Annotated in this window: 75 protein-coding genes and 4 pseudogenes (1 of these 79 cut by a window edge); 36 read left to right on the top strand and 43 right to left on the bottom strand. The window is 61.4% G+C overall.

Annotation, left to right across the window (positions count from 1 at the left end; translation table 11 throughout):
• Positions 1-336: 336 nt before the first annotated feature.
• The 5 genes from ACIQY3_RS14615 to pvdM form a co-directional block, all read right to left on the bottom strand.
• Complete coding sequence (locus tag ACIQY3_RS14615; RefSeq protein WP_403020497.1) at positions 337-4,467, bottom strand: amino acid adenylation domain-containing protein; 4,131 nt, start codon at positions 4,465-4,467, stop codon at positions 337-339.
• A 136-nt stretch (positions 4,468-4,603) separates the two neighbouring features.
• On the bottom strand, positions 4,604-6,262 hold the full coding sequence (locus ACIQY3_RS14610; RefSeq protein ID WP_163913436.1) for a cyclic peptide export ABC transporter: 1,659 nt from the start codon (positions 6,260-6,262) through the stop codon (positions 4,604-4,606).
• Between the two features lie 130 nt (positions 6,263-6,392).
• Positions 6,393-7,280, bottom strand: a complete 888-nt coding sequence (locus tag ACIQY3_RS14605) for a formylglycine-generating enzyme family protein (RefSeq protein ID WP_403020479.1) — start codon at positions 7,278-7,280, stop codon at positions 6,393-6,395.
• Between the two features lie 159 nt (positions 7,281-7,439).
• Entirely contained in the window at positions 7,440-8,723 is a 1,284-nt protein-coding gene (locus ACIQY3_RS14600; RefSeq protein ID WP_403020475.1) for an aminotransferase class V-fold PLP-dependent enzyme, read from the bottom strand.
• Entirely contained in the window at positions 8,720-10,090 is a 1,371-nt protein-coding gene (pvdM, locus tag ACIQY3_RS14595; protein ID WP_403020473.1) for a pyoverdine-tailoring dipeptidase-like protein PvdM, read from the bottom strand. Before pvdM ends, ACIQY3_RS14600 begins: the two co-directional genes overlap by 4 nt.
• Positions 10,091-10,343: 253 nt before the next feature.
• Between pvdM and ACIQY3_RS14590 the strand changes: the two genes are divergently transcribed.
• A complete protein-coding gene (locus ACIQY3_RS14590; protein WP_403020471.1) occupies positions 10,344-11,972 on the top strand; it encodes a PvdJ/PvdD/PvdP-like protein in 1,629 nt (542 codons plus the stop codon).
• Positions 11,973-12,240: 268 nt separating this feature from the next.
• On the opposite strand, the gene ACIQY3_RS14585 is transcribed toward ACIQY3_RS14590, so the two are convergent.
• Genes ACIQY3_RS14585 through ACIQY3_RS14575 form a run of 3 tightly spaced genes read right to left on the bottom strand, consistent with a single transcriptional unit; the run spans position 12,241 to position 16,789 of the window.
• Positions 12,241-13,635: an efflux transporter outer membrane subunit gene (locus tag ACIQY3_RS14585; protein ID WP_403020469.1), complete on the bottom strand. Its 1,395-nt coding sequence runs from the start codon at positions 13,633-13,635 to the stop codon at positions 12,241-12,243.
• Positions 13,636-13,642: 7 nt separating this feature from the next.
• Positions 13,643-15,616 (bottom strand): MacB family efflux pump subunit, encoded by a 1,974-nt coding sequence (locus tag ACIQY3_RS14580; protein ID WP_403020467.1) that lies wholly within the window; start codon positions 15,614-15,616, stop codon positions 13,643-13,645.
• Positions 15,617-16,789, bottom strand: a complete 1,173-nt coding sequence (locus ACIQY3_RS14575) for an efflux RND transporter periplasmic adaptor subunit (RefSeq protein WP_403020465.1) — start codon at positions 16,787-16,789, stop codon at positions 15,617-15,619.
• Positions 16,790-17,107: 318 nt separating this feature from the next.
• Here ACIQY3_RS14575 and ACIQY3_RS14570 point away from each other — a divergent pair, with 318 nt between their 5' ends.
• From ACIQY3_RS14570 to ACIQY3_RS14550, 5 genes are all read left to right on the top strand, one after another.
• The gene (locus tag ACIQY3_RS14570) at positions 17,108-17,590 is read left to right on the top strand and encodes a sigma-70 family RNA polymerase sigma factor (RefSeq protein WP_054051507.1); all 483 of its coding nucleotides are present in this window, start codon (positions 17,108-17,110) and stop codon (positions 17,588-17,590) included.
• A 132-nt stretch (positions 17,591-17,722) separates the two neighbouring features.
• Positions 17,723-19,060, top strand: a complete 1,338-nt coding sequence (locus tag ACIQY3_RS14565) for a lysine N(6)-hydroxylase/L-ornithine N(5)-oxygenase family protein (RefSeq protein WP_403020462.1) — start codon at positions 17,723-17,725, stop codon at positions 19,058-19,060.
• A 504-nt stretch (positions 19,061-19,564) separates the two neighbouring features.
• Complete coding sequence (mgtA, locus tag ACIQY3_RS14560) at positions 19,565-22,270, top strand: magnesium-translocating P-type ATPase (protein WP_403020460.1); 2,706 nt, start codon at positions 19,565-19,567, stop codon at positions 22,268-22,270.
• A gap of 160 nt (positions 22,271-22,430) precedes the next feature.
• A complete protein-coding gene (locus ACIQY3_RS14555; protein ID WP_403020457.1) occupies positions 22,431-23,051 on the top strand; it encodes a response regulator in 621 nt (206 codons plus the stop codon).
• Positions 23,052-26,276 carry a transporter substrate-binding domain-containing protein gene (locus ACIQY3_RS14550; RefSeq protein WP_403020455.1) on the top strand — a complete coding sequence of 1,075 codons (3,225 nt, stop codon included), beginning with the start codon at positions 23,052-23,054 and terminating at the stop codon, positions 26,274-26,276.
• A gap of 3 nt (positions 26,277-26,279) precedes the next feature.
• Here the strand turns inward: ACIQY3_RS14550 and dkgB are convergent, their stop codons facing one another.
• Positions 26,280-27,083, bottom strand: a complete 804-nt coding sequence (gene dkgB / locus ACIQY3_RS14545; RefSeq protein WP_403020453.1) for a 2,5-didehydrogluconate reductase DkgB — start codon at positions 27,081-27,083, stop codon at positions 26,280-26,282.
• A 232-nt stretch (positions 27,084-27,315) separates the two neighbouring features.
• Positions 27,316-27,855, bottom strand: coding sequence for a PaaI family thioesterase (locus ACIQY3_RS14540; protein ID WP_403020451.1), 540 nt, complete (start codon positions 27,853-27,855; stop codon positions 27,316-27,318).
• Between the two features lie 193 nt (positions 27,856-28,048).
• Here ACIQY3_RS14540 and ACIQY3_RS14535 point away from each other — a divergent pair, with 193 nt between their 5' ends.
• Together ACIQY3_RS14535 and ACIQY3_RS14530 are read left to right on the top strand one after the other, a co-directional pair.
• On the top strand, positions 28,049-28,915 hold the full coding sequence (locus tag ACIQY3_RS14535; RefSeq protein ID WP_403020449.1) for a pirin family protein: 867 nt from the start codon (positions 28,049-28,051) through the stop codon (positions 28,913-28,915).
• 206 nt (positions 28,916-29,121) lie between these two features.
• Positions 29,122-30,564 (top strand): mechanosensitive ion channel domain-containing protein, encoded by a 1,443-nt coding sequence (locus ACIQY3_RS14530; protein WP_403020447.1) that lies wholly within the window; start codon positions 29,122-29,124, stop codon positions 30,562-30,564.
• Between the two features lie 21 nt (positions 30,565-30,585).
• Here ACIQY3_RS14530 and ACIQY3_RS14525 read toward each other — a convergent pair whose 3' ends face one another.
• From ACIQY3_RS14525 to ACIQY3_RS14510, 4 genes are all read right to left on the bottom strand, one after another.
• Positions 30,586-31,581 carry an L-tyrosine/L-tryptophan isonitrile synthase family protein gene (locus ACIQY3_RS14525; protein WP_403020445.1) on the bottom strand — a complete coding sequence of 332 codons (996 nt, stop codon included), beginning with the start codon at positions 31,579-31,581 and terminating at the stop codon, positions 30,586-30,588.
• A gap of 282 nt (positions 31,582-31,863) precedes the next feature.
• A complete protein-coding gene (locus ACIQY3_RS14520) occupies positions 31,864-34,284 on the bottom strand; it encodes a TonB-dependent siderophore receptor (protein WP_403020442.1) in 2,421 nt (806 codons plus the stop codon).
• A gap of 99 nt (positions 34,285-34,383) precedes the next feature.
• Complete coding sequence (locus ACIQY3_RS14515; protein ID WP_403020439.1) at positions 34,384-35,343, bottom strand: FecR domain-containing protein; 960 nt, start codon at positions 35,341-35,343, stop codon at positions 34,384-34,386.
• Entirely contained in the window at positions 35,343-35,849 is a 507-nt protein-coding gene (locus tag ACIQY3_RS14510; protein WP_403020437.1) for a sigma-70 family RNA polymerase sigma factor, read from the bottom strand. Before ACIQY3_RS14510 ends, ACIQY3_RS14515 begins: the two co-directional genes overlap by 1 nt.
• 202 nt (positions 35,850-36,051) lie before the next feature.
• Between ACIQY3_RS14510 and ACIQY3_RS14505 the strand changes: the two genes are divergently transcribed.
• Entirely contained in the window at positions 36,052-36,492 is a 441-nt protein-coding gene (locus ACIQY3_RS14505) for a carboxymuconolactone decarboxylase family protein (RefSeq protein WP_123516210.1), read from the top strand.
• Here the strand turns inward: ACIQY3_RS14505 and ACIQY3_RS14500 are convergent, their stop codons facing one another.
• The 4 genes from ACIQY3_RS14500 to ACIQY3_RS14485 form a co-directional block, all read right to left on the bottom strand.
• Positions 36,493-38,082, bottom strand: a complete 1,590-nt coding sequence (locus tag ACIQY3_RS14500; RefSeq protein ID WP_403020435.1) for a DHA2 family efflux MFS transporter permease subunit — start codon at positions 38,080-38,082, stop codon at positions 36,493-36,495.
• Positions 38,079-39,200, bottom strand: coding sequence for an HlyD family secretion protein (locus ACIQY3_RS14495; RefSeq protein WP_403020432.1), 1,122 nt, complete (start codon positions 39,198-39,200; stop codon positions 38,079-38,081). The genes ACIQY3_RS14500 and ACIQY3_RS14495 overlap by 4 nt, the downstream gene beginning before the upstream one ends.
• A gap of 266 nt (positions 39,201-39,466) precedes the next feature.
• Positions 39,467-40,402, bottom strand: coding sequence for a choline ABC transporter substrate-binding protein (locus ACIQY3_RS14490; RefSeq protein WP_403020430.1), 936 nt, complete (start codon positions 40,400-40,402; stop codon positions 39,467-39,469).
• A gap of 244 nt (positions 40,403-40,646) precedes the next feature.
• Positions 40,647-42,125: an aldehyde dehydrogenase family protein gene (locus ACIQY3_RS14485; RefSeq protein WP_403020428.1), complete on the bottom strand. Its 1,479-nt coding sequence runs from the start codon at positions 42,123-42,125 to the stop codon at positions 40,647-40,649.
• Between the two features lie 203 nt (positions 42,126-42,328).
• Between ACIQY3_RS14485 and ACIQY3_RS14480 the strand changes: the two genes are divergently transcribed.
• Positions 42,329-43,066: a class II aldolase and adducin N-terminal domain-containing protein gene (locus tag ACIQY3_RS14480; RefSeq protein ID WP_403020426.1), complete on the top strand. Its 738-nt coding sequence runs from the start codon at positions 42,329-42,331 to the stop codon at positions 43,064-43,066.
• A gap of 278 nt (positions 43,067-43,344) precedes the next feature.
• Here the strand turns inward: ACIQY3_RS14480 and ACIQY3_RS14475 are convergent, their stop codons facing one another.
• The 5 genes from ACIQY3_RS14475 to ACIQY3_RS14455 form a co-directional block, all read right to left on the bottom strand.
• Positions 43,345-44,409 carry a GlxA family transcriptional regulator gene (locus ACIQY3_RS14475; RefSeq protein WP_403020424.1) on the bottom strand — a complete coding sequence of 355 codons (1,065 nt, stop codon included), beginning with the start codon at positions 44,407-44,409 and terminating at the stop codon, positions 43,345-43,347.
• A 9-nt stretch (positions 44,410-44,418) separates the two neighbouring features.
• Entirely contained in the window at positions 44,419-46,080 is a 1,662-nt protein-coding gene (locus ACIQY3_RS14470) for a choline dehydrogenase (RefSeq protein WP_403020422.1), read from the bottom strand.
• 166 nt (positions 46,081-46,246) lie between these two features.
• A complete protein-coding gene (locus tag ACIQY3_RS14465) occupies positions 46,247-47,416 on the bottom strand; it encodes an aromatic ring-hydroxylating dioxygenase subunit alpha (protein WP_403020419.1) in 1,170 nt (389 codons plus the stop codon).
• Positions 47,417-47,617: 201 nt separating this feature from the next.
• The gene (locus ACIQY3_RS14460) at positions 47,618-49,348 is read right to left on the bottom strand and encodes a hypothetical protein (protein WP_403020417.1); all 1,731 of its coding nucleotides are present in this window, start codon (positions 49,346-49,348) and stop codon (positions 47,618-47,620) included.
• Between the two features lie 118 nt (positions 49,349-49,466).
• Entirely contained in the window at positions 49,467-50,735 is a 1,269-nt protein-coding gene (locus ACIQY3_RS14455; protein ID WP_403020415.1) for a hypothetical protein, read from the bottom strand.
• A gap of 173 nt (positions 50,736-50,908) precedes the next feature.
• Between ACIQY3_RS14455 and ACIQY3_RS14450 the strand changes: the two genes are divergently transcribed.
• From ACIQY3_RS14450 to ACIQY3_RS14440, 3 genes are all read left to right on the top strand, one after another.
• Positions 50,909-51,409, top strand: coding sequence for a sigma-70 family RNA polymerase sigma factor (locus ACIQY3_RS14450; protein ID WP_123516236.1), 501 nt, complete (start codon positions 50,909-50,911; stop codon positions 51,407-51,409).
• 97 nt (positions 51,410-51,506) lie between these two features.
• Positions 51,507-52,481, top strand: coding sequence for a FecR family protein (locus ACIQY3_RS14445; RefSeq protein WP_403020413.1), 975 nt, complete (start codon positions 51,507-51,509; stop codon positions 52,479-52,481).
• Between the two features lie 97 nt (positions 52,482-52,578).
• Positions 52,579-55,002: a TonB-dependent siderophore receptor gene (locus ACIQY3_RS14440; RefSeq protein ID WP_403020411.1), complete on the top strand. Its 2,424-nt coding sequence runs from the start codon at positions 52,579-52,581 to the stop codon at positions 55,000-55,002.
• 255 nt (positions 55,003-55,257) lie between these two features.
• On the opposite strand, the gene ACIQY3_RS14435 is transcribed toward ACIQY3_RS14440, so the two are convergent.
• Both ACIQY3_RS14435 and ACIQY3_RS14430 read right to left on the bottom strand, forming a co-directional pair.
• Positions 55,258-56,409: an MFS transporter gene (locus tag ACIQY3_RS14435; protein WP_403020409.1), complete on the bottom strand. Its 1,152-nt coding sequence runs from the start codon at positions 56,407-56,409 to the stop codon at positions 55,258-55,260.
• A gap of 137 nt (positions 56,410-56,546) precedes the next feature.
• Positions 56,547-56,798 carry a hypothetical protein gene (locus ACIQY3_RS14430; RefSeq protein ID WP_403020406.1) on the bottom strand — a complete coding sequence of 84 codons (252 nt, stop codon included), beginning with the start codon at positions 56,796-56,798 and terminating at the stop codon, positions 56,547-56,549.
• 92 nt (positions 56,799-56,890) lie between these two features.
• Between ACIQY3_RS14430 and ACIQY3_RS14425 the strand changes: the two genes are divergently transcribed.
• Together ACIQY3_RS14425 and ACIQY3_RS14420 are read left to right on the top strand one after the other, a co-directional pair.
• The gene (locus ACIQY3_RS14425) at positions 56,891-57,670 is read left to right on the top strand and encodes an AraC family transcriptional regulator (RefSeq protein WP_403020403.1); all 780 of its coding nucleotides are present in this window, start codon (positions 56,891-56,893) and stop codon (positions 57,668-57,670) included.
• 44 nt (positions 57,671-57,714) lie between these two features.
• Positions 57,715-58,707: a diaminopimelate epimerase gene (locus ACIQY3_RS14420; protein WP_403020399.1), complete on the top strand. Its 993-nt coding sequence runs from the start codon at positions 57,715-57,717 to the stop codon at positions 58,705-58,707.
• Between the two features lie 130 nt (positions 58,708-58,837).
• Here the strand turns inward: ACIQY3_RS14420 and codA are convergent, their stop codons facing one another.
• From codA to ACIQY3_RS14390, 6 genes are all read right to left on the bottom strand, one after another.
• Positions 58,838-60,082: a cytosine deaminase gene (codA, locus tag ACIQY3_RS14415; RefSeq protein WP_403020396.1), complete on the bottom strand. Its 1,245-nt coding sequence runs from the start codon at positions 60,080-60,082 to the stop codon at positions 58,838-58,840.
• A 13-nt stretch (positions 60,083-60,095) separates the two neighbouring features.
• On the bottom strand, positions 60,096-61,367 hold the full coding sequence (gene codB / locus ACIQY3_RS14410) for a cytosine permease (protein ID WP_403020393.1): 1,272 nt from the start codon (positions 61,365-61,367) through the stop codon (positions 60,096-60,098).
• Positions 61,368-61,656: 289 nt separating this feature from the next.
• A complete protein-coding gene (locus ACIQY3_RS14405) occupies positions 61,657-62,481 on the bottom strand; it encodes an alpha/beta fold hydrolase (protein WP_403020392.1) in 825 nt (274 codons plus the stop codon).
• A gap of 327 nt (positions 62,482-62,808) precedes the next feature.
• A complete protein-coding gene (locus ACIQY3_RS14400; RefSeq protein ID WP_403020389.1) occupies positions 62,809-63,261 on the bottom strand; it encodes a GNAT family N-acetyltransferase in 453 nt (150 codons plus the stop codon).
• A 111-nt stretch (positions 63,262-63,372) separates the two neighbouring features.
• Positions 63,373-63,729 carry a 6-carboxytetrahydropterin synthase QueD gene (queD, locus tag ACIQY3_RS14395; protein ID WP_017736453.1) on the bottom strand — a complete coding sequence of 119 codons (357 nt, stop codon included), beginning with the start codon at positions 63,727-63,729 and terminating at the stop codon, positions 63,373-63,375.
• A gap of 85 nt (positions 63,730-63,814) precedes the next feature.
• The gene (locus ACIQY3_RS14390; protein ID WP_403020495.1) at positions 63,815-64,894 is read right to left on the bottom strand and encodes a patatin-like phospholipase family protein; all 1,080 of its coding nucleotides are present in this window, start codon (positions 64,892-64,894) and stop codon (positions 63,815-63,817) included.
• Between the two features lie 261 nt (positions 64,895-65,155).
• Between ACIQY3_RS14390 and ACIQY3_RS14385 the strand changes: the two genes are divergently transcribed.
• From ACIQY3_RS14385 to ACIQY3_RS14370, 4 genes are read left to right on the top strand one after another with little or no spacing between them, the layout of a single operon-like run.
• Positions 65,156-65,464 carry a PepSY domain-containing protein gene (locus ACIQY3_RS14385; RefSeq protein ID WP_054051579.1) on the top strand — a complete coding sequence of 103 codons (309 nt, stop codon included), beginning with the start codon at positions 65,156-65,158 and terminating at the stop codon, positions 65,462-65,464.
• Entirely contained in the window at positions 65,464-65,769 is a 306-nt protein-coding gene (locus tag ACIQY3_RS14380) for a PepSY domain-containing protein (protein ID WP_403020385.1), read from the top strand. Before ACIQY3_RS14385 ends, ACIQY3_RS14380 begins: the two co-directional genes overlap by 1 nt.
• 3 nt (positions 65,770-65,772) lie before the next feature.
• Positions 65,773-66,441, top strand: coding sequence for a response regulator transcription factor (locus tag ACIQY3_RS14375; RefSeq protein ID WP_054051582.1), 669 nt, complete (start codon positions 65,773-65,775; stop codon positions 66,439-66,441).
• On the top strand, positions 66,438-67,751 hold the full coding sequence (locus ACIQY3_RS14370) for a sensor histidine kinase (RefSeq protein WP_403020381.1): 1,314 nt from the start codon (positions 66,438-66,440) through the stop codon (positions 67,749-67,751). Before ACIQY3_RS14375 ends, ACIQY3_RS14370 begins: the two co-directional genes overlap by 4 nt.
• Positions 67,752-67,938: 187 nt before the next feature.
• Here the strand turns inward: ACIQY3_RS14370 and ACIQY3_RS14365 are convergent, their stop codons facing one another.
• From ACIQY3_RS14365 to ACIQY3_RS14355, 3 genes and pseudogenes are all read right to left on the bottom strand, one after another.
• Complete coding sequence (locus ACIQY3_RS14365) at positions 67,939-69,621, bottom strand: MFS transporter (RefSeq protein ID WP_403020378.1); 1,683 nt, start codon at positions 69,619-69,621, stop codon at positions 67,939-67,941.
• A 453-nt stretch (positions 69,622-70,074) separates the two neighbouring features.
• A pseudogene (locus tag ACIQY3_RS14360) lies at positions 70,075-70,668 on the bottom strand (methyl-accepting chemotaxis protein); the annotation flags it as partial.
• A 264-nt stretch (positions 70,669-70,932) separates the two neighbouring features.
• A pseudogene (locus ACIQY3_RS14355) lies at positions 70,933-72,003 on the bottom strand (HAMP domain-containing protein); the annotation flags it as partial.
• 623 nt (positions 72,004-72,626) lie between these two features.
• Between ACIQY3_RS14355 and ACIQY3_RS14350 the strand changes: the two are divergent.
• The 3 genes and pseudogenes from ACIQY3_RS14350 to ACIQY3_RS14340 form a co-directional block, all read left to right on the top strand.
• Positions 72,627-73,946, top strand: a complete 1,320-nt coding sequence (locus ACIQY3_RS14350) for a Na+/H+ antiporter family protein (RefSeq protein WP_401325222.1) — start codon at positions 72,627-72,629, stop codon at positions 73,944-73,946.
• A gap of 196 nt (positions 73,947-74,142) precedes the next feature.
• Positions 74,143-74,919 (top strand): annotated as a pseudogene (locus ACIQY3_RS14345) (cache domain-containing protein); the annotation flags it as partial.
• A gap of 393 nt (positions 74,920-75,312) precedes the next feature.
• Positions 75,313-75,825: pseudogene (locus ACIQY3_RS14340) on the top strand (methyl-accepting chemotaxis protein); the annotation flags it as partial.
• Positions 75,826-75,966: 141 nt separating this feature from the next.
• On the opposite strand, the gene ACIQY3_RS14335 reads toward ACIQY3_RS14340, so the two are convergent.
• Positions 75,967-76,902, bottom strand: coding sequence for a LysR family transcriptional regulator (locus ACIQY3_RS14335; protein WP_403020376.1), 936 nt, complete (start codon positions 76,900-76,902; stop codon positions 75,967-75,969).
• Positions 76,903-77,142: 240 nt separating this feature from the next.
• Between ACIQY3_RS14335 and ACIQY3_RS14330 the strand changes: the two genes are divergently transcribed.
• The 3 genes from ACIQY3_RS14330 to ACIQY3_RS14320 all read left to right on the top strand — a co-directional run bounded on the left by ACIQY3_RS14330 (position 77,143) and on the right by ACIQY3_RS14320 (position 78,328).
• Positions 77,143-77,637 carry a DMT family transporter gene (locus ACIQY3_RS14330; protein WP_403020373.1) on the top strand — a complete coding sequence of 165 codons (495 nt, stop codon included), beginning with the start codon at positions 77,143-77,145 and terminating at the stop codon, positions 77,635-77,637.
• Positions 77,638-77,639: 2 nt separating this feature from the next.
• Complete coding sequence (locus ACIQY3_RS14325; protein ID WP_403020370.1) at positions 77,640-78,092, top strand: DMT family transporter; 453 nt, start codon at positions 77,640-77,642, stop codon at positions 78,090-78,092.
• Positions 78,093-78,163: 71 nt separating this feature from the next.
• Complete coding sequence (locus ACIQY3_RS14320) at positions 78,164-78,328, top strand: metallothionein (protein WP_403020368.1); 165 nt, start codon at positions 78,164-78,166, stop codon at positions 78,326-78,328.
• Positions 78,329-78,403: 75 nt separating this feature from the next.
• On the opposite strand, the gene ACIQY3_RS14315 is transcribed toward ACIQY3_RS14320, so the two are convergent.
• Positions 78,404-78,631, bottom strand: a complete 228-nt coding sequence (locus ACIQY3_RS14315) for a DUF6555 family protein (RefSeq protein WP_054051602.1) — start codon at positions 78,629-78,631, stop codon at positions 78,404-78,406.
• A gap of 145 nt (positions 78,632-78,776) precedes the next feature.
• On the opposite strand from ACIQY3_RS14315, the gene ACIQY3_RS14310 reads away from it, so the two are divergent.
• From ACIQY3_RS14310 to ACIQY3_RS14300, 3 genes are all read left to right on the top strand, one after another.
• Entirely contained in the window at positions 78,777-79,547 is a 771-nt protein-coding gene (locus tag ACIQY3_RS14310) for an AraC family transcriptional regulator (RefSeq protein ID WP_403020366.1), read from the top strand.
• 217 nt (positions 79,548-79,764) lie between these two features.
• A complete protein-coding gene (locus ACIQY3_RS14305; RefSeq protein ID WP_082356724.1) occupies positions 79,765-79,938 on the top strand; it encodes a DUF1427 family protein in 174 nt (57 codons plus the stop codon).
• Positions 79,939-79,969: 31 nt separating this feature from the next.
• Positions 79,970-80,926 carry a zinc-binding alcohol dehydrogenase family protein gene (locus ACIQY3_RS14300; protein ID WP_403020363.1) on the top strand — a complete coding sequence of 319 codons (957 nt, stop codon included), beginning with the start codon at positions 79,970-79,972 and terminating at the stop codon, positions 80,924-80,926.
• A gap of 124 nt (positions 80,927-81,050) precedes the next feature.
• Here ACIQY3_RS14300 and ACIQY3_RS14295 read toward each other — a convergent pair whose 3' ends face one another.
• Both ACIQY3_RS14295 and ACIQY3_RS14290 read right to left on the bottom strand, forming a co-directional pair.
• Entirely contained in the window at positions 81,051-82,085 is a 1,035-nt protein-coding gene (locus ACIQY3_RS14295; RefSeq protein WP_403020361.1) for a purine-nucleoside phosphorylase, read from the bottom strand.
• A 9-nt stretch (positions 82,086-82,094) separates the two neighbouring features.
• Positions 82,095-83,051: a nucleoside-specific channel-forming protein Tsx gene (locus ACIQY3_RS14290; RefSeq protein WP_403020359.1), complete on the bottom strand. Its 957-nt coding sequence runs from the start codon at positions 83,049-83,051 to the stop codon at positions 82,095-82,097.
• A 600-nt stretch (positions 83,052-83,651) separates the two neighbouring features.
• Between ACIQY3_RS14290 and ACIQY3_RS14285 the strand changes: the two genes are divergently transcribed.
• The 3 genes from ACIQY3_RS14285 (at position 83,652) to mnmH (ending at position 96,446) form a co-directional block, all read left to right on the top strand.
• Positions 83,652-94,064: an autotransporter-associated beta strand repeat-containing protein gene (locus ACIQY3_RS14285; protein ID WP_403020493.1), complete on the top strand. Its 10,413-nt coding sequence runs from the start codon at positions 83,652-83,654 to the stop codon at positions 94,062-94,064.
• A 244-nt stretch (positions 94,065-94,308) separates the two neighbouring features.
• A complete protein-coding gene (gene selD, locus ACIQY3_RS14280; protein ID WP_403020356.1) occupies positions 94,309-95,343 on the top strand; it encodes a selenide, water dikinase SelD in 1,035 nt (344 codons plus the stop codon).
• Positions 95,343-96,446 (top strand): tRNA 2-selenouridine(34) synthase MnmH, encoded by a 1,104-nt coding sequence (gene mnmH, locus ACIQY3_RS14275; RefSeq protein WP_403020354.1) that lies wholly within the window; start codon positions 95,343-95,345, stop codon positions 96,444-96,446. The genes selD and mnmH overlap by 1 nt, the downstream gene beginning before the upstream one ends.
• 137 nt (positions 96,447-96,583) lie before the next feature.
• Here mnmH and ACIQY3_RS14270 read toward each other — a convergent pair whose 3' ends face one another.
• Together ACIQY3_RS14270 and ACIQY3_RS14265 are read right to left on the bottom strand one after the other, a co-directional pair.
• Positions 96,584-97,639 (bottom strand): permease, encoded by a 1,056-nt coding sequence (locus ACIQY3_RS14270; protein WP_403020351.1) that lies wholly within the window; start codon positions 97,637-97,639, stop codon positions 96,584-96,586.
• Positions 97,640-97,731: 92 nt separating this feature from the next.
• Positions 97,732-98,406 carry a histidine phosphatase family protein gene (locus ACIQY3_RS14265; RefSeq protein WP_403020348.1) on the bottom strand — a complete coding sequence of 225 codons (675 nt, stop codon included), beginning with the start codon at positions 98,404-98,406 and terminating at the stop codon, positions 97,732-97,734.
• 303 nt (positions 98,407-98,709) lie between these two features.
• Between ACIQY3_RS14265 and ACIQY3_RS14260 the strand changes: the two genes are divergently transcribed.
• From ACIQY3_RS14260 to hemB, 3 genes are all read left to right on the top strand, one after another.
• Positions 98,710-99,408 (top strand): glutathione S-transferase family protein, encoded by a 699-nt coding sequence (locus ACIQY3_RS14260; RefSeq protein WP_054617386.1) that lies wholly within the window; start codon positions 98,710-98,712, stop codon positions 99,406-99,408.
• A gap of 25 nt (positions 99,409-99,433) precedes the next feature.
• A complete protein-coding gene (locus ACIQY3_RS14255) occupies positions 99,434-100,276 on the top strand; it encodes a PhzF family phenazine biosynthesis protein (RefSeq protein ID WP_403020344.1) in 843 nt (280 codons plus the stop codon).
• A 267-nt stretch (positions 100,277-100,543) separates the two neighbouring features.
• Positions 100,544-101,518, top strand: coding sequence for a porphobilinogen synthase (hemB, locus tag ACIQY3_RS14250; protein ID WP_403020341.1), 975 nt, complete (start codon positions 100,544-100,546; stop codon positions 101,516-101,518).
• Positions 101,519-101,642: 124 nt separating this feature from the next.
• Here the strand turns inward: hemB and ACIQY3_RS14245 are convergent, their stop codons facing one another.
• Positions 101,643-103,178, bottom strand: a complete 1,536-nt coding sequence (locus tag ACIQY3_RS14245; RefSeq protein ID WP_403020339.1) for an FAD-dependent oxidoreductase — start codon at positions 103,176-103,178, stop codon at positions 101,643-101,645.
• Positions 103,179-103,434: 256 nt separating this feature from the next.
• On the bottom strand, positions 103,435-105,648 hold the full coding sequence (locus tag ACIQY3_RS14240; RefSeq protein ID WP_403020337.1) for a TonB-dependent receptor: 2,214 nt from the start codon (positions 105,646-105,648) through the stop codon (positions 103,435-103,437).
• A gap of 348 nt (positions 105,649-105,996) precedes the next feature.
• On the opposite strand from ACIQY3_RS14240, the gene ACIQY3_RS14235 reads away from it, so the two are divergent.
• The gene (locus tag ACIQY3_RS14235; protein ID WP_403020334.1) at positions 105,997-107,088 is read left to right on the top strand and encodes a DUF1615 domain-containing protein; all 1,092 of its coding nucleotides are present in this window, start codon (positions 105,997-105,999) and stop codon (positions 107,086-107,088) included.
• A gap of 184 nt (positions 107,089-107,272) precedes the next feature.
• Here ACIQY3_RS14235 and ACIQY3_RS14230 read toward each other — a convergent pair whose 3' ends face one another.
• Positions 107,273-107,671, bottom strand: a complete 399-nt coding sequence (locus ACIQY3_RS14230) for a hypothetical protein (protein ID WP_403020331.1) — start codon at positions 107,669-107,671, stop codon at positions 107,273-107,275.
• A 225-nt stretch (positions 107,672-107,896) separates the two neighbouring features.
• Between ACIQY3_RS14230 and ACIQY3_RS14225 the strand changes: the two genes are divergently transcribed.
• Positions 107,897-108,445, top strand: the 5' portion of a protein-coding gene (locus ACIQY3_RS14225) for an isochorismatase family cysteine hydrolase (protein ID WP_403020328.1). 72 nt of this gene lie beyond the right edge of the window; only the first 549 of its 621 coding nucleotides appear in the window; the start codon lies at positions 107,897-107,899; the stop codon falls past the right edge of the window.

Genomic DNA, 108,445 nt, shown 5'->3' with positions numbered 1-108,445 from the left:
GAATGTCGGCTGACACGCCCTCTTCGCGAGCAAGCCCGCTCCCACAATTGTTTGGTGGTGTTCACAATATTTGCGGCCAACGCTGTTCCCTGTGGAAGCGAGCCTGCTCGCGAAAGCGGTGTGTCAGCTGCATGAATGTCGGCTGACACGGCCTCTTCGCGAGCAAGCCCGCTCCCACAATTGTTTGGTGGTGTTCACAATATTTGCGGCCAACGCTGTTCCCTGTGGGAGCGGGCTTGCTCGCGAAAGCGGTGTGTCAGCTGCATGAATGTCGGCTGACACGCCCTCTTCGCGAGCAAGCCCGCTCCCACATAGGGATTGCGTGCCGTTACCCGGTCAGCTACAGGACTTGCCCTGGCCGCCGAGGAACACGTCGGTAAACGACGCCAGCAACGATTCGGCGTAGATCATGCTGCGGTGCGGCAGCGGGGTGTGGATTGAGGTGTGCAATTGGCCTGTCACGTTGTGGGCCCTGAGCAGTTGTTCCGAAAACTGCACTTGCTCCAGGGTTTTGTGCGACAGCGACCACCAGCAACTGACCTGGACCTTGAGCCGCGGCAGCGAGAACTCTTCGAATGCCGCCACTAGTCGTTCGTGGATCGCAAAGGCTTGCGCGTTCATGATCTCCTGCTTGATCCCGTCCAGGGTCGCGATCATTTCCTGTTCCCCGGTCGCCGTCTGTTCGCTGGCCCAGCGATAGAAGGCCTTGAGGTCGGCGGTCGGGTTTTCGGCGATGAAACTCGTCGCCGCCGTTTCCAGGTGCCCGAACATCAGGGTGAACACTTCAAGCGCCGCCTTCAGTTCGTTTTCCGCGCTGAGGTGGTTCGGGTTGTCCTGTTCCAGCGGCTTGCGCGGCAGGTCGGCGGGCAAGTCACGTTCCGGCACGTTGGTGTCGACCAGGCCCAGGAAACTCACCTCGTGGCCTTGCTGTTCAAGGCGCGCGGCGATGTCCATGGCGATGGCGCCGCCCAACGACCAACCCATCAGCCGATAAGGCCCGTGTGGCTGCTGCTCGACAATCTGCGCGCTGTAATCGGTGATCATCTCGGCCCAGGTTTGCGCGCCTGATGCCTTGTCGGCGAAGCCCTTGTGCATCACGCCGAAGGTTTTGGCGTGGGGCGCGAGTTTCTTCGCCAGTGGCTGGTAGCAAAATACGATGCCGCCGCTGGGGTGCAGGCAGAAAAGTCCGGGGGCCGAAACCGTCGAGGCATTCAGCGCGACAACAGATTGTGCGTTTTGCTGATGCTCCTGGGCGATGAACCTGGCCAGCAATTCGACCGTCGGGTAAGCGAGCATTTGTTGCAACGCCAGTTTTATCCCGAGACGGGCATGCAACTGCGAGATGAATTGAATTGCCAGGATCGAGTGGCCGCCGAGTTCGAAAAAATTGTCGTCTAAGCTGACCCGTTTGACCTGCAAGGCTTCCTGCCAGAGTTCGGCCAGGGCTTTTTCCAGTGAGGTCACCGGGGCAATGAAAGGGCGCTGTGACTGGCTCAGGTCTGGCAGTGGCAGGGCTTTGCGGTCAACCTTGCCGTTGGGCGTGAGCGGCAATTGCGCGAGGAACAACAGGTGCGCAGGCACCATGTAGTCCGGCAATTCTGCCTTTAGGCTGGCCTTGAGTTCGGCGCGCAACGCGGCTTCATCCTCGACAGCCATCGCCGTAACTACATAACCCACCAGTTGTGGACCAGTCGGGCCGTCCTGCGCCACCACCACAGTTTCGCGCACGCTTTCGAGCGCAAGCAAGCGCGCTTCGATCTCGCCGAGTTCGATGCGGAAGCCACGGATTTTCACTTGATGGTCGATGCGGCCGATGTACTCGATCACGCCCTCGGCGCGGTAACGGGTCAAGTCGCCGGTGCGGTACAGGCGCTCGCCGCTGGAGGAAAACGGGTTCGGCACGAAGCGTTCAGCGGTTAACGATGGACGCTCGAAGTAACCGCGCGCGAGGCCGTCGCCGCCGATCAGCAATTCACCCGGTGCACCGATCGGGTTGAGTTCCAGGTCACTGCCTAGGATGTACAGCGCGGTGTTGTCGATTGGCTTGCCGAGGTAGGGACGCGGGTTCTCGCGCGTCAATGGATGCAGCGCCGACCAGATCGTGGTTTCGGTCGGGCCGTAGAGGTTCCAGACCTTCGGCGACAGCGCGAGCATGCGCTGGGCGAGTTCCTGCGGTAGTGCTTCACCGCCGCACAGGAACACGCGGTCAGCCAAAATCGACGCTTGTTCATGGTCGAGCAGCATGCGCCAGGTGGATGGCGTGGCTTGTAGCACTGTCACACCGTGGCGCTCGACCAGGTCGAGCACGGCTTGCGGATCTTGGTGCACGTCCTTGCCGGTCAGCACCACACGGGCGCCGGCCAGCAACGGACCGTAGATTTCCAGGCCGAAAATATCGAACGAGAAGGTGGTCAGCGACAGCATGCGGTCCTGGGCCGTGAGGCCCGGCTGATGGACCATGCTTTCGAGGAAGTTGCACAGGGCCGCGTGGCGCACCATCACACCTTTGGGTTTGCCGGTGGAGCCGGAGGTGTAGATCACGTAAGCCAGGTGTTCACCGCTCAGCGCCACCGTTGGGCAGGTTTGTGGATACGCCGCCAGCCATTCGGTCGGCTGATCGAGCAGCAAGGTGTTGAGCCCGATCGGAATCGGCAATTGTGCTTGCAGATGGGATTGGGTCAGCAGCAGTTCAAGACCGCTGTCCTCGATCATGTAGGCCAGACGATCCTCGGGATACGCCGGGTCCAGTGGCACATAAGCACCGCCCGCCTTGAGGATCGCCAGCAACCCGACAATCATTTCCACGCTGCGCTCTACGGCAATGCCCACCAGCCGATCCGGGCCGACGCCGGCTTCGATCAGCTTATGCGCGAGCTGGTTGGCGCGGCTGTCCAGTTGCGCATAGGTCAAACAATCGCCGCCGACAATCAACGCCACCGCATCCGGCGTCTGTTCCGCCTGAGCCGCGATGCGCTGCTGCACACACGGCGCCTGCGCAGCTTGCTCAACCACCCGATGCCAATCCTTCAGCATCACGTTTTGCTCATCGCTATCGAGCAGCGGCAGTTCGCCGATCCGCTGACAGCAACCATCGACGATGCCTTGCAGCAGGTTTTGCCAATGCCGAGCCAGACGCTCGATGGTCGCCGAAGTGTAGAGATCGCGGCTGTATTCCAGGCCCGCGACAACGCCGTGTTGCGAGTACGCAACGTCCAGCGACAAATCGAACTTGGCTTGACCCAACCCCGCATCAAGAAACTCCAGCGCCAGTCCATGCAGATCCATGTGCGCAGGCTCGCCGCTGTCGGTGCGCCAGTTGAACAGCACCTGAAACAGCGGATTGGCCTGCGCGCTGGCCTGCAAGTTCAGGGCATCGAAACTCAACTCCAGCGGGTAATCCGCATGGTCCAGGGCCGCCAGGGACTCACGGCGCAGGCGCTGCAGGAAATCGCTGCAGGACAGCATCGGGTCGAGGCGTACGCGGTACACCTGACTGCTGACAAAGAAGCCGACCAGCCCTTGGGTTTCGCTGCGATTGCGCGTGGCGTTCGGCACACCAACGGTAAAGTCCCGCTGACCGCTGTAGCGGCTCAACAACAATTGCCAGGCGCCGAGCGCGACCACGAACGGCGACAGGCCCTGTTGTTGGCAAAAGCGGTTCAGGGCCGTCGACAGAGAGCCCGGCAGTTCAAATTCATGCTTGCCCGCGGGATGGCGCTGTTGCGCACTGCGGGGCAAATCCACCGGCAAATCCAGGGTCGGCAACGGCGTGCCCAGGTAGTTTTGCCAGTAGTCGGCGCTGTTGGCGCAGGTCGCGCTGTGCAGGTAGTCACTGCGTTGCCAGGTGGCGTAGTCGGCGTATTGAATCGGCGGACGGGGCAGCGGCGGGGCGTCTGCGTCGCTGGCCTGGGCGAAGGCGCGGTGCAGGTCCTGCATCAGGATCGCGTTGGACCAGGCATCGGAAACGATGTGGTGCATGTTCATCAGCAACAGGTGTTCTGCGGCGCCGACCTTGAGCAAGGTCGCGCGCATCAGCGGCGCCTGGCGCAGGTCGAACGGCGCGCCTGCCTGGGCCTCGATGCGCTGCGCAATCTGCCGGGCGCGGTCTTCGTCGACGAGTTCGGACAGGTCTTCCACGCCGAGTACCAGACTTGCCTGATCATCGACCACTTGCATGGCCACGCCGTCGATCTCGTGGAATGCCGTGCGCAGGATGTCGTGGCGATCCAGCACCCGGTTCAGCGCGATTTCCAGACGTTGGGCTTGCAACGCGCCGCTGATGCGCATCACCCGAGGCAGGTTGTAAGCGGCGCTGTCCGGTGTCAGTTGCTGCACAAACCACAAGCGTTGTTGGGCGAAGGAGAGGGGCGCCGGGGTGTTCTGCGCGCGGGCGGCGATGCCTTGGGGTTGATCACCGGCATCGGCCAGCAGCAGCGCCAGTAAATCATCATCGATCATGTCGTTCATCGGTCTCTCGTCGTCGGCGACCGCCTGGGCGCTGACGGCTTGGCCGGACATCGCGCCCACACGGGTAAACATTCAGTGGGTAACGGCCGGAACGCGGGGGCTCCGGCGGATTGACAGGCATCGGCAGGGAACGTGATCAGACCGCCGTCAACGATTGCTTCTGCGCGACGACCCGTCCGCCCTCCATCCGCACCAATTGGTCGGCGACATCGAAGTAACGGTCGTCGTGGGAAATGACGATGATGGTCTTGCCCAGGTATTTGAGTTCCGGCAACAGCTCGGTGTAGAAAATCCGGCGGAAGGCCGGGTCCTGGTCGGCGGCCCATTCATCGAAGACCAGCACCGGGCGTTCTTCCAGCCAGGCGTTCAACAGGGCCAGGCGTTTGCGCTGACCTGTGGACAGGTCGGTGGTGCTGAACGCGCCATCGCGGATGCTCACCTTGTGTGAGATTTCCAGGCGTTCCAGGTAACGGTTAGCGTCCTCGGGAACGTTCTGCTCGCCTTGCACCAGTTCATCGAACAGGTAGTAGTCGGCGAAAATAGTGGTGAACAACTGGCGATAATCGTCGCGGTTATGCGCCAAAACCGGTTTGCCGTTGAGGATGATTTCCCCGCCTTGTGGCGCGTACAGCCCCAGCAGAAGCTTGATCAGTGTGGTCTTGCCGCCGCCGTTCTCGCCGACGATAAACACGATCTCGCCCTGGGCGATGGACAGGTTGACCGGGCCGAGGGCGAAGGGCTTGCTGCCGTCCACCGCTGGGAAAGCGAAGTGCACGTCGCGCAATTCCAGGTGTTCGACCACCGGTTTCGGCGCGTCTTTGTCGCTGAGCAACAGGTGCGGTTCCGGCGAGGAAAACTGCTCCGCCAGGTCGGCGATGCGCTTGAACGCAATGTTGGCGCGGCTGACCACCGGCAGGGTGGTGATCAGGTATTCCATCGGGCCTTTCATGTACAGCAGCACCAGCACGAACCCGCTGAGCACCGCTTTATCCGAGCCCAGCCACATCGATTGCAGGACCAGCGCCAGGCCGATCACCACGAAAAACAGCATCGAACCGAGGGTCTTGGCCACCACGAAGGTGTTGACCGCGCGGATGTGGGTGTTGCAGATGAAATCGGCGGTGCCTTCGATGCGTTGGCTGAACATGCGTTGGCGGCGCGGGCGATGGATACGCAGTTCCTTGGCGCCGGCGGCAATTGCGCTGTAGTGCTTTTGCAGTTCGTCCTCGGCTTCGCGCGCAGCCTGGAAACCCTTGATGCCTTTGGAGCGGGCCACGTATTGCAGCGCGGTGCCGATCACCAGGGCGACCATCAGCAGGGCAAACATCGGCAACGACAGGTAGGCCAGGTAGCTCAGGCAACCGAGGGTGACGGTGAACGCAATGGCCAGCGGCGCGAAGGAAAACGCGAAATCACTGACGGTGTCGACGTCGTGGGTCAGCACCGGGATCAGTCGATAACTGCGGAAGCGCTCGATCTGTTCGATCGGTGCCAGCAGGACTTTTTCCCCGAGGGATTTTCGCAGCCCGGCAATGATGTGCTGGCCGACATGGTTGGTGCCGATGTCCGACAGGATCGACGTCACCAGTGCCACCGCGCACAGGCCGATAAAGGTGAGCACCACACGGGTGGACGGGGTGGCGGCGGCGTTTAGCGCGTCGTTGATGGTCGCCAGCAGCGCGGTGATGCTGAGGCCGCCGAGCATGCCGAGCATGATCGACACCACAACGATGACCCGGAAAGGCCTGAGCAGGCCGAGGACTTCACTGAAGGCTCCGCGGGATTTTGAGGTCATGGAAGTTTCCGCTTCAAGTGCCGCTAAGGGCAAAGGTTCAAGAGTTTGGCTGCTTGAAAGACGAAACCCGTGGGCGACGATTTAGCCGCTCACGGGTTTGTTGCACGTCATGCGACGGGAGGTGGGCGCCTCACAGATCCCGGGCGACGCGAAAGCCCAGCCAGTCGCCACGGGTATCGGGGTAGGTGGCGTTGCGATTGCCCGAACGGGAGAACACCGGTGCTTCGCCCCAGTCGTTGCCGCGAATGCGCCGCACCTTGCAGTCGCCGCTCAGCCAGGCACTGCCGTCGCTTGGCGCGCCGACATAGTTCTCGTTAAAGCAATCGGCGGTCCACTCGTAGACGTTGCCGTGCATGTCGTACACGCCGAAGGCGTTGGCCGGGAAACTGCCCGCCGGCGCGGTGAAGTTGTAGCCATCGGCCGCGCCGTAGGTGTTGGCGTGCTTGGCGATGCTGTATTCCTTGCCTTCGTCGAACGGGAAGGGGAACGGTCCGGTGCTGCCGGCGCGGGAGGCGTATTCGCGCAGGGATTCGCTGACCAGTCGATAGGCCTTGCCGGATTTTTTCGACAGCCACGCCACGTAGGCGTTGGCCTCCTCGAAGTCCATGCACACCGCCGGATGCTTGGCCGTGCGCTCGTAGCGCGGCACGCCAGCCTTGCACTCGCGGCCCGGACGGGTATCGCCGTCGGGCATCACGTAACCGGTGTCGCGCAGGTAGGCGTCCCATTCACCGGCCAGCACCTGGAAGCGGCTGATGGCCAGGGGTTTGGCGAACGTCACCGGGTGCAACGGGCCTTCATCTGGTTCGCGACCGACTTCATTTTCCGGGGTGCCCATGGTGAACGTGCCGGTGGGCAGCACGACCATCTCCGGACAATCCTTGCAGTCCTTGAACACCTTGCCCGGCTGGGTAGGCGCGGCGGCTTGCGCGACGCCCGGCAGCAGGCAGGCGGCCACGGCGGCGAAAGCCAGTGCGGGGAGCGTCTTCAAGGAAAAACTACGCGGCTCACTGTTCATCATCTCTCTCGATACAAAGGTAAAAGGAGTCGTATCTGTTCAATGCGCATCCTTGTAGGAGCGGGCTTGCTCGCGAAAGCGGTGGGTCATTCAGCCTAAGTGTTGACTGACCCGGCGCCTTCGCGAGCAAGCCCGCTCCCACAGGGGGGATGGCGTTGTTTAGCCGAGCTGCGTGCTGAGCAGCGCCATGAAGCGGTCGATTTCAGCTTCGGTGTTGAGCAGCCCCGGCGCGGTGCGCACCACCGGGCCGACGTCGCGTTCCACCGCATCGGCGACCACTTTGTTTTGCATCAGGTACGCGGCGATCTTGTCGCTGTTCTTGCCCTTGACCCGGAAGAAGCTGAATCCCGATGACAGCTCGGGGCTCAGCGGCGTGACGAGCTCGATCTGCGGGTGGGCTTGCAGGCGTTTCTTCATGTAGCTGTTGAGCGCATGGATGCGCGCCTGGACGTCGGCCTTGCCCAGTTGCAAATGCAATTTGAAGGCTTCGTTCAGCGCCCAGCGGTGTTCGAAGGAGTGGTAACCGCCGGGGGTCATGGTGGTGGAAAACGCCGTGGCTTCGGAGAAGGTCGGGATGATCGGCGTGACGTATTTGACCTCTGCGCTGCGGCTGCAAACGATGCCGGTGCCCCGCGGGCCGAACATCCATTTGTGGGTGCCGGCGATAAAGAAGTCGCAGTTCATGGCCGGGAAACGCAAGTCCTCGACGCCAAAACCGTGCACGCCGTCGACCAGGTAAATGATTCGGTCCTGATCGCTGCGGTTACGGTTGTGTTTGTCCACCAGGGCGCCGATTTCCGCGATCGGGGTTTTCACGCCACTGCCGGACTGCACCCAGGTCATGCCGAGCACGCGGGTTTCGGGTTTGATGCCTTGGTCGATGGCGGTCAGGATTTCTTCCTTGGTGACCGTCTGCGGATCCTTGAACAACCGGAGCTTGCGCACCTTGGTACCGTCGCGCTGGGTGCGCAAATCGAGGATGGTGTGGGTGGCGTAGTGTTCGTGGACGGTGGTGAGGATTTCCTGATCGGGGCGCACGTGGACACCGCCGTAAATCATCGCAAGGCCTTCGGTGGTGCTGCCGGTCAGCGCGATCTGCTTGGCATCGGCTTGCAGGTAACGACCGGCCCATACGCGAACTTCTTCTTCGCGCTGCTCGATAACGCCCAGGTCCCAATCCATCGCCAGCCCAGGGTTTTTATCGAGGGCGGCGCGGTGCATCTCGATGGCGTCGCGCACGGGTTTGGGGTGCGAGGTGATCAGGAAATTGGAGAAGTGCAGGTAAGCCGGGTCCTGGTCGAACAGTCGGCGCAGTTGCGTCCATTTGTCCCCGGACAGCGCTGCCGACGCTGCGGCGTTGGCGGCAGAGGGCAGGCCGGCAGTCAGCGGCAGGCCGGCGGCGAGGATGCCGGCCTGTTTCAGAAAGGTTCGACGATCACTCATGGTTTGCTCTTGTCCTGCTGCGAAATCAATGCGGGCTTGGCGGCTTTCTGCACCTGGTCCCAGACCCGCAGGAAGTTGCCACCCCAGAGCTTGGCGATGTCCGCTTCGGAGTAGCCGCGCGACAGCAGTTCGGCGGTCACGTTGCGGATTTCGCTGACGTTCTCCCAGCCTTTGACGCCGCCGCCCTCGTTGAAGTCGGAGCTGATGCCGACGTGGTCGATGCCGATTTTGCGCACGGTGTATTCGATGGCGTCGCCGAGGTCCTTGAGGCTGGCCTTGGGTTCCTCTTCAAGGATCGCGTAGAGGCCGCTGGCGTACTGGCCGAACTTCTGCTCGGACCAGGCGGAGATGATCGGGTCGCCCGGCATCAGCGCCATCGCGAGGTTCGGCAGGGGCGGCAGGTCGAAGCGCTGGCGCAGTGCGTTGAGCTTGTCCTGGGTCGGCTGCGACAGCGGCTTGAGGTATTGCGAGAAGCCGACGATCTGCACCACGCCGCCGCTGTTTTTGATCAGTTGCAGTTCTTTGTCACTGAGGTTGCGCGGGATATCCACCATGGCCCGTGGCGCGGAGTGCGAGGCCACCAGCGGGGTGCGGCTCAGCTGCGCGACTTGCTCCAGGGCCTTGGTCGACATTTGCGAGACGTCGATGATCACCCCCAGGTCGTTCAGGCGCTGCACTGCTTGTTTGCCGAGGTCGGAGAGGCCGTCGAGGGCGTCCGGCGAATCGTTGAAAAACGGCAGGGGCCGCGAGGAATCGGCCCAGTCGTTGTTGCCGATGTAGCTGAACGCGAACATGCGCATGCCGCGCGCCGTCCACAGGTCCAGCAGGTTCAGGTCATGACCCAGCGGGTAGGCGTTGAGCATGCTGATGAAAATGGCGAACTTGCCTTCGCCGTGCAGGCGACGGAAATCGTCGGGGGTGTAGGCGATGGCGACCTGATTGGGGAAGTCGCGGACCATCCCGGTGATGATCTTGTAGCGGATCTCCTGCTGGTTGCGCGCTTCTTCGAGGAACCCGGCGGTGGGTTTGTGCGGCGCGTTGGCGCCGTTCCAGATTTCCGGCCAGCCGAAAATCGTCAGGGCCGCGCCGGAGAGATGGCCGCGATTGGCCTTGACCAGGTCGAACTGGCCCTTGCCATCCTTGTCCGCCTCGTTGCCCTGGGTGCCGAAGTTCTGCATCAGGCTGACGTGGCTGTCGAAAGACAGCATGCGTTCGTGGAGTTCGTCGGCCTGTTTCATCACCTTGACCGGGTAGCCGGGGTTGTCCTTGAACCAGTAATCCCAGGCTGCATAGCCTGCACCGGCGCTGATCGCCAGAGCCAGCGGCAGGCCGATGTAAAGAGCCTTTTTCGAACGTGGTTTTGTCATTGCCATCTCAGTCAGGTTCGCCGTCGAGGTGCAGGCGCAGGGGCCTTTGCTATCTGGGAAGAACGAGTGGCTGGCGGGAAAATTTAGGTGGTTTTGATGGCCTCTTTGCGAGCAAGCCCGCTCCTACATTTGATTTGTGTGCGCCTCGGTCCAATGTGGGAGCGTGGCTTGCCCGCGAAGCTCTTAAATTTGTCTTGGGGGTGAACGTTCTAGCTTGGATAAAGCCTGCTTCATGGCTGACACAGGTAGGGCAATGACGATTTCTCGACGATGGTTCATGGCGGGCCTGGCGCTGACCGGCGCCGCCGTGCCTGCGGCTTTTTATGGGCATCGCGAATGGACGAAGCCGGACCCGACGATTACCCCTGGTGAAGCGACGGTTGATTTGGCGGACACCGCGGGCCAGCATCTGGCGAACTCGCTGCGGGGCGTCTGGGATGTTCGCTTCGAAGGCGCGCAGGCAGGCCTCGACGGTTTGCCGTTGCAGGGTCTGGAACTGTTGCTCGACGTCGCCCAGCGCGGTCGCGGCTTGCGCGGCTATCTGGACACCGCGCAGCAGTTGCGTGAAGACGATGAGCCGCGTTATCGGGTCATGGGCGATCTGGTGTCGCCCAAGCCCGGCGAGATGTACTGGCGCCTGGTCGATACGCAATCAGCCAACGGCGCAGCGACTTATGAGTTGTCGGTGATTCTCGATGAAGTCTGGGCCGATTTCGGCAACGCCGGCAGTGGCACCCTCAGCGGACGCATTCTGCGGCTGGACCGTCCCCTCGGTTTGCCGGCGCTGGACAATCGCTTTGTTGCGCACAAACGCCTGTTTCCCGAAGCACGGGAGCGTACCGGCCTGAATCCGACGCTGCTGGCGTGGCTGATTTCTCCGGAGCATCGTTTGTTCCATCAGCTCTGGCACGCATCGCGGGACAAATGGCACACGCTCTCCGAGGAAAAACGCGGGGCCTTGCGCGGGATTGGCTGGCAGCCCGGCCCGCGCGACAAGGAGCGCGATGCCCGGGGTCCGAAGAAGGATCGCAATGGCTCGGGCGTGGACTTTTTCTTTATGCACCGGCACATGCTCGCCACCGCGCGTTCGATGCAGGACCTGCCATCCTGGCCGAGCTTCCCGATGCCGCAACCGGAGCTGGAGCGGGATCGCCAGGGCTTTGCCCGCTACTTCGACAACCACGACGGGGCTTCACTGCCGCCGACCTGGCTGGCGGGCGAGGACCCGGAATACACCCAGTGGGTCAGCGACATCAAGACTGCCGAGACGTATCACAGCAATTTCCAGGTCTGGGAATCGCAGTACCGTGATCCGCGTTACCTGTCGAAGCTGACCCTCGGGCAGTTCGGTTCGGAAGTCGAACTGGGTTTGCATGACTGGCTGCACATGCGCTGGGCGTCGGTGCCGCGGGATCCGTCCAATGGTCAGCCGGTACCGTTCGCCAGGGATCCCTCGGACTTTTCCGCGCGTTGGTTCGGGCCGGAAAACGATTTCCTCGGCGACCCGTTTTCCTCCCATGTGAACCCGGTGTTCTGGCATTTCCACGGCTGGATCGATGATCGGCTGGAAGACTGGTTCCGTGCGCATGAGCGCTTTCATCCGGGGGAGGTCACGCGGCTGGAGGTCAATGGCGTGCCATGGTTCGCCCCGGGTCGCTTCGTCGAAGTGGACGACCCCTGGCTCGGCCCGAGCACCCACGGTTGCAGCACCACGCCGGGATTGCAGGCGGGCAAGTCGGTGGAGATGGACCCGGAAACCATGAAACTCGCGCTGCGCATCACCTTCGGCACCGACGAAAAGAAACTCGCCGACCTCTTCCGCCGCGTGCCGCAACGGCCTTGGTATGCGCGGCATTTGAAGGTCAAGCAGCGGCAGGCTTGAGTACCGCGTTATCGTTCATTCGCGAGCAGGCTCGCTCCCACAGGGAATCTTTGGTGAACACAGTATTTGTGAACACCTGAGATCCCCTGTGGGAGCGGGCTTGCTCGCGATAGCGTCGGCACATCCAACATTAATCTCGACTGACACGCCGCCTTCGCGAGCAAGCCCGCTCCCACAATTGATCTTTGGTGAATGCAGTATCTGCGTGCGCCATAGATCCCCTGTGGGAGCGAGCCTGCTCGCGAAAGCGATCTGACATTCACCGCCATTACAACGCCTGCCACCCCCCACCCAATGCCTTGTACAACGCAATACTCGCCTGCAACCGCGACAGTTTCAGTTGCACATTCAAATCCTGCGCCGCATACAGCGTGCGTTGTGTCTCCAGCACCGTGAGCAAATCTTCGGCGCCAGCCTGGTAACGGTTTTGGGCGATGTTGAAGGCGGTTTGGGCCTGGCTCAGTTCTTCGCTTTGCCATTGGCGTTGTTCGTCCAGCCCGCGAATGCTGTTGAGGGCTTTTTCGACGTCGGCGAAACCGTTGATGATCGCCCCGCGATAGACCTCCAGCAATTCTTGCTGGCGTGCGGTGGCCTTGTCGCGCTCGGCGCCGAGGCGGCCGTTGTTAAAGATCGGGGCGACGAGGCCGGCGGTGAGGTTGTAGAACGGGCTGCGCATGATGTCGCTCGCGCTGTTGGCTCCGGAACCGATGTTGGCGCTGAGGGTAACGGAGGGCAGCATGGCGGCGCGGGCGACGGTGACGTCGGCCTGGGCGGCGGCCAGTTGTGCTTCGGCGCGGGCGATGTCCGGGCGGCGGCTCAACAGCTGACTCGGCACGCCTGCGCCGATCGCGGGCCATTGCAGGTGATCGAAGGATTCGTTGATCGGCGCGAGTTCCTGCACCGGCCGGCCGAGGAGGGCGGCGAGGCTGATCAGCGCTTCGTCAGCCTGTTGCTGCACCGTCGGCAATTGCCGCTGTTGCGCCGCGACCAAACCTTTCTGCTGGGCCAGTTCCAGGGCGGTGGCCGAGCCGGAATCAAAGCGGGTCTGCACCAGTTTCAACACACTTTGGGCATTGGCCAGATTGAGTTCGGCAATCCGCCGCTGTTCGCGCAACGACAGGGTTTTCGTGTAGCTGTTGGCCACACCGCTGAGCACCGTCAGCTCCACGGTGGCTTGATCGAATTCGCTGGCTTTCAATCCGAACTGCGCACTGTCCCGGGACGCACGTTTGCCGCCCCAAAAGTCGATCTCGTAACTGGCGCTGAGGTTGGCATCAAAGTAATCCACCGCCTCGTTGCTGCTGTCGGCATCGAGCTGACTGTAACCATTGCCGCGCAGCAGTTTTTGCCGGTTGGCATTCGCCCCGGCCTTGATCTCCGGCAACTGCGAGCCGCCGGCAATCACCGTCCCGGCCTGAGCCTGACGCACCCGGGCGACCGCTGCCGCAAGGTCGAAACTGCCGACCCGCGCCTGTTCGATCAGGCGATCCAGTGGTGGGCTGCCGAATTGCGTCCACCACTGCGCATTGCTGCGCGCGGCGTTTTCGTTGTGGGGCGATTGCCACGCGGCGGGCGGTGCGAGGCCGCTGTCCGGGCGCGGGGCAGGGCTGCCGCACGCGCTAAGCAACAGGCAGATAGTCAACAGGCTCAATGGCGGCTTCATAGATCGATCATTCACTGGTAAGGGCCGTGACCGGGTCGAGCCGGGCAGCTTTGCGGGCCGGCATGAAGCCGAAGACAACACCGGTAACAAGGGCGCAGCCGAAGGCGCCGAGCACCGCCATCAAGGAAAACGCGACGGCGACTTCGCTCAGCACCAACACGCCGCCGACGATCAGCGCCAGGGCAATCCCGGCGAGGCCGCCGACCACCGAGAGCATCACCGCTTCGGTGAGAAACTGGCGCAGGATGTCGCGCTGACGGGCGCCGGTGGCCATGCGGATGCCGATCTCGCGGGTGCGTTCGCGCACGGTCATCAGCATGATGTTCATCACGCCGATACCGCCCACCAGCAGCGAGATCGCGGCAATCGAGCCGAGCATCAGCGACAGGGTGTTCTGGGTGCGGGCTTCGGCCTGGATCATCGCCGCGTTATTGGTCAATTCGAAATCCTGCTTGCCGCCGTGCAAGCGCAGCATCAATTGCTTGATCGCGGTTTCCGCTTCCTTGACCTTGCGCGCGTCGGCCGTGGCGATGGCCACGTATTCGGGGTTGTGGGTGCCAAACAGCCGCACGCTGGCCGCCGAATACGGAATGGCAATGCGATTGTCGCTGTCGGAATCGCCGGAACTGGCGCCTTTTTCCGCGAGCACGCCGACCACCTGGAACGGCACGTTCTCGATCAAGATGTACTGGCCGATGGGGTTGGCCACATCCTTGAGCAATTTGGTGCGTACCTTGTGGCCAATCACCGCCACCGCCGCGCCGGACTTTTCATCGGCGTCGGTGAAGTAGCTGCCCTGGACCACCGGCCAATTGAAGATCGCCGGGAAATTGGTGTCGTTGCCGCCGACATAACTCAGGTGATCGACGTTGCCAAAACGCACCCCCGCCTCTGAGCCATTGACCGGCATGATCCGCCGTACTTGCGGCAGGCTGGCCAGGGCGGCGACGTCGTCGAGGGTGATGACGCCCGGCGGGGTGCGCGGGTTCGGCGCCGAGCCGCTGAGGTAAATAATGTTCGAGCCGAACGCGCCCATCTGCGCCATGACCTGACGCTTGCTGCCTTCACCGACCGCCAGCATCACCACCACCGACGCCACGCCGATGATGATCCCGAGCAAGGTCAGGGCGGTGCGGAATTTGTTGATCCACATCACCCGCCAGGCCGCGTGCACCGCATCCACCAGTTCGCCTTTCCAGGCGCCCGTGGCCTCGGCGCCTTCGCTGAGGCGCTTGCGCAGGTCCACCGCTTGCAGCGCGCCGGGATTGGCCGAGGATTGCGCGGCGAGGTTGTCATGGGCGCTGTCGCTGATGATCAGGCCGTCGCGGATTTCGATGATGCGCTTGGCCCGGGCCGCCACTTCGCGGTCGTGGGTGATCAGGATCACCACGTGGCCCTGGCTCGCCAGCTCGTCGAGCAAGGTCATGACCTCGGCGCCACTGTGGCTGTCGAGGGCGCCAGTGGGTTCGTCGGCGAGGATGATGTGCCCGCCGTTCATCAAGGCGCGGGCAATCGACACCCGTTGCTGCTGGCCGCCGGAGAGTTGGTGGGGGCGGTTGCCGGTGCGTGTGGCGAGGCCGAGGCGGTCGAGCAGGGCGGCGGCGCGGGCGTGGCGTTCGGCGGCCGGGGTGCCGGCGTAGATCGCCGGCATCTCGACGTTTTCCTGGGCCGAGCCGGACGGGATCAGGTGATAGCCCTGGAACACAAAGCCGAACGCTTCGCGGCGCAGCCAGGCCAGTTCATCGCTGTCGAGCTGGGCGACGTTTTCCCCGGCGAAGCGGTATTCGCCCGAGGTCGGCCGGTCGAGGCAGCCGAGGATGTTCATCAGCGTCGATTTGCCTGAGCCGGAAGCCCCGACAATCGCCACGAACTCGCCGGCATGGATCGCCAGGTCGATGCCGCGCAACACGTGGACTTCCGGGGCATCGCCGCCACCGTAGGCTTTGCGGATGTCCTGCAGGTCGATCAGGGGCGTCTGCATTCAGCCGCCACTCCCGTCAGCCGGGCCGATCAACAGGTGATCGCCTTCTTCGAGGCCATCAAGGATCTGCACTTTCAGCCGGTCACTGATGCCGGTGCGCACCTCCCGTTGCTGGAGGCTGCCGTTTTTCGCCACGACTTGCGCGGTTTGACTGTCGGCTTGCGTGCCGCCCTGCAGAGCGGCAATCGGTGCGGTGAGGACGTTTTTCGCCTGGTCGGAGACGAAGAACACCTGGGTGGTCATTTCTGCCATCAAGGCGTTGTCGGCGTTATCCACATCGAGCAACACGGTGTACAGCACCACGCGCCCGGTGCCGCTTTTGCTCGAGCTGGCAGGGCTACCGCCGCCCTGGCTGGTCTGGTCCAGGGGTTTGGGTGGGATCGGCAAGATCTGCCGCACCGTGCTGTTCCAGCGCCGATTGCCGCCGCTGAGTGTGGTGAACCATGCGGTCATGCCGGGTTTGACGTGGCCGATGTCGGCTTCCGAAACCTCGGCCCACACCGTCATCGGCGACAGCTTGGCAATGCGCAGAATCAGCGGCGTCTGCTGCTGGGCGTTGAGGGTCTGGCCTTCCCGGGCGTCGAGGGCCACGACCGTTCCGTTCATTGGCGCATAAATGCGCGTGTAGCCGAGTTCGGCCTGATCGCTGCGCAGGCTGGCCTGGGCCTGGCGGATTTGCGCCTGGAACATGTCCACGCGGGCCTGGGTGGCGCGCAGTTCGGCCTGTGCGGTTTGCACGTCTTCGGCGCGGGTGGCGCCACCGGCGGCGAGGTTTTGCTGGCGCTGGAATTTCTGCCGGGCCAGTTCGTGCTGGGCCTTTTGCTCCTCAAGCTGCGCCTTGAGGTTGTCGATGGAAAAACGCCCGGCGTCGAGTTTGGCCTGTTGCGTCGATGGATCGATTTCCACCAGCAGGTCGCCTTCCTTGACCACGTCGCCGACTTCCACATGGATCTTGTGGATCTGCCCCGACGCCTGGGCGCCGACGTCGACATAACGTCGCGGTTGCAGGGTGCCCAGGGCCGTGACGCTGCTTTCGATGTCGCCGCGGGTGACCTGGACCGTGGCGAATTGATCGCGGCCGGGCGGGAGAATCTTCCAGGCCGCGACAGCCATGACGGGGATCAGACAAAGGGCTACAAGCAGGGCGCGTCGGGTGTGTCGGGGACGTTTCATGCAGGGTTCCGGCCAGAGAAAATCGGCCCGTCGCTCAGCGGGCGCGCAAGACAAGGCGACCGCTGAGCGCTGTCGGAGGGCCGACAGACACGGGGAGCTGTCCTGTAAACGAGGAATGCAGGGAGGAATTTAAGCGCGGACACACAGAGTTACAGGTGTAGATCAGGACTATTTATCGGGCAAATCGAAACAGCACTTTAAATCTATATGAGAATTACTATAAATTACGCGACTTAAATTGCCACCATCCTGCCACTGCTTATTCAGCGGTCGCGGATGGCTCAAGGACAGAACCCGCACCATGTGCGGCCGGGAGTCATGTTGGAAAACTACTATCGCGAGCTGGTGTGTTTCCTGAACGCCAAGCTGGGCAACCGTCAGGTGGCCGAAGATGTGGTGCATGACGCTTATCTGCGGGTACTGGAGCGTTCCAGCGACACGCCGATCGAGCAGCCCCGGGCATTCCTGTATCGCACCGCACTGAATCTGGTGATCGACGACCATCGGCGCAATGCCCTGCGTCAGGTCGAATCCCTGGAAGTGCTCGACAACGAAGAGCGCTACTTCACCCCCTCGCCACACACCAGCCTCGACCACGGCCAACGCCTGGCCATGCTCCAGCGCGCCTTGGCGGAATTGCCGAGGCTGTGCCGCGAGAGTTTCCTGCTGCGCAAGATCGATGGCCTGTCGCACCCGGAGATCGCCGAACACCTGGGGATTTCCCGGGCGCTGGTGGAGAAGCACATCGTCAATGCGATGAAACATTGCCGGGTGCGCATCAAGCAGTGGGACGCCCACTGATCCCTTCCGCTTAAATTTTTTTTCATTGTCCTCGTCCCTACTCAACAGACGATCTGCTGTCCTGCCTCAGGCCGGTCAGGTCACCCAGGCTTTATCCCCGCTGCTGAGGGGTTCATCCAGAGGACACTGGAAATGACACAGGCAATTGCATCGCCCATCGTTCACGACCTGATCGGCATCGGTTTCGGCCCTTCGAACCTGGCGCTGGCCATCGCTCTGCAAGAGCGCGCACCGAGTCAGGGTGAGCTGGATGTACTGTTTCTCGACAAGCAGGCCGACTACCGCTGGCACGGCAACACCCTGGTGACCCAGAGCGAGTTGCAGATATCGTTCCTCAAGGACCTGGTGACCCTGCGTAACCCGACCAGCCCGTATTCGTTCGTCAATTACCTCAAGCATCACGGGCGCCTGGTGGACTTCATCAACCTCGGCACCTTCTACCCGTGCCGCATGGAGTACAACGACTACCTGCGCTGGGTCGCCGGGCAGTTCACCGAACAGAGCCGCTACGGCGAAGAAGTGCTGACCATCGAGCCGGTGCTGCACAACCAGCAGGTCGAAGCGCTGCGCGTGATCTCCCGGGATACCCAGGGCCAGCAACACGTGCGCACCACCCGTTCGGTGGTGGTCAGTGCCGGCGGTACACCGCGCATTCCCGAAGCGTTCAAGGCGCTCAAGGATGACAGCCGCGTGTTCCACCACTCCCAGTACCTGGCGCAAATGGCCAAGCAGCCGTGCGTGAACAACCAGCCGATGAGCATTGCGATCATCGGCGGCGGGCAGAGCGCGGCGGAAGCTTTCATCGATTTGAACGACAGCTTCCCGTCGGTGCAAGTGGACATGATCCTGCGCGGCTCGGCCCTGAAGCCGGCGGATGACAGTCCGTTCGTCAACGAAGTGTTCTCGCCGGAATTCACCGACCTGGTGTTCCAGCAGGCCAGCAGCGAACGCGAGCGTCTGGTCAACGAGTACCACAACACCAACTATTCGGTGGTGGACATCGACCTGATCGAACGCATCTACGGCATCTTCTATCGCCAGAAGGTCTCCGGGATTGCCCGCCATGCGTTCCGCACCCTGACCACCATCGAAAAAGCCACCGCCACCGAGCGCGGCATCGAATTGGCGGTGCGCAACAACGCCACCGGCGAAGTCACGGTTCGGCATTACGACGCCGTGGTCCTGGCCACCGGTTATGAGCGCCAGATGCACCGCAAACTGCTGGCGCCGCTGGAGCAGTACCTGGGTGAGTTCGAGGTCGATCGCAATTACAAACTGATCACCGACGAGCGCTGCAAGGCCGGCATCTACATGCAGGGCTTCTGCCAGGCCAGCCATGGCTTGAGCGACACCTTGCTGTCGATCCTGCCGATCCGCGCCGATGAAATTGCCGGGTCGCTGTATGAGCATGGCAAGTCCCGTGGGCATGGGCGGTCGGTGATGGATTTGTTGTTGGCCACCGCCAGTTAAGATTTTCTGCGCCTGATAGTCAGCCTTCGCGAGCAAGCCCGCTCCCACATTTAGTCCTGTGAACACAGGTCCATTGTGGGAGCGGGCTTGCTCGCGAAGGGGCCAAAAAGAACACCGAAAAACCTCGATCCTGAACCCTTCCTGAAGAACCCGCCGATTCCCCCGGCACACCTCCCGGCATCGTTTACTCTCCAGAAATCGGGGCGTAAGCTTCGCGCGTTTTCATCAATAGCGGAGACCCACAGTGGGTACTTGTTCGAGTGACAGTAGTCGGCCGGTTTCGGTAACCGGCACCTTCTCGGCAAGCTGACGCACAGTTTTTTGTGCCGTTGACTTGCTGCAAAGCGAGTAGCGGCATCCCGATCGCGGCCAGTGGCGGCGCGATTCCCGACGTCCCTCTCATCGACGCTGAACCGTGCGTGATGCTCGACTTGCCAGTCGACATCGCGACGACTCGACGCGCCTGCTCGACGGTTTCCCGGCTGACCCTGGGGGGCAACTGCCATGAACCTGACCTTGCTCAAAGAATTCTTCGCCGGATTCCTGCGCACCCGCCACATCGCCCGGCACTTCCGTCGCCTGGCGCTGCTGGAAAGCATCAACGACACCACGGTCAGCCGTGAAGTACCGCCAACCCTGGCGCAGACCCTGGTGTCGGCGGCCAATAGCGACACTGGCCTGTTGCTGGATAACCTCGGCAGTCACAGCGACGGTTTGAGCGAGTCCGAAGCCGACGCTCTGCGCGAACAATTCGGCCTCAACGAAGTCGAGCACGAGCAGCCACTGCCGTGGTGGGTGCACCTGTGGCACTGCTACAAAAACCCGTTCAATTTGCTGCTGACCTTGTTGGCGGTGGTCTCCTGGTTCACCGAAGACATCAAGGCTGCCGTGGTGATTTTCTCCATGGTGGTGCTCTCGACCTTGCTGCGGTTCTGGCAGGAAGCCAAGTCCAACCAGGCGGCTGACGCGCTGAAGGCGATGGTGAGCAACACCGCGACCGTCATGCGCCAGGGCGCGCAACGCATCGAACTGCCGATCAAGCAACTGGTGCCCGGCGACCTGATCGTGCTCTCGGCCGGCGACATGATTCCCGCCGATTGCCGGGTGCTCAGCGCCAAGGACCTGTTCGTCAGCCAGGCTGCGATGACCGGCGAATCGATGCCGGTGGAAAAATTCCCGCGCCAGCAGGACAGCGACACCAGCAACCCGCTGGACCTCGACAACATTCTGTTCATGGGCACCAACGTGGTATCCGGCTCGGCCATCGCGGTGATCCTGACCACCGGCAACAGCACCTATTTCGGTGCGTTGGCCCAGCGAGTCAGCGCCACCGACCGGGCGCCGACCTCGTTCCAGAACGGCGTCAACAAAGTCAGCTGGCTGCTGATCCGCTTCATGTTTGTGATGGCGCCGCTGGTGTTGTTCATCAACGGGTTCACCAAGGGTGACTGGATGCAGGCGCTGCTGTTCGCGCTGTCCATCGCCGTGGGCCTGACCCCGGAAATGCTGCCGATGATCGTCACCTCGACCCTGGCCAAGGGCGCGGTGTTTCTGTCGCGCAAAAAGGTCATCGTCAAACGCCTGGACGCGATCCAGAACTTCGGCGCGATGGACGTGCTGTGCACCGACAAGACCGGCACCCTGACCCAGGACAAGATCTTCCTCGCCCGGCATGTGGACGTGTGGGGCGAAGAGTCCGATGACGTGTTGGAAATGGCGTACCTCAACAGCTACTACCAGACCGGCCTGAAAAACCTGCTGGACGTGGCGGTACTGCAACACGTCGAGGTGCACCGTGAACTGGAAGTGGCCACGGCGTTTGCCAAGGTCGATGAAGTGCCGTTCGACTTCACCCGGCGCCGCATGTCGGTGGTGGTGGCCGAGCATGAACGGCCTCACAACGTGTTGGTGTGCAAAGGCGCGGTGGAAGAAATCCTCGCCGGTTGCACCCGGGTGCGGCATGGCGATAACGATGAGCCGTTGACCGATGAACTGCTGGCGCGGATTCGCGAAGTGACCGCGTCCTTCAACGAAGAAGGCTTGCGCGTGGTGGCGGTGGCGGCGCGGCACACGCCGAAGGATCAGGCGGTCTACAGCATCTCCGATGAGCAGCAAATGACCCTGATCGGCTACGTCGCGTTCCTCGATCCACCTAAGGAAAGCACCGCGCCGGCCCTGCGCGCGCTGGCGGCCCACGGCATTGCGGTGAAAGTGCTGACCGGTGACAACGAACTGGTGACCGCGAAGATTTGCCGCGAAGTCGGCCTGGAGCAACAAGGTTTGTTGATGGGCAATGACGTCGAGCGCATGAGCGACGCCGAACTGGCGCTGGCCGTAGAGACCACCAACGTCTTCGCCAAACTGACGCCGTCCCACAAGGAACGCATCGTGCGTTTGCTCAAGGGCAACGGCCATGTGGTCGGGTTCATGGGCGACGGCATCAACGACGCCCCGGCGCTGCGCGCAGCGGATATCGGAATTTCCGTGGACAGCGCGGTGGATATCGCCAAGGAAGCCGCCGATATCATCCTGCTGGAAAAGAGCCTGATGGTGCTGGAGGAGGGCGTGCTGGAAGGGCGCCGGACCTTCGCCAACATGCTCAAGTACATCAAGATGACCGCCAGTTCGAACTTCGGCAACGTGTTCTCGGTGCTGGTGGCCAGTGCGTTTATCCCGTTCCTGCCGATGCTGCCGATGCATTTGCTGGTGCAAAACCTGCTGTATGACATTTCGCAGATTGCCATCCCGTTCGATAACGTCGATGCCGAGATGCTCAAGAAACCCCAGCGCTGGCAACCGGCGGATGTCGGGCGCTTCATGCTGTTCTTCGGCCCGATCAGCTCGATCTTCGACATCACCACGTTTGCCTTGATGTGGTACGTGTTCGACGCCAACACCCCGGACCACCAGACCCTGTTCCAGTCCGGCTGGTTCGTGGTGGGGCTGCTGACCCAGACGCTGATCGTGCACATGATCCGCACACCGAAGATCCCATTCCTGCAAAGCCGTGCGGCCATGCCGCTGATGGTCATGACCGGGATCATCATGGCGGTCGGGATCTTCTTGCCGATGGGACCGCTGGCGCACTACTTCAAATTGCAGGCGCTGCCGTCGCTGTACTTCGTGTTCCTGCCGCTGATTCTGCTGGCGTACATGGGGCTGACGCAGGCGGTGAAGGGGTTCTATATCCGGCGGTTTGGCTGGCAATAAACCAGTCGGGAGCGTTTGACCATTCGTCGGCACTGTCAGATCTGACAGGTAGTTTTGCCTGTCGGCCCATGCAAAAGTCATTGCGCAGCCGTTGCGTCTACCCCGGGCCGTTCCCTGGGGTGGTCGCTGCACAATCATGTCTTTTGCACAGGGAGTTGCCATGAAGTCAGCGCTGATTGTGGACGATCATCCGGTGGTACGGGCCGCAGTCAAAATTGTTCTTGAAAAGGAGGGCTTTAAACGGATTCACGAGGTGTCCAGCGGCAACGAGGTCATGGCAATGCTCCGGGAACATGCCCCCGATCTGATGGTGCTCGACCTGGTGATGCCCGGCCTTGATGGGCTGGAAGTGCTGGAGCGTATCCGGCTCAGTGAGTTCTCGTGCCGGGTACTGATCTTTACGTCCCTGGATCCGCTGTTTTTTCAAGAGCGTTGCATGCGTGCCGGGGCCCTGGCCTATGTCTCGAAAACCAACGACCTGAGCCAATTGCTCAAAGCGATCCATGCGCTCATGGCCGGCTATACCTATTTCACTCGATTGCCCTCGTCGTCCCTGGATTCGCTGCAAAGCAGTGAAAAGCAGTTGATCGACTCACTCTCCAATCGCGAACTTGCCATCTGCCGACACCTTGCAGGTGGAATGAGTAACAAGGCAATTGCCGAGCTCATGCACCTGAGCCACAAGACCGTCAGCACTTACAAGACGCGTCTGATCGAAAAACTCAGGGTGCATTCGGCGGTGCACTTGCGTGATTTCTGCAAACGCAATCATCTGATTTGAATGGACCGGACCGTGCGCGCCTGTCTGATCGTGCTGGTGCTGTTCACGGCATTGCAAGCCGCGAGCGTGAGGGCGGACGAGCCGCAAACCTTGCATCTGCTGGGACGCTCGACCGTGGACGGTTACGACGTCCAACTGGACGAAACGGATTGGCAATGGCTGCGCCACAAACGGGTGTTGCACCTCGGTGTCTCGGGGCCGGACTACCCGCCCTTCGAGGTGACGCGTAATCATGATGAGCTGGAAGGCATCACCGCCGACTACGCCGACCTGCTGGCGCAACTGCTGCACGTCAAGGTCGAGGTATTGCGTTACGCCACTCGCGAAGAAGCGATGCAGGCGCTCAAGCACGGAGAGCTGGACGCGCTCGGGACCTCGAACAACTTTGAGGTGGCCGACCCCGACCTGATCAGGTCCCGGGCCTACGCCGAAGACCAACCGATGCTGGTCACTCGCCTGGACGAGCGCATGCCTGACGATCTGGCCGGCAAACGGATCGCCATGGTTGACGATTATCTGCGGGCCATCAGTGTCGAAGCGTTCTACCCCGAGGCGCGCCTGCACCTGTATGCCTCGACGCTCGAAGCCCTCGGCGCCGTGGCGTTCGGCCAGGACGATGTGTACCTGGGCGACTTCATCAGCGCCAATTACCTGATCAACAATAACTACCTCAACAATGTGCATCTGGCGGGACCCTCCGGCCTGGACGCCAACCCGTTCGGCTTCGCCCTGGTCCGCAGCAATACGCAGTTGTCGGGCATTGTCGACCGGGCACTGGCGGCGATTCCCATGGATCAGCGCGCGGCCATCGAGCAGCGCTGGAGTGCCGGCCGGGCCAATCATTCCGGTCAGCAGAGCGTGCGCTTGAGCCCCGGTGAACAGCGCTGGCTGGCGCGGCACCCGACGCTCACCGTGGGCGTCGTCGAGGACTTCGCGCCGTTGACGTTTTTCGATGCCCAAGGACGCTTCAGCGGGTTGACGGCGCAGTTGCTGAACCTGATCAGCCTGCGCAGCGGCTTGAACTTCAGGGCGCAACGCAGCCGATCACTGGATCAACAGATCCAGCAACTCAAGGCCGGCGAGATTGACCTCGTGCCGGCGATCATTCCCAGCGCCGAGCGCGAGGCCGAGTTGCGTTTCACCCGTGCCTACTTGAGCAATCCGTTCGTATTGGTCAGTGCCACAACCCCGGGCAGCCCGAAGACCCTGGAAGATCTGGCGGGCAAGCGGTTGGCGATCAATCACAGCCTTCCACTGCGCGGCTTTATTCTGGCGCGGGTCCCGGGCATCCGCCTGGTGGACGTGCAAAGTCCGGCGCAAGGGCTGGAACTGGTGATGAAAGGGCAGGCTGATGCGGCACTCAGTTCGTTGATCCTGACCCGTTACCTGATTGTCCGGCACTACCACGACCGTCTGCGGATCAACAGCACCGTGGGCAATGAACCGGCCCTCATCACCCTGGCCACCGATCGCGGCGCCGTGGAATTGCAGTCGATCCTGAACAAGGCGTTGCTGAGCATTTCTCCCCAGGAGATGGACGATTTGGTGGCGCGCTGGAGCAATGACGTGATGGTGGATGACAGCTATTGGCTGCGTCATCGCCAGGTCATTCTGCAAGGCTTTGCCGCCGCCGGTGCCTTGCTGTTGCTGGCGCTGGGCTGGATCGCCTGGCAGCGCCGGCAGATTCGCCAGCGCCAGCGCTGGATGCAGCAATTGCAGGACGCCAAGGACGCCGCCGACGACGCCAACCGGGCGAAAACCACGTTTCTGGCGACCATGAGCCACGAAATTCGCACGCCGATGAATGCGTTGATCGGCATGCTTGAACTGGCCCTGAAACGCTCGGAAGAGGGCATCACCGATCGGTTTGCGATTGAAGTGGCGTCCAGTTCCGCGCAGCAATTATTGGTGTTGATCGGCGACATCCTCGATATCGCCCGCATCGAGTCCGGGCATTTGTCGTTGGCGCCGGAGCGGGCCAATTTGCGTGAGCTGACGGAGTCGGTGTGTCGGGTTTTCGAAGGACTGGCGCGGGAGAAGGCGCTGGATTGGCGGGTTTCACTGGATAACCGCAGCGACCGCGATGTGTTGATCGATCCTCTGCGTTTCAAGCAGGTACTGTCGAACCTGTTGAGCAATGCGGTCAAGTTCACCGAAGCAGGTGAGGTGAGTCTTACTTTGCGCGTGGAACTTGGGCTGTCCGGTCATCTGACGGTGAGGGTGGTGATTGAGGACAGCGGCATTGGCATCAGCGTTGCCGATCAGCAGCGGTTGTTCAGCCCGTTTGTGCAGGCCGGCAACAACCCGCAATCCGGGCGCAGTGGTTCAGGATTGGGGTTGGTGATCAGCCGCTCGTTGTGCGAAATGATGGGCGGGCGGTTGCAGCTTCACAGTGACCTCGGTCGGGGTACGCAGGTTGAGGTCAGCCTGGATGTGCCAGCCCTGCCAGCGTTGCAATCCGACGATGGGGCGCCAAACGGATGGCCAGCGCCGACCCGCTCGCTGACGATTCTGGTGGTCGATGATTACCCGGCCAATCGCCTGTTGCTCTCTCGTCAGTTGGGTTATCTGGGGCACCGGGTATTGGAGGCCGAGGATGGCGGGCAGGGGTTGGAGATGTGGCGAAAACAGGCGCTAGACGTGCTGATCACGGACTGCAACATGCCGGTGCTCAGTGGCTATGAACTGGCGATGGCGATTCGTGATGAAGAGCGAGCCCAAGGGTTGCCGGCGACGTTGATCCTGGGGTTCACCGCCAATGCCCAACCCGAGGAAAAGCTGCGCTGCCTTGAAGCCGGGATGGACGATTGCCTGTTCAAACCGATACGTCTGGGGGATTTGAATACCTGGCTGGCGGCGAGGTTTGCCGGCGAATCGCCCCGTGAGGAACAACCGGAGGCCGACATCGACCTGAGTGGCCTGGAACACTACGTCGGCAGCGACCGCACGTTGATCGATCGTTTAGTTCATGATCTGGCGGTGACCAACCGCGAGGATCGCGAGCAGTTGCTGCACGCGCACGCGGCGGGTAATCGGCAGGACCTCGGGGACCTGGCGCACCGCATCAAGGGCGGTGCGCGCATGGTCCGGGCGGTGCGGTTGATCGAGTGTTGCGAGCAACTGGAACAGGCTTGCGCCGAGGGTCGCGAGGACCTGATCGACATCGCCGTGGAGCGCTTGCAGCACACCATGGCGCGACTGGATCAGAGCCTCACGCTGCGTTGACAATCAATCCCAGTGCGGGGCGATGCCTTTCGGGCTGGTCAGACGCTGGCCGCGATCCAGACCGGCGATCAACGCCATGTCGGCATCGCTCAAGGTCAGGTTGACGGCGTGCAGGTTGCTTTCCAGGTTGGCGCGTTTGGTCGAGGAAGGAATCACCGCGTAACCCAGTTGCATGGCCCAGGCCAGGGTGATCTGGGCCGGTGTCGCTTGCAGGCGCTCGGCGATCTGCTGGATTACCGGGTCCTTCAACACTTCGCCATAGGCCAGGGTCATGTAGGAGGTGATCTGGATGCCCTGGCTCTGGGCGAATTCGACGACCTTGCGGTTTTGCAGGTACGGGTGCAATTCAATCTGGTTGGTGGCGATGTTCTCGGCACCGACGGCGGCGATGGCCTGTTTCATCAGGTCCACGGTGAAGTTGGACACGCCGATCTGCCGGGTCAGGCCCAACTGCTTGGCTTCGAGCAGGGCGCCCATGAATTCTTCCACTGGCACCTGGTTTTCCGGGGATGGCCAGTGGATCAGCGTCAGGTCCAGGTAGTCGGTCCGCAAGTTGCGCAGGCTCTGCTTGAGGCTGTCGATCAGGCGATCCTTGGCGAAATTGGCGACCCAGATTTTGCTGGTGATGAACAAATCCTGGCGAGCAATGCCGCTGGCGGCGATGGCTTCGCCGACGTCGGCTTCGTTCTCGTAGATCTGCGCGGTGTCGACGACCCGGTAGCCGAGCTCAAGGCCGGTGCTTACCGAATCGATGACCACTTGGCCTTGCAGGCGAAACGTACCAAGACCGAATGCGGGAATAGACATTGATGACTCCAGGGTTGCAGTGGGAATGGGCACGAGTATCCGCGCCGGCATCCTTGAGAAAAACCGCTGGTGGGGCAAAGCAATGTTTACTGAAAGTCATGAATGGGAGCAGGTGGGTGAGATTGTGGGTGTCTGATCTGGCGCCTTCGCGAGCAAGCCCGCTCCCACATTGAAATGCGGTCGAGTGTGGGAGCGGGCTTGCTTGCGAAGGCCGCACCGCGGATCCGGAACCTTACCCCCGCGCCTCAAGAATCATGCAGGTGGTCGATCCGGTCGCATACAACCGCCCATCCACATCATAAATCCGCCCCTCGGCCAGCGCCGTCGAACGCCCCAGATGCACAATCTTGCCCTCGGCGCGCACCGGTCCGCTGGCGCCGGTCAACGCCCGGACATAACTGATGCGCAGATCCAGGGTCGTGTAGCCCTGGCCTTTCTTCAATTGCGTGTGAATCGCACACCCCATGCACGAATCCAGCAAGGTCGCCGCATAGCCGCCATGCACGCTGCCCAACGGGTTGTAGTGCCTCGAATCCGGTGTGCCCTGGAAGATGAACAGCCCGGCCGACCATTCGATCGGGATGAAATCCAGCAACGTGCCAATCGGCGGCGAGGGCAGTTCGCCGTTGCCGATGCCCTCGAAAAACTCCGTGGGCGACAGCGCGCTGACCTCGGCCATTGACAGGCTGCCGGGGCCGGCGAGGCGGGCGCGCATGGCGTGTTCCTGGGCGATCCATTGGGCGAGGGTGGCTTCACGGGTGGGGCTTTGCATGTTCATGTCCTCAGGCGAATATTACGGATGTAATTTGCATCGATATTATGTCCGAAATAAAAACCTTGCCAGCCCTTGTTTGCTTATGTCGTTCTACTGGTGGAACGCTGAGGCTGATTGTTGCCGTCTAGTGTGGAATTAATATCAGATTTAAGCTGGGTCCATGGCTTCACTCACCTTTTTCGGAGGCGCGATGAAAAACATCATCGGTATCTACACCAGTCCCCGCGGCCATTGGGTCGGCGACGGCTTTCCGGTTCGCACGCTGTTTTCCTACGACACGATGGGCAAACACATCAGCCCGTTTCTGCTGCTGGATCATGCCGGTCCCGCCGAATTCACCCCGACCACCGACCGCCGAGGCGTCGGCCAGCATCCGCATCGCGGCTTCGAAACCGTGACCATCGTTTACGACGGCGAAGTGCAGCACCGCGACTCCACCGGCGCCGGCGGCACCATCGGCCCCGGTGATGTGCAATGGATGACCGCCGCCTCGGGGATCATCCATGAGGAATTCCATTCCGACGCGTTCGCCAAAACCGGCGGCACCCTGGAAATGGTGCAACTGTGGGTCAACCTGCCGGCCAAGGACAAAATGGCCGACGCCGGTTACCAGACGATCCTCGACCGCGACATCCCGAACATTCCGCTCAAGGACGCCGCTGGCAGCCTGCGTCTGATCGCCGGGGAGTTCGATGGCCACACCGGCCCGTCGCGCACCTTCACGCCGATTGATGTCTGGGACATCCGCTTGAACGCCGGCAAGTTGCTGACCCTGGACTTGCACGAAGGTCGCAACACCGCGCTGGTGGTGCTGCGCGGCACAGTGCAGGTCAATGGTTTGGAATTGGTGCGGGAAGGGCAGTTGGCGTTGTTCGAACGCGATGGCCGGCAGCTCAGCCTGGAGGCCAATAACGACGCGGTGGTGTTGCTGCTCAGCGGCGAGCCGATTGACGAGCCCATCGTCGGCCACGGCCCGTTTGTGATGAACAGCGAACAGGAAATCCACCAGGCATTTGCCGATTACCAGTCGGGGCGGTTTGGGCGGATGGGCGGCTGAATCCCGCAACACCGCAATAACCCTGTGGGAGCGGGCTTGCTCGCGAAGAGGGCGTGTCAGTCACTATCAATGTCGACTGGCACACCGCCTTCGCGAGCAAGCCCGCTCCCACAGTTGTTTTGCGGTGTTCTCAGGACAGCAAATCCTCCTACACTGTGCCCAATCCGTGCGATCTTCGCGCCATTGGCCCTTGCTGGAGTTGCTTGATGCTGTCACTGCTCACCGATCACCCGCTGCTCGTCGCATTGGCCCTGATCCTGATCGATCTGGGGCTGTGGCGATTGATCAGCACCAACGGCAGCAATTGGAAACTGGTGGTGCGGCTGGTGATTTTCGCGTTGTTCAGCGTCCTGCTGTTCAACGAAGGCCTGAACCCGCTGGAGCCGGCGCCATGGGCCGACAACGTGCCGTTGCACCTGGCCGCCACCGGTTTGCAGATCGGCTGGTGGCTGTTCGGTGCGCGGACCCTGACGGTGCTGATCGGCGCGGTGATGATGCAACGGGTCGGGCACACCGGGCGTTTGCTTCAGGATCTGCTCGGCGCGGTGATTTTCCTGATCGCGATCATCGCGGCCATGGCCTACGTGCTCGACCTGCCGGTCAAAGGCGTTCTCGCCACTTCCGGCGCGGTGGCGATCATCGTCGGTCTGGCGTTGCAAAGTACGCTGAGTGATGTGTTTTCCGGCATCGTCCTGAACACCACCAAGCCTTATCAAATCGATGACTGGATCTCCATCGACGGCACCGAAGGCCGGGTCACTGACATCGACTGGCGCGCCACGCGCATGCAAACCGCCCAAGGCAGCCTGGCGGTGATTCCCAACTCCCTGGCGGCCAAGGCCAAGATCATCAACTTCAGCCGCCCGAGCGACATGTTCGGCGTGTCTATCTGCCTGCAACTGAGCCCCCACGCACGGCCGAACACGGTGGTCGAAGCCCTGGAACGGGCGATGCAGGGCTGTCGCCTGCTGCTCGATCACCCGGCACCGAATGTCGCCCTGAAAAGCTCCAGCAGCGCCGGGGTGGAATACGAGATCAGCGGGTTCGTCGCCTCGATGGATCAGAAACGCACGGTGCGCAATCTGCTGTTCGACCTGGCGTACCGGCACTTGCAGGCGTCCGGCATCAATCTGCTGTCGAGCGTGGAGCCCAATCCGCCGAGCAACGTGTCCCGGCCACGGGCGCTGCTGGAAAGTTCGGCGATTTTCTCGACCCTGCGCCAGGAAGAGAAAGAAACCTTCAGCCAGAACATGACCCTGCAAACCTTCCGCGCCGGTGAAACGATCCTGGCGGCGGGGGAGGTCAGCGATCACTTGTTCATCATTGAATCCGGGGTGATTTCGGTGACCCTGATGCGTCACGGCACGCCGTTCGAATCCGGGCGCATGGGGCCGGGCGAGGTGATTGGCGAGGCCGGCATCCTGTCCGACACTTCGGTACCCGCCGCGTTTACCGCCAAGACCTTCTGCGCCCTGTACCGCATCGAAAAGGCCTACCTCAAGCCGTGCCTGGATGCGCGTCACGACATCAACGATGCGATGAAAGCCTTGCTGGATTTCCGTTTGCACAAGGCGCGGACGTTGACCCAGGACGAGCCGGTGGTGGCGCAGAAGAAGGGGTTTTTGCAGTGGTTGCGCAGCCGAGCGTAATACGATGCCTGGCCAGGGAGGCTACGAGGCCTGGCCGCTTTCATATCGGCGCAATACGTAATAGGACGGACGCCCGTTTTCATAGACCAGGTTAACCGGCATTTTCTCAATGTCACTGCGCGCCATCAGCCGGTAGTTTTCTCCGTCGTCCAGTACAGCTCCGTGCCAGGGAGTGCGCCAGACGTCGTCGCAGTCCATCAGCTTGATACCGATTTTTTCGCTGTGCGGATGTTGCGGGTGAATGGACAGCCTGAGCGCTTCGGGAAACACTTCCTGAACCAACGCACTCCAGGCGTTACTTCGAATAATGACTTGGTAAGCGACGTCTTTGGCCTCTTCCTTTAGTTTGTTACTGGAGCATTCCGGTTTGCGGTGTTTGAGGTCGGTGTACATAAAGCGATGAATGCCGTTGAACATGTTCAGGGTGTGTTCTTCAGTTTTTATCGCCAATTTAAGTGTGTCGATGCTGCGGCCGTATTGCTCGACAAGTTGTTGTCTTATATTGTCGAAATTACCCTGCTTGAAATAATCCTCGAGGTTGAATATTTCAATGTTGTTGAGTTTGAGCGAAACCAGAAGGTTCTTGATTTCTCGTCCATAGTTCGAAACTTCATCATCGGATACTCCGACACAATCGGAAAATGCACGGCCGTCGGAACAGATAATGATGCGGGCGCCAGGCGGATGAAGTTCGCCAATTTTCACGCACAAGTCATTGAGTTGACGCAGGCTGAGCTGTTCACCCAGGTCAGGAGAGGTCCCCAGTACTTTGGACAGGTTCGGCGACTTGGCGGGAAATGCCGGCAGGATAAAGGTGATCGGGGCCCCGCGCGCGATCATCGCGTTGATTTTATCCATGTGCATATTCAGGCACAGTGTGCAGGGTGTGTGCAGGCAGTTATCGTTGCCGTGTACCAGGCGGCGTTGTCGATAAATGATCTGAAGCAGTTGCGTGGCAATGTCAGTGGCGTGGTGATTAAGTGTGACGTCAATGTGGTCGGTTATATACTTACTCATTGTGCATGTCTCTTTTAAGAGTGTTTTATGCGAATAATAAAATGGCGGTGGTGCGTAAGTGGTGGGTATTTAAAAAGTAAATGGGGCTAAAGACAACGGCTGGTTTGTTAGTGAATGAAAGTTTGGATCCGAAGGCGGGGTTGGTAATAATGAGTCTCTATTCGGCCGGGTCATTGCGACGTCCGGTCAAGGGCTCGAACAGTCTTGATATCGTGGGAGCCCGGCCTATAGATTGATCTTCAAAATCGAAGAAACCCAGGTCATGGCTCCCACATTGACTGATCAGAAATCCACAGTCGCCGAAACCTTCAACGTCCGCGGCGTCCCTTGGGTCAGGTACCCGCCATTCGCCGAAGCCCAGTAAGCCTTGTTCGCCACGTTCTCCAGATTGGCCCGCAAAGTGATTTCCTTCTCATCCAGTTTGAAGGCATACCGTGACCCCACATCAAAACGATTCCACGCCGGAATGCTCTGGGTGTTGGCCGCATTCAAATACTGCCCACCGGTGCGCAACATCCGCGCACTCAGCGCCGCCCCTTCAATCCCTGGCACATCCCAATCAGCCCCCAGATTCAGCTGGAAGCGCGGCACACCCACCGCACGGTTGCCGTCATTGACGCCATTGGTGCTGCCTTCGATCTCGGTCTTCATCAGGGTCGCGCCGCTGAGCAGGCGCAGGCCATCCAGCGGTTCGCCGTAGACGTTGAGCTCCAGGCCCTTGTTTTGCTGCTGGCCGTCGACCCGGAAAATCCCGTCCTGGGTGTAGCTCGACGGTTGTTCGATGCGATACACACCGAGGCTTGCGCCGTAACTGTCCATGTCCAGGCGCACACCGGCCTCGATTTGCTTACTGCGCACCGGGGCGAAGGTTTCGTCACGGTTGATCGCGCTGGTCGGCGGCGTCGGGCCTTTCGCCAGGCCTTCGATGCGGTTGGCGTAGAACGACACATGCTCCCAGGGCTTGATCACCAAACCGTAGACCGGGGTGGTAATCGACTCTTCATAACTTGAAGTGCGCGCGCCGGTGGTGGTGCTCCAGCCGTCAACTTTCAGATCCTGACGCCGTACGCCGAGGGTCAGCAGCACGCGATCGTCAATAAAGCCCAGGGTGTCGGACACCGCCGCGCTGCGCAGGGTGTTTTTGCCGACGATGCGCGGGTCGTGGATATCGCTGCCGAACGAGGTCGCCCGTGGCCGCGGTTTGTCGGTGACGTTATAAATGTTGGTGCTGTAGCGCCCGGCGGTACCGATGGTTTCGAAGGCCGAACGCTGTTCGCCCCAGATGCCCGCCAGGCCCAGATTCAATTGATGGCTGATCGGGCCGGTGTTCATGTGGCCGTTGAGGCCGGCCATCAGGCTTTGGTTGTCCTCGTCGTGGGGCGGATACAGCATGCCGCCACGGGCGTTGCCGTTGAGGTCGGTGAGGGTCAGGGACGAATACACGCCGTTTTCCCGGGTGTGTTTGGCGCCGCCGGCCACGTAGACAGTCCAGTTATCGCTCAGGTCATACTCGGCGCGGGCCATGCCGAACGTGTCTTCCAGTTGCGAGTAGCTCCAGCTCTGGGCATAACCGGCGTTGGCGTCTGGCACCTTGGGCACTTTCTTCAGGATGGAATCGACGTACACCACCGAGCGCCCCTGGTTGATCACCTGTTTCTGGTAGCCCAGGTCGGTGGAGATGCGCAGGCGATCGCCGCGATAGTCCAGGCCCAGGCTGATCAGCGAGGAGCGCTGGTCTTCATCATCGACGGCGGTATCGCCTTTCCGTTGCAGCAGGTTGACCCGCGCGCCGAAGCGGTTGTCTTCGCCAAAACGCTGGCCCAAATCCAGATGCCCACCGACCCGGCCATCGGCGCTGTAATCGAGGGTGACACTGCGGGTCGGGATATCGTTGGCGCGCTTGGGTTGCAGGTTGACCCCACCGCCAATCCCGCTGCCGCTCGGGGTCACGCCGTTGACGAAAGCGTTCGGGCCTTTGAACAGTTCGACCCGTTCCAGCGCCTCGGTGGCGATGATCTGCCGGGGCAATACGCCGTACAGGCCGTTATAGGAAATGTCATCCGAGGCCAGGGGCAAGCCGCGAATCATGAACACCTGGGAGAAGTTACCGAACCCGGCGGACTGGCGCACCGAGGCATCATTGAGCAGCACATCGCCGACGGTTTGCGCTTGCTGATCGGCGATGGTCTTGGCGGTGTAACTGGTGACGCTGAAGGGCAGGTCTTTCAGCGCCTGATTGCCGAGCATGCCGACCTGGGCGACTTTGGCGACCTGGCCGCCGCCGTAGGTCTCGGCATTCTCGTCGCGCAAGGCGCTGACACTGGTGGCGCCCAGTTCCAGTGCGCCACCCGCCGCGACGCGAGGTGCAATCGTGAAGCCGTTGCCGCCGATGGCGATCAGCTCGAAACCACTGCCATCAAGCAACTGCGCGAAGCCCGATTGCACACTGTAGGCACCTTGCAACCCCGGACTCTGACGATCACCCAGTTGCGCCGGATCGAACGACAGCGGCACCCCGACGCTCACGGCAAATTGCGCCAGTGTGTGGCTGAGCAACCCCGGGCCGATGTTGACGTTGCGGCTGGCGCTTTCGTTGACCGCGTCGGCGGCCTGACCGGTGAGCGGCAGCAATGCGCTGAAGGCGAGGGCGACGCCCAGGCTTAACGCCTTGAGCGGGAAATCGTGCAGGGGGGTTGAAGTCATTCGGCGTTCCTGTCGAGCGCGTGGAATTGAAGAGGTCTATCCACACACCGAACGAAACGCAGAAAGGTATCAGGGGACATTGAAAAAATTTCGCTGCGATCAGGCCCTCGGTTCCACCGACAGCCAATAACGGGTCAGGCTGCTGATTTTCAGCGGCAAGGTATCGCTGAGCAGGCGCAGGCTGGCGTCTGTGTCGCGCAATGAAAAAGCCCCGGACACCCGCAACGCCGCGACATCCGCATGACAACGCAACACCCCCGGGCGATAGCGGCTCAACTCACCGAGCAATTCATCCAGGCGCATATTGTTCGCCAGGAGCATGCCCTTGTCCCAGGCCAGGGCGCTGGTGTCGAAGCTTTCCGGCGAGTCGAAACGGCTGAGCTTGAAGCTCTGGCGTTCACCGGGGTTGAGGATCGTGCTCTGTTGCAATAACTGCGGCGTGACTTCTACTCGCCCTTCGAGCACCGACACCTGGCTTCGCGAACCATTGATCCGCACGCAAAACCGCGTGCCCAGGGCACGGGCGGTGCCTTGCGGGGTTTCGACAATAAAGGGTCGGGCGGCATGGTCCTTGGCGGTGCTGATCAGCACTTCGCCTTGCAACAGTAGAAGTCGGCGTTCCTGCAAGTTGAACGCGATATCCACCGCACTTTCGGTGTTGAGCACAATCTGGCTGCCATCGGGCAGTTGCAGGTTCTTTTGCTCGCCCACGGCGGTACGCTGGTCGGCGGTCCATTTTTGCCACGGCACCTGTTGCGCGGCGAGGCCCAACGGCCCGGCCATCAGCAGCAAGCCAAGGCGCGTGAGGGTCTGGCGTCGGGTGAGGCCATCCTTGCTTGAGGCCCGTTGCAGGGTCTGGATGGCGAGGTTGGCCGGGACGTTGCGAAAGTCCCCGAGTATCGCCTCGGCCCGCAGCCAGGCCTGGGCGTGCTCGGCGCTGCGCGTGCGCCATTGGGCGATGGCTTGATGATCGGATGGGGTTGCCGTGCCGGAGTGCAACTGCACCAGCCAGTCGGCGGCTTCACCGAGTATTTGCGGATTGATCACTGACGGGTTCATCACGCGACACTCAGGCAGGCAATGAACGCCGCGCGCATGTGCCGTTTGACGGTGATCAGCGACACATCCAGTCGGGTAGCGATCTGGCTGTAGGTCAGCCCTTCGATCTGTGACAACAGGAAGGTGTCGCGGGTGACGGCCGGTAATTCGCGTAATAAAGCTTCGATGCGCATCAGGGTTTCGAGAATCAGGAAACGTGTTTCGGGGGAGGGCACTTCAGCGGCGGGCAAATGCGCGATGGTCTCCAGAAAAGCCCGTTCGAGGTCCTGTCGTCGCCATCGATCGATCACCAGGCCCTTGGCGATATGCGTCAGCAACGCGCGAGGTTCACTGCCCAGCGGCCGGACGACCTGGCGGGTCAGCAATCGCAAAAAAGTATCGTGGGCCAGGTCGGCCGCGTCGCAACGGTTGCCCAGTTTTCGATGCAACCATCCCTGGAGCCAGCCGTGGTGTTCGCTATAGAGGTGGTGGACTTGCTGATTCAAGGGCTGGTCGGCGGATGGCATGGCGGACAGATACTCGATTCGGGCGTCCTGGCCTGAGTGCAATTAAGAATTGATCGCATTCTAGTGGCGCGGACCGAGCTCTGGCAATTGGCTTTTTTGGGCGACCCTGCAATGGCCTCCTCGACTTCTCGAATATTGGCTATTTGTCACAGGCGCGGGCGGGCTTAACGTAGCTCCACACCCACTTGCCCAAGAGGCCATCATGAAACCTCGTATCGATTTCTACACCGCTTCCCCTGACGCTCTCAAAGCCATGATCGCCCTGGAAACCGCCGTTTCGAAACTGCCCTTGGAAAAGAACCTGATCGAACTGGTCAAGCTGCGCACTTCGCAAATCAACGGCTGCGCGTTCTGCCTCGATATGCACAGCGCCGATGCCCGCAAGGGCGGTGAAGACGAGCGTCGCCTGGCCACCTTGTCGGCCTGGCGTGAAACGCCGTTCTTCACTCCGCGTGAACGTGCGGCGTTGGCCTGGACCGAATCCTTGACCCTGATCAGCCAGACCCACGCCCCGGATGAAGACTATGAACTGGCGGTCTCCGAGTTCAGCTCCAAGGAAATGGTCGATCTGACCGTGGCCATCACCACCATCAACGCCTGGAACCGCTTGGCGATTGGTTTCCGCAAAATGCCTCAAGCCTGATCAATGCGCATCCGCTGACGGCGCGGCCGGTGGTTGCACCTTGCGCATCAAGGGCACCATCGCCGTGGCGATGATGAAACAGACCATGATCATCAAAAACGCGTCGCCATAGGTTTGTGTCTGGGCTTCGCGGTACGTCAGCAGCCACAGCTGATGCAGGCTGGCGGTGACCCCGGCGTCACCGCTTTGGCCGAGGGCGGCGAAGTTGTTGCCGACCTGGGACAGCCACTGGTTGAGCGCTTCGTTGGTGCTGTTCAAGTGCTCAGCCAACCGGGTGAAGTGCAGGTTGGTGCGGTCATTGAGGATGGTGGCGCACACCGCAATGCCAATCGCACCGCCGAGGTTACGCATCAGGTTGAACAACCCCGAGGCATGTTTGAGCCGCGACGGCGCCAGGCCACCCAAGGTCAGGGTCACCGCTGGCGGCACCGCCAGTTGCTGGGCAATCCCGCGCAAGGCTTGCGGCAGCATCAATTCCCGGGCGCCCCAGTCATGGGTGATCGGACTGAAATCCCACATCGATAACGCGAACAAGCCAAGGCCGGTCATCATGATCCAGCGCAGATCGACGCGGTTGGCCAGAAAGGCGTACAGCGGAATCGCCATGATCTGGAACACCCCGGTGGAGAAAACCGCCAGGCCAATGTCCAGCGCGCTGTAGCCACGCACCCGACCGAGAAACAGCGGCGTCAGGTAAATCGTGGCGAACAGGCCGATCCCGGTGACGAATGAAAAGAAGCAGCCGAGGGCGAAGTTGCGGTCTTTCAAGGCTCGCAAATCGACGATCGGGTTGGCCACGTACAGGGTTCGCCCGATGAACGCCAGCCCGGCGAGGCCGCTGATCCACGCGGTGGTCAGGATCGTGCTGTCACTGAACCAGTTCCAGCGCGGGCCTTCTTCAAGGGTGTATTCCAGGCAGCCGAGAAACAGCGCCATAAACACCATGCTGAGGTAGTCGGCGCCCTTGAGCAGCGAGAGTTCCGGCTGGTCGATCTTCACCAGCATCGGCACCGCCACGGCGACAAAAATCCCCGGCACGAGATTGATGTAGAACAGCCAGTGCCAGGACGACACGTCAGTGATGAAACCACCAATCACCGGGCCCAACGTCGGCGCCAATGAAGCCACTGCGCCGATGGTCGCGGCGGCGATCACCCGTTGTTTGCCGGTGAAGAAAAAGAACGCGGTGGTGAACACCAGCGGGATCATCGAGCCGCCGAGAAACCCTTGCAGGGCGCGGAAGGCAATCATGCTCTGGATGTTCCAGGCCACGCCGCAGAGCAGGCTGGCCAGGGTGAAGCCGACTGCCGAGGCGCAAAACAGCCAACGGGTCGAGAACACTCGGGACAACCAACCGGACAACGGAATCACGATGATTTCAGCGATCAGGTAACTGGTCTGCACCCATGCGGTTTCATCGGTGCCGGCGGAGAGCCCGCCGCCGATGTCACGCAACGAAGCGGAGACAATCTGGATATCCAGCAGCGCAATGAACATGCCGATGCACATGCTGGCGAAGGCGAAAACTTTGGTCGCCGTCGCCATCGTGGCGGCATTGAACGGTTGCGCGGGGGCGGCGACGGTGCTCATGGTGCGCTGGCCACGGCTGGGGTTTTATCCTCGTCGCGGGTGTCGACTTCAGCGGTCACCGACAGCCCCGGACGCAGATGACCGAGCACACCGTCGGCTGGATCAAGCACGATGCGTACCGGCACGCGCTGGACGATTTTGGTGAAGTTACCCGTGGCATTTTCCGGTGGCAACACGCTGAACTGCGCGCCACTGGCCGGGGCGAGGCTATCAAGATGACCGTGGAAAACCTGGCCCGAGAGCACGTCGGCCCGGATGATCACGCGCTGGCCGGAGGTCATCCGCGCCAGTTGATCTTCCTTGAAGTTGGCATCGACCCACAGACCGCTCGACGGCACCACCGACAGCAGTTGTGAACCGGCCTGGGCATAAGCGCCAACCCGCGCCCGACGATTGCCGACCACACCGTCCACCGGGGCCTTGAGTTCGGTGTAGCCGACGTTCAGTTGCGCCAGGTCGCGTTCAGCCTTGGCTTGCATCAGCGCGGCGCGGGCTTGTTGTTTTTGGGTTTCGATCACGTCCAGCTGACGCTGGGAAGCGAGCAGTTCAGCCTGGGCCCGGGCGCTGATCGCCTGCGCGGTCTTGAAGGTGGCGTTGGCGCGCTGGGCGCTTTCCACCGAAACGGCGTTGCTGCCGACCAGTTTTTTGTAGCGCGCATCATCATCCCGGGAACGGGCAGTCTCGGCACCGGCGGCATCGATCCCGGCGCGGGCCTGGCCGATCACCGCGTGTTGCAATTGTTCGGTGGCGTTGAGGTTGGCGAGCAGGGCTTCTTCAGCGGCGACCGCGCCTTCAGCCTTGGCCAGGTTGGCGCGGTAGTCGCGCGAATCCAAGCGCACCAGCACATCGCCGGCCTTCACTTTCTGGTTGTCGGTGACCAGCACTTCTTCGATATAACCCGCGACTTTCGGCCCGATCACCGTGACGTCGCCGCCAATGTAGGCATCGTCGGTTTCCTCAAGGAATCGCCCGGCCGTCCACCAGTGGGCGCCGTACAACCCGATACCGACCAACGCTGCGATGGCCACGGTCAGCAGAAGCAAGCGTTTGAGCACGGGCGGCTTGGTGGTGTTCACCGGGACAGCCAGGTCGGGTTCAACGGTGGGCATGCTGGTCATGGGGGAATACCTGTGAAGAACGAGTCGTTATTACGACCGTAATATGACGCATGTAATATTTGGTGGCAATTAATTTTTACTGCCGGTCGTCAGGTGGTCTGTTTAAGCAATGTAAACCCGGAAAGTAAGACCAGCAGGTAACCCTGTGGGAGCGGCGGTGCGACGATTCGACTTGCTCGCGAAAGCGGTCATTCAGTCGATAAAAATGTCGCTGACACACCGCCTTCGCGAGCAGGCTCGCTCCCACAGGGATTTTGTGTTCGGCGTTATTGAGCGGCCAGCCTTGCACCGGCCACTTTCAACCCATCCTGCCCATCCCGACTGTTAACCCCCACCAACCAAGCCTCAAGCACCTTCGGATTCGCCTTCAACCACGCCTTCGCAGCCGCCCTCGGCTTCTGATTCTGGTTCAACACCGCATCCATCAACTGGTTCTCCATCGCCAGACTGAACTCCATGTTCTGCAGCAACTTGCCGACATTGCTGCACTCTTTCAGGTAGTCCTTGCGCACGTTGGTATACACCGTCGCCTGGCCGAAATTCGGGCCGAAATACTCGTCGCCACCGCTGAGGTATTTCATCTTGTTCCGCGTATTCATCGGGTGCGGCTCCCAGCCGAGGAACACCATCCATTCATTCTTGCGGGTGGCGCGTTTGAGTTGCGAGAGCATGGCGGCTTCGCTGGATTCGACGACTTTGAAATCCTTTAGGCCGAAGGCGTCCTTGTCGATCATGCTCTGGATCAGCCGATTGCCGTCGTTGCCCGGTTCGATGCCGTAGATCTGGCCGTTGAGCTTGTCCTTGAATTTGGCGATGTCGGCAAAGTCGTGCAGCCCGGCGTCGTACACGTAGTCCGGCACGGCCAGGGTGTATTTGGCGCCGTGCAGGTTGGCGCGCACGGTTTCCACGGTGCCGGCATCGCGGAAGGGCTTGATGTCGTTTTCGGTGGTGGGCATCCAGTTGCCGAGGAACACGTCCAGGTCTTTGCCCGAGGCCAGGGCGCGGTAGGTCACGGGGATCGACAGCAATGTGGTTTTGGTGGCGTAGCCGAGGGATTCCAGGACTTCGCTGGTGATGGCGGTGGTGACGGTGATGTCGGTCCAGCCGACATCGGAAAACCGCACCGTGGCGCAGGACTCCGGTTCCGCTGCCTGGGCCAGCAATGGCAAAGTGAGGGATGCAAGCAAGAGCAAGGCTTTCATAAGATCAACTCCTCAAAGGTAAACGTCGGCAGCGGTTTGGGGTGTGGCGGTCTTGTTGTTATGGGTGATGAGAAACTTGCCTGTGGTGAGGGGATTTGCCCCGGCACAGACCCTGTGGGAGCGAGCCTGCTCGCGAAAGCGGTCATTCAGTCGACAAAAATGTTGCCTGACACGCCGCTATCGCGAGCAGGCTCGCTCCCACAGGTGCTGCAGTGTTCAATCCTTAGCTGACTGGCCTGCGATCTCAGCCCGGCTGATCAACCCCAAACCAGTTCAATGGCGCCGGCTCGGTATTGAGGTAGATATGCTTGAGCTCAGTAAACTCATCGAGCCCGGCGCGGGACAATTCACGCCCGATGCCACTGGATTTGAAACCTCCCCACGGCGCCTGGGGAAACGCGGCGTTGTAGTCGTTGATCCACAAGGTGCCGACCCGCAGCCGCTTGGCCATGCGATAGGCTTTGCCCAAGTCTTTGGTCCAGACCCCGGCAGCCAGGCCGTAGGGCGTGTCGTTGGCCAGTTGCAACGCCTGTGCTTCGCCGCTGAAGCGCTCGACGGTGATCACCGGGCCGAAGATTTCTTCCCGGGCTATGCGCATGTCAGCGCGCACGTTGCCGAGCAAGGTCGGGCGCAACCAGAAACCGCGCTCGAATTGCTTGGGAATGCTGCCACCGGCGAGCAACGTCGCGCCTTGTTCGACCGCGCCGGCAATCATCGTCAGGATCAGATCTCGTTGATTGGCCGAAATCAGCGGGCCCATTTGCGTCAACGGATCGAGCCCGTCACCGAGACGAATCTTCAGAATCCGTTTCTGCAGCGCCTCGACAAATCGATCGTGAATTCCGTCCTCCACCAGCAAGCGCGAGCCGGCGGAACAAATTTGCCCGGCGTTGAAAAACACCGCGTTCAACGCCTGATCCAGTGCCACGTCAAAGTCCGCATCGGCGAACACGATGTTCGGATTCTTGCCGCCCAACTCCAGCGCCACACGCTTGAAGTTGCCACTGGCGGCGCGCATCACTTTGCCGCCGGCCCCGGCGCCACCGGTCAGCGATACCAGGTCCACGTCATCGCTGGCGGCGAGTAATTCCCCGACATCGCCAGGACCGCAGAGCAGGTTGAACACGCCGCTCGGCAAACCTGCTTGCGCGAGCAACTCGGTCAAGCGGTGAGCGGTCATCGGCGTCAGGCTGCTGGGTTTGAACACGACCGTGTTGCCGGCGGCCAGGGCCGGGGCAATCTTCCACACCGCTTGCAGCAACGGATAATTCCACGGCGCGATCAACGCGCAAACGCCCACCGGTTCACGCTGGTTGAAGCTGATGACATGCGCCGGCGCGTGGCTGTTGACGCTGGCGCTTTCGGTCTCCAGCAGGGCGGCGTAGAAGCGAAACGTGGCGACCACATTGCCGACGTCGCCAAGGCTTTCACCCAACGTCTTGCCGGCGTTAAGGGTTTCCAGGCGCGCCAGAGGCTCGGCATCCTTTTCAATCAACCCGGCGATCCGCTGCATCAGTTGCGCGCGTTCGGTGACCGGCATCGTCGGCCATGGTCCCTCATCAAAAGCCTGACGCGCGGCGCTGATCGCCAACCCCGCATCGACCGCTCCGGCCACGGCCACCTGTGCCAGCACGTCCTCGTTCGCGGGGTTGATCACATCGCGATATCGCGCCTGCGACGGCGTCTGCCACACACCTGCAATAAACAACGGAATCTGCACCATCGATGTCTCCAGCCAAGTGGGTCGTGACGCTCACTATGGCGGTGCCGACAACGGTGCTCTTGATCAAACGCGGCATAACCATGCCGTTTTCCCACGGTGGCCGCGCCGCGAAATAACGGCAGCCCATGTCGTTTCCCATCAAGTGTCGCAGCGGCGTCTCTCTACACTGCCGGAAAGCCGATCCATCACGCCGAGGGCACACGATGAACCCACCTGTCGAGCAACTGAGAATCCGCCTGGCCTGCGCCTTTCGCTGGGCGGCGCGGCTGAATCTGCATGAGTCCATCGCCAATCACTTCAGCGTCGCGGTGTCGGGGGATGGTCGGGAATTTTTGATCAACCCGTACGGCAAGCATTTCTCGCGGATCAAGGCCAGTGACTTGCTGCTGGTCAACGCCGACGACCCGGCCAGCCTCGACCGCCCGGACGCGCCGGACATCACCGCTTGGGCCCTGCACAGCGCGATCCATCGCAACCAGCCCCACGCCCGTTGCATCCTGCACACCCACTCCAAATACGCGACGGCGCTGGCGTGCCTGACGGATTCGCGGCTGCCACCGATCGAGCAAAACTCCATGCGTTTTTTCGAGCGTGTAGCGATAGACGAAGGTTTCGACGGCATGGGTTTGGGCGAGGAGGCGGAACGGGTCAGTCACTTGCTCGGCGATAAACCGATCATGTTGATGGGCAACCACGGCTTGCTGGTGGCGGCGCCGAGCATCGCCCAGGCGTTCGATGATTTGTATTACTTCGAACGCGCCTGCGAAACCTACATCACCGCGCTATCCACTGGCCGCGAGTTACGCATCGCCAGTGACGAAATCGCGCGCAAGACCTGCCAGCAATGGCTGGATTACCCAGGCTTTGCCGACAAGCATTTCAACGCGCTGATGGAAATTCTGGATGAGGAAGAGCCTGATTATCGGTTAATCAGGCCGTAACACGATTTGTAGCAACTCGTGAATCCTACGTTCGGTTTGTAGCAGCTGCCGAGGTACGAGGCTGCGTTCGGCTGCAAAGCAGTCGTAAAACCAGAGCACGCGGGTTTACTGAAACACCGCATCGCTCGACTTCACGACTGCTTCGCAGCCGAACGCAGCCTCGTGCCTCGGCAGCTGCTACAAGACGAACGCAGCCTCGTGCCTCGGCAGCTGCTACAAGACGAACGCAGCCTCGTGCCTCGGCAGATGCTACAACGAGTGGGGGTATCGGCTGTGAATCAGTCCGCCTCGGCCGGGCGCCGTTCCTTGCTCAAGGGCTGGCGCATCACCGGGGCAGTAAACACCTGGCTGCGGTCTTCGCTGGGCGGGCAGCCGAAACGCGCGCGGTAAGTGCGGGAGAAATGCTCCAGCGAGCCGAAGCCTGAACACGCCGCGACTTGCGCCACGCTCAGGCCGGTCTGTTGCAGCAAACTATGAGCCTTGGCCAGCCGCAAGGTGATGTAGTACTTGAGCGGCGACAGGCCGGTTTGATGTTTGAACTGCCGCTCCAGTTGCCGCCGCGACAACCCGACCTGACTGGCAATCGCCTCGCAATCCAGCGGTTCTTCCAGGGCTTTTTCCATCAACTGCACCGCCCGGCGAATCTTGCTGCCGTACATCCCGGTGTTGGTCAGGCCGCCGTCGAGTTGATTGTCCGCGGGTGCCCGCACATGCCCCATCAACAGGTGCATGGCGATTTCCCGGGACAAGTCGCTGTCAACGCTTTGAGCGATCCAGCCGAGCAACATGTCCAGGGTGGTCGTCGCGCCGGCGCAAGTCATGCGCTGGCGTTCCAGGGTGTAGAGCTGCGGCTTGGCGTGGACCCGCGGATAACTTTCCTGAAACCCTTGCAGATTGTCCCAGTGCACCGCCGCTTCATAGCCATCCAACACACCGGCAGCGGCGAGCAATTCGGTGCCGGTTTCCACGCCCATCAGTACCGCGCCGAACAACGCCTGTTTGCGCAGCCAACTCTTGAGCGCCAGGTTGCGGCTGTGTTTGTGCACATCGAAACTGGCGATCACCAGGCACACATCAAACCCCTGATCGGCGCGCAGTCCATCGTTGGCCACGGTGATCAAAGCATTGCTGGCCTGCACCGGTTCGCCGTCCAGGGACAACAGTGACCATTCGAATATCTGGCGCTGGGTTAGCCAGTTGGCAATCGCCAATGGCTCCAGCACCGCCGCCAGGCCAAAGTTGGAAAACGACGGCAGCAACAACACCGCGACCCGCAACGGCGCGACATCGCCGCGCCGCCAGGTAAAGCGGCTTTCAGTGCTATTGGACGACTGATCAGTCATGAGCGATCTCTATCGTTGTCGAGTCTGCCATTGCGGATGAATCCAGACCGGTGCATCAACCGTCGCCAGCGCTGGCAAGCCACGAATCAGGTCGCTGGCCTTTTCTGCAATCATCACCGTCGGCGCGTTGGTGTTGCCGCTGACGATCACCGGCATGATCGAGGCGTCCACCACCCGCAAACCGTTGAGGCCGTGCACGCGCAAGTGCGGATCGACCACCGCTTCCGGATCGCCCACCGGCCCCATCTTGCACGTGCCGCTGGCATGGTAGCCAGTTTCCGTGACCTGCCTGGCCCAGGCGTCCAGCGCTTCGTCGCTCTGGGCCTGAGGGCCGGGCACCAATTCTTCTCCTTTGAACGCGGCCATGGCCGGTTGCTCGATAATCTCGCGCACCAGCCGTGCGCCGGCGCGCATGTCGGCTCGATCCTGCTCGGTTTTCAGGTAATTGAACAGGATGCGCGGCGGTTGTCGAGGGTCGGCGCTGTTGAGGGTGACGCTGCCCAGGCTGGTGGGGCGCATCAGGTCGATGTGGATTTGGAAGGCGTGGCCCGGCACCAGATCGACGCTGCCCGGTTGCACCGCCAGCGGCATGAAGGTCAGTTGCAGGTCGGGATGCTCGACCCCGGCGCGCGAACGGATAAACGCTCCGGCCTCGAAATGATTGCTCGCCGCGAGTCCATTGTGGGTGGCGAACCAACGGGCACCAATCCACCACTTGCCCGGCGCGGTGGTCCACGGATACAGCGACACCGGTTTTTTGCACAGGTATTGCACGACAGTGTCCGGGTGATCGTTTAGTCGTTTGCCGACGCCGGGCAGGTCGTGGATCACGCTAATGCCGAGGTCACGCAATTCCGCCGCCGGACCAATGCCCGACAGCAACAACAGCTGCGGCGAATTGATCGCCCCGGCGGTGAGCAATACTTCGCGGCGGGTGAGCGCTTGATGCGTCTCGCCGTTCTGCTCGTACTCGATGCCGATGGCGCGTTGGCCATCGAACAGAATGCGCAACGCCAGGGCATCGGTGGAGACCTGAACATTTCCGCGCGCCAAGGCTTCGCTCAAATATCCCCGCGATGTACTCCAGCGTCGCCCGTTGCGAGTGGTGCGATCCACCGGGCCGAACGCTTCCTGACGATAACCATTCAAGTCGTCGCTCAAGCCATATCCGGCCTCGGCGCCCGCCGCCAGAAACGCCGCGCACAACGGCGTTTGCGTATCGCCAGGGGTGACGTGCAGATGCCCGCTCGCCCCACGGTAATCGTCGGCGCCGTCGGCATGGGTTTGCGCCCGTTTGAAGTACGGCAGCACTTCCTGATAGCTCCAGCCGTCGCAACCTTGTTCGGCCCAACTGTCGTAATCCCGGGCATGGCCACGGATGTAGACCATGCCGTTGATCGACGACGAACCGCCCAGGGTCCGTCCTCGCGGTGTGCCGATCCGGCGACCGTCCAGATACGGTTCCGGCTCGGAGCTGTAGCTCCAGTTGTAGCGCGTGCCGCCGACCACGATGCCGACGGCGGAGGGCATGTCGATGGTCCAGCTCTTGTCTGCCGGCCCGGCTTCCAGCACCAGAATCCGCACGGCCGGATCTTCGCTCAAGCGATTGGCCAACACGCAACCCGCTGACCCAGCGCCCACAATCAGGTAATCAAACTCATGATGGGTCATGGTTTGCTGTGCTCCAAAAAATAGCGCTGTGTGAAGAAGGCCTGTCATTCAACACGGCCCATGTGGGAGCGAGCCTGCTCGCGAATGCAATCGATCCTTCAACATTGATATTGACTGATGCACCGCTTTCGCGAGCAGGCTCGCTCCCACAGGGACCTGCATTGGCTCAGATTGCACCGGGCCCATGAATCCCGTTAAACACCAGCTTGTGAAAGTGATGCACCAAATGCTCACTCTCATTGCTGCGCTGGGCATCGATCATGTAGCGCCCCTGGTCATATCCCAGCGAATGCAGGCCTTTCTGCACCGAGATGTTCAGCGCAATGTCTTCCGGTCCCAAATCCTCGTTCATCCACTTCATGCACGACGCACTCACCGCCGCCGTCTCACCATTGTTCGAGTAGTAACCGAAGCGCAGCAGCGAGCGCTCGGCGTCCAGCGGAATCATGATGAACGAGCCCAGAAACTCCGAAAACGGGAAGGTATAGAAGGTGTTGTTCGGCCACATGCCGATGTTGAAGAAACACTCGTCGGGGTTCACTTCAGGTTTCAACGGCACGCCGTAAGCTTCGGTCACCGAGAGATTGGCCGGGGCGATGTAAGTCCACCAGTTGTCCCGTTTGGTCAACTGATAGCCTTTGAAGTCGATGAGCTTGGCGAGGTCGATATGGCACGGCCCGGACAACTTGAAGTGATAACCCTCGATGGAGTTGTCCATGATCACCTTCCAGTTGGCCGGCACGATCACGTCCTGTTCCTCGATCAGGCGCATGTTCGCCAGGTTCGGAAATACCCGGCGCATTTCCTCGTCGGCACCGGGAAACAAATCGCGCAACGATGGCGCCGCCGGGTCAAGGTTGAAGTAGATAAACCCGCCCAGTTCTTCGGTGCGCACCTGCGGAATGTTGAACTGCTGCAATTCGAAGTTCTTCATCTTCTCGCAACGCGGCGCACCGCGCAGGGTGCCGTCCATTTCGTAACACCACGAGTGATAGGCGCAACGCACCACACCGCCCGTTGTGCCGCGCCGCTCTTCGAGCAAGCGGTTGCCGCGATGCTGGCAAACATTGTGGAACCCGTGGATCTGACCCTGCCGATTTCGCGCCACCACCACGCTCTGATCAAACAGATCCGTCACCACATATTGCCCCGCCTCGGCGAACTCACTGACATGCCCGGCCACGTGCCAGGCGTGCATGAAAATATTGTCCCGTTCGGCCTTGAACAACGTCTCGTCGAAGAAATAACGCGAGGGCAGGGTGAAGGCTTCTTCCGGGTCCTGATGATCCCAACCCTCGACGGGGCTTTGCTGTTTGCGGGTCTGGAAGTTTTGCATGGGGACGATCTCCACAGTGACTGGCCGCACGGCACGGCGGCTTGTTCTGGGAGTTAATTTAGGGGGCGGGGACGGGTGGGGATTGATGGATTGCGACGAGTTGGCGTGGGGAATGATCAAAGGGGCGTGATTGAAATGGCCGTTCGGCAGTCAATGGATAGCATTGGCTGCCGTGTTTTCAGTGGACAATCACTTGGCGTGCTATGCAGGCTTTACCGTCTGATGGAAGGCAATCAGCTTTATCGCGATGTCCGCGGCGTGGTTGATGGCCAGGCCGTGATTCTCGTTCCTGGATTTCTTGTCCAGCAAATCCGAAATACCACGGATCAGCACGCCTGGGATGGTCGAGCCCTCCAGCGCGGCGAGAAACCCAAAACCCTCCATCTCGATCGCGAGTGCGTCGCCATAGGTCCCGACCAGCAGCTTGGCAACCTCGGATTTGGTGCTGCCAATCAACTTTTCGCCACTGGCGATGGGTTTGGAGTACACCTTGAAATCTTCGGGACCGGCGTGCGCGCTCATCATGAAAGAACTGATCAGCGAGTGAGCTGAGGGGGAAGGTTGCAGAACACGCGGTCGTGCTTCAAAGCCTTTGGCTGTTTGTTTGCCGGACTCATAGTGATAGACATGGTTGGCAATGACGACGTCGCCGATTTTTGCATCTTTACGGCCGCCGGCGATGCCACTGAAGATCACAAGGTCGGGGCTCAGGGTTCTGATCAAAGTTTGAGTGTTCAAGGCGGCGTGGGTATTGCCGACGCCGGCTGCAAAGATATAGACGTCAGACTCTTTCCCGGCATTGCGGTAGATCCCTTGAGTGATGAGGATGGCATTATCGTGCTCTCTCACTTGGACATCAGTCAGACGCTCGATAAACGGCCTGGCTTCCTCCGCCAGCGCCGTGACTACCAATACTCGCGCCGCATTACGCTCGATCACTTCTTCAACCTCATGATGTAAGTCCATTTGACTCCAGCTGTCCTCGTCGAGGTCAAACTCGGCGGCCAGTGCCTGCCAGATCAATCGCGAAGAGTAGCTGTGGAGAAATCTTTTTCGCGGATTGCTCAGGTAAAACGATAAGTCCTCTAATTGCTCTTTCGGGATGGTGAGCAAAGAGTGGCATTCGATCATTTTTGCAACGCAGGCCAGTATTTCCAAAGTGTTGCTGGCAGCGAGGAAACGCCGTCTTACGGTCAGGTCGTCTTCCAGTTCCTGAGGTATAAAAGCCAGGACACCTTGACGGTCAACCAAGAGTATTGAACTGTCACTTTGCAGGGTATCGTTCCTGTCCTGGACAGTTTTGAGCACTTTTTGCGACGGCAGCCTGTGTCGGGTCAGCAGTTCAACCAGCTTCGGTTGTTCAGGTTGCTCATCCTGCGGTGCAACAAGACGGTTGCAGGGGTAAGCCGGCGGACGCTGACCAGAGGGCTTGAAGTCTCTGGAAGGGTTATTGATCAAGCCGACGATGTGGTGTGTCAGTTCGCCCAGCGCCGGCTCTTTCCAGAAATCAGTCAGCGTAATCAGGTCTTCGTCTTTACCGACGACCAAGGGAGAACGCTCGACCTCAATCACCAAGAGGTTCGTGCCGTAAAGACGGAAGCTGAAGTTGTAGTGACGGTTTGTCGAGTTTTGCGTGAGCGGAAATTTTCGACCAGTGAAGCCGTGTTCGACGCAGGTGCGCTTCAGCCTTTGATAGAACTGAACGGTGCAAGACAATGATTGCGGATAGAACGTCAAGTTCGACCGGCCACCCAACGTCCGCATGAATGATCGTGCAGAGTCGAAGTTGAACAGCAGGGGAAGAGACCGTAACGCCTCTTTCTTCAGCTCGATCAGTAGTTTCCAGCGGGTTTGGAGGATCATCGTCATATCAGGTTGGGTGAGCGGGGATCGAACCCGCTGCTCGCGCTTAAAAGTGCGAGTCGGTGCCATCCCGCCCCCCAGCTATTTTGATCAGGCCGCATTGTAGCCCGAGGTATCCCGGTGAATGCAAGCTCAATAATGGCACTTTGCCGGTTGACAGGTGGCTTGCTGGATGCTTTCGCATGCTTCATATGATGCCCAGGCGTTTGTGTTGCAGTTTTTGAAAAAACAACCCTTCGATTTTTTTGTTGTCAGACTCCTCGGCCTTCAGTTCCCTGTACAGCAGGAAGCAGTGATAAATCGCTGTTGCGGCGATTTCTCGGGCTTGTCTAATCATGTCTTGACTGAGGTCGAATTGTCCTGAGTGAACAATTTTTGAACGTTCGTCATAAATGGCTTTTATACGTTTGAATATGTCAAAACGTTCTTCCGGCGGGTAGCAGAGGATAGCAATATGCTCCGAGAGCGTTATCTTTATCGGGTTATTCTTGTCCTTGGAAAAAATCGCCTCGATGGCAATCACGTAGCTGATGAAGTTTAGAATGTCGTCGCTTCCATTCAGCCCCTTTGAAAAGAAGTAGAGCGCACTGCGGAGTTTCTTGAATAGCGTATCGTTGCTATGGAAAACCAGCTCAGAAAAATAGGAAAAGTCATTGTCCTTGAGCGTCTGAATAAAGTCGGGCACAGGATCAAAACTCATTTGTGTCGGCTTGGTCAAAGGCGTTCGGTCAATATCGCCTGTCATCTTGTTAATAAAGAAACCGTGATGAACGTTGGTTTCATGTGAGGTTTTCATTCCTTCCTTTGCATCGAAATAAACGGCAAATACTTCAAATAACGAACAGAAGTAGCGCAGCTTCGTGCTTGCTGTCAGGGCGCGTGCGTCATCAGATCCGTGAACCTTAAATGAAAGCAGGGGCAGTTTTTTCAACGCCTGATCACTTGGCTCCGACTGATGTAAATAGGCGCTCTGATCAACGTGATCGACACCATATCCCTCACGGATAAAGTTCTCCAACGCCGAATGACTTTCTTGTGGTTCGGAAAGGGTAAAACGACCAAAAATGTGACTACCTTCAATGACCTTCCGCTTTCCGAATCTGGACCCCAATGATCTGACAAAGTTTATGGGGTAAACGGCAACCCAGTCCAAGTGCTCTTTGCTGCCTATAATTTGTTCGTTCATAAGTTCTGCCGCTTTTACCGGGTCATGAATTTCATTGTGAACAATAAAGAAGTGCAGAATTCCACATAGATAGTCATAGTCAAGATATCGCGATATGTACGGATAGCTGAAGAGTAACTCGAAGAGGACTGTGTCCTCTTCAAACACTTGGAATGCACCGGTGTAATCTTCACTGTCCTGTTCTTTCAGCCGTTCGAGATAACGGGGCATAAGACTTTTGATACGCTTGGCGACTGCGTTGATATTTAGCACAGTCTCAGGAGTGCTCATGACAACGTCTTCCTTGAATAACGGGTGGCTGAATAAATTCAAAGGTCCGAAGCGTAGCAGACGAGAGGCCCACCGCGCCCCCGGCGCCTCCCTCCGTCGCTGCTTTGAGGAATGATTTGCTGGGCTTAATAGGAAGCATTACTATTCACGCCTCCTCCCTACAGCACACCGCAATGACCCCCAAGCTGCCCCGCACCCACGGCTTTTTCGAGCATTACGAAGAGTTGATCGGCACCTGGACCCGTCGCCTGAGAAATCGTCAGCAGGCTGAGGACCTGGCCCATGACACCTTCGTGCGGGTGCTTGAGTCGGATTCGGCGGCGGTGGAGCAGCCTCGGGCGTATTTGCACCAGACCGCTCGCAACATTGCGGTGGATGGCTATCGGCGTGAGGATCGGCGGGGCGCCATGGAGTCCGAGGCGATTGATCACAGTGTGTCGTCATCCGGCGACCCGGAGCATTTCATGCATGCGATCCAGTTGGCCGATTCCATTGAACGGGCGCTCACGGAGTTGCCGATCAACTGCCGCAAGGTGTTTGTCTGGCAGAAGATCGAAGGCCTGACCCAGGCGGAAATCGCCGAGCGGTTGGGGCTGTCCAAGAACATGGTGGAAAAGTATATGATCCGCACCCTGCGGCATCTGCGCGATCGTCTGGATGGGGCGCAGTCATGATTCGCGGTGCCCTGGAAAAGATCGCAGCCTTCGGCAGCTCCTGCAGGGAAGCGTGCCGTCATCTCCCATTGACACCCCCGGCCAAACAGGAATTTCCATGATGGATACTCGTGATTGCGCGTGCGGGCAAACAGCGGTTCGCGACGAGGCGGCACGCTGGTTTGTGCGTTTGCAGGAGCCGGCGGTGGGCGTCGAAGAACATCGACGTTTCGAAGTCTGGCTGCATGAACATCCGCAGCATCGTGATGAATTTCAATTGCTCCAGGGCTTGTGGACGGCGGCGGATCTGTTGCCCGCGAAGCGCCTGCAAGCCTTGTGCGAAGCCCCGCCAGAGCGCCGCAAACGACGTCCGCTGGTGCGTTATGCAGTGGCCGCCAGTGTGTTGGCGGTAGCGCTCGGCCTGGGCTTGTTCAGCGGTTTGAATCACCCGGCGACCTACACCGCGGAATTTTCCACGGCCCTGGGCGAGCGCCAGCATGTGGCGTTGCCGGACGGTTCGATGATCGATCTCAATAGCCGCAGCCGGGTGCAGGTGCGTTTTGAAAAGAATCGTCGCGGCATCGAGCTGACGGAGGGCGAGGCGATGTTCAGCGTCGAGCACGACAGCAGCCGGCCATTTGTTGTCGAGACGGGCAACGGCCAGGTCACGGTCACCGGCACCCGGTTCGATGTGCGTCGGGACCCGGCCCAAACCAGGGTCGCGGTGGAGCAGGGCACGGTCAAGGTTCAGGGCTACGGCACCGATTTCATCAACCTCACCGCTGGCCTCGGTACGCATATCGACGTCCAAGGCAAAGTGGCCGCCGCCTACGCGGTCAACCCGCAGGAACTGACCGCGTGGCGCAGCGGTAAACTGGTGTTCAACAACGCCAGCCTCGCCGAAGTCGCCGCCGAAGTGTCGCGCTATCGGGAGAAGCCGCTCACGGTCGGCAACGACAAAGTGGGCAATCTGCGCCTGACCAGCGTGTTCAAATCCGACAACACCGATGCGTTGCTCAAGGCCTTGCCGAGCATCTTGCCGGTGGCCGTGCGCACGCTTCCTGATGGCAGTCAGGAAATAATTGCGCGATAGATTCAGGTTTTTTTCGAGTTCTTCGTCTTCTTGTCCAACTGCAACTGGTTTGCATTAACAGCCGCGTATTCTTGCGATCCACAGGACAACGTACGACGTGAAAAAAACCACCGCTAAAAACAACAAATCACCTTGGCTGCCACTCGCGCTGGCATTGGCTGTCAGCGCCGCGTTGCCCCAAGCGTTCGCCGCCGATGCCATTCACATCCAGGCGCAGCCGCTGGGCCAGGCCTTGAGTCAGCTCGGTCAGCAAACCTCGTTACAGGTTTTTTTCAGTCCGGAACTGGTCGCCGGCAAACAGGCCCCGGCGGTGGACGGCAACCTCTCCCCAGAGCAGGCCCTGCGCCAATTGCTGCAGGGCAGCGGTCTGGAATATCAGATCGATGAAGGCTCGGTGACCCTGACCCCGGCGCCGACCTCCGCGTCCAACGGCCCGCTGGAACTGGGCGTGACCGACATCAAGGTCGTCGGCGACTGGCTCGGTGACGCGGATGCTGCCGTGGTGCAAAACCACCCCGGCGCGCGGACTGTGATTCGCCGCGAAGCGATGGTTGAGCAGGGTGCAATGAACGTCGGCGACGTGCTCAAACGCGTGCCTGGCGTACAAGTGCAGGACGCCAACGGCACCGGTGGCAGCGATATTTCCCTGAACGTCGGCGTCCGTGGCCTGACCTCGCGCCTGTCGCCGCGCTCCACCGTGTTGATCGACGGCGTACCGGCCGCATTCGCCCCGTATGGCCAGCCGCAACTGTCGATGGCGCCGATTTCCTCGGGCAACCTCGACAGCATCGACGTGGTCCGCGGCGCCGGCTCCGTGCGTTATGGGCCACAGAACGTCGGCGGCGTTATCAACTTCGTCACCCGCGCCATCCCGGAAAAAGCCACCGGTGAAATCGGCACCACCCTGGAAACCTCCCAGCACGGCGGCTGGAAACACATTGACACCGCGTTTGTCGGCGGCACGGCGGACAACGGCATGGGCGTCGCCCTGTTGTACACCGGGGTGAACGGCAACGGTTACCGCGAAAGCAATAACGGCAACGACATCGACGACGTGATCCTCAAGACCCACTGGGCGCCGACCGACGTTGATGATTTCAGCCTGAATTTCCACTACTACGACGCCAGCGCCGACATGCCCGGCGGCCTGACCCAGAAGCAGTACGACGCCAGTCCGTTCCAGTCCGACCGCGACTACGACAACTTCACGGGCCGTCGTAAAGATGTGTCCTTCAAGTGGGCGCGGCAGATCGACGATCGCACCCAGGCCGAAGTGCTGACGTATTACACCGACAGTTTCCGTGGCAGCAACATCGCCGCTCGCGACCAGAAAACCCTCAGCTCTTATCCGCGTTCCTATTACACCCTGGGCGTCGAGCCGCGGGTGTCCCATGTGTTTGATGTCGGCCCGACCACCCAGGAAGTCAGCGTCGGTTATCGCTACCTGAAAGAGGCGATGCACGAGCAGTCGAGCCGCGTGGCGCTGGTGAACAACCAACCGGTGATCACCCCGACGTCTGACGGCCATGTGTTCCAGGATCGCACCGGTGGCACCGAAGCCAACTCGGTTTACCTCGATAACAAAATCGATGTCGGCAACTGGACCGTTACGCCGGGGATTCGCTTCGAGCACATCAGTACTGACTGGCACGACCGCGCCGTACTCGACACCGCCGGCAAGCGTGTACCAGAGAAAAACCGCAGCATCGAAAGCAACGAACCGCTGCCGGCCCTGAGCGTGATGTATCACTTGTCCGATGCCTGGAAGCTGTTTGCCAACTACGAAACCTCGTTCGGCAGCCTGCAATATTTCCAGCTCGGCCAGGGTGGCTCGGGTGACAGCACCGCCAATGGCCTGAGCCCGGAAAAGGCCAAGACCTACGAGGTCGGCACGCGCTACAACGATGACGTGTGGGGCGGGGAAGTGACGCTGTTCTACATCGACTTCGATGATGAACTGCAATACATCAGCAACGATGTGGGCTGGACCAACCTTGGCGCGACCAAGCACCAGGGCCTGGAAGCGTCGGTGCACTACGACATGTCGGCGCTCGATCCACGGCTCGACGGCCTGACCGCCAACGCCGGTTTCACCTACACCCGTGCCACCTATGAAGGTGAAATTCCAGGCTTCAAGGGCCGTGACCTGCCGTTCTATTCCCGTCAGGTGGCTACCGTCGGCCTGCGTTATGACATCAATCGCTGGACTTACAACATTGATGGTTTCGCCCAGTCCAAACAGCACTCGCCGGGCACTGGCGTGAACGCTGATGGCAGCTTCACCGGCAACTACATCACCGAAGGCAGCGCCGACGGGCAGTACGGCAACATACCGGGCTACGTGACCTGGAACGTGCGCGGGGGTTATGACTTCGGTTCACAACTGTCGAACCTGAAACTCGGCGCCGGGGTGAAAAACGTGTTCGACCACCAATACTTCACCCGCTCCAGCGACAACAACTCGGGCATCTACGTCGGCGCACCGCGCACATTCTTTGTGCAGGCCAGCGTCGGGTTCTGACAGACCGGGGTGACTGCCTTCGCGAGCAAGCCCGCTCCCACATTGTTGATCTCTGCCGTACACAAATCCTGTGTTCACTGGAGATCCCCTGTGGGAGCGGGCTTGCTCGCGAAGACTGATTATCAGTCGATAAAGATGTCGCCTGACCCACCGCTTTCGCGAGCAAGCCCGCTCCCACATTGTTGATCTCTGCCATACACAAATCCTGTGTTCACTGGAGATCCCCTGTGGGAGCGAGCCTGCTCGCGAAGCTGTTCAGACCTTCAACACTTTCCCGCCAATGGCCACCGCCACCAGCAACACCGCCATCAACCCGAATGCAAAACTCAAGCTGCTGCCATGGGCGACGAACCCGATCAGTGCAGGCCCGGCGAGGATGCCTGCGTAACCGAGGGTAGTGATGGCCGGCACGGCGATGCTTTCCGGCATGACGGTCTGTTTACCCACTGCGGTGTACAGCACCGGTACGATGTTCGAACACCCGGCGCCGACCAGCGCATAACCCACCAGCGCCACTTCCCAGGTCGGTGCAAACGTCGCCAACGCCAGGCCAACCGCCGCCGTCAACCCACCAAACACCATGACTCTGGTCGCGCCCAGGCGCCGCACAATGGCGTCCCCGGTCAAACGCCCAGTGGTCATGGTCAGCGCAAACGCCGCATAACCCATCCCGGCATACGCGGTGTCGATCCCACGCTCGGACACCAGGAACACCGCGCTCCAGTCGAGCACCGCGCCTTCGGTGAGGAACACGATGAAGCACATCATGCCGATAAACAGCACGATGCCATGGGGCACGGCAAACGCTGGTCCGGACTTTTCACTGCCGTAAGGCAACAGATGCGGCACCGCTTTAAGCAACGCGGCGATCAGCACCACCACGACCACCAGTGTCGCGCCGAGCGGTGAAACACCGAGGCCGAGCAGGGCGCTGACACCCGCCGCGCCGACGATCCCGCCCAGGCTGAACAAGCCGTGGAACCCAGACATCATGGTTTTGCCGCTGGCCCGCTCGACGATCACCGCTTGCAGGTTCACCGTCGAATCCACCGTGCCCAGCCCCGCGCCAAACATGAACAGCGTCGCCATCAGCGCCGGTATCGACGACACCGTGGCCAACAGCGGCAGGGCCATGCAAATCAACAAAACCCCGGCGGCCACCACCCGGCGACAACCAAAACGCGTCGCCAGCATCCCCGCAACCGGCATCGCCAGAATCGACCCGACCCCCAGGCACAACAGCAGCAAACCGAGCGTGCCTTCATCCAGACCGGCCCGGGCCTTGGCGTACGGCACCAGCGGCGCCCACGCGGCGATACCGAGGCCGGCGATAAAAAAGGCAATGCGGGTGGACATCTGTTCCAGGCGTCCGGGAACAAATGAGGTGGGGGTGTTGAGGTTGGTCATATCGATCCTTGGCAAAAAACGTCGCGTACCCAAGGGACAGTGACTTACCGGTCAGGTTCGATCAGCGTCCGCAGCGGTTCGCGGTGAGGCAGGCTGACATCCTTGCACAGCCCGCCCCTCAATCGCGAGCGCGGGTATCAGCGGCGTTCGCACAATTGGCGCAGGCGTTGGTCGCGCACTTGCAAAATCTCGAACAAACCCAGGGCCCGCAGCGCCGGCAAAGCCTCGACAATATCCTGCTCGGCCGCACGGCGTTGTTCGTCGCTGGCAGTCGAATCGGCCAGCGTCCGCGCATTGATCAGAAAAGCCCCGACCGTGCCTTTGCGCACGGTGGTGCCGTTGAATTGGCCTTGGTTGATTTCGTCGGGAAGCAGGTCTTCGGCGCGCATATCGGTGACTCCTGTTGAATGAATGCACAGCCTAAAGCGTCGATCATGGCTAAACTGCCTGATCAAGGTCATTCAATACCGTAAAACTGCCAATGACTAAGCCCCTGATAGCCACCGAACTGGCACAGTCGTCCACCGCCGCGCGAGTGATCGCTGTCACGCTGGACAGCCCCGTCGAGCGCCAAAGCGCTTTGCACCAGCATGCTCGCGGTCAATTGCTGGGGGCGCGGCGCGGGTTGTTGTCGGTGGAAGCGGCGGATCATCATTGGGTGGTGCCGGCCACCCACGCGGTGTGGATTCCGCCGGACTGCCTGCATGGTTTGCGCTCCCATGGCCCGTTCCATGGTTGGAGCGTCTATGTGGCGCAGCCGGATTGTGTCGAGTTACCGAAACAGCCATGCATCATCGCGACTTCGGGCCTGCTGCGCGAAGCCGTGGACCGCGCCGCGACCTGGGGCGAGGGTGCACTGGATCAACGTCAGGACAGGGTCGCTCAGCTCATTCTCGATGAAATCGCCGCATTGCCCAGCGAACCTTTCGGCCTGCCGCTGCCCCAGGATTCGCGATTGCGCCGGATCACCCAGGCACTGGTCGATGACCTGGCCGACAACCGTTCGCTGGAAAACTGGGCGCAGTGGGGTGGGGTGTCGGCACGTACCCTGGCTCGACGCTTCGTCAGCGAAACCGGCTTCACTTTCAGCCAATGGCGCCAGCGCGCGCGATTGTTGCGAGCGCTGGAACTGCTGGCGGCGGAGGTGCCGGTGACGACCATTGCGCTGGAACTGGGGTACGACAATGTCAGCGCATTTATTGCGATGTTCCGCCGCACGTTCGGGGTGACGCCGGGGCGGTATTTCGTCGCCGGGATTTGACGCTACAGTACAGGCATTTTTCACACTGACTGCAGGACCGATCCATGACGCCGTTCTACGATGCCCGGGGCAATATTTACGCAGTTGTGGCGCCTGACGCTGTGCGACGCAGCGGTATCAATGTGCCAGAGCAGGCCCGCGACGCGGCACACACCCGTGAAGCCTGGGCATTGTCGGCCATCGAAACATTCTGCGGCTGGGCGCCTGGAACCCAGCCACCTGGCAGCAAAGACCATCGCTGCGACGGCTTGCTGGTCGGCCCGTTTCAATCCTCGCCGCCCTTTGATCTGCTGATCGTCAACACCGACGGCACCCTGGCCGAGCGCAGTGGCAACGGCTTGACGATTTTCTCCCAGGCGCTCAGTGAGCAAGGTTTGCTGCCGAAGGAAGAACCGTGTGTGCTCCAGGTCCATCACGACAAAAGCGATGCGGTTTCGCCGGTGGAAACTTCCGTGAAACCCGCCGAGGTCGATGGCGTGCACGGCTTCTGGCTGGACTTGGGCAAACCTTCGTTCGGGCCGCAAGCGGTGGGTGCCGAGGCTGTTGAAAGCGTGATGTTGAATGAACGCGAGGTCAGCCATGTGCAGCCGTTGTCGGCCCTCGACCCAGCGTGGTGCCGCAGCCAGTTTGTGCGGATCGGCAATCCTCATTGCGTGACGTTGGTCACCGGTGTCGAAGCATTGCCGAGCAATCAGCAAATGCGCGGACCGGGATTGTCTGAAGGGCTGACGCGTATCGCCTACGCCATGCCCAGCGGGGCGGGTCAGCCCTGTGCGGCGGGGGTGAATTTGCAATGGGCGCTGCTGGAGTCTGAAGGTCGGGTCGTGGCGCGGGTGTTTGAGCGTGGGGAAGGGCCGACGGCATCCTCGGGCACCAGCGCCAGTGCGGTGGCTTGTGCGGCTTGGCGGGTAGGTTGGGTGAAGGCGGGTGAAGTGAAAGTGGTCATGCCTGGCGGGACGGCGCCGATTTTGCTGGAAGAGCAGGGTGGTGAATTGAGTCGGGTGAGGTTGTTTGGTACAGCGCGGTTGATGGGGTGAATTCAAGATTGCCTTCGCGAGCAAGCCCGCTCCCACATTAGGTCTGTGTCGAACACAAAATTTGTGTCCACTGAAGATCCAATGTGGGAGCGGGCTTGCTCGCGAAGAGGCCCGCTCAGTCAATAGAGATTCAGGGTTGATTCGCCCATTCCACCACCGGCATCTGCCGCTTCATCAACACTTCCCCGCCGCGAATCGAATACAGCGGCAAGCCCTGGCTACGAATCACCTCGTAATCACTGTCCGCCGACAGAATCAGCAGATTCGCCGGCCGTCCGCGCTCCAATCCATATCGATCCCCCAGGGCCATGGCCTTGGCGCTGTTGTCCGTCACCAGATCCAGCGCACTTTGCAGGTTGCGATAACCGAGCATGTGGCAGATATGCAGGCCCGCTTCGAGCACCCGCAGGATGTTGCCGTTGCCCAGCGGATACCACGGATCGACGATCGAATCCTGGCCGAAACACACGTTCATTCCCGCTTCCAGCAACTCATTCACGCGGGTCACGCCACGGCGTTTCGGGAAGTTGTCGAAGCGTCCTTGCAGGTGAATGCTTTCGGTGGGGCAGGAGACGAAACTGATCCCGGAATGCCCGAGCAAGCGGAACAGCTTGGCGCAGTAAGCGTTGTCGTAGGAGCCCATCGCCGTGGTGTGGCTGGCGGTGACCCGCGAGCCCATGTCGCGGCTGCGTGCTTCTTCGGCCAGCACTTCGAGGAAGCGCGAGTGCGGATCATCGGTTTCATCGCAGTGCACGTCCACCAGGCAACCGGTGCGTTCGGCCAGGTCCATCAGGAACTTCACCGAACTCACGCCCTGGTCCCGGGTGTACTCGAAATGCGGGATGCCGCCGATCACATCGGCGCCCATGCGAATGGCTTCTTCCATCAGCTCGCGACCGTTGCGGTAGGACTCGATGCCTTCCTGGGGAAACGCGACGATTTGCAGGTCGATCAGGTGACGGCTTTCCTCGCGCACTTCGAGCATGGCCTTGAGCGCGGTCAAGGTCGGATCGGTGACATCGACGTGGGTGCGCACATGCTGGATGCCGTGGGCGGCCAGGGTCTGGATGGTTTTTTTCGCCCGAGTCTTGGTGTCTTCCAGGGTGATGGTAGCCTTGCGTTCGCCCCAGCATTCAATGCCTTCGAACAGCGTGCCGCTCATGTTCCAGCGCGGTTCGCCGGCGGTCAGCGTCGCGTCGAGGTGAATGTGCGGCTCGACGAAGGGCGGCACCACCAGGTTGCCGCCGGCGTCCAGGTCGCCGGGACCCAGGGTCGGGGCTTCGGTCTGTCGGGCGATGTTGCCGATCAGACCGTTTTCCAGGTGCAACTCATGCAGGCCTTCTTGGTTGCGCAGGCGGGCGTTGATGATGTGCATCAGGCGAATCCTTTTATAGATCTTGTAGTGGTGCTTCGGCTGTGCGGACACCCAGCACGCCGGTCAATAACATATACGTTAGCGCGGCAGCGGCGATGCCTACCAGTGGCGCGACCCACGGTGAGCCGAACGCGGCGATGGTGCCGACCGCATAAGCACTCAGGCCCGGCCAGTTGAACGCCGGCAGCCGGGCATCGGCCAGTCGAGGATATTGACCGCGATAACGAAAGAAAAAATCCGCCATGATCACACCGCCAATCGGCGGAATCACCGTGCCGAGCAAAATCAGGTAGGGCACCAGCATGTCGTACATGCCCAGCAGCGCCAGCAAGGTGCCGATCACTGCGCCGGCCAGGGTCACGGTTTTGCGCCGGCCGGTGCGCAGCAGGTTGCAACCGGCGACGGCGAAGTTGTAGATGGTGTTGTCCTGGGTGCTCCAGATGTTGAGCAGCAACATCGCCATCGCCGCCATGGCGAAACCTTGCAACAGCAGGACTTCGACCACGTCCGGCTGCTGATAGACGATCGCCCCATAGGCGCCGATCAGCACCATCAGGCCATTGCCGATGAAAAACCCGATCAGGCTCGCCAGCACCGCGACCCGCGCCGAACGGGAGAACCGCGTCCAATTGGTGGCCTGGGTGGCGCCGCTGACGAAGGTGCCGAACACCAGGGTAATCGCCGTCGACCAATCCAGCGTGCCGGTCGGCACCACGGCGAGCAACCCGTCGAGCCCGCCGACCTTGACCGTCGCGACCCACATCGACAGCATCAGCAGCAACATCATTGCCGGCACCGCGATGTACGACAGGATCTCCAGCCCGCGATAACCGACATACGCGGTCGCGCAAAACACCATGCCGAACAACACCATCAGCCCGAGCACCGTGCCTTCGTCCAGTTCGAAATATTTGCCCAGCACCACGGCGGCCGTGGCCGTGCCCCAGGCGTACCAGCCGATCTGGGTGAAACCGAGGATCAGGTCACTGAGCTTGCTGCCCACCTCACCGAAACAGAAACGGCCCATCAACACCGAGTTGAGGCCGCTCTTGAAGGCGATGTAGCCAAGGCCTGCGGCGTAGATCCCCAGCAGCAGATTGCCGACGACGATCACCGCCATCATCTCGCCAAAACTGAACGCGACCCCGAGCTTGCCCCCGGCAAACATGGTCGCGGTGAAGAAGGTGAAACCCAGCAGCACCATGGCGGTGGAGGCGAGGCCCTTGCGGGCATGCATCGGGACTTCGCTGAGGGGGTAATCGTTACCCGGATCGTTCTGCGTCATGGGGCGTTCCTTGCTGAATGAGAGACGCGGGGAGGGTTGCAGTGGTCGTGCCAAGCGTGGAGTGGTGGGGTTATTTATAGACGAGGCGGGGGATCGGGGCGCGAAAGCGGTGCAGCGCATGGCACACAAGACCCATGTGGGAGCGGGCTTGCTCGCGAAAGCGGTGTGTCTGAGGGAATGCACTGCCCATGTGGGAGCGAGCCTGCTCGCGAAAGCGGTGTGTCAGGCACATCAATGTTGGACGTGCCGACGCTTTCGCGAGCAGGCTCGCTCCCACAGGGGAAAATCGTCATCCGGCCGAGGGCAAAAACCGCAGCAACGCCGCGACGATCGCTTCCGGCGCATCTTCTTGCACCAGATGCCCGGCGTTTGGAATGGCAAGGAAACGGGAGCCTGGAATCATTCGGTGCAGCGCTTGCCCACGCTCGATGGGAATCCACTGATCATCCTCGCCCCACAGAATCTGCACCGGGCAGCGGATTGTCGGGTACAGCCCTTCGGCCTCGCGGGTGTAGCGTTCGTCCATTTGCGCGATCTGCCGATAGAACGCCGCTTGCCCCGGTTCACCCAGCCATGGCTGCACATAGGGCGCCAGTTCAGGGTCGGGGATCTCGCGCTTGATCGCCCCGCGAATATAGGTCGGCACGATGGCGCGCTGGATGTAGTCGGGTAGACCTCTGAACGCCGCTTCATGCTGGCGCACATGCTGCACGAACGGCGAGCCCCAGGGCGTCAGCGCCACCGGGTCTATCAGGGTCAGGCTGCGATAGTTCTTGTCGTTCAGCAGATGCGCACGCAGGGCGGTGGCGCCGCCGAAATCGTGGGCCACCACGTCCGGCTGTTCCAGGCCCCAGTGGTCCAGCAACTGGGCCAGCAACTCGTTCTGCACACCGAGGGACACATCGCCGTCGATTTTCTCGGATTGCCCGTAACCCAGCAGATCAAAGTAATGCACCCGGTGCGTAGCGATGAAATGCGGCGCAATCCGGTGCCACACAAAGGAAGAGAAGGGCGTGCCATGCACAAACACCAGCGGCGGGCCATCGCCGCGCACGGCGTAGCGAACGGAGTGCCCATTAAAGCGATAGGTTTGAGGCAGAGGCCAGTCAGTCATGGGGGTGTCCTCTTGGCGGGGAGAGCCAAAAAGCATAGGCATCTTAGGGCAGGACGAATGCAACACCTGACGAAACGCATCCCCCTTTGTGGGAGCGGGCTTGCTCGCGAAAGCGGTCTGTCAGTCACTGTGGATGTTGACTGATCGGGCCCCTTCGCGAGCAAGCCCGCTCCCACAAGGGAATTGGTGCCGTACGCTGATTCTGTGTCCAGCGAAGACCCACTGTGGGAGCGAGCCTGCTCGCGAAGGCTTTGGCACATCCAGCATCAATGTGACTGACAGATCGCTTTCGCGAGCAGGCTCGCTCCCACAGGTGTTCAGTGTGCTTCAGCCCAGCACTTTACTCATATGCACCCGGCGCAAGCCGTTTTCTTCGACCCGATGGGTTTCGACAAATCCACGGCGGGTGTACAGCGCGATGTTTTCGCTCATGGCTTCGTTGGTGTAGAGCCGGATCGTCGGGTAACCCGCTTCCCGTGCATGGCGTTCGGCGAATTCCAGCAGTTGCCGGCCAAGGCCTTGCCCCTTGACCACCGGATTGACCGCGATGTTGTTCAGCAGCAAGTACTCTTCGGTGTCGATCAGCACCACAAAGCCATGCAACGCCTGTTCGTCAGCAAGCACATGTACGCGCCTGGCCAGGACCTGGCTGGCGTAGTCATCCAGCATCGGCGCCGGTTTACGGCCGATTCGCTCGATGTAAGGCGAGTAAGCCGCCTCGACGATGGCCTCGATCTGCGCGATATCCTCAAGCGTAGCGGGACGAATAAGCGGTGACATGGGACGGGCTCCTTTGGGCCAAGGATGGGGCCTGACTGTACTCGGCGTGAGGCGGAAACGACAGGCATAAAAAAACCACCGTCGCCGGTGGTTCTTCTGAATCGGGCGTTTTTATTCGCCGCGATAGATGCAACCGCTGGTGCAGGTTTCGTGGATACGAATCGCGCTGAGTTCTGGCAGCAATGGCTTCAACTCAGTCCAGATCCACTTGGCCAGCACTTCACTGGTCGGGTTTTCCAGGCCAGGAATGTCGTTCAAATAGTTGTGATCGAGGCGCTCATACAACGGCTTGAAGATCGCCTTGATTTCCGAGAAGTCGCGGATCCAGCCGGTATGCGGATCCAGATCGCCACTCAGATGGATCGCCACTTTGAACGAGTGACCGTGCAGGCGACCGCACTTGTGGCCGTCCGGTACGTGGGGCAGGCGGTGGGCGGATTCGAACGTAAACTCTTTGAAGATTTCCACAGTGATTTTCAGCTCTGTCAGGTGGCGATCGCCGCGGCGATGTGGGCAGGCGGCGAGTTTACCAGAGCGCCGGACAAAACACTGACTAAAGGGTCAGCAAGCGCTCGCCGAGGCGACCACTGGCGGCCAGTTCGAGGAACTCGTCGCCCATCCGACGGCTTTCTTCCATCGCTGCGCGCCAGTATTTCTGCCGGCTCGGGGCATCACCCATAAAGCGTTTGAAGTCGTTCCGGTCCGGCAACTTGCCGTAGGGCAGGCGCGCCAGGTATTCCTTCGACGGCGCCAGCAGCAGGACATCCTGCAAGCGCGCCGGACAGGCGCGGCGCCACGGCAGGGTCTTGTCGAACCAGCCGGGAATGATCCGGTCGGTGAAGTGCGGATAGAGCACGATGTCATTGCCGCTGTAGGGCAGGTCCAGGTGATAGTCCAGCAGACCGCCGTCGCGAAAGGTCCCAGCGCCGGCACCGGGCAAGTCCCGCACGCCTTCCATGACCATCGGGATCGAGCCGGACGCCAACAACGCCTGGCGCAAATTACCGGTATTCAGGGCGACGAAGCGCGACGGGAAGTCATTCAATGCATTGACCGGTGGCGCCAGGCGCGGGTCGTGGATGATCAACCGCTCGAAATGCCGCGACAGCCGGGCGCGACCCCGCAGGTTGTCGGCGATCACCGACGACAGGCCCAGCCCCAGGCGACCGCGATGGTCATGGGCGAGCAGGCCGTGGCTTTTGACCACCATGATGTTGAGTCGGTAATGGGCGTTGTCCAGAATCGTGGCGTCGCGTCCGTCCAGCAGCTCATCGAGCATGCGTCGGGAGCTCTGGCTGATCTGCGCCATGGTCACGCCCTTGTCGAAATTCTGCTCGGTGTACAGATGACCGAGCCGGCGAATGCCTTCGGCGGCGTCCGGCAAGCAAGCGCTGGCAAACCGCCAGGAACCCACCGACGCACCGATCAGCGAACGCTCCCGCGGAGCCGTCGGCAGCCATTCGCCGAACAGCGCCAGGTCCAGACCTTGAATTCCCAACGCCTTGGGCCCGCCGGCCGCGCCGGGCAGCGTGCCGACGTCGGCAGCGCTCAGCCCGTTCTCGCGAATGCGCGCAAAGGCCCGGGGGCCGGCCTTGAGAGTCAGGGAAGGGAACTTGATGTGGATAGCGGTCATACCGGTCTCGATGTCTGGCAAGCGGGGGATTATAGACATCCACCATCCCCCTGTGGGAGCGGGCTTGCTCGCGAAGGCGGTGTGTCAGTCGATACACATGTTGCCTGACACACCGCTTTCGCGAGCAAGCCCGCTCCCACAGGTTTTATGCCTATTGTGTGTGCTGTGTTGTCATGACCAATGATGGCAATTCAGTTTCAGTTAAGTTCGCCCCGCTATGGTGCACCCCGTACGCAACACATAAAAATACGGAGACACCCCATGAAAACCCTGACTGCCCTGTTCACCGCGTCCATCATCGGCATGACCGCCAGCCTCGCCCACGCCCGTGACCTTGGCCCCGACGAAGCCCTGAGGCTGCGCGACGCTGGTACCATTGTGTCTTTCGAGAAGCTCAATGCCATCGCCCTGGCCAAACACCCGGGCGCGAAGGTCACCGAAACCGAACTGGAAGAAGAGTACGGCAAGTACATCTACCAGGTGGAATTGCGTGACCCCCAGGGCATTGAGTGGGACCTGGAATTGGACGCTGTCAGCGGGCAGGTTCTCAAGGATCATCAGGATACGTAATGAAGGTGTTTTCCATTTCACGCATGACGCTGGGGCTTCTGGCATTTTGCTCGGTGGTCATGGCTCGCGACCTGGATCAGGACGAAGCCCTGCGCCTGCGCCAGCAGGGCGTGATCCTGCCGCTCGAGCAACTGCTGCAACAGGCCCTGGACCGTTATCCCGGCTCCAAGTTGCTGGAAGCCGAGCTCGAAGAAAAACATGACGTCTACATTTATGAAGTCGAACTGCTGACCACCGAAGGCGTGGTCCGCGAGCTGGACATCGAGGCCGCCACTGGCCGTTTATTGAAAGACAAGGAAGATTGACCGATGCGATTGCTGCTGGTGGAAGACCACGTGCCCCTGGCCGACGAATTGATGGCCGGCCTCAACCGCCAGGGCTACGCCGTGGACTGGCTGGCCGACGGGCGCGACGCGGTGTACCAGGGCAGCAGCGAGCCCTATGACCTGATCATCCTCGACCTTGGCCTGCCGGGTTTGCCGGGGCTCGAAGTGCTGACTCAGTGGCGCGCTGGCGGTTTGTCGACGCCGGTGCTGATCCTCACCGCGCGGGATTCCTGGGCCGAGCGCATCGAAGGCCTCAAGGCTGGCGCCGACGATTATTTGAGCAAACCCTTTCACCCCGAAGAACTGCACCTGCGGGTCCAGGCGTTGCTACGCCGCTCCCACGGCCAGGCCAACCAGCCGACGCTCAAGGCCGCCGGGCTGCACCTGGATGAAGGTCGCCAATGCGTGACCCGCGACGGCGCCGACATCCAGCTCACCGCCGCCGAATTCCGCCTGCTGCGCTATTTCATGCTGCACCCGGAACAGATCCTCTCCAAAAGCCACCTCGCCGAACACCTCTACGACGGTGAAACCGAGCGCGATTCCAATGTGCTGGAAGTTCACGTCAATCACCTGCGGCGCAAGCTCGGGCGCAGCGTGATCGAAACCCGTCGCGGCCAGGGTTACCTGTTCGGCGGGCAAGCCCAGTGAGGTCGATCCAGCGCCGCTTGAGCCTGGGCCTGATCAGCGTGATGGTGATCGTCGGCCTGGTGCTGGCGCAAACCAGTTTGTGGCTGTTCGAAATGGGCTTGCAGCGCTACCTCGAAGCCGGGTTGCGCAACGACAGTGAAAACCTGTTGGCGGCATTGGTGCGCGGGCCCCGGGGCTTGCAACTGGATGAGCGACACCTGGCGCCGGCCTATCAACGGCCGTTTTCCGGACACTACTTTCGCATCGATTTTGCCGACAGCCATTGGCGTTCCCGTTCGTTGTGGGATCAGGAGCTGCCGCAACTGGATCACGCCGGGTTGCACAGCAATCTGCAATTGGGCCCGGAAGGCCAGCAACTGCTGATCTTGCGTTCGGACTATCGACGGCTGGGCCAGTCGATTTCCATCAGCGTGGCCCAAGACTACACGCCGGTGCGCGAGAGCTTCCAGCGCATGCAGCAAGTCGGACTCGGGCTCGGGCTGGCGGGGCTGCTGCTGATTCTGCTGCTGCAACGGATCACCGTGCGCCGTGCCTTGCGTCCACTGGAAAAGGCCCGGGAGCAAATCGCCCAATTGCAACAGGGCCAGCGCTCGCAACTGGATGATCAGGTGCCGGTGGAGCTGGAACCGCTGGTGGCGCAGATCAACCATCTGCTGGCCCACACCGAAGACAGCCTCAAGCGTTCGCGCAATGCCCTGGGCAACCTCGGGCATGCCTTGAAGACCCCGCTGGCGGTGTTGCTCAGCCTGGCCTCCAGCGAAAAACTCGACGCCCACCCGGAGCTGCGCAAAGTCATCCAGCAACAGTTGGAACAGGTGCAGCAACGGCTGAATCGCGAACTCAATCGCGCCCGGTTGTCCGGCGATGCCTTGCCGGGTGTGTTGTTCGATTGCGATGCCGAGCTGCCGGGATTACTGGCGACGTTGAACATGATTCACGGCGAACACCTTGAACTGAGCTACCACGCACCCGCCGGTTTGCTGCTGCCTTGGGACCGCGAGGACTTGCTGGAACTGCTCGGCAACCTGCTGGATAACGCCTGCAAATGGGCGGACGCCGAGGTTCGTTTGAGCGTGGTCGAGGTGGCCGACAAATTTGAACTGAGCGTGGAAGACGACGGCCCGGGCATTCCCGAGGACCAGCGCGCCCAGGTGTTCAGTCGCGGCACGCGGCTGGATGAACAGACGGATGGGCATGGCTTGGGGTTGGGCATCGTGCGCGATATCGTCGATACCTGGGGCGGCACGTTGCTGTTGCAGGAAAGCGAGTGGGGCGGGTTGAACGTCGTGATCGAATTGCCCAAGCGCTGAAATCCCCGGATGTCGATTAACCTGTGGCGAGAGAGCTTGCTTGTGGTGAGGAGGCTTGCTTGTGGCGAGGGGGCTTGCCCCCGTTGGACTGCGTAGCAGGCCCGCTTTTTTTGGGGCCGCTTCGCAACCCAACGGGGGCAAGCCCCCTCGCCACAGATAAACGCCAGCCATGAGGCCAGTGCCGTTCTCAGGTGTGATGAATCTCCCGATCCTTGGTTTCCGGCATAAAGAAAATCCCCAGCACCGCCGTCATCACCGCAATCACAATCGGGTACCACAACCCGTAATAGATATCCCCCGTGGCCGCGACCATGGCAAACGCCACCGTCGGCAGGAACCCACCGAACCAGCCATTCCCAATGTGATAAGGCAGCGACATCGAGGTGTAGCGGATGCGCGCCGGGAACAGTTCCACCAGCCACGCGGCGATCGGGCCGTAGACCATGGTCACGTAGATCACCAGGATGGTCAGTAACAACAGCACCATCGGGTAATTGGTCTTGGTCGGGTCAGCCTTTTCGGGATAGCCGGCGTCCTTGAGCGCGGTGCCGAGGGTGGCGGTAAAGGCATCGTTTTTGGCCTTGAAGTCGGCGGCGGGCATGCCAGAGCCTTCGAAGCTCTGGATTACTTTGTCGCCGATGCGCACCTGGGCGACGGTGCCGGGCTCGGCCGCGTCATTCTTGTAGGGGATCGCCCGCTTCGCCAGCAGGGTCTTGGCGAGGTCGCAGGAACTGGTGAATTTGGCCTTGCCCACCGGGTCGAACTGGAACGAGCACTGGTCGGGATTGGCAATCACCGTGACCGGGTTCTTCTCCTGGGCGATGAACACGTCGGGGTTACCGTACTGGGTCAGCGCATGGAAGATCGGGAAGTAGGTCGCTGCGGCGAGGATGCAACCGGCCATGATGATGCCCTTGCGGCCGATGCGGTCGGACAGGCTGCCGAAGATCACGAAAAACGGCGTGCCGATCAGCAGCGAGCCGGCAATCAACAGGTTGGCGGTTTGCGGGTCGATCTTCAGGGTTTGCAGCAGGAAGAACAGCGCATAGAACTGCCCGGTGTACCAGACGACGGCCTGGCCAGCGGTGCCGCCGAGCAGGGCCATGATCACGATTTTCAGGTTGTCCCAACGGGCGAAGGATTCGGTCAGCGGGGCTTTGGAAGACTTGCCTTCGGCCTTCATTTTCAAGAACACCGGCGACTCGCTGAGTTGCAGGCGGATGTACACCGAGACAATCAGCAGCAGGATCGACAGCAGGAACGGAATCCGCCAGCCCCAGGCCTCAAAGGCTTCGGTGCCGAGCGCGGTGCGGCAGGCGAGGATCACCAGCAGCGAGAGGAACAGGCCGAGTGTCGCGGTGGTTTGAATCCACGAGGTGAAGTAGCCGCGCTTGCCCTTCGGCGCATGTTCCGCCACGTAAGTCGCCGCGCCGCCGTACTCACCGCCCAGGGCCAGGCCTTGCAGCAGGCGCAGGGTGATCAGGATGATCGGTGCCGCCACGCCGATAGTCGCGTAGCCGGGCAGGAAACCTACCACAGCGGTCGAGACACCCATGATGACAATGGTGATCAGGAACGTGTGCTTGCGCCCGATCATGTCGCCCAGTCGCCCGAACACAATCGCACCGAACGGCCGCACGGCGAAGCCTGCGGCGAACGCGAGCAGGGCGAAAATGAAGGAGGTGGTCTCGTTGACGCCCGCAAAGAAGTGCTTGGCGATGATCGCGGCGAGGGAGCCGTAGAGGTAAAAGTCGTACCACTCGAACACAGTGCCCAGGGACGAAGCGAAAATGACCTTGCGCTCCTCCTTGGTGATGCCGTGGTGGGGCGCGCTGCCTGTGCCCGTGGTTGTGCTGTCGATTACGGCCATGGGTCTTCTCCGTCTTGCTCTTGTTGTAGGCCGGAGCACCTCATTACTCTTATTGTCGCACCCAGGCCCTGGGGCTGATGTCATGGGATCGCGTGAAGCATGGAGCTGAAAGCCTCGCGTTGCGGCAAGGTTTCCTAAAGCATAATCACGATCGCGCAAATATCCACTCGCCAGCCCGCAAACCCTGGAACCTGTTAAAGAACCTGTGGGAGCGGGCTTGCTCGCGAAAGCGGTGGGTCAGCCAACATTGATGGTGACTGACACGGCCTCTTCGCGAGCAAGCCCGCTCCCACAGGGGGATTGGGGCGGGGCCGGGATCTTGAGTTTGATCGTTCCCACGCTCCGCGTGGGAATGCAGCCCGGGACGCTCCGCGTCCCAAAAGCGGACGCGGAGCGTCCATTGAGGCATTCCCACGCAGAGCGTGGGAACGATCAATTACAGGGATGGCGGCGTTAGACGCGGAACTGATCCATCAAGCTCTGCTGCTGATTCGCCAGGCTGTTGAGCGACTGACTCACCCGCGCCGATTCATTGGCCTGTCCCGACAGCGATTCGGTCACGTCGCGAATGGTCGCCACGTTGTTGTTGATCTCCTCGGCCACCGCGCTTTGTTCCTCCGCGGCACTGGCGATTTGCAGGTTCATGTCGCTGATGACCGTCACTGCCTCGCCGATCTGGCGCAGCGCGGTCACGGCCTGGCCGACTTGCTCGACGCTGCCCTGGGCCTGGCGATGGCTGTTGTTCATCGAGCTAACCACGTCTTGCGTGCCGCTCTGCAATTGCTCGATCACTTGGCGGGTTTCTTCGACCGACTCCTGGGTGCGTCGCGCCAGGTTGCGCACTTCATCGGCGACCACGGCAAAACCGCGTCCGGCTTCACCGGCCCGGGCCGCTTCGATCGCTGCGTTGAGCGCGAGCAAGTTGGTCTGCTCGGCGATGGCGCGGATCACTTCCAGCACCGAACCGATCTTCTCGCTGTTCGCCGCCAGGCCTTCGACTTGCACCATCGCTGCACTCATGTCGGCGGCAAGGTTGTCGATGCTGGCGGTGGTGCGGTCGATCACGGTCAAGCCCTGACGGGTCGCCTGATCCGCATCCCGCGCCGCGTGGGCGGCTTGGGCGGCGCTGCGGGCGACGTCCTGGGCGGTGGCGCTCATTTCGTGAGAGGCGGTGGCCACCTGATCGACCTGACGGTATTGCTGTTCCATGCCGGCGCTGGTCTGGGTGGCGATGGCGGAGGATTGATCCGCGGTGCTGCGCGCGTCCTGCACCGAGCGTTTCACCTCGGCGATGATCGGTTGCAGCTTGTCGAGGAAGCGGTTGAACCAACCGGCCAACTGGCCCAGTTCATCCTTCTTGTCGTAGGCCAAGCGTCGGGTCAGGTCACCTTCGCCGCTGGCGATGTCTTCCAGCATATGGGCCACGCCGAGGATCGGTTTGGTCACGCTGCGGGCCATCAGCCACACCAGCAACAGGCCGATCAACGCAGCGAGCACGCCCAGGCCGAGCTCGACCAGCGTGCCGGCGCGGTTGCTGTCGTCGAGTTGTTTTTTCAGCGTTTCGGCCGGGCCGACCAGGACTTTCTCCGGCACATCGAGCAACACACCCCAAGACTTGCCACCGGGGATCGGCTGGAACGGCGACAGTACTTTCAACTGCGCGTTGCTGTGCAGGCTGGCGGTTTTGCTGCTGGCGGCGAGCATCCGGATCAGCTCGGCACCGTTGGTTTTGTCCACAACATCCAGGCGCTGGCTGAGTTTGCTGGCGTCCGGGCTGTATCCGGCGAGCAGGCCCACCGGACTGAGGATGCTGACGCTGGTCTGGCCGTCATAGAGCTTTTTGCTCGCTCCCTGGCTGATCGCTTGCAGGCTGTTGAGGTTGATGTCCACCGACAGCGAGGCGATGACTTTGCCGTTGACCATCAGCGGGAACACGATGCTGGTCATCAGCACGTTCTGGCCGTCGATCACATAAAAGTACGGCTCGATCACACACGGCTTGAGCGTGGTGCGCGGGCAAGTGAACCAGGCGTTGGCCGGCTCGCCGCTGGGGCCGGTGCTGGTGTCGGCCATGTCGCTTTCCGGGAGTGCCATGGACGTCACTTTGCCCGGCGTCGGTTGCGACCAGTACAGGGCGAAGCGGCCCTTATCGTTGCTGCCCAGCTCAGCTTGGCCGGCGAACAGTTCGTCCTTGCCGTCCAGCGCATTGGCTTCGAACACCAGGGATAAACCGAGCAGTTCCGGGTTGGCTTGCAGCGCCGACTTGACCTGGCGGGTCAGGTCTTCGCGCAGGTCGAAGGCATCGAGAAAACGCTTCTCGGCCTGATCCCGCAGGAACAGCACCTGTCGCGAAAACCCGTGACCGTATTGATAGGCATCCATGAACTGCTGACGAATATTCAACGCCTGGTTTTCACCCTGGGACTCGATCCGCGCCTGGGCAGATTCGGTGAGCATCTCCATGCTCGACGCTTTCACCAGCGCGGAGCTGTGCTCCATGCGATACAGCGAAAGACCCACCAACAGCGTCACGATACCCGCCAGGCAGAGCCCGGCCAGCAGGGTGATTTTCCATTGAATGGAGAGTTGTCTGAGCGACATGGAGACGTCCTTATTCGATATTTATCTGAGACTTTGCACTGTAACGGCCGCGAAACTGCTTTCTTTATGGTGTCATCTGAATTCGCTGCGCTACTGCTTTTGTGGTGATAACTCTTTCCTGTGGCGAGGGGGCTTGCCCCCGCTGGGTCGCGAAGCGGCCCCCTGCATGCCTTCAGCCACACCGCATTGGAAGGTTTTGCGACTGCTGCGCAGCCGAACAGGGGCAAGTCCCCTCGCCACAGGGTCCATCACAATCCGTAATATCTGCATAGTCCAAGCGCTTTGACACGAGGCCCTCTCTGCGGCACAGTGCGCGCCCTCTAATAAAACCCATTCCTTGTTCCGCTGGCGGCTCTTCGCAGACTGCCGGCCGGGCTCATTTCGCTTGCCTAGAGGTAACGATGATTAATGCTGTAATTGCCGCGGTCGGCGTCATGCTGGTGCTCAGCCTGTCCCGCGTGCACGTAGTAATCGCGCTGATTATCGGTGCCTTGGTCGGTGGCCTGACCGGTGGCCTAGGCATCGACGCGACCCTCAAGGCCTTCAACAGTGGCCTCGGCAATGGCGCGACGGTGGCCTTGTCCTACGCGTTGCTCGGCGCGTTCGCGGTGGCGATTGCCAAGTCCGGCCTGGCCCATGCCCTGGCGGACAAGGCCCTGGCAATGGTCGACCGCCAGCACGCCAACGGTGGCGGTTCAGTGAAGTGGCTGCTGATCGGCCTGCTGTGGGTGGTGGCGATCGCTTCGCAGAACATTCTGCCGATACATATCGCCTTTATTCCGTTGCTGGTGCCGCCGCTTCTCTATGTGCTGACCAAGTTGCAACTGGATCGGCGCTTGATCGCTTGCGTCATGACCTTTGGCCTGATCACGCCGTACATGGTGTTCCCGGTGGGCTTCGGCAATATCTTCCTGAACCAGATCCTGCTGGCCAACGTCGCCAAGAGCGGCGTTGATATCAGCCAGATCAACGTCATGCACGCCATGGCGATTCCGGCGATGGGCATGGTGTTCGGTCTGTTGGTGGCGGTGTTTTTCAGCTACCGCAAAAAACGTGTCTACGACCTGGCGAAAATCGAGCAGGTGGAGCAGGTCAGCGTCGCCTACAACCCGCTGACCCTGTGCGTGGCCGGTCTGGCCATTGCGGCGGCGTTCATCATTCAGTTGCTGCTGGATTCGATGATCATCGGCGCCCTGGCGGGATTCCTGATCTTCTCGGCGTCGGGGATCGTGAAGTGGCGTGAAACCGACGACCTGTTCACCGAAGGCATGAAGATGATGGCGATGATCGGCTTCATCATGATCGCCGCTTCCGGTTTTGCCGAAGTGCTCAAGGCCACCGGGCAAGTGCGTACGCTGGTCGAAAGCGCGGCGGCATGGATCGATCACAGCAGGGCGATTGGTGCCTTGTTGATGCTGTTGGTGGGCTTGATGGTGACCATTGGTATCGGTTCGTCGTTCTCCACGGTGCCGATCCTGGCGGCGATCTTCGTGCCGCTGTGCGTGCAACTGGGATTCAGCCCGATGGCAATCGTGTGCATCGTCGGCACCGCCGGCGCCCTGGGCGACACCGGCTCACCGGCCTCGGACTCGACCCTGGGCCCGACCTCCGGCCTGAATATTGACGGCCAGCATCACCACATCTGGGACACCGTGGTCCCGACCTTCCTGCACTACAACCTGCCGCTGCTGGCGTTTGGGTGGGTGGCGGCGATGGTGCTCTAAGCAACAGAGATCAAATGTGGGAGCGGGCTTGCTCGCGAAGAGGGAATGTCAGTCGACATCATCATTGACTGACACGACGCCTTCGCGAGCAGGCTCGCTCCCACAGTGGGATTGTGATATCCGACGATTCAACTTTTGATCTGGCCTGCCGTTAAAGCCTTTAACCACGCCAATAAAATCAAAAGAGTGAACCGTCATGCGCATGAGCCTGAAGGCTAAAGTCCTGTCCCTTGCCGTTCTCCCGGTGTTGCTCTTCGCGCTAGTCATCAGCCTGACCACGCTGTTCATTCTTCAGGAACAGGCGCGCAAGGAGGTCGAGGAAACCCGTCAGAGCCTGCTCAAGGACGCCAAGGCCACCCTGCAAAGCTACGTGGCCGTGGCCATGACCGCGATCAAACCGCTTTACGACGCCGCCGCCCCCGGCGATGACGCGGCGCGGGCCCAGGTGGTCAAGCTGCTGTCGAGCATCAGCTACGGCAAGGACGGCTACTTCTTCGGCTACGACTCCAACACCGTGCGCCTGTTCAAGTCCAACAGCCCGGACGGCGTGGGCCAGAGCTTCAAGGACAACCGTGACCCGAACGGCGTCTACGTCAACCGCGACCTGGTGAAAGTCGCGAAGGACGGCACCCATTACCTCGAATACAGCTCGCCGCTGCCCGGCAACACCCAGGTGCTGGTGCCCAAGCTTGGCTACACCGAATACCTGCCTAAGTGGGACATGGCGGTCGGCACCTCGGTCAACCTCGACGGCATCGAAGCCCAGGTTGCACTGGTCCAGGCCAAGGTCACCGAACGGATGGAAGGCGTGGTGCTGAGCATCGTCGGAATTGCCGTGGTGGTGTTGCTGGTGATTGCGGCAGCGGGGATGCTGCTGGCCAACGCGATTTTGCGTCCGCTGAACCTGATGAAAGCCAACCTCGACGACATCGCGGCGGGCGAGGGCGACCTGACCCGGCGCCTGACCATCACCAGCCAGGATGAACTCGGTCAACTGGCCGGCTCGTTCAACCGCTTCGTCGACAAGATCCACGGCCTCGTTCGCCAAATTACCGAAATGACCTCGCAACTGACCGGGCTGGTGAACCAGGTGTCGGATCAGGCCCAGCGTTCGGATCAAGCGATGGAGCGTCAGCGTCACGAGACGGATCAGGTCGCCACGGCGATCAACGAGATGTCCGCCGCCGCCCAGGAAGTGGCCAAGAGCGCGCAAAACGCCGCCGTCGCCGCCCAGCAAACCGACGCCGAAGGCCAGGCTGCCAAGCGTGTGGTGGCCGGCAGCATTGTGAAGATTCATGCGTTGGTGGATGACATCCGCACCAGCGGCGTGTCCTTGGACAGCCTGCAAAAAGACGTGTCGTCGATTGTCAGCGTGCTCGGGGTGATCCGTTCGATTGCCGAGCAGACCAACCTGCTGGCGCTCAACGCCGCCATCGAAGCCGCCCGCGCCGGTGAGGCCGGCCGTGGCTTTGCGGTGGTGGCGGACGAAGTACGGGCACTGGCCAGTCGCACGCAAATCAGCACCCAGGAAATCCAGGGCATGATCGATCGCTTGCAGGCTGGCACCCAATCGGCGGTGGAAGCCATGCGCCGTTCCAGCGAGGCCGGCGACGGCACCTCGGCCCAGGCCAACGAAGCGGGGGCTTCGCTGGACACCATGGCCCAGTTGATCGGCACCATCAATTCGATGAATGCGCAGATCGCCAGTGCTGCGGAAGAACAGACGGCGGTGGCGGAAGAGATCAATCGCAGCGTGCATCAGATTGCGGTAGCGGTGGACAGCGTGGCGGATGAAACGCAGCTGGGGGCGCAGACGTCGCGTAGTCTGGCGGATCTGGGGCAACGCCTCGGCAAACTGGTCGGCCAATTCCGGATCTGACCTGCTCACCCAATATTGTGGGCATGCAATGAACCTGTGGGAGCGGGCTTGCTCGCGAAGGCGGTGTGTCAATTAATACATATGGTGACTGACACACCGCATTCGCGAGCAAGCCCGCTCCCACAGGGGATGTGTGTAGTGTCAGGGCCTGTCCCAGTAGGGCACCACGCCAAAACACTCCACATAAAAATCAATCACCGTCCGCACCTTCACCGACAACCGCCGGCTACCCGGCCACAGCACGGCAATTTGCTGCGGCTCCAGGCTGTTGGACACCTGATAATCCCCCAGCACCGGCACCAGCGTGCCTTCGCGCACCGCTTCGCCAATCAGCCACGACGGAAACATCACCAGCCCCAGCCCCTGTTCGGCGGCTTGGGTCAGGGTGTCGGCGTGGTTGCCGGTGATCGGTCCCTTCACCGAGTAGGGCGTCCAGTCCTCCTGACCCTGACGAAAGAACCAGCGCTGCTGACCGGTCACGCCTTTGTAGGCCAGGCATTGGTGAGCGGCGAGGTCTTGCGGATGTTGCGGAGTGCCATGGCGTTCCAGATACGCGGGACTGGCCGCGACTTGAAAGCGGTGGGGCGCCAGGATTCGCGCCTGCATGCTCGAATCGTGCAGCGGGCCGATGCGAAACAGCAGGTCGGCGCCTTCCTGCAACGGGTCGACGTAGCTGTCGGTCTGCTGGATATCCAGTTGCAGCTTCGGATAGCGCTCGCACAACTGCCCCAGCCACGGCGTCAGATGCCGCTGGCCAAACACCACCGGCGCATTGATCCGTACAAGTCCGCTGGGTTCGCTTTGCTGTTCCTGCAAGGCCTGTTCGGCTTCTTCCAGTTGCACCAGCACCAACCGCGCGTGATGCCCAAGCATGCGCCCGGCTTCCGTCGGCGTGACCGCCCGGGTGTGGCGATAGAGCAATTGCTGGTTGAGGGCCTGTTCCATTAACTGGATCTGCCGGGAAATCGAAGAGGGCGCCAGGCCTTCGCGGCGGGCGACTTCGGAAAAACTACCGTGATCGAGCACCGCGACGAATAGCCGAAGCGCCTTGAATCCGAGCTCGTTGAGGCCGTGCATGGGGAGTCCTGCTGTGCGAGATGCGCAAAAGTGTTGTCCGGATGCTCCCATTTATCGCAAAGGATCGCCAGCCGATAATGCGCGCCACACGGCAAGAACACCGCAATCCTTTGTGGGAGCGGGCTTGCTCGCGAAGGGGCCGTGTCAGTCGCTATCAATGGCGACTGATACGCCGCATTCGCGAGCAAGCCCGCTCCCACAGGATCTGCGCCACAACTGATGAATTGGCAGGTTTTCCTTATGCAATCTTCTTCAATCGATACCGCGGGCGTTGTCACAACGCCAACCACCAAGCCCGGGCTGCGGCTATTGCTGCTGCCCCTGGTCATCCTCGCCGGCATGGGCCTGTCTGTGGAGGCCGGTTTGCTCGGGCCGCTCGGGGCTCAGGTCGGGCATCTGTGGGCGACCCTGAGCATCTTCGGTGTCGGCTCGGCGATTCTGTTTCTGTTGCTGCTGTTCAGCGGCAAGCAACAGGGCCCGGCCTTCGGCGAATTGCCGCGCTGGCAGTTGATCGGCGGTTTTCTCGGGCCGATGTACGTGGTGGTGCTGACCCTGGCCACGCCGCACATCGGCATTGCCATGACCATGATCGCGATCCTCTCCGGGCAGGTGGGCAAGAGTGTGTTGATCGACCACTTCGGCTGGTTCGGCGCCACCCGCAAAAAGGTCAACGGTGAACGTTGGCTGGCCTTGCTGCTGATTGTTGCGGCACTTGTTCTGATCGCTCGAGGTTGATGATGAATCTGATTATTTTGTTGGCCGTGGTCGTCGCAGCCGGTGCGGTGTTGAGTGTCCAGGCCGCGATCAACGGGCGCCTGGGGGAAACCGTCGGTGTGTTGCGCAGCAGTTTGCTGACCTTTGTGGTCGGCGCGGTGAGCACCGGGTTGCTGATCCTGTTTTTCGAACCGGCCCACGCCGTGAGCCTGCTGGACGTGCCGAAATGGCAGCTCAGCGGGGCGCTGTTTGGCGTGGTGTACATGATGGTCATGGTCGGCGCGGTGCCCCGGGTCGGCACGGCGGTGGCGACCGTGGCGGTGATCGTCGGGCAACTGGGCATGGGCATGTTGATCGACAATTTTGGCTGGCTCGGCAACCCGGCGATCGAGTTGTCCGGCAGCCGGGTGCTGGCGATGGTGTGCCTGGCGCTGGCGTTGGTGTTCATGTATCGCAGCAGCACCCGTCAGGTGTGACAGCGGCGCCTACACTGGTAATACGGTGCGCATCCCTCGCACCGGACGACCCTGACAGTGGAGTCCGACTCATGATCGACAGTGAAAGTACCTGCGACTGCCCAAAATGCTCCTGCAAACTGGGCCAGCATCCGATAGCGCGTCACGGCAAGCACTACTGCTGCGAAGCCTGCGCCAAGCATCATGAACACGGTGAAGAGTGTTCCAGCAAGGGCTGCAAATGTGCCCACGGCTGATCGCTCATCAAAAAAAGTGGAGCCACCCGGGCTCCACTTTTTGTTACTGACGCTCCCTGTCCTCCTTATCCCTTTTTAGCTCGCCGGTCGCCAGGTGACGTTCTCGACGCCGAATTTTTCCGCCAGCGGTTTGCTGGTCTTTTGCACCTTCTCACGGCCAAAGCGCGGGATGCGGCCCACGCCGGCATCGCAACTTGCCCAATGCCAAGCCTCGGCGTTGTCCATCTTGTCCAGACGGATGATGAAAGACTTGGGGGCGCCATGAAGGGTGTATTCAATGACGAATAGTTTTGCGTTGTTCATAAAGCCCGTATTCCTCCCTGTGGTAATAGAGGGATCCCGGGCGCTGGTAAAAATTCACTCGGATTGTCAGACGGTTGCCGTCACTGGCGGCAATCCGAGTGCCTCGTTACCATGATGATTCCCTGAACCCCAACGATCCTTGCCCATGGCTCTTGCCGCACCGCCCGACCTGACTGACACCGACGTGCCCGTGCAACCACTGGCACGCACCTATCCGCGCGGTCTTTACATCGAGCCCCATGAACATGCCTGGGGTCAACTGCTGTATGCAATGAGCGGGGTGATGTGGGTCGAGACACCGCACGAAGCGCTTGTGGTTCCACCGCAACGGGCGGTGTGGCTGCCGCCGGGCGTGCCCCACGGGATTCGCGTGGTGTCGGACTTGCAGATGCGCAACATCTACCTGCGACCGGCCCTGGCGGCGACCCTGGATGCCAAGGTGCAGGTGATCGAGGTCGGTGGATTGTTGCGTGAACTGATCGTCGGTCTGGTGGAGCAGGGCGACGATGGTGCGCCGGAGTATTACGAGGCGCTGGTGGGCCTGGCGTTACTGGAACTGAAACGCGCCCGGCGTTCGATGCTGACCATCCCGTTGCCGGACGATTCCGATCGCCGCCTGCTGAACCTGTGCCAGGCCGTCATGGCCGCGCCGTCCCTGGATATTTCCTTTGAGCAACACGCCGAAAACGCCGGGGCCAGCGTGCGCACCCTGGCGCGGTTGTTCAAGGAGGGGCTCGGCATGGGCTTCGCCGAATGGCGGCGACAGGTGCAACTGGCGACAGCGACGGCGGAGTTGATCCAGGGCGTGCCGGTCAGTGCCATCGCCCGGGAACTGGGGTATTCGCCGAGCAGCTTCAGCGACATGTTTCGCCGGGAGTTGGGGGTGGCGCCTTCGCAGTTCACAACCGGTCGTTAGGCGAACACTGTCCCCCTGTGGGAGCGGGCTTGCTCGCGAATGCGGTGTCTCATTCGATACATGTGGTAACTGACACTGCGCCTTCGCGAGCAAGCCCGCTCCCACAGGAGCCGCGTTGTCGGATTGTCCTTTGTCCGATATTCAGAAGCCCTTGGCCGACGGGTTTCGTTGCCCTTCTCTAGACTTCTCGCATACCCCCTGTGCCACGGAGTCTGTCATGAACTACCTCATTTCCCTGGGCATCGGCCTGGGCGTCGGTCTGCTTTACGGCGCGCTGGATTTTCGTTCCCCGGCACCTCCGGCCATCGCGCTGGTGGGGCTGCTGGGCATGCTGGCCGGCGAGCAGTTGTGGCCCATGGGCCGGCAGTTGATCGCCGGTTGGCTCTCCTGAAAACCCTTTATCAATTCAAATGGAAACGCCCATGAAAGCTCTGCAATTCGACAAGACCGGCGACCTCTCCTCCCTGCGCTACGTTGAGGTCCCGACCCCGGTGGCCGGCCCCGATGAAGTGCTGGTGCAAATCAAGGCTGCGGGCCTGAACCCTAGCGACGTGAAGAACGTGCTGGGACGTTTTCCCTACACCACGCTGCCGCGTATTCCTGGTCGGGATTTCGCTGGTGTAGTGGTGGAAGGCCCGCAGGCGTTGATCGGTCAGGAAGTCTGGGGCACCGGTCGCGACCTGGGCTTTTTTGCCGACGGTTCCCACGCACAGTTCGTCAAGTTGCCGGCCAATGGCGTGGCACTGAAACCGACCCACTTGAGTTTTTCCCAGGCGGCCAGCCTCGGCGTGCCGTACACCACGGCGTGGGATGCGTTGGAACGCAGTCTGGTGACGTCCGGTACACGCTTGCTGGTGATCGGCGGCGGGGCGGTGGGCAGTGCGGCGCTGGCGCTGGCGAAAATCCGTGGCGCCCAGGTACTGGCGGCGGCGCGGCGGGTGGAGCAGGTCAAGGAGTTGCAGGCATTGGGTTATCAGACCCTGCAACTGGACAAGCCTGAAGACCTCGGCGCGCAGGTAAATGCGGTGTATGCCGGTGGCGCTGATGTGATCTTCGACACCACCGGTTTCTGGCTGCCGGCCTCGGTCCCGGCGCTGGCCCCGTTTGGGCGCATCGCGATCATTGCCGCGCCGGTGGACGGCCTCGTGCAATTACCGGCGCTGGCGTTGTACCGCAAGGGCGGCTCGGTGGTGGGGATCAACTCGTTGTTGTATGGCGTGCAGGCGTGTGCGGCGATGCTGGATCAGTTCGGGAAGTTCTTCGATCAGGATCTGTTGCCGTTGCCGGAAGGGCTGGTGGAATCACCGTTGGCTGACGGGGTAGCGCGGTATGCCGAGGTCAATCAAGGCAGTGGGGACAAGGTGATTTTGTTGCCATAACCCAAAATCCATGTGGGAGCGGGCTTGCTCGCGAAGGCGTCGTATCAGCCGATGATGATGTCGACTGACACTCCGCCTTCGCGAGCAAGCCCGCTCCCACAAAGGGTTAGGTTGGGTTATCAGGTCAGGCCTCGGGCACACCTTTCTCCCAAGCCGACCAGTTTTTCAAGATGTCCTGCACCAACGGATTCCCCGTGCGGTAGAGGTTTTCCAATGCCGGCACGAACCCGCCCTGGTCTGCATATTTGAGCAAGTTATCCACTTCACTCTGCCCCGGCGCCGGTCGGTCGAAGTCGGAGCCAGCGCGTACCACCGCCAGGCGCTGCACATCCACCAAGCCTTCACGACTGGCCCGCAGCAGCGCTTCGTAGGTGGAGTTGTCTTCCTGCTGGGTCGTGCAGTACTCGCCTTTGTTGTCGGTCAGCAGCTTGGTCCAGACTTCCGCGCGCTCACTCAAACGCGTCCCGGAAAACCAGGTATTGCCCGCCAGCGTGTCGCACTTCGTCACCACCGGCGGCTGATTGGCCGGGGCCGACGGGTACTTCACGCGCCAGGCTGCGGATTCCTTGCTCTCACTCAGCTCGACTTTATGCGACAGGGCAAACGCCTTGGCGAGCAATTTTGGATTGAGTTCGAAGACTTCGGTCTTGTAGTCCAGCGGCGGTTTTTCGTTCGGGCCTTTGGTGTTGATGCCGATGTAACCGGTCGGCCAGTCTTTCGGCGCGTCCCGGGAATCGATCTCCCACTGTGTGCCGAATTCCACCAGGTAATGCGCCCACGCAGCGGTGCCGATCGTCCCGTGTTTCGGGCTGATGCCGGCAATCCCGGCGATCAGGAAGTAACTTTTGCGCAGGTCGAATTTCGGCGACAGCGCCAAGGCCAGGGTCGATGCCGCCGCGTTGGTCTGGCCCATGCCGGTGACCATCAAACACACCTGCTGCGTGTTGCAACGAATGCTCGGGTACTCGGCGGACAGTCCTGGCACGCGGACTTCCTGCTTGAGTTCCAGGCGCTCGATCCAGTTCTGCGCCTCCGGGGCGAACATGGTGATCAGCATCACTTTCGGCTGGATCGGTGCTTCGCTCGCCCACGCGGTGGAGGCGAGCAGGGTGCCGCAGGCCAGGCCAACGGACAGGGAAAGACGCGTCATTGCCTTCATAAAACCTCCTTAGAATTGATAACCGATGCCGGCGTAGTAACCCCAGCCATTGGAGCGCGCGCGGAAATCGCCGTCGCCGAAATTCAACTCGCTGCCATCCTCCCAGTTGCCGCCGTTGTGGAAGTAACGGCCGACCAGGGTGAAACGCAAATGGGTAAACGAGTAGAGCAACACGTTGGTGGCCACGGTGGCGTTGGCGGTGCGCGCCGGGTTGTCCTTGTGCAGGTCCGAACCGAAGTCGAAGTTGGTGAAGCCGATGTAGGTCAGTGACGCGCCATTGCTGAAGCTGCTGATGGGCACGATGTATTTCAGCTGGGCGCGGTAGCCGTCCCAGGAATACTCGTTGCTGGCGCCGTAGTTTTCCCACTGGTAGCGCCCGTAGAAGTTGGCTGACAGGTTGACCCGCGAGTGGGTGTCGATGTCGGTGCCCAAACCGCTGTACAGCGTGTTGGCGCGGTTGCGGGTGTTGCTGCCGTGGTCGTAGATCCAGTCGAACGCCACGTACCATTCCTTGAAAGGCCCGACGGCCAGGCTGCGGCCGGCCAGGTAATCGATGGAGATGCGCGGTTCGTGCTCCATGAACAGCGGCGAACCGTGGTCCCACGCGCCTTTGTCATGGCTGTTGCCGATGTCGAAGATTTTCGGGATATCGACATAGCCGTACAACTCGAACGGTCCCTTGCGGCCGAAGTACTCGTATTCCAGGTACACATCGTCGGCCGGTTGCGGGCCGAAGCTGATGTCCTTGCTGCCGATGACCGTCAGGTCCTGGTTGAACCAGTCCGACAGGTACGCGCCTTTTTTCGGTGGGCTGGCCTCGGGGCTGAGGGTTTCGCCCTGGGCGGATTCTTCAGGAAGGGCGGGTTGCGCCAAAACGGTGCTGCTGAGTAGTCCTGTAACGCTGGCCAGTAGCAAAGAAACAGCAAAGGAGCGCGAGCAAGTCACGCGGCTGGACATGCGGTGCATTAAAAGTCCCTTTTCGTGCGGATCGAAGGCCCGGTTTTTCGGGCTTGCGCAGTTATGTAGCGAAAAAGCCGTTATCGGCGACTCGCAAACGTTTGCACATCCCATACCAATTGTTTCAATTGCATGAAAATTCTAAGGAATCGGCGGTTTTACTGTCCTTTTGATCAGGTAATCAATTAGCCAGCATCCACACAAATCTCCCCCTGTGGGAGCGAGCCTGCTCGCGAATTCTGAGTGCCAGCGCACATTGATGTTGAGCATGCAGGCCTCTTCGCGAGCAGGCTCGCTCCCACAGGAATGGGGGCTTGCGCACGAAAGTATTAATGCTAATTAACCCGCGCCGGATCCCGGACCATCAACTAACGTGCCGGAATGAAACGGTTTTTTCAGCCGATCGCAGTCTTGATTTGCGTGTCGTTGGATTCATGGCCAGGGTGGCCGATGTAGCACGCCCTTCAAGGAAGAATGGTTAACCACGTAAAGGAATTGCCCGTGGACTTGAGATCTGTCATCGCCCCGATTTTCCGCGTCTGCCCTCTTTCTCTTGCTGTCCGCCTCGGTATCGTCGGGGTGGTTGCCACGCTCTCAAGTCCTCAAGTGATGGCCGCCTGTACGCCCGGCAGCCCGGCAGCGGGCGGGACGGTGACCTGTAGCGGCGTGCCGTCGTTGCCGTTGTTCCTCAATACCTTTTCCAGCGCGGTGAACGACCTGACGGTCAACGTCGGTTCCGCCGCGCAACTGAACGCCACCCTCGGCGGGCAGGTGCTGAACCTCACGGGCAACAACATCACGCTGAACAACGCCGGGCTGATCGACCCGGCCATGCTCGGCGCAGTGACCCTGCTGAGCGCGGGCGCGGTGATCGGCAACGCGGGCGCCTCGGTGGTCAACGTCACCAACGCCGCCACCGGCATTATCCGTGGCACTGGCGACTTGCTCGGCGTCAACCTGAGCAGCCTCAACGGCATGGCGTTGAACATCAACAACGGCGCTGGCGGCAGCACCAACATCGTCAACAACGGCACCCTCGGCTCGACTGCGCTGTTGAACATCACGCTGTTCTCGGCTGATACCCCGATCGTTGCGGCGCAGGGTGGCGCCCAGGTCAACGTGATCAACGCCGGCACCATCAACGGCCGGATGGCCTTCGAGACCTCGGCCAGCGGCAACACGTTCGTCAACTCCGGCACCATCAGCGGTGGCGTCTCGATGGGCGACGGCAGCACCAACACCTTCACCGCGATTACCGGTTCGACCATCTCCAACGGTGGCGGTATCGGCCTGGCCCTGGGCGGGTTGATCGGCGTCAACCTGACCTTCGCTCCGACCGGGCAAATCGACGGCGGCGCGGGGGGGATCAACGCGCTGATCCTGCAAAACCCGATCGGTATCGGCGGCGGCACCTCCGGGGTCGGCGTGGTGTCGAGCGCCAACTACGTCAACTTCAACAACCTGACGGTCAACAGCGGTACCTGGACCTTGCAAGGCCCGTTGATCACCGGCAGCACCACGCTCAATGGCGGGATCGCCCAGTTCAACAACAACGCGACTTTCGGTAGCGGCGTGCTGACCTCCAATGGCGGCGGGTTGCAGGCCAGCAGCGGCGGCTTGTCGTTGAGCAACCTGATCAACCTCGGCGCCAGTGGCGTGCAGTTTCTGGGCACCAACGCCATCACCGTCGGCAACGTGATCAGCGGCAGCGGCGGCATCACCAAGAACGGCACGGGCCAACTGGTGCTCAACGGAGCCAACACGTATCTGGGCTCCACCACCCTCAACGGCGGTTCGGTGCAATTGGGCAACAACCTGGCGTTCAGCACCGGCACGGTGAGCGTGGGCGGTTCGACCGTGCTGCAGGCGCCGGGCACCATTACCCTGAACAACAACATCGTGCTCAACAGCGCCATGGGCACCTCCGGCGTCGGCAGCTTGACCCTGGCGGGCCTGGTCAGTGGCGCGGGCGGCATCTCGAAAAACGGCAGCGGCACCCTGGCGTTGACCGGCAACAACGCCAGTTATACCGGCAGCACCGACTTGAACGCCGGCACCCTGAGCCTGGGCAACAACAATGCGCTCGGCAGCGGCTCGCTGAACGTCAACGCGGCGGCGAGCCTCAATACCACCACCGGCGTGACCCTGAACAATTCGGTGGCGCTGAACGGCAACCTGACCGTCGTGGGCAGCAACGCGCTGACCCTCAATGGCCTGATTTCCGGCAGCAGCGGCCTGATCAAGAATGGCTTGTCGACCCTGACCCTGAGCGGCAACAACACCTATCTGGGGCCGACCGCACTGAACGCCGGCGGCTTGTTGCTGGCGTCCAACACTGCGCTGGGCACTGGCGCGTTGAACGCCGCCGCCGGCACGTCCCTCGACACCAGCGTTGCGGTGACGTTGGCCAACGCGGTCAACCTCGGCGGCGACCTGACCGTCGGCGGCACCCAGGCGTTGGGCCTGACCGGCGCCATCAACGGTGCCGGCGGTCTGATCAAGAACGGCAGCGCCGCACTGAACCTCAGCGGCACCAATGGCTACGCCGGCGACACCACGCTGAACGCCGGCTCGCTGATTCTCGGTTCCAACTCGGCACTCGGTCTGGGCACCTTGAACACGGCGGCGGGCACCACACTGGATGCCAGCTCCACCGTTGCGGTGACCAACGCGGTGAACACCACCGGTAACCTGAACATCGGCGGCACCGCCAACCTGACCCTCGGTGGCGCGGTCGGCGGCAGTGGCAGCCTGACCAAAAACGGCATCGCCAACCTGACGCTCAATGGCGCCAACACCTTCCTCGGCGGCACCACCCTGAACGCGGGCACCCTCACCGTGGGCAACGCGAATGCCTTGAGCAGCGGCGTGTTGACCGTGGCCGGCGCTTCGACGCTGGACAGCAGCAGCGGTGTCGCCATCGCCAACGACATTGCGGTGAACGCTGACCTGAGCATCGGCGGCACCAACCAGCTAACCCTTGATGGCGTGCTGAGCGGCACCAACCAGTTGATCAAGAACGGCGCGGCCAACCTGGCCCTCAACGGCATCAACACCTTCCAGGGCGGCAGCACGCTGAATGCCGGTAGCATCACCGTCGGCAACAGCGCGGCGCTGGGCACCGGCGGCCTGACCGTGGGCGGTGCGAGTACGCTGACCGGCAGTTCAGCCCTGAGCCTGGCCAACGCCATCACCCTCAACGCTAACCTGACCACCGGCGGCGCCAATGCGCTGACCCTCGACGGCCTCATTGACGGCGCGGGCGGGCTGATCAAAATCGGCGCATCCAGCCTGACCCTCACCGGCGCCAACACCTACACCGGTACCACGGCGCTGAATGCCGGTTCGCTGATCGTCGGTTCCAATACCGCGTTGGGCTCTGGCGCATTGAACGCGTCGGGTGGCACCACCCTGGATGCCAGCGCTGCATCGACCCTGGCCAACGCGGTCAACCTGGGCGGCAACCTGACCCTCGCTGGTACCAATGCGTTGACCCTCAACGGTGTCGTCAGCGGCATCGGCGGGCTGATCAAAAACGGCGCATCCGACCTGACCCTCAACGGCAGCAACAACTACCTCGGCGCCACCGCGCTGAACGCCGGCAAATTGATCGTCGGCGCCAGTGGTGCCTTGGGCGCCGGTGCCTTGAACGCGGGGGCCAACACCACCCTCGACAGCAACACCGCCGTCAGCCTGAGCAATCAGGTGAACCTGGCCGGTGCCTTGAACGTCGGCGGCACGGCCGACCTGACCCTGACCGGGCTGGTCAACGGCGCGGGCAACCTGGTGAAAAACGGCACGGCGAACCTGGTCCTCAATGGCGCAAACGGCTTCCTCGGCGGCACCACGTTGAATGCCGGCACCCTGACCGTCGGCAACGGTTCGGCACTGGGCCTCGGCGGCTTGACCGTCGCTGGCGCGGCGACCCTCGACAGCAACGCCGCGGTCAGTCTCGGCAACAACGTGGCACTGAATGCCGACCTGACCGTTGGCGGCACCCAGGGCCTGACCCTGGGCGGCGTGATCAGCGGCTCCAATCAACTGATCAAGAATGGCGCGGCCAACCTGACCCTCAATGGCGTCAACACCTACCAGGGCAACACCACCCTGAATGCCGGCACCCTGGCCCTGGGTAACGGCGCGGCGCTGGGGACTGGCGCGCTGATCGTGGGCGGCACGTCGACCCTCGACAACAGCGCGGCGTTCACCGTGGCCAACGCCATGACGCTGAATGCCGATCTGAACATCGCGGGCAACAACAACCTGAACCTCGGCGGCGTCATCGACGGTGCCGGTGCGTTGAGCAAAAACGGCCTGTCCGACCTGACCCTCAGTGGCAACAACAGCTTCACCGGGGCCTTGAACATTCTGTCCGGCAGCGTCACCGCCGCCAGCACCGGCGCACTGGGCAACACCTCCGGCGCCAACATCAGCGCCGGCGCCAGCCTCAACCTCGGCACCGACGCCAGCCTCGCGGGCCTCAACGGCAGCGGTGATGTGCTGATCGGCTCGGGCAACACCTTGTCGGTGGGCGGCGTCAACACCACCAGCACCTTCGACGGCGGTCTGGCCGGCCCTGGCGGCTTGACCAAAGTTGGCACCGGCACGCTTAACCTCACCGGTATCAACGGCCTCACAGGCAACACCGCGATCAACGGCGGCACCCTGGACCTCAGCGGTTCCCTGGGCAGCGTCAACGTAAACGTCAACACCGGCGCCACCCTGACCGGCACCGGCTCGGTGCTGGGCACGCTGAACGTGAACAACGGCGGGCACCTGGGCCTGAGCAGCGGCAACACCTTGTCGGTCGGCGCGCTGGCCTTGAACAGCACCTCCAATATGGACGTCGCCCTCGGCACCCCCTCCACCAGTTCGCTGCTGAACATCGGCGGCAACCTGACTCTGGACGGCAACCTGAACGTCGCGGATGCTGGTGGTTTCGGCGTCGGCGTGTATCGCTTGATCAACTACACCGGCAGCCTGCTGAACCTGGGGATGAACATCGGCGCGATCCCGATCGGCTACAGCCTGGCGGACCTGGCACTGCAAACGTCAGTCGGCAATCAGATCAACCTGCTGGTGACCGCGCCTAACGCGAACCTGCGTTTCTGGGACGGCAGCCAGACCTTGCCCAACGGCTCGGTGGACGGCGGCTCCGGGACCTGGAATGCCGGCAGCACCAACTGGACCTCGGTTGATGGTTTGACCAATCAGACCTGGGCCAGCGACTTCGCGATCTTCCAGGGCACGGCGGGCAACGTGACGGTGCTCGGTACGCAGACCTTTAATGGCATGCAGTTCGTCACCGACGGCTACAACTTGCTGACCGGCGCGGCGGGGCACCTGACCGCAGTGAATGGCACCGGCGGCAATGCGGCGATCCGGGTCGATCCGGGCTCCACGGCGACCATCGGCGTCGCCATCGACGGTGCGGCCACCCTGGCCAAACTCGACAGCGGCACCCTGGTGCTCAACGGTGCCAACACCTACACCGGCGGCACGTTGCTGAATGGCGGTACGCTGGTGGTCGGTAGCAACACGGCGCTGGGCAGCGGTCTGTTGACCGCGGCTTCGGGCACCGCCCTGGACAGCAACGCCGCCGTCACTTTAGGCAATGCCGTCGATCTGGCCGGCAACCTGAACCTCGGTGGTTCCAATGCATTGACCCTCAACGGCGCGATCAGCGGCGTGGGTGGTTTGGTCAAGGCCGGTGGAGCCAACCTGACCCTCGGTGGCAACAACAGCTTCCTCGGTCCGGTCACATTGAGTGCCGGTGGCCTGGTTCTGGCCTCTGACACGGCACTCGGCGCCGGCGCGCTGAATGCCGCCAACGCCACCACACTGGATGCCGCGACGGCGGTGACCGTCGGCAACGTGATCAACCTGGCCGGCAATCTCGGCATCGCCGGCAGCGCTGACCTGACCCTCAACGGCGCGGTTAACGGTGCGGGCAGCCTGAGCAAAACTGGCGCGGCAAACCTGGTGCTCAATGGCGTCAACGGCTTCCTCGGCGGTGTCGACTTGAACGCCGGGACCCTGACGGTCGGCAATGCATCGGGCCTGGGCCTGGGTAACCTGACGGTCTCAGGTGCCTCGACGCTGGATAACAACACGGCGCTGACTCTGGCAAATAACGTTGGATTGAACGCCACGCTGGCAGTGGGCGGCAGCAATGACCTGACCCTCGGCGGTGCCATCAGTGGTGCCGGTGGCCTGATCAAGAACGGTGCGGCCAACCTGACCCTCAATGGCGTCAACGCCCTGCAAGGCGATATCACACTCAACGCCGGCACCCTGACCCTCGGTAACGCCGCGGCCCTGGGCACTGGCGCCTTGACCGTCGCCGGCACCTCGACGCTGGGTAACAGCTCGGCGCTGACCCTGGCCAACGACGTCAATGTCAACGCGGCCCTGAATGTGGCCGGCACCAATAACCTGACCTTGGCCGGTGTCGTGGGCGGCGCCGGAACCCTGAGCAAAAACGGTGCGGCGGACTTGAGTCTCAGCGGCAACAACACCTTCAGCGGCACTTTCAACGTGTTGGGCGGCAGCTTGAGTACCACCTCCGCCACGGCTCTGGGCAACAATGCCGGAGTCAATCTTGGCGCGGGCAGCAGCCTCAACCTCGGCGCGTCCGGCAGTCTCGCCAGCCTGACCGGCAGCGGTACGGCGCTGATCGGCGCCGGCAACACCCTGAGCCTTGGCGGCAACAATGCCAGCAGCACTTTTGATGGTGTACTCAGCGGCAGCGGCTTGCTCGACAAACTCGGCAGCGGCACTTTCAACCTCACCGGCATTAACAGCCTGACCGGCGACACCAGCATCAACGGCGGCACCCTGAATGTCAGTGGTTCCCTGGACAGTGCCAACGTCGCGGTCAACAACGGCGGCACGCTTGCCGGCAGTGGCAGCCTTATCGGTGCAGTGAATGTCGCCGATGGCGGTCACGTCGCGCTGGCCACCGGCAGCACCTTGTCGGTGGGTTCGCTGGCCTTGAGCGGCAACTCCAACCTCGACGTCGGGCTCGGTGTACCGGTGTCCGGCGGCGGTAATGCGCTGATCAATGTCGGCGGCAACCTGACCCTCGACGGTAACCTCAACGTCAGCGACATCGGCGGCTTCGGCAGCGGTGTGTATCGCATCATCAACTACACCGGCGCCCTGACTGACAACGGTCTGGCCGTCGGCACCGTCCCGGGCAGCGTATCGCCGGGCAATCTGCAAGTGCAGACCGCCGTGGGCAGCCAGGTCAACCTGCTGGTCACCGCGCCGAACACCACCGTGCAGTTCTGGGATGGCACCCAAGCGGTCGGCAATGGCGCGATCGATGGCGGCAACGGCACCTGGGCCGGTGGCAACACCAACTGGACCAATGTCGACGGCACGGTCAATCTGGGCTGGGCCAACAGCTTCGCGGTATTTCAGGGCGCGGCGGGCACCGTCACGGTCGACGGCACGCAGAGCATCACCGGCATGCAATTCGTCACCGACGGCTACAGCCTGGTGAATGGCACGGCGGGCGCACTGAATCTGGTCAACGGCGGCTTGGGCAACGCGACTTTCCGCGTCGATCCAAACAGCACCGCAACCCTCGGCGTAGCGATCAACGGCGCCGGCACCCTGGGCAAATACGACACCGGCACCCTGGTGCTCAACGGCGTCAATGGTTACACCGGCGGCACCGCGCTGAATGGCGGCACCTTGGTCGTGGGTAATGGCGCGGCGCTGGGCAGTGGTGTCCTCACCGCCGCCAACGGCACCACGCTGGACAGCAACACCGCCGTCAGCCTGGCTAACGCGGTGGTGTTGAACGGTGGAATGAGCGTCGCCGGTTCCAACGCGCTGACCCTCGGTGGGGTTGTCAGCGGCACCGGCAGCCTGATCAAGAATGGCGCTTCCAGCCTGACCCTCAACGGCAGCAACAGCTACGCCGGCGGTACTCAGTTGAATGCCGGCTCACTGATCCTCGGCAACAACAGCGCCATCGGCATCGGCGCACTCGGCGTCGGTGGCAGTGCTCAACTGGACAGCACCGCCGCCCTGCAACTGGCCAACGCCATCAATCTCACCGGGCAACTGACCCTGGCAGGCACCCAGGCCACCACCCTCAGCGGCATCATCGCGGGTACTGGCAGTCTGGTGAAAAACGGTAGCGGCGCGCTGTTACTCAGCGGCACCAACACCTACAGCGGCGGCACCACCCTTAACGCCGGCACGATCAGCGGCGACACCACCAGCCTGCAAGGCGCGATCCTCAACAACGCCGCGCTGACCTTCGAGCAAAGCAACAACGGCACCTACACCGGTAACCTCACCGGCAGCGGTACGCTGACTAAAAACGGCACCGGCGATTTGCTGCTCACCGGCACCAACGGCCTGACGGGTGACACCAACGTCCAGGCCGGTTCGTTGCTGGTCAACGGCACACTCAACAGCGCCAATGTGAACGTGGCGAGCGGGGCGAAAATCAGCGGCGCTGGCCAGATCGGTGGTGCGGTGCAACTGGGCAGCGGCGCGACGCTGGTTGGCGGTGGCAGCATCACGCCATTGTCCGTCGGTTCCCTGGCCTTGGCGTCGGGCACCCATCTGGACTTCAGTCTCGGCTCGGCGACCAGCTCCACTAACGTGGTCAATGTCGCCGGCAACCTGACCCTCGACGGTACGTTGAACATCACGGACGCCGGTGGCTTCGGCACTGGCGTCTATCAACTGTTCCGCTACGGCGAAAGCCTGACCGACAACGGCCTCGACTTCGGCACATTGCCGGGCGGTGTGGCGTCCTCCAGCCTGACCCTGCAAACCGCACTGGCCAATCAGGTCAACCTGCTGGTGCAAAGTACCCAGGGTGAAGTGCAGTTCTGGAACGGCGGCAAAACCAATGCTGACGGGACGATCAGCGGCGGCGACGGCACCTGGGGCTCGAGCACCAACTGGACGGATGCCGGTGGTACGGCAAGCCAGGGTTCGGCCCGTCGGTTCGCGGTATTTGGCGGCCAGGGCGGCACCGTGACGATCGCTGGCAACCAGGGCTTCACCGGGTTGCAGGTCCTCGACAGTGGTTATCGCCTGGTGCCTGGCGCAGACGGTAGCCTGACTCCCGTCAATGCGGCCGATGGCAGCCTCGCGGCGGTGCGGATCAACTCCGGCGTCACCGCCGAAATCGCGGCGCCTCTGGTGGGCACTGGCGGTATCGAGAAACTCGATTCCGGCATCCTGGTACTCAGCGGCGCCAACACTTACAGCGGCGGCACCACTGTCAGCGGCGGCACGCTGGTCGGTAATACCACCAGCCTGCAAGGGCGTTTGTCGAACGCTGCGCGGGTGCTGTTTGTGCAGAACACCAACGGGCGTTTCAACGGCGTTCTCAGCGGCACGGGTGATCTGGTCAAACAGGGCGCCGGCACGTTGCTGATCGAAGGCGACCAGCCATTCAGCGGCACCGTGGAAGTGGAGCAGGGCTTGTTGCAGGTCGGCGATGAACCGGCGAACTTCGGGGGCCAAGTCACTGTGTTCAATGGTGCCGCCCTGACCGGTAACGGCAGTGTCGGCTCGGTGGTCAACCACGGGGTGTTCTCTTCCGGCGCCAATGGCGAAACCCTGAGCGTGACGGGCAACCTGACCAACGCTGCGGACGGCCTGCTGGCACTGACCATCACCTCACCGACCGTCACACCGTTGGTGGTCGGCGGCACGGCCACCCTCGATGGAGCCCTGCAAGTGAGCAATCTGCTGCCGTACAGCGGCGACACTGCTTATAAGCTGATTACGGCGGGCGGAGGCATCAGTGGCACGTTCAGCGCGACCGATCTGCCGGAACGCGCCTTCCTCGACTCGTCGCTGGTGTACAGCGCCAACGAGGTTGACCTGGCCGTCAGCCGCAACCAGACATCGTTTGCCGAAGTCGCCGCCACGGGCAACCAACGGGGCACGGCGTCTGCACTCAGCCGCAATGGCGTGGCCGGTGCGGCGCTGCAGAACGAAATTATCAACCTGAGCACCGCCGGCGCCCGTGCGGCATTTGACAGCTTGTCCGGGGAGATTCACGCCAGCACCGCCAGCGCGATTCTCGAAGATTCGCGTTACATCCGTGACGCGGTCAACGACCGTATGCGCCAACCGTCCTGCAGTGGGCCTGACGATCCTCGCCGTGCCTTGGCTCCGAGCGAAAATCGCCTGACCAGCGCTGGCTGCCACGGTGAAATGGTCGGCTGGATGCGCGCACTCGGCGCCTGGGGCGAGATGGATGGCGACAGCAACAGCGCCAAGCTGGATCGCAACCTCAGCGGCTTCATGCTCGGCACCGACAAACAGATCGACGATCAATGGCGTGCCGGAATGGCCGCCGGTTACACCCGCAGCGACCTGGACGCTCACGACCGTCGTTCCGACGCCACGGTTGAAAGCTACCACCTGGCGGCGTACCTCAACTCGCAGTTCGACGCCCTGGCCGTGCGCCTGGGTGCCGCTTACAGCTGGCACGACATCGAAACCAAACGTGACGTCAACGTCGGCGGCTACAACGATCGCTTGAAAGGCGACTACGACGCCCGCAGTGCGCAGGTGTTCGGTGAAGTGGGTTACACGGTCGAAGCGGCGGGTATCGCGCTGGAACCGTTCGCCGGCCTGGCCTACGTCAACTACGACAGCGACACCGTCCATGAAAAAGGCGGAGTAGGGCGCCTGAAGGCTGATTCCAGCCAGGACATCACCTTCTCCACCCTGGGCCTGCGCGCCGGCAAAGTCATCACCCTGGCCAACGGCGGGCAGTTCACCCCGCGTGCGGCCCTCGGCTGGCGCCATGCCTTCGGCGACACCAAGCCGGACGCCGACCTGAGCTTCATCGACGGCGGCGCCTCGTTCAGCACCCAAGGCGTGCCAATTGCCAAGGACAGTGCGGTGCTTGAAGCGGGCGTGGACTTCCAGATCAGCCAGAACGGCAAACTCGGCCTCGGCTACTCGGGGCAGGTGTCGGGCAAAAACGAAGATCACGCCATGACGATCAGTTTCATCCTCGGGTTCTAATCGCGGTCGAAGCACTTTTAGCCGCCCGTAAGGGCGGTTTATTTTGTCTGTCTGTCAGGGATGCGGTGTCTGTAGTGCCGCCTTCGCGAGCAAGCCCGCTCCCACAGTGGATCTTCAGTGGACACAAGTTATGTGTTCACCATCGATCCACTGTGGGAGCGGGCTTGCTCGCGAACGGGCCCTGACAGTCGCCATCAATCCCGTCTGCTAGAATCGGCCCCACTGATTCTACGAGGTGCACCCCATGAGCGAGCCGATTCGTCTGACCCAATACAGCCACGGCGCAGGATGCGGTTGCAAAATCTCGCCTCAGGTCCTGGAAGTGATCCTGGCCGGCAGCGGTGCGCAGAACCTCGATCCCAAGCTCTGGGTCGGCAACGCCTCGCGGGATGATGCGGCGGTGTACGCCATCGACGACGAGCGCGGCGTGGTCTCGACCACTGACTTCTTTATGCCGATCGTCGACGACCCGTTCGACTTCGGCCGCATCGCCGCCACCAATGCCATCAGCGACATCTACGCCATGGGCGGCGATCCGTTGATGGCGATTGCGATCCTCGGCTGGCCGGTCAATGTGCTGGCCCCGGAAATCGCCCGGGACGTGATTCGCGGCGGCCGTTCGATTTGCGACGAGGCGGGCATTCCCCTGGCCGGCGGGCATTCCATCGACGCCCCGGAGCCGATCTTCGGCCTGGCCGTCACCGGGCTGGTGCAAAAACGCCACATGAAACGCAACGACACCGCCACCGCCGGTTGCCTGCTGTACCTGACCAAACCCCTTGGCATCGGCATCCTCACCACCGCCGAGAAGAAGGGCAAGTTGCGTAACGCCGACATCGGCCTGGCCCGGGACTGGATGTGTACCCTCAACAAACCCGGCAGCCGCTTCGGCAAACTCGACGGCGTGACCGCGATGACCGACGTCACCGGTTTCGGCCTGCTCGGGCACCTGGTGGAAATGGCTGACGGCAGCCAAGTCACCGCCCGTATCGAATACGACCGCGTGCCACGTTTGGCCGGCGTTGAGTATTACCTGGAACAGGGCTGCGTACCGGGCGGCACCTTGCGTAACTTCGACAGCTACGCCAGCAAACTCGGGCGCTTGCAGGAACTGCACAAACGCGTGCTGTGCGATCCACAAACCAGCGGTGGCCTGCTGATCGCGGTCACCCCCGAAGGCAACGGTCAATTCCTCGCGGTTGCTGCCGAACTGGGTCTGAGCCTTGAGCCTATCGGCGAACTGGTTGAGCGACAGAGCAACGCGGTCGAGGTGTTTTGATGTCTGTCGACTGCACCGATTACCGCGACATCTTTCTCAACGACCGGCCGATGATGGATGCCCGGGCGCCGGTCGAATTCCTCAAGGGCTCGTTCCCCGGCGTGGTCAATCTGCCGCTGATGAATGACCACGAGCGGCAACGGATCGGCACCTGCTACAAGCAGCACGGGCAGCAAGCGGCCATTACCTTGGGACATCAATTGGTGTCAGGCGAGATCAAGGCCGGGCGCCTCCAGGCCTGGGCCGACTTCGCCTGGGCTAACCCTGAGGGTTATTTGTATTGTTTTCGCGGCGGCTTGCGCTCGCAGATCGTGCAGCAGTGGCTCAAGGACGAGGCGGGTATCGACTATCCGCGGGTCGGTGGCGGCTACAAGGCCATGCGTTCGTTTTTGCTGGAGACGACGGATCAAGCGGTGGCCCAGTGCGATTTTGTCCTGCTCGGCGGCATGACCGGCACCGGCAAGACCGAAGTGCTGACGCAGTTGAGCAATGGATTGGACCTCGAAGGTCATGCCAATCATCGGGGATCCAGCTTCGGCAAACGCGCCACCGGCCAACCTTCCAATATCGATTTTGAAAACCGCCTGGCCGTGGACATCCTGAAAAAACGCGCCCGTGGCATCGAGCAATTCGTGCTGGAAGATGAGAGTCGTGCGGTCGGCAGTTGTGCCTTGCCGCTGCCGCTGTATCAGGGCATGCAGCAGTTTCCGATGGTCTGGCTGGAAGACAGCCTGGAAGGGCGGGTCGAACGGATCCTGCGGGATTATGTGGTGGACCTGTGTGCCGAGTTTATCGGCGTGCACGGCGAGGACGGCTTTGTACTGTTTTCCGAGCGTTTGCTGGAGAGCTTGAACAATGTGCAGAAGCGACTGGGCGGGGAGCGTCATCGGCGGATGCTGGTGTTGATGGAAGACGCCTTGGCGGAGCAGGCGCGTAGTGGCGCGGTGGATTTGCACCGGGGCTGGATCGAAGGGTTGCTGACTGAATATTACGACCCGATGTATGGGTTTCAGCGGGAGAAGAAGGGGGCGCGGATCGAGTTTTCCGGGGAGCGCGGGGCGGTTCTGGAATATTTGCGAGAGCGGGTTCATCCGCTTGGTTGATGGTGGTTTTGCTGGCCCCTTCGCGAGCAAGCCCGCTCCCACAGTAGATCTTTGGCGAACACATATTTTGTGTCTGACACAGATCCCCTGTGGGAGCGGGCTTGCTCGCGAAGAGGCCCTGACAGGCGCTGAATCCCTTAAAGCAAAGCAGCCCCGACCAACCCACTGATCACCCCGATCCCCATGGTCATCAGCGCCACGCTGACCAACACCCGAGTATTGAAATCCTTACGCAGCATCAGCAGCGACGGCAGGCTGATGCTCGGCAGGGTCATCAGCAATGCGACCGCCGGGGCGGTGCCCATGCCCAGGGTCATCATGGTTTGCACGATGGGGATTTCCGCGGCGGTCGGGATCACGAACAGTGTCCCGATGATCGCCAGCGGCACCAGCCACAACAGGCTGTTGGCCATGGCGCCATCGATGTGCGGGAACACCCAGACCCGTACCGCCCCCAGCACCAGCACCGCCAGGACGTAGATCGGAATGGTGCTCCAGAACAACTGCCAGATCGTCCGGCCCCAGCGGGTCAGGAACGGTTGCTCGTTGATCTCGCGGGCTTCGGCCACGGCCTCGACGGCGGCCTCAGGTACGTTCTCCGGCCCGGCGATACGCTGGGCCACCAGCGACACGCCAAACACCAGCACGATGCCCGCCACCAGCCGCAACGCAGTAAAGCCCCAGCCAAGCACGAAGCCCATGAATACCAGCGTGGCGGGGTTGAGCACCGGGTTGCCGATCCAGAACGCCAGCGCCGCACCCACTGACACGTTCTGCCGACGCATGCCCGCTGCCACCGGGGCGGCGCAGCACGAACACATCATGCCCGGCAGGGCGAACAGGCCTCCACGCAATGTCGAGGCGAAACCGGCGCGGCCGAACAGGCGCAGCAGCCAGTCTCGCGGAATCAATACTTGCAGCAAGGAGCCGAGGATCACCGCCAGCACCGCGGCTTTCCAGATCGCCAGGAAATACACCTTGGCATACGCCAGGGCAGCGATCAGCGGGTCGGATTGTTGATCATTGATGATCGAGGCGCCGATGCTGTGATTGTCAGCGGCGACGAAGGCCTTGAGGTAGTAGGGCGACCATTTGACGTAGTAGAGGCCGACGCAGGCCACCAAGACGAACAGTGCGGGTTTCCACCAGAACGACCAGCCCCGGGAGGGGACAGCTGCGGATGAGAGTGACATGGCAAGGTTCCGGGCAGGGGAGAGATGAAGTGATGATAGCCCAGCCCCTTCTTACCCGTGGTCCCGACAGTGTGTGGGACGTGGCAGACGTCTTATGTAGGACAGTTCTGCGAGCCGTTATCCAGCCCTTGTTTATACGTGTGGCTGACCAGGCTGGCCTTGCCGTTGTGCCAGGTCAGGGTCAGCACGAACAGCGAATCGTAGTCGCTGGACTCCCAGTCCTCGGTGATGTTCTGTTTCTTGCCGACCGCATCGCCGGCGACCTTGTTGATCAGCTCGGGCAGGTAGCCGTGGGACCAGGCGGTGTAGATGATCGAGTTGTGATACTTGTCGTGCAGCAGTTCATCCGCCAGGTCGCTGGTGTCATTGGCCGAGAACTCGATGTTCACCGGCAAACCGAGCTTGATCGCGCTGGGGCTGATGGTCATCAGGGGACGGATGTAGCTGTAGGAATTGTCCAGTTCGCCTTCTTCGACATTGCGCGTCGGGTTGGCGGCGAACACATAGTTTGCCTTGCCGAATTTCTCTGGCAGCAAGGTGGACAGGTTGATCGCACGGTTCAGCCCCTGGCAATTGAGCTGGCCCAGGCCGCCGTCGGGCTTTTCCGCGTGGCGCAGGAATACCAGCGTCTGGGTGCCGTCGGCCGGTTGGGCGCGGCTTTCGCTGGACTCAAGCGACAGGAACAGCGCGCTGGCCGCCAACAACGTGGGCAGGAAAATGTACGCGCGATGCTTGAAGCGTTGGGCGAATTTCAAAAGGTTCATCATTGAATAATGGGTTCTTCAGCGCACTCGATTAAGGCTGACAAACCTTTACACCGCGCTCCCAGCGTCGGGTGTTTTCCATGTCGTTGAGCCGGTCCGTTTTCATGTAGGGCATTGCTCAGAGTCCTCTGAAGCCCATTTGGTTCGATACCGGCGGGTTCGCAGCACTTTAGCCGCAACCTTCGACGGGATGGCCGAAGGTTATCGACAGGATGTTGCGGATTTATGGATGCCGGCAGATTTCTGCGCCAGAAAGCCATGGACCTACATTATGATCAGCGCTCCAATGTCTGCGTGGATGCTCCCATGACCGATCTTTCTGCGTTCCCGATCAATCAAAAATGGCCGGCCCAGTACCCTGACTGGATTCAGCTTTACTCCTTGCCGACCCCCAACGGCGTCAAGGTCTCGATCATGCTTGAAGAGATCGGCCTGCCGTACGAGCCGCACCGTGTGGGCTTCGAGACCAACGATCAGTTGTCGCCGGAGTTCATGTCGTTGAACCCCAACAACAAGATCCCGGCGATCATCGACCCCCACGGCCCGGGCGACCAGCCGCTGCCGCTGTTCGAGTCCGGGGCGATTCTGATCTACCTCGCCGACAAAAGTGGCCAGTTGCTGGCCCAGGAATCGGCGGCGCGCTACGAGACGATCCAGTGGTTGATGTTTCAGATGGGCGGTATCGGGCCGATGTTCGGCCAAGTCGGTTTCTTCAATAAGTTCGGCGGCAAGGATTACGAAGACAAACGGCCCCGTGATCGCTACGTCGAAGAGAGCAAACGCCTGCTCAACGTGCTCGATAAACGCCTGGAAGGGCGCGACTGGATCATGGGCGAGCGCTACACCATCGCCGACATCGCGACATTCCCGTGGGTGCGCAACCTGATCGGTTTCTATGAGGCCGGCGATCTGGTGGGCATCCAGAACTTCCCAAATATCACACGGGTGCTGGAGCGCTTCCTGGCGCGGCCGGCGGTGATGCGCGGGCTGGAAATTCCCAAATAAAAGCTATTCAAGACCAAGGCAGGCCATGGGTTCTTTTAATTTCAAGCAAGTCGATGTCTTCAGCCGGACGCCGCTAAAAGGCAATCCGTTGGCAGTGGTGTTCGGTGCGGACGAGCTCAGTGATGAGCGCATGGCGGCGTTCGCGACCTGGACCAACCTCAGCGAAACCACGTTTATTCTGGAGCCCCGGGACCCGCGAGCCGATTATCGGGTGCGGATTTTCACCACGCTGTCGGAATTGCCGTTCGCCGGTCATCCGACCCTGGGCACCTGTCACGCGTGGCTTGAGGCCGGCGGCGTGCCCAAGGGTGAGGAGATCATTCAGGAATGCGGCGTCGGGTTGGTGCGGGTTCGTCGGCAGGGCGCGGAGCTGGCATTTCTCGCGCCACCGCTGCTCAGGACCGGGCCGGTGGAGGCTGACGTGCTGGAGCGGGTGCGACGTGGGCTCGGGCTGGCGGCGGGGGCGATCGTTCGCGCGCAATGGGTCGATAACGGCGCGGGCTGGCTGGCGGTGATGGTCGAGAATCGGCAGCAGGTCCTCGATTTGCAACCGGATCATTCGCAGATGCTCGGTTTGGCGGTTGGCGTGATCGCGCCGTGGCATCCCGAACGGGATGGCGATGACGCGCAGTTCGAAGTCCGGGCGTTTATCTCCGGCGACGGCATGCCGGAAGACCCGGCCACCGGCAGCCTGAATGCCGGGATCGCGCAGTGGTTGCTCAGCGAAGGGTTGGCGCCGGCGTCTTACGTGGTAAGCCAGGGGTTGACCATGGGACGGGCGGGGCGGATCCAGGTGGATCAGGTGGGGGATGAAATCTGGATTGGCGGCGCGGTAGTGACCTGCATCGCCGGGACCTTGACCCTGTAGCTGCCTAAACACAAATCCCCTGTGGGAGCGGGCTTGCTCGCGAATGCAGTGCATCAGTCAATACATGTGGCAACTGACCCACCGCCTTCGCGAGCAAGCCCGCTCCCACAGTAGCCCAGCATCGCGCATATGTTCCTGGCTCGACACAACTCCCACAAGGTGGATTGTTGCCAGACTGGTAAAGGTTTGTTCCTTTCTCGAGGTTTGTACCCTGCGCCTTACAGGGCATAAGCTTCGCCCCCTACGACTTTTGTCTCAGGAAAATCCATGTCCAGCCAGTTCCCCGAAGCACGTCCACGCCGTCTGCGCCGCAATGCGAGCCTGCGCAGTCTGTTCCAGGAAACCGAATTCAGCCTGAACGATCTGGTGTTGCCGATTTTCGTCGAGGAAGAAATCGACGACTTCGTGCCGATCAACAGCATGCCCGGTGTGGTGCGCATTCCCGAGTCGAAACTGGCCGGCGAGATCGAACGGTATGCCCGTGCCGGGATCAAGTCGGTGATGACCTTCGGCGTGTCCCATCACCTGGACAGCAGCGGCAGCGACACCTGGAACGACAACGGCCTGGTCTCGCGCATGGCGCGCATCGCCAAGGACGCGGTGCCGGAGATGATCGTGATGTCCGACACCTGCTTCTGCGAATACACCGACCACGGCCATTGCGGCGTGCTGCACAACCATGAGGTCGACAACGACCAGACCCTGATCAACCTCGGCAAGCAAGCCGTGGCCGCCGCCCGTGCCGGCGCTGACGTGATCGCCCCGTCGGCGGCGATGGACGGCCAGGTCCAGGCAATTCGTCGGGCGCTGGACGAGGCCGGTTTCACCCAAACCGCGATCATGGCCTACTCGACCAAATTCGCCTCGGCACTGTATGGCCCGTTCCGCGAAGCTGGCGGCAGTGCGTTGAAAGGCGACCGCAAAAGCTACCAGATGAACCCGATGAACCGCCGCGAAGCCGTGCGTGAATCCTTGCTGGATGAGCAGGAAGGCGCCGATGCGCTGATGGTCAAACCCGCCGGCGCCTACCTGGACATCATCCGCGACATCCGCGAAGTCTCGCGTTTGCCGCTGTCGGCATATCAGGTCAGTGGCGAGTACGCGATGATCAAATTTGCCGCCCAGGCCGGGGCGATTGATGAAGATCGCGTGGTGCGGGAAAGCCTTGGCGCCATCAAGCGCGCCGGCGCGGACCTGATCTTCACCTACTTCGCCATGGACCTGGCCTTGGCCGGGATCTAACCCACACCACAAATTCCCCCTGTGGGAGCGGGCTTGCTCGCGAAGGCGGCGTGTCAGCCAATACACATGGCGACTGATACACCGCTTTCGCGAGCAAGCCCGCTCCCACACTGGATTGTGTGAATCAGTGGGACCCAATAAACGGCCGAATCCCATGATCCCGGAAGTACCGCTCGATCACTTTCGGATCGGCGCTGTTATCGGCAATCGCCACATAGGTGTCCGGCCTTAACAGGTAAAACCCGTTGCGCGCCAACCCGGCGGTGTCGAACGCCGGCCGCCAGTCGAACACATGCAGCGGCAAATGATGCTCGATGCACCAGGCGATCATTTCGTCGCTGGTGTCGCCGTAAACATGCACCTGCCATGTCGGGTTTTTCAGGGGTTCGTAATTGTCGCCTTCGCCGTCATGGGCCCAGGGCAAGCGGTCGCCGCCGTGGACATGGCCCGCAGTGCCTTCGCTCAACGGCATGCCGCGATAGTTGAGGGTGATTTGCGACACGGTGCGGAACAGGAACTCCCGGCTCGCGCCGAACGACGTCATTTTGGGGATCAGGAACGGTGCCAGTCGCGTGCGCAGCAGGTCGGCGACTTTGCCCTCGGCGGTGACGAAGCTGAACACCCGGTCGGTGGTGGACACCAGGCGCCGGGCGAAGGCGATGCGTTCGGTTTCGTAGCTGTCGAGCAGTTTGGCGGTGGCGCCGCCACCCAGGACCGCCGCAAGTTTCCAGGCCAGGTTGATCGCGTCGCCGATCCCGGTGTTCATGCCCTGGCCGCCCGCAGGGCTGTGGACGTGGGCCGCGTCGCCGAGCAGAAACGCGCGATCGCGACGAAAGAATTCCGCGACCCGGTGATGCACGCGGTAGGTCGAGAACCAGTTCACCTGTTCAATCTTGACCTTCAAATGCTCGATGGCCCGGCTGCTGACGTCTTCGAATTGTAAGGTTTCGGCCTGCTCGGCACGTTCGTCGCGCACGGTGCCGATCAACCGTGCGTGACCTTCGCTGGCCAATGGAAACACCGCGAGAAAGTCTGCTTCGTCGAGATCCACGTGCAGTTCGCCGTTGAACGCCGGGCCGCTGGCCTGCACGTCGGCGACGTAGAAAATCTGCTGGTAGGTGCCGCCGGGAAATCCGCTGTCGAGTGTCTTGCGCACGATCGACCGGGCGCCGTCGCAACCGGCGATATAGCAGGCCTGGCAAGTTTCCTCCTGGCCATCGGGCAGGCGAAGTTGCGCGGTGATGCCGTCGCCGGTTTCCGTGAAATGTTCCAGTGCGGTATTGCGTTCCACGCGGATGCCGAAGGTGTCGAGGCGTTCGATCAACAGCGCTTCGTGTTCGTCCTGGGGAAAGATTTCCAGGAAGGCGTAAGGCGTCAGGCCCTCGCCAATCCGGGTCAACGGCAGGCGCGCCACGGCTTCGCCCTTGACCCAGAAATTCGCCGCCGCCACCCGGTGGCCGTTTTGCACGATGGTGTCGGCGAGGTCGAGTTGACGGTACAACTCAAGGGTTCGCGCCTGCACGGCCAGGGCCCGGGAGGTGGTGCCGGGGGCCGAGGTCTTGTCGATGATGCGCACCTGAATGCCGAGCTTGCTCAGCCACAACGCCAGCACCAGACCGGTCGGGCCGGCGCCGATGATCAGCACGTCGCTTCGGTTCATGGGGGCACTCTCCGAAAGGTGGGTCGGACAAGTATGGTTCAGGCAGGGCTATCAAGCTTGGGCAAACACAAAACACCTTGTGGGAGCGGGCTTGCTCGCGAAGGCGGTGTGTCAGGCAACATTCATATTGACTGATCCACCGCCTTCGCGAGCAAGCCCGCTCCCACAGGAGGGGTGTGTTTGTCTGGTTTTTTTGGCCAACAAAGAAGGCCCCACAGCCATCATGCTGCGGGGCCTTTCTGTTATGCCGAAGTGCTTAGAAGTCGATGGTGCCCGACAACTTCGCCACTCGCGGCTCGCCCTGGGTCAGGTAGCCGGCCTGGGCCGATTCCCAGTATTTCTCGTTCGCCAGGTTTTCGATGTTCAGGCGCAGGGTGATGTCTTTCTGATCGACTTTGAAACCATAACGGGCGCCGGCGTCGAAGCGGTTCCAGGTTGGCAGGCTGAGGTTGTTCGCCGCGTCGGCGTATTGGCCGCCGGTGCGCAACATCCGTGCATTCAGCGCTACGCCTTGCAGGCCCGGCACGTCCCAATCCACGCCCGCGTTGAACTGGAAGGTCGGTACGCCGATGGCGCGGTTGCCGTCGTTGGCGCCGTTCTGGGTGTTCTTCAGTTCGGTGTCCATCAGGGTCAGGCCACTGATCAGGCGCAGACCTTCGATCGGCTCGCCGAAGACGTTGAGCTCGACGCCTTTGTTGATCTGTTCACCCTGGCGAACATATTCCGCCGTGGTGGCGCTGGTGATCACCGAGTAACCGTCGCTCGGCTGCTCGATGCGGTATACACCGAGGCTGGCGCCGTAGGTGCCCATGTCGACCTTGACGCCGGCTTCGATCTGTTTCGAACGGGCCGGGGCGAACGCCTGGTTGCCGTTGGTCACGATGCGGTTGCCCGACGTGGTCGGCGAGGTCGGGCCTTTCGCCAGGCCTTCGATGCGGTTGGCATAGAACGACACATGGTCCCAAGGCTTGAACACCAGGCCATAGACCGGCGTGGTGATCGATTCGTCGTAGACGGACGTGCGGCTGCCGGAACCGTAAGGCGCGTAGCCGTAACCCTGAACCACCATTTGCTGGCGGCGCAAGCCGACGGTCAGCAACAGCCGGTCGTCGAAGAAACCGAGGGTATCGGACACCGCGCCACTGCGGGCGAAGGTCTTGCCGACGATGCCGGGATCGCTCAAGTCGCCGCCGGAGAAATTGCCAACGGGCGAGGGCGTTTCTACCGGATGGTAGATGTTGTTCGAGTAACGGGTCAGGTCGAAATCGTAGGCGCTGCGCTGTTCGGTCCAGATACCGGCCAGGCCGAAATTCAGCTTGTGGGTGACCGGGCCAGTGGCGAATCGGCCGTTGAGGCCGGCCATGACGCTGGTGTTGTCTTCGTCATGCGGGATGAACGAACCGGTGGTGGTCGAGGCCCCGTCGTTGCCCACCAGGGTGGTGGAGTTGTAGCGCCCGGTTTCACGGGTGTGCTTGGCGCCGCCCGCGGCGTAGGCGGTCCAGTTGTCGTTCAGGTCATACTCGGCGCGCAGCATGCCGAAAGTGTCTTCGATGTCGGTGAAACCCCACTTCGGCGCGTAGTTGGTGTCCGCCGATGGCGCATCCGGAATGTGCGTGGTGTTGCCCAGGTTGACCGTGTTGCGACCACCGTTGACGCGTTCTTTCTGGTAGGCGAAATCACCGGAAATGCGCAGGGCGTCGCCGCGATAATCGAGGCCGATGGAGAACAGTTTCGAACGCTGGTTTTCGTGGTCGATGCCGGTGTCGCCTTCACGCTGGGCCAGGTTGACCCGGGCGCCGAAACGGTTGTCTTCGCCGAAGCGCTGGCCGAGGTCGAGGTGCTGGCCGACGCGGCCTTCGTCATTGATGTCGGTGGTGAAGCGGCGGGTTGGTACGTCACCGGCACGCTTGGGTTGCAGGTTCACGCCGCCGCCGATGCCGGAACCGGTCGGGGTCACGCCGTTGATGAAGGCGTTCGGGCCTTTGAACACTTCCACCCGCTCCAGGGCGTCGGTGGAAATGATCTGGCGCGGCAGTACGCCGTACAGGCCGTTATAGGAAATATCGTCGCCGGTCAGGGGCAAACCGCGGATCATGAAGATCTGCGCCTGGTTGGAGAAACCGGAGGCCTGGCGCACTGAGGAATCGTTGAGCAGCACGTCGGCGACGTCTTCGGCTTGTTGGTCCTGGATCAGTTGTTCGGTGTAGGAAGACAGGGTGAACGGCACGTCCATCATGTCCTGATTGCCCAACACGCCCAATTGACCGCCGCGCGCTACCTGACCACCGGCAAACACCGGGGGCAGGGCGGCTGTCGCGGTCGGGGCCTGGGCGTTGACGTTGACTTCGTCCAGCACCAGCGCTTTGCCGTCGTTGTCGGTGGTGGCGGCGTGGGCAGAAACGGACAAGGCGCAAAACAAGGCGAGAAGGGTCGGGCGAAAAGGAACGCCGAGTCGGGCTGGAGTGGGCATGTTCGATCCTGGCGGCGCGCCGCCGATGAGAAAAAGGATAACGGCGCGGGGAACTCCTTGCGCAAATGCGACTCCAGGCGCAAATGATATGTTTTCTCAGTAACGTTCTGCAATGAGTTTGTCTTCAGCGGCTTCAATCCCCTGTGGGAGCGGGCTTGCTCGCGAAAGCGGCCTGTCAGTCACCACATGCATGGGCTGACACACCGCCTTCGCGAGCAAGCCCGCTCCCACAAGGTTCTGTGTTGTTAAGAAGATTGGTGTGGAACAGTCACCCCTGACCACAGTCATAGCCTGCACCCAGCCATTGATCGTATGGTTAACCCGGCTAAACGGACTTTATGGAGCAACATGCACGCCCACCGATTGATCATGAGCCTCGCTGCCTTGCTGGTCCTGGCCGGTTGCGGCACCCGGCAGGCCCAGGAAGCACCGCCCCGCAAGCCCGCCGAGGTGAAGGCGCAGATCGTGCGGCTGTTGCCGGCGAAAACCGTCGACCGAGAAGGTTGGGCGACGGATATCTATGCAGCGTTTGCCGCCCAGGAGATTTCCCCGACCACGCAGAACCTGTGTGCGGTGCTGGCCGTCACCGAGCAGGAGTCAACCTTCCAGGTCGACCCACCGGTGCCGGGCCTGGGCAAGATCGCCCGGGACGAGATCGATCGCCGCGCCGCCAAGGCGCATATCCCCGGTCTGTTGGTGAGCGGTGCCTTGCAGGTCAGTTCGCCCAACGGCAAAAGTTACAGCGACCGGCTCAACGCCGCCCGCAGCGAAAAAGAACTGAGCGGGATTTTTGATGACTTCATCGGCATGGTGCCCATGGGGCGGACGCTGTTTGGTGGATTCAACCCGGTGCACACCGCCGGGCCGATGCAGGTCAGCATCGAGTTCGCCGAGCAGGAGACGCGCAATTATCCCTATCCGGTGACGGGTTCGATTCGCCATGAGGTGTTCACCCGTCGCGGCGGACTGTACTTCGGCATTGCGCACTTGCTCGGTTACCCGGTGAGCTACACCCAGCCGCTGTATCGCTTTGCCGATTTCAATGCCGGGTGGTACGCCAGCCGTAATGCGGCGTTCCAGAACGCCGTCAGCCGCGTATCAGGCATTCCGCTGGCGCTCGACGGTGATTTGATTCGCTACGATTCGATCATGCCCGGCACCACGGAACTGGCGGTGCGCACCCTCGGCAAGCAATTGGGCATGCGCAATCCGACGATTCGCGATCAATTGGAAACGGGCAAAAGCCTGGAGTTCGAGGAGACGAGGCTTTATCAGAAGGTCTTCGCCATGGCGGACAAGGCTGAAGGGCGGCAATTGCCGCGTGCGATGTTGCCGGGGATTACCCTGGAAAGCCCGAAGATCACCCGCAAACTCACCACCGCGTGGTTCGCCAAACGGGTTGATGAGCGGTATCAGCGGTGCATGGCGAAGGGGCGATGAAGATCAAAAGATCGCTGCCTTCGGCAGCTCCTACACGGGCATTGTGTACACCCGTAGGCGCTGCCGAAGGCTGCGATCTTGGCGAATGACCAGGCGCCACGTGGATAAAGGATTTCCGCAGACGTAAAAAAACCCGGCTGATGAGGCCGGGTTTTTCGGTGAGTACCGCTGTAGAACCATTCATTCAGGCAACGCGGTTCTGGATCAGACGGTCGGAACCACCTTCGGCAACACGTTTTTCGAGCAGGCGATCCGAGCCACCTTCAGCAACGCGATTCTCGATCAGACGATCCGAGCCACCTTCGGCAACGCGTTTCTCGATCAGACGATCCGAGCCACCTTCAGCCACACGATTCTCGATCAGACGATCAGAACCACCTTCAGCAACGCGTTTTTCGATCAGACGATCCGAACCACCTTCGGCCACACGATTCTCGATCAACCGATCCGAACCACCCTCAGCCACGCGGCTTTCAATCAAGCGATCCGAACCGCCTTCAGCGATCATGGTGCGAGAAGGCGCGGCAAAAGCATTAACTGCGAAAACCGAGAAAGCGATGCTGAGAAGGATTTGGCGTTTCATGATCGTGTGCTCCGGGTGTTGTTAGTTGGGTATGGAGCGGATGTTACGCCGAGGAATTTTTATGAGAACTTCATTGACGTGATGGTGACCATCGACGGCAATGATGGTTGGAGCGGGGCACCTCTTGCGGGATTGATGATGCGGTCGTCGGCTGGGCCCGATGGGGGCGGTGGCGGGTTCTACACTGGATAGCTGGCGCAGGCCTTAGTCCCTGAGGAGTCGATCATGAATGCCAGTTTCTATCTTCCCGCCCAAACCGGTCTGCTGCTGGTGGATCCGTATAACGACTTCCTCAGCGAAGGCGGAAAACTCCACGGTCGAGCCAAACCGGTGGCCGACAGTGTCGGCACCCTGGTCAACCTGAAAGCCGTGGTGGCGGCTGTGCGCAAGGCCGGCATGCAGGTGTTCTACGTACCGCATCACCGCGCCGAACCCAACGACCTGGCGCGCTGGAAACACCCCGGTCCCTCTCAACTGCGCGCCAGTCACGCCCAGGTGTTTGCCGCCGGAGAATGGGGCGGGGAATGGCACCCCGACTTCCAGCCTGAGGCCGGTGATGTCATCGTCAAGGAACACTGGGCCAGCAGTGGTTTTGCCAATACCGACCTGGATTTCCTGCTCAAGCAGCACGGTATCGACAAGGTAGTGATCGTCGGCATGCTCGCCAACACCTGCATCGAAACCACCGGCAAATTCGCCGCCGAACTGGGCTACCACGTCACCCTGGTACGCGACGCCACCGCAGCATTCAGCGCTGAAGCGATGCACGCGGCG

Origin of the sequence: Pseudomonas sp. NPDC096950 (assembly GCF_044762525.1) — a bacterium.
Lineage (GTDB): Bacteria > Pseudomonadota > Gammaproteobacteria > Pseudomonadales > Pseudomonadaceae > Aquipseudomonas.
This window is presented reverse-complemented; position numbering and strand designations above follow the sequence as displayed.

Bases quoted from the DNA above. Each gene is read 5' to 3' on its own strand.
- ACIQY3_RS14455 (WP_403020415.1), bottom strand. From the start codon at position 50,735: ATGAGCACTCCTGAGACTGTGCTAAATATCAACGCAGTCGCCAAGCGT.
- ACIQY3_RS14515 (WP_403020439.1), bottom strand. From the start codon at position 35,343: ATGAACCCGTCAGTGATCAATCCGCAAATACTCGGTGAAGCCGCCGAC.
- ACIQY3_RS14375 (WP_054051582.1), top strand. From the start codon at position 65,773: ATGCGATTGCTGCTGGTGGAAGACCACGTGCCCCTGGCCGACGAATTG.
- ACIQY3_RS14495 (WP_403020432.1), bottom strand. From the start codon at position 39,200: ATGACCAGCATGCCCACCGTTGAACCCGACCTGGCTGTCCCGGTGAAC.
- ACIQY3_RS14500 (WP_403020435.1), bottom strand. From the start codon at position 38,082: ATGAGCACCGTCGCCGCCCCCGCGCAACCGTTCAATGCCGCCACGATG.
- ACIQY3_RS14445 (WP_403020413.1), top strand. From the start codon at position 51,507: ATGATGGATACTCGTGATTGCGCGTGCGGGCAAACAGCGGTTCGCGAC.
- ACIQY3_RS14615 (WP_403020497.1), bottom strand. From the start codon at position 4,467: ATGAACGACATGATCGATGATGATTTACTGGCGCTGCTGCTGGCCGAT.
- ACIQY3_RS14265 (WP_403020348.1), bottom strand. From the start codon at position 98,406: ATGATGAACCTTTTGAAATTCGCCCAACGCTTCAAGCATCGCGCGTAC.
- ACIQY3_RS14460 (WP_403020417.1), bottom strand. From the start codon at position 49,348: ATGGCACCGACTCGCACTTTTAAGCGCGAGCAGCGGGTTCGATCCCCG.
- ACIQY3_RS14365 (WP_403020378.1), bottom strand. From the start codon at position 69,621: ATGGCCGTAATCGACAGCACAACCACGGGCACAGGCAGCGCGCCCCAC.
- ACIQY3_RS14510 (WP_403020437.1), bottom strand. From the start codon at position 35,849: ATGCCATCCGCCGACCAGCCCTTGAATCAGCAAGTCCACCACCTCTAT.
- ACIQY3_RS14490 (WP_403020430.1), bottom strand. From the start codon at position 40,402: ATGAAAGCCTTGCTCTTGCTTGCATCCCTCACTTTGCCATTGCTGGCC.
- pvdM (WP_403020473.1), bottom strand. From the start codon at position 10,090: ATGACAAAACCACGTTCGAAAAAGGCTCTTTACATCGGCCTGCCGCTG.
- ACIQY3_RS14485 (WP_403020428.1), bottom strand. From the start codon at position 42,125: ATGGTGCAGATTCCGTTGTTTATTGCAGGTGTGTGGCAGACGCCGTCG.
- ACIQY3_RS14535 (WP_403020449.1), top strand. From the start codon at position 28,049: ATGAAAAACATCATCGGTATCTACACCAGTCCCCGCGGCCATTGGGTC.
- ACIQY3_RS14575 (WP_403020465.1), bottom strand. From the start codon at position 16,789: ATGAAACGTCCCCGACACACCCGACGCGCCCTGCTTGTAGCCCTTTGT.
- ACIQY3_RS14380 (WP_403020385.1), top strand. From the start codon at position 65,464: ATGAAGGTGTTTTCCATTTCACGCATGACGCTGGGGCTTCTGGCATTT.
- ACIQY3_RS14605 (WP_403020479.1), bottom strand. From the start codon at position 7,280: ATGAACAGTGAGCCGCGTAGTTTTTCCTTGAAGACGCTCCCCGCACTG.
- ACIQY3_RS14530 (WP_403020447.1), top strand. From the start codon at position 29,122: ATGCTGTCACTGCTCACCGATCACCCGCTGCTCGTCGCATTGGCCCTG.
- ACIQY3_RS14320 (WP_403020368.1), top strand. From the start codon at position 78,164: ATGATCGACAGTGAAAGTACCTGCGACTGCCCAAAATGCTCCTGCAAA.
- ACIQY3_RS14385 (WP_054051579.1), top strand. From the start codon at position 65,156: ATGAAAACCCTGACTGCCCTGTTCACCGCGTCCATCATCGGCATGACC.
- ACIQY3_RS14550 (WP_403020455.1), top strand. From the start codon at position 23,052: ATGGACCGGACCGTGCGCGCCTGTCTGATCGTGCTGGTGCTGTTCACG.
- ACIQY3_RS14300 (WP_403020363.1), top strand. From the start codon at position 79,970: ATGAAAGCTCTGCAATTCGACAAGACCGGCGACCTCTCCTCCCTGCGC.
- ACIQY3_RS14435 (WP_403020409.1), bottom strand. From the start codon at position 56,409: ATGACCAACCTCAACACCCCCACCTCATTTGTTCCCGGACGCCTGGAA.
- ACIQY3_RS14590 (WP_403020471.1), top strand. From the start codon at position 10,344: ATGACGATTTCTCGACGATGGTTCATGGCGGGCCTGGCGCTGACCGGC.
- ACIQY3_RS14475 (WP_403020424.1), bottom strand. From the start codon at position 44,409: ATGACTGATCAGTCGTCCAATAGCACTGAAAGCCGCTTTACCTGGCGG.
- ACIQY3_RS14580 (WP_403020467.1), bottom strand. From the start codon at position 15,616: ATGCAGACGCCCCTGATCGACCTGCAGGACATCCGCAAAGCCTACGGT.
- selD (WP_403020356.1), top strand. From the start codon at position 94,309: ATGAGCGAGCCGATTCGTCTGACCCAATACAGCCACGGCGCAGGATGC.
- ACIQY3_RS14330 (WP_403020373.1), top strand. From the start codon at position 77,143: ATGCAATCTTCTTCAATCGATACCGCGGGCGTTGTCACAACGCCAACC.
- ACIQY3_RS14310 (WP_403020366.1), top strand. From the start codon at position 78,777: ATGGCTCTTGCCGCACCGCCCGACCTGACTGACACCGACGTGCCCGTG.
- ACIQY3_RS14520 (WP_403020442.1), bottom strand. From the start codon at position 34,284: ATGACTTCAACCCCCCTGCACGATTTCCCGCTCAAGGCGTTAAGCCTG.
- ACIQY3_RS14285 (WP_403020493.1), top strand. From the start codon at position 83,652: ATGGCCGCCTGTACGCCCGGCAGCCCGGCAGCGGGCGGGACGGTGACC.
- ACIQY3_RS14255 (WP_403020344.1), top strand. From the start codon at position 99,434: ATGGGTTCTTTTAATTTCAAGCAAGTCGATGTCTTCAGCCGGACGCCG.
- mgtA (WP_403020460.1), top strand. From the start codon at position 19,565: ATGAACCTGACCTTGCTCAAAGAATTCTTCGCCGGATTCCTGCGCACC.
- ACIQY3_RS14585 (WP_403020469.1), bottom strand. From the start codon at position 13,635: ATGAAGCCGCCATTGAGCCTGTTGACTATCTGCCTGTTGCTTAGCGCG.
- ACIQY3_RS14525 (WP_403020445.1), bottom strand. From the start codon at position 31,581: ATGAGTAAGTATATAACCGACCACATTGACGTCACACTTAATCACCAC.
- ACIQY3_RS14240 (WP_403020337.1), bottom strand. From the start codon at position 105,648: ATGCCCACTCCAGCCCGACTCGGCGTTCCTTTTCGCCCGACCCTTCTC.
- ACIQY3_RS14235 (WP_403020334.1), top strand. From the start codon at position 105,997: ATGCACGCCCACCGATTGATCATGAGCCTCGCTGCCTTGCTGGTCCTG.
- ACIQY3_RS14450 (WP_123516236.1), top strand. From the start codon at position 50,909: ATGACCCCCAAGCTGCCCCGCACCCACGGCTTTTTCGAGCATTACGAA.
- ACIQY3_RS14565 (WP_403020462.1), top strand. From the start codon at position 17,723: ATGACACAGGCAATTGCATCGCCCATCGTTCACGACCTGATCGGCATC.
- ACIQY3_RS14260 (WP_054617386.1), top strand. From the start codon at position 98,710: ATGACCGATCTTTCTGCGTTCCCGATCAATCAAAAATGGCCGGCCCAG.
- ACIQY3_RS14480 (WP_403020426.1), top strand. From the start codon at position 42,329: ATGAACCCACCTGTCGAGCAACTGAGAATCCGCCTGGCCTGCGCCTTT.
- ACIQY3_RS14610 (WP_163913436.1), bottom strand. From the start codon at position 6,262: ATGACCTCAAAATCCCGCGGAGCCTTCAGTGAAGTCCTCGGCCTGCTC.
- ACIQY3_RS14245 (WP_403020339.1), bottom strand. From the start codon at position 103,178: ATGAACCGAAGCGACGTGCTGATCATCGGCGCCGGCCCGACCGGTCTG.
- ACIQY3_RS14325 (WP_403020370.1), top strand. From the start codon at position 77,640: ATGAATCTGATTATTTTGTTGGCCGTGGTCGTCGCAGCCGGTGCGGTG.
- ACIQY3_RS14405 (WP_403020392.1), bottom strand. From the start codon at position 62,481: ATGACTGACTGGCCTCTGCCTCAAACCTATCGCTTTAATGGGCACTCC.
- ACIQY3_RS14305 (WP_082356724.1), top strand. From the start codon at position 79,765: ATGAACTACCTCATTTCCCTGGGCATCGGCCTGGGCGTCGGTCTGCTT.
- ACIQY3_RS14570 (WP_054051507.1), top strand. From the start codon at position 17,108: ATGTTGGAAAACTACTATCGCGAGCTGGTGTGTTTCCTGAACGCCAAG.
- ACIQY3_RS14295 (WP_403020361.1), bottom strand. From the start codon at position 82,085: ATGAAGGCAATGACGCGTCTTTCCCTGTCCGTTGGCCTGGCCTGCGGC.
- ACIQY3_RS14600 (WP_403020475.1), bottom strand. From the start codon at position 8,723: ATGAGTGATCGTCGAACCTTTCTGAAACAGGCCGGCATCCTCGCCGCC.
- ACIQY3_RS14315 (WP_054051602.1), bottom strand. From the start codon at position 78,631: ATGAACAACGCAAAACTATTCGTCATTGAATACACCCTTCATGGCGCC.
- ACIQY3_RS14390 (WP_403020495.1), bottom strand. From the start codon at position 64,894: ATGACCGCTATCCACATCAAGTTCCCTTCCCTGACTCTCAAGGCCGGC.
- ACIQY3_RS14540 (WP_403020451.1), bottom strand. From the start codon at position 27,855: ATGCAAAGCCCCACCCGTGAAGCCACCCTCGCCCAATGGATCGCCCAG.
- ACIQY3_RS14430 (WP_403020406.1), bottom strand. From the start codon at position 56,798: ATGCGCGCCGAAGACCTGCTTCCCGACGAAATCAACCAAGGCCAATTC.
- codA (WP_403020396.1), bottom strand. From the start codon at position 60,082: ATGCACATCATCAACGCCCGCCTGCGCAACCAAGAAGGCCTGCATGAG.
- ACIQY3_RS14425 (WP_403020403.1), top strand. From the start codon at position 56,891: ATGACTAAGCCCCTGATAGCCACCGAACTGGCACAGTCGTCCACCGCC.
- codB (WP_403020393.1), bottom strand. From the start codon at position 61,367: ATGACGCAGAACGATCCGGGTAACGATTACCCCCTCAGCGAAGTCCCG.
- ACIQY3_RS14555 (WP_403020457.1), top strand. From the start codon at position 22,431: ATGAAGTCAGCGCTGATTGTGGACGATCATCCGGTGGTACGGGCCGCA.
- ACIQY3_RS14505 (WP_123516210.1), top strand. From the start codon at position 36,052: ATGAAACCTCGTATCGATTTCTACACCGCTTCCCCTGACGCTCTCAAA.
- ACIQY3_RS14230 (WP_403020331.1), bottom strand. From the start codon at position 107,671: ATGAAACGCCAAATCCTTCTCAGCATCGCTTTCTCGGTTTTCGCAGTT.
- ACIQY3_RS14420 (WP_403020399.1), top strand. From the start codon at position 57,715: ATGACGCCGTTCTACGATGCCCGGGGCAATATTTACGCAGTTGTGGCG.
- ACIQY3_RS14335 (WP_403020376.1), bottom strand. From the start codon at position 76,902: ATGCACGGCCTCAACGAGCTCGGATTCAAGGCGCTTCGGCTATTCGTC.
- ACIQY3_RS14470 (WP_403020422.1), bottom strand. From the start codon at position 46,080: ATGACCCATCATGAGTTTGATTACCTGATTGTGGGCGCTGGGTCAGCG.
- ACIQY3_RS14290 (WP_403020359.1), bottom strand. From the start codon at position 83,051: ATGCACCGCATGTCCAGCCGCGTGACTTGCTCGCGCTCCTTTGCTGTT.
- ACIQY3_RS14270 (WP_403020351.1), bottom strand. From the start codon at position 97,639: ATGTCACTCTCATCCGCAGCTGTCCCCTCCCGGGGCTGGTCGTTCTGG.
- hemB (WP_403020341.1), top strand. From the start codon at position 100,544: ATGTCCAGCCAGTTCCCCGAAGCACGTCCACGCCGTCTGCGCCGCAAT.
- ACIQY3_RS14400 (WP_403020389.1), bottom strand. From the start codon at position 63,261: ATGTCACCGCTTATTCGTCCCGCTACGCTTGAGGATATCGCGCAGATC.
- mnmH (WP_403020354.1), top strand. From the start codon at position 95,343: ATGTCTGTCGACTGCACCGATTACCGCGACATCTTTCTCAACGACCGG.
- ACIQY3_RS14465 (WP_403020419.1), bottom strand. From the start codon at position 47,416: ATGCAAAACTTCCAGACCCGCAAACAGCAAAGCCCCGTCGAGGGTTGG.
- dkgB (WP_403020453.1), bottom strand. From the start codon at position 27,083: ATGTCTATTCCCGCATTCGGTCTTGGTACGTTTCGCCTGCAAGGCCAA.